Raw genomic sequence first — 112,034 nt, 5'->3', positions numbered from 1 at the left:
CGTCCCCTGATCTCGCGCCTGGTCAAGGGCGGCAGCACCGAGTCGGTCGAGCTGACCGGTCCGGCGACCCTGGTGGTCGGCGCCCCCGGCGGCGTCAGCGCGACCCTGCGCGGCGCCGAGGTCGCGCTGCCGCAGCAGTCGGGTCGGACCATTGCGCGCGTGGCGCTGAAATAAGTTGAAGCTGGAATACATCACATGAACTCGTTGAACGAAGACCGCACCTCTCAGCCTGCGCCGGCCGCAGCAATACCATCCGGCCCGCTTGCGCGCCGCGCCAGCCGCAAGGTCCTGGTGGCCAATGGCGAGCGCAAGGTCTGGGTGGGCGGCGACGCCCCGGTGGTGGTGCAGTCGATGACCAACACCGACACCGCCGACGCGATCGGCACCGCGATCCAGGTCAAGGAACTGGCGCGCGCCGGTTCCGAGATCGTGCGCATCACGGTCGATACGCCGGCTGCGGCGGCGGCCGTGCCGGCGATCCGCGAACAGCTCGACCGCATGGAAGTCGACGTGCCGCTGGTGGGCGACTTCCACTACAACGGCCACCTGCTGCTGCGCGACTATCCGGAATGCGCGCGGGCGCTGTCGAAATACCGGATCAATCCGGGCAATGTGGGGCAGGGCGCCAAGCGCGACACCCAGTTCGCCCAGATGATCGAGATCGCCGCCAAATATGACAAGCCGGTCCGCATCGGCGTCAACTGGGGTAGTCTCGACCAGTCGCTGCTGGCGCGCATCATGGACGAGAACGCCACGCGCGCCAATCCATGGAGCGCCCAGGCGGTGATGTACGAAGCCCTGATCACGTCGGCGATCGAGAACGCCGTGCGCGCCGAGGAAGTCGGCCTGGCGCGCGACAAGATCATCCTGTCCTGTAAAGTCTCGGGCGTGCAGGACCTGATCGCGGTTTACCGCGAACTGGCGCGCCGCTGCGACTATCCGCTGCACCTGGGCCTGACCGAGGCCGGGATGGGCAGCAAGGGCATCGTCGCCTCGACCGCGGCGCTGTCGGTGCTGCTGCAGGAAGGCATCGGCGACACCATCCGCATTTCGCTGACGCCGGAGCCGGGCGGCGACCGCACGCGGGAAGTCGTGGTCGGCCAGGAGATCCTGCAGACGATGGGCCTGCGCAAGTTCACCCCGATGGTGATCGCCTGCCCGGGTTGCGGCCGTACGACCTCGACCGTGTTCCAGGAGCTGGCCGACAACATCCAGAGCTTCTTGCGCGAGCAGATGCCGGAATGGAAGCAAACCTATCCGGGCGTGGAGGCGATGAACGTGGCCGTGATGGGCTGCATCGTCAACGGTCCGGGCGAATCGAAGCACGCGAACATCGGCATCAGCCTGCCGGGCACCGGCGAATCGCCGGCCGCGCCGGTATTCGTCGATGGCCAGAAATTCGCGACCCTGCGCGGCGAGCGCATCGTCGATGAGTTCAAGACCATCGTGCTCGATTATGTGAAGAAGAACTACAGCCGCGACGCGGTAACGCAATAAAATACGGCCACCGGCCCCGCTCGTCGTTCCCGCGAAGGCGGGAACCCAGTTTGCTTGCTGTACCACTGCACTGAGCAACTTGGGTTCCCGCCGTCGCGGGAACGACGGTGATTTGAGAGCTAACACTTATGTCCAAACCAGAAAAAATCGTCGCCATCAAAGGCATGAACGACATCCTGCCGCAAGATGCGCCGCTGTGGGAGCTGTTCGAGAACACCACCGAAACGATCCTGAAGAGCTACGGCTACCAGAAGATCGTGACGCCGATCGTCGAGCAGACCGGCCTGTTCGCGCGCGCCATCGGCGCCGTCACCGACATCGTCGAAAAGGAGATGTACTCCTTCGAGGATGCGATGAACGGCGACCAGTTGACCCTGCGTCCGGAAGGCACGGCCAGCGTCGTGCGCGCCGTGCTCGAGCACAACCTGGTCTACGACGGCCCGCGCCGCCTGTGGTACAAGGGCCCGATGTTCCGCCACGAGCGTCCGCAGCGCGGCCGCTATCGCCAGTTCTTCCAGTTTGGCGCCGAGGCGATCGGCTTCTCGGGCCCGGACATCGACGCCGAGATGATCATGATGTCGCGCCGCCTGTGGGATGACCTGGGCCTGCAGAACGTGCGTCTCGAGCTGAACTCGATCGGCAATGCCGAGGAGCGCAACCGCCACCGCGCCGACCTGATCGCCTACCTGGAACAGCATCAGGACCTCCTCGACGCCGAGGCCAAGCGCCGCCTGCACAGCAATCCGCTGCGCATCCTGGACACCAAGAACCCGGCGATGCAAGAGATGGTCAACGCCGCGCCGCGCCTGCTGGACTACCTGGGCGAAGAGTCGCTGGCCCACTTCAACGGCGTCAAGGCGCTCCTGGACAAGAACGCGGTGCAGTACACCGTCAACCCGCGCCTGGTGCGCGGCCTGGATTACTACAACCGCACCGTGTTCGAGTGGGTCACCGACGAGCTGGGCGCCCAGGGCACGATCTGCGCGGGCGGGCGCTACGATCCGCTGATCGAGACCTTCGGCGGCAAGCCGACCCCGGCGGTCGGGTTCGCGATGGGCATGGAACGCATCATCGAGCTGATGAAAGGGCTGGGCGAGCCGCATGAGCCGAACGTGTGCGACGTCTACATGGTCCACCAGGGAGAAGAGGCGCAGCTGCAGTCCTTCATCCTGGCCGAGCGGATTCGGGATGCCGGCCTGGATGTTGTGTTACATTGCGCAACGCCAACGGGTGCGGGCAGTTTCAAGAGCCAGATGAAGAAGGCCGACGGCAGCGGCGCCGCCTTTGCCGTCATCATCGGCCAGGACGAGATTGCGAACAATGCCGCGCAAGTGAAGACCATGCGCGGCGAAGTGGGCGAGCAGCAGCAGGCCGCCGTGCCGTTCGAGGAAGTGGTCGACTACCTGGTCGACCAGATCACCGGTGGCCACGACCACGATCACGACCACGATCACGTGCATTACCATCCGTAACCGGCGTCCGGCGCCGCCAATAAACCACTCACCACAAGAACACGCACATGGCATACGATCACCAGGAACAGGAACAGCTTGATTCCTTCAAGGCGTTCTGGTCGCAGTACGGCAACATCATCATCTGGGTCCTGATTCTCGCGCTCGGCTCCTTCGCCGCCTGGAATTACTGGCAGACGCACCAACGCAACAAGTCGGTCGAGGCGTCGGCGCTGTACGACGAGCTGCAGACGTCGCTGCTGGCGAACGACAATGCCAAGGTGCAGCGCGTGGCGAACGACATCCGCGCCAGGTACGAAGCGTCGGCCTACGCCCCGATGGCGGCCCTGGCCGCGGCCAAGACCGCCTTCGAGGCGAACGACCTCAAGACCGCCAAGGCGCAGCTGCAGTGGGCGGCCGAGCACGGCAACGACGAATACAAATCGATCGCCAACCTGCGCCTGGCCGGCGTGCTGCTGGACGAAAAGGCATTCGACGAAGCGCTGAAGGTATTGAACGGCACCTTCCTGCCGCAGTTCACCGCGGCAGTGAACGACCGCAAGGGCGACGTGCTGGTCGCGCAGAACAAGCTGAACGAGGCGCGCGCGGCCTATGTCGCGGCGATCGCCGCCATGGATCCGAATGCGCCGGGGCGTCAGCTGGTGCAGATCAAGCTGGAAGCGATCGGCGGCACCGTACCAGGCGACAAGAAAACGGAAGCAGCTGCCGAGCAAAAGGCAGCCGCGTAAACCTCCCCCATGAGAGGGCCCGCGCATGCCTGACGGCGGCGCGGGCCTTGCGTCCTCTATAGTCCAGGAACAAGGTAGAACAAAATGCGTATTTGCAGCAAGCTTGTTGGTGTCGGCGTACTGGCCCTGATGACGGGTTGCTCGACCCTCAATTCGCTCAATCCATTCGCGTCGGAAAAGAAGGGCGACCAGCCGGCCAAGCTGGTCGAACTCAAAGGCAGCATGGCCGTGCGTACCGCATGGAAACTTGATATCGGCAAGGCGCGCGGCTACACCTTCTCGCCTGCGCTGACCGGCAACACGGTGGTCGTGGCCGGCGCCGACGGCGCGATCGCGCGCGTCGAAGCCGAGAGCGGCAAGCAACTGTGGCGCATCAAGGCCGATACCGAACTCTCGGCCGGGGTCGGCACGGACGGCAACCTGATCGTGGTCGGCGCCGACAAGGGCCAGCTGCTGGCCTTCGACATGGATGGCAAGGCGCTGTGGAAGACCCAGCTGTCGAGCGAGATCCTGTCGGCGCCGGTGGTGTCGCAGGGCATCGTGGTAGCGCGCTCGATCGACAACCGCATCGTCGGCATCGACGCTGCCAACGGCAACAAGAAGTGGACCGTGCAAAAGGTCGCGCCGCCGCTCACCCTGCGCACTGCGCCGGGCCTGATCGTGGCCGGCAGCGACGTCATCGTGGCCCAGCCGGGCGGCAAGCTGTCGTCGTTGATCCTGGCCACCGGCGCGCCGCGCTGGGACGTCGAGGTGGGCGTCGCACGCGGCGCCACCGAACTGGAGCGCGTGACCGACATCGGCGGCGCCCCGGTGCTGTTCGAGAACGATGTGTGCGCTGTGTCCTACCAGGGCCGCGTCGGCTGCTTCGACCTGGTCACCGGTTCGGCCAAGTGGACCCGCGACCTGTCCTCCAGCGTCGGCGTCGCCGTCGATCAGCTGTACGTGTTCGCGCCGGACGACAAGGGCGCCGTGCATGCCTTCACCCGCGACACCGGTTCTTCGAGCTGGAAGAACGACAAGCTGGCCTTCCGCAACCTGTCGACCCCGCTGTCGTATGGCCGCGCCGTCGCGGTCGGCGACTTCGAGGGCTTCGTGCACTTCCTGTCGCGCGAGGACGGCTCTTTCCTGGCGCGCGCAGCGACCGACGGCAGCCCGATCATGGGCACGCCGCTGGTGGCCGGCACGAACCTGATTTTTCAAACACAAAATGGAACTGTGACCGCCATCGCGGTCGAATAGACTACAACATGAAGCCGGTAATCGCACTCGTAGGTCGTCCCAACGTCGGGAAATCGACCTTATTTAACCGCCTGACCCGTTCGCGTGACGCGCTGGTGGCCGACCTCCCTGGCCTGACACGCGACCGCCACTATGGCGAAGGCCGGATTGGCGAACGGCCTTTCCTGGTCATCGACACGGGCGGTTTCGAGCCGGTCGCCAAAGAAGGCATCATGCATGAAATGGCGCTGCAGACGCGCCAGGCCGTGGCCGAGGCCGACGTGGTCGTGTTCATCGTGGACGGCCGCCAGGGCCTGACCCCGCACGACAAGACCATCACCGACTTCCTGCGCAAGAGCAACCGCAAGGTCATGCTCGTGGTGAACAAGTCGGAAGGCATGAAGTACACCTCGGTCACCGCCGACTTCTATGAACTCGGCATGGGCGACCCCTACGTCATCTCCGCCGCCCATGGCGACGGCGTGCACGACCTGGTCAACGAAGCGCTCGACATGGCCTTCGAAGGCCGTCCGGAAGAGCCTGAAGAGCTCGAGCCGGCCGACCACGGCTTCAAGATCGCCATCGTCGGCCGTCCCAACGTCGGTAAGTCCACGTTGATCAACACCCTGGTCGGCGAGCAGCGCGTGATCGCCTTCGACATGCCGGGCACCACCCGCGACTCGATCGAAGTGCCGTTCGAACGCGACGGCAAGCGCTTCACGCTGATCGATACCGCCGGTATCCGCCGCCGCGGCAAGATCTTCGAAGCGATCGAGAAGTTCTCGGTGGTCAAGACCATGCAGTCGATCTCGGACGCCAATGTCGTGATCCTGCTGCTCGACGCCCAGCAGGATATTTCGGAGCAGGATGCGCACATCGCCGGCTTCATCCTGGAGTCGGGCAGGGCGCTGGTCGTGGCCGTGAATAAATGGGATGGCCTGCAGACGCAAGAGCGCGAAGAGGTCAAGATCGACCTCGACCGCAAGCTGGACTTCCTCAGTTTCGCCAAGACCCACTTCGTGTCGGCGCTGCGCGGCACCGGTGTGTCGCAGCTGATGAAGTCGGTCGAAGCGGCGTATGCCGCCGCCACCGCCAACCTGTCGACGCCGCGCCTGACGCGCGCGCTGCAAGAGGCGGTCGAGAAGCAAGAGCCGAAGCGTAAGGGTACGTCGCGTCCGAAAATGCGCTATGCCCACCAGGGCGGCCAGAACCCACCGATCATCGTCATCCACGGCAATGCCCTCGACGGCATTACCGAGCCGTACAAGCGTTATCTGGAGAAGCATTTCCGTGAGACGTTCAGCCTGGTCGGCACCCCGCTGCGGATCGAGCTGCGCAGCGGGAAAAACCCGTTTGCCAAGGATTGAATTGTCAGATTCGAGACAGTAGCAGTACGACAAAAACCCGCAAAACAGGTTACAGTAGGCTTAGGCTGCATTCGCTCAGGCGGAATATGGCTCTAGCTACTTGAAATCCGGCACATCGCCTCAAACTTTTAACTACAACAACATTACGGAGCTGTTATGAGCAACAAAGGGCAACTGTTACAAGACCCATTCCTCAACGCCTTGCGCAAGGAACACGTCCCTGTCTCGATCTACCTCGTCAACGGTATCAAACTCCAGGGCCACATCGAATCCTTCGACCAATACGTCGTTTTGCTTCGTAATACCGTGACCCAGATGGTCTATAAGCATGCCATTTCCACCGTCGTGCCGGCACGTGCCGTCAACCTTAACCTCGACTCCAACGAAGCCGAGTGAGGCCGATGGCTGACGCCCCCGGCACTCCCACCTTGCGCGCAGCGCTGGTCGGCATCGACTTCGGGACTGGCGACTTCAATGCCAGTCTCGAAGAACTGTCGCTGCTTGCGCGCTCCGCCGGCGCCGAACCGATCACCACGATCACGGCGAAGCGCAGCAGCCCGGACCCCGCGCATTTCGTCGGCAGCGGCAAGGCCGACGAAATCGCCCTCGACGCCAAGGCCCTTGGCGCCGAGATCGTCATCTTCAACCACGCTCTCTCTCCTGCCCAGCAGCGTAACCTGGAACGCCGTCTCCAGCTGCGCGTGATCGACCGCACCAGCCTGATCCTCGACATCTTCGCCCAGCGCGCCAAGAGCCACGAGGGTAAACTCCAGGTCGAGCTGGCCCAGCTGCAGCACCTGGCCACGCGCCTGATCCGCGGCTGGACCCACCTGGAACGTCAAAAGGGCGGTATCGGCCTGCGCGGTCCGGGTGAGACCCAGCTCGAGACCGACCGCCGGCTGATCGGCGAGCGCGTCAAGATGCTGCGCGCGCGGCTGGCCAAGCTGCGCAAGCAGCACGAGACCCAGCGCCGCCAGCGCGGCCGCAACAAGACGTTTTCTGTGTCGCTCGTCGGTTATACCAATGCCGGCAAGTCGACCCTGTTCAATACGCTGACCAAGGCCGGCGTGTACGTCGCGAACCAGCTGTTCGCGACCCTCGACACCACCAGCCGTCGCATGTACCTGAACGACGAGGTCGGCAGCGTCGTGATCTCGGACACCGTCGGTTTCGTGCGCGAACTGCCGCACCAGCTGGTGGCCGCGTTCCGCGCCACGCTCGAAGAAACCATCCATGCCGACCTCTTGCTGCACGTGGTCGACAGCGCGTCCCCGACGCGGATGGAGCAGGTCGAACAGGTCAATGAAGTCTTGCGCGAGATTGGCGCAGATCATGTTCCGCAAATTTTGGTGTGGAACAAGATCGATGCCGCCGGGCTGGAACCTGGGGTCGAGCGTGATGAGTATGATAAGATCAACCGGGTTTTCATCAGCGCCCACAGCGGCGCCGGCCTGGATCTGCTGCGTTCGGCAATTGCCGAGGCGGCCGCATCCGCGCCGGGTCGGGGCGGGTATGACAACCCAGAAAACGAAGAGCACGACGAAGCCTCCGGGCTCGCCGAGGATGACGCGTCGGTGGACGCGCACCCCGGCGGTCTTGCCGATAATATGCCAACTTCCACCCATGTCAGGCCCAACTAGCCTATGCTTGTTTCTCTACTAAAAAGATTCGGCGTCAAATTGTCGCTGAACGACCCACGCTGGGGACGCAACCCCGAAGACGACCGCAAGGCCCAGGATGGTCGCCGTCCCGGTGACGGTCCTCCCGACCTCGACCAGATGTGGCGCGACTTCAATGCGCGCCTGAACCGCATGTTCGGCGGCCGCGGCAACAACAACGGCGGCGGCGACAATGGCGGCCCGCGCGGCGAAATGCGCGGCGCCGGCATCGGCGCCGGCGTGATCGCCGTCATCGTCGGCTTCATCTGGCTCGCCAGCGGCGCCTTCATCGTGCAAGAGGGCCAGGTCGGCGTTGTGACCACCTTCGGCAAATACAGCCACTCGACCACGCCGGGCTTCAACTGGCGCTGGCCGTATCCGTTCCAGGCCCACGAGACCGTCAACACCTCGCAGATCCGCACTGCCGAGATCGGGTACCGGGCGAACGTGCGCAACAAGCAGCCGCAAGAATCGCTGATGCTGACCGATGACGAAAACATCATCGACATCCAGTTCGCGGTGCAGTACACGCTGAAGGATCCGGTCGCCTGGCTGTTCAACAACCGCGACCAGGACGACAGCGTGCGCCAGATCGCCGAGACGGCGATCCGCGAAGTGGTCGGCCGCAACAAGATGGACTTCGTCCTGTACGAAGGCCGCGAGAAGGTCGCCGCCGACGTGCATTCGATGATGCAGTCGATCGCCGACCGCTATGCGCTGGGCGCCCTGATCACCAACGTCACGATGCAGGGCGTGCAGCCGCCGGAACAGGTGCAGAGCGCCTTCGACGACGCCGTGCGCGCCGGCCAGGACCGCGCCCGCGCCCGCAATGAAGGTGAAGCGTACGCCAACCAGATCATTCCGCAGGCGCGCGGCCAGGCCTTCCGCCTGCAGCAGGACGCCGAAGCCTACCGCTCGATGGTGGTCGAGAATGCGACCGGTAACGCGTCGCGCTTCGACCAGGTGGTGGCCGCCTATGCGCGCGCTCCGGCCGTGACCCGCGACCGCATGTACATCGACACCATGCAGCAGATCTTCACCAGCACCACCAAGGTGTTGGTCGACTCGCGCGCCAACAACAACATGCTGTACCTGCCGCTCGACAAGCTGATGCAGCAGCAGGCGGCCAACGATGCCCAGGTCGGCAGCAAATCCGGTCCGGTGCAGTTGCAGCCGAACGGCCAGCCGGCCGAAGTGACCCAGGCCATGGAAGCGGTGCGCCAGCGAGACGAGCGCACCCGTGATACCTCACGCGACAGGGAGACCCGCTGATGAACCGCCTCGTAACTATTTTCGTCGCGGGCTTCATCGCACTGATGCTGCTGTCGTCCACGATCTTCGTCGTCGACCAGCGCCGCTTCGCGATCGTGTTCGCGCTCGGCCAGGTCAAGGAAGTGATCTCCCAGCCGGGCCTGCACTTCAAGCTGCCGCCGCCGTTCCAGAACGTGATCTACCTGGACAAGCGCATCCTCACGCTGGACACGCCCGACGCCGACCGTTTCATCACGGCCGAGAAGAAGAACATCCTGGTCGATGCCTTCATGAAATGGCGCATCGAGGATCCGCGCCTGTACTACGTCAGCTTCGGTGGTGACGAAAGCCGTGCGCGCGACCGCATGTCGCAGATCATCAAGGCGGCGCTGAACGACGAGATCACCAAGCGCACCGTGCGCGAAGTGATTTCCGGCGAGCGCGCCGCGGTGATGGCGGCGGTGCAGGCCAAGGTCGTGGCCGAGGCAAAAGAGATCGGCGTCGGCATCGTCGACGTGCGCCTCAAGCGCGTGGATTACATCGAGCAGATCAACAACTCGGTGTACGAACGCATGCGCGCCGAGCGCGTTCGCGTCGCCAACGAGCTGCGCTCGACCGGCGCCGCCGAGTCCGAGCAGATCCGCGCAGACGCCGACCGCCAGCGCACCGTGATCATCGCCGAAGCCTTCCGCGACGCAGAGAAGGTCAAGGGCGACGGCGACGCGAAAGCCTCGGCCATCTACGCCGAAGCGTTCGGCAAGAACCCGGAATTCGCCCGCTACTACCGTTCGCTCGAAGCCTACCGCGCCAGCTTCAAGGACCGCAGCGATGTGCTGGTGGTGGACCCGAGCTCGGAGTTCTTCAAGTACTTCAAGCAGCCGGCGGCGACGGGTCGTTAAACCGCGTAGCCAGCCACTGCCCAGGACGGGCTCCCGCCACACGGGAGCCCGTTTTTCATGGGATGCGCCAACATGTATAGGCATCCCGGGCGTGGCAGATTGTCAACCCGAGAAGCTGTCGAACCAGCATTGCCTGCCTCACCTGCGCTGTTTTCGGGTAAAATCACCGATTCGGCGTTCGCGCCATGCGCTGGCACGCCCGTCGTTGCCCTTGCCGGTCGCAGCTAATTATCCCAACTCCCATCTGTTGCCCATGCCGAACTGGCTATTGCCTGAGAATATTGCCGATGTCTTGCCGTCCGAAGCGCGCAAGATCGAAGAGCTGCGCCGCCTGATGCTCGATAACTTCCGGCTCTACGGCTACGAACTGGTCATGCCGCCGCTGCTCGAATACACCGAGTCGCTGCTGGCAGGCGCCGGTGAAGATACCGACCTCAAGACCTTCAAGGTGGTCGACCCGCTGTCGGGCCGTCTGCTCGGCCTGCGCGCCGACATGACCACGCAGGTGGCGCGCATCGACGCGCACCTGCTGAACCGCGAATCGATCACCCGCCTGTGCTACGCCGGCAGCGTCCTGCATACCCGTCCGTCCGGCCTGCACGCGACCCGCGAGCCGGTGCAGATCGGCGCCGAGATCTATGGCCATGCCGGCCTGGAAGCCGACGCCGAGATCCAGGAACTGGCCCTCGGCTCGCTGGCCCTGGCGGGCTTCACCAACGTGCGCCTGGACCTGGCCCACGTCGGCGTGCTGCGCGCCCTGCTGGCCGAAGACCCGCTCGCCAAACGCGACGAGGCCCAGATCCATTGCCTGCTGCGCGCCAAGGATGCGCCGGGCCTGGACGAGATCTCGCTGAACTATTCCCCGCAGACCCGCCAGGCGCTGCTGGCGCTGCCGCACCTGTACGGCGACGTCGAGGTGCTGGCCAGGGCGCGCGAACAGCTGCCGGCGCTGCCCGGCATCGCGCGCGCGCTGGCCGAACTGGCGGCGCTGGCGGCCGGCGGCATCGGGCGCGCCGACGTGGCGATCGACCTGGCCGACCTGCGCGGCTACCAGTACGAAAGCGGCGCCATGTTCGCGCTGTACGTGCTGGGCCTGCCCAACGCGGTCGCCAGGGGTGGGCGCTACGATCACGTGGGCGAGGCCTTCGGACGCGCGCGTCCGGCGACCGGCTTCTCGCTCGACCTGCGCGAACTGGCCCGGCTGCTGCCGCTGGCCGAGCGCAAGCATTCCATCCGCGCGCCATGGGGCAATGCACCCGAGCTGAAGGAAAAAATCGCTGACCTGCGCAAGGCAGGCGAAGTCGTGATCCAGAGCATGCCTGGTCACGACAATATTCAGGACGAGTTCGAGTGCGACCGCGTGCTCGTCCTCGAAAACGGAAATTGGATTCTCAAAAACTTAGGTTAAGTGATGTCAAATACTAACGTGGCAAAGAACGTCGTTGTCATCGGCACCCAGTGGGGCGATGAAGGCAAAGGGAAGATCGTCGATTGGCTCACCGACCACGCCGCTGGCGTGGTGCGTTTCCAGGGCGGCCATAATGCTGGTCACACCCTGGTGATCAAGGGCCAGAAGACCGCGCTGCAGCTGATCCCGTCGGGCATCATGCGCGAAGGCGTGGCCTGCTACATCGGCAACGGCGTCGTGGTCTCGGTGCCGGACGTGATGCGCGAGATCGACAAGCTGCAGGCCGCCGGCATCGAAGTGGTATCGCGCCTGAAGATCTCCGAGGCGTGCCCGATCATCCTGCCTTACCACGTCGCCATCGACAAGGCGCGCGAAGCCAAGCGCGGCGACAACAAGATCGGCACCACCTGCAAGGGTATCGGCCCGGCGTACGAAGATAAAGTGGCGCGCCGCGCGATCCGTATCGCCGACCTGCTCAACGCCGAGCGCTTCGCCGAGAAGCTCAAGGAAAACCTGGACTACCACAACCATGTGCTGGTCAACTACCTGGGCGGCGAGGCGATCGACTTCCAGACCACCTACGACGATGCGATGGCCCTCGTGCCGCGCCTGCGTCCGATGGTGGCCGACGTGTCGTCGCTGCTGTACGCGGCCCACAAGCAGGGCGGCAAGCTGCTGTTCGAAGGCGCGCAGGGTTCGCTGCTCGACGTCGACCACGGCACCTATCCGTTCGTCACCTCGTCGAACTGCGTGGCCGGCAATGCCGCCGCCGGCGCCGGCGTCGGCCCGAACATGCTGCACTACATCCTGGGCATCACCAAGGCCTACACCACCCGCGTGGGTTCGGGCCCGTTCCCGGCCGAACTGCCGACCGACGCCGGCGTGGGCGAGCACCTGTCGCGCATCGGCCATGAATTCGGCACCGTGACCGGCCGCGCCCGCCGCTGCGGCTGGTTCGACGCCGCGCTGCTGCGCCGCTCGGTCCAGATCAACGGCGTGTCGGGCATGTGCCTGACCAAGCTCGACGTGCTGGACGGCATCGAGTCGCTGAAGCTGTGCACCGGCTACAAGCTCGACGGCCGCGACATCGACATCTTCCCGGTCGGCGCCGAAGATGCCGCCCGCTGCGAGCCGGTGTACGAAGAGATGCCGGGCTGGCGCGACTCCACCGTCGGCGCCAAGTCGATGGACGAGCTGCCGGCCAATGCCCGCGCCTACATCAAGCGCATCGAAGAACTGGTGGGCGTGCCGATCGACATGGTGTCGACCGGCCCGGACCGCGAAGAAACGATCGTCCTGCGTCACCCGTTTGCCGCATAACTAAAAACAATCTGGAGTAGAAGATGAATACCCCCGTATCGACCGACAAGGACCTGTGGGTCTCCTGGGATGAATACCACCGCCTGATCGAGCGCCTGGCGCTGCAGGTCTATGAATCGGGCTGGAAGTTCGACCAGGTGCTGTGCCTGGCGCGCGGCGGCGTGCGTCCTGGCGACGTGTTCTCGCGTATCTTCGACGTGCCGCTGGCGATCCTGTCGACCAGCTCGTACCGCGAAGAAGCCGGCACCAAGCAGGGCGACCTGGACATCTCGAAGTACATGACCATGACCAAGGGCCCGCTGTCCGGCCGCGTGCTGCTGGTCGACGACCTGGCCGATTCGGGCGTCACCCTGCGCAAAGTCAGCCAGCACCTGACCGAGAACTACAAGGACGTCACCGAAGTGAAGTCGGCGGTCATCTGGGTCAAGGGCACCTCGTCGATCCGTCCCGATTACTACCTGGACGACCTGCCGCACAATCCGTGGATCCACCAGCCGTTCGAAGAGTACGACGGCCTGCGCCCGCACCAGCTGGCGGCCTGGCTGAAGAAGTTCGAGAAGTAATTCGACCGGCACCATCGGCGCGAGACAGGGGAGGGCGAAAGCCTTTCCCTGTTTTTTTTATGGGCGTTGCCTGAACTGATAATATTGCGTCACTCCAACTTTTGGCATCCCAACAATAACAAGCCATGACCCAGAGCTTCTTCCAGACCTTCATCCTGCTCATCCTCGTGACCGATCCCTTCGGTAACGTTCCGCTATTCGCCGCCGCCCTGAAAGACACGCCGATCGAGCGCCGCAACAAGATCGTGATCCGCGAATGCGGCATCGCCTTCCTGCTGCTGCTGGTGTTCATGTTCTTCGGCAAGCACTTCCTCGAAGCGCTGCACCTGTCCCCCGTCGCGCTGCGCATCGGCGGCGCCGTCATCCTGCTGATGATCGCAATCCGCATGATCTTCCCGCACCCCGACGGCGTGCTGGGCAAGAGCGAAGGCGGCGAGCCCTTCATCGTGCCGCTGGCGATTCCCGCGCTGGCCGGCCCGTCGGCGCTGGCCACCGTGCTGTTGTTCTCGTCCACCGGCTTCACCGACACGATGGTGCATGTCGCCGCGCTGGCGGCCGTGGGCGTGGTCTGGCTGATGGTGTTCCTGAGCGCCGAGAAGCTGCAGCAGAAACTCGGTCCGCAGGTCATGACCGCCTTCGAGCGCCTGATGGGCCTGATCCTGACGGCGATGTCGATCGAAATGCTGCTGGGTGGTATCCGGGAGTTCGTGCAGACCCTGTGAGCGGGCGGCGGGCGGCAGGAGATACGCCGTCGCATTGACTCCCGTCAGATCGTCTTCGCGGCAATCAATCATCGTTTACTTCCGGATGTGCTCAGAGGGGGTCTCGATGAAATCCGTAATGCGTCTTGTTGCAGCAGTCCTGCTTGCAGCGGCAGTCGCCCTGCCGGCCAGCGCCAATATTGTCCGCGACGGCAGTTTTGAACTCGGCGATGGCGCGTGGGAACTGACCGAAGGCTGGTTTCTGGGAGACGCCGGCCGCGGCGCGCACAGTGGCGTGAACTCGCTCAGCACCGGCTGCCTGGGCCCCGGGTTCTCCTGCTTCGCCACCCAGGTCCTGCCGACGACGACCGGCCAGCGCTACGATCTGAGCTTCTGGCTGTATGCGGACGGCGTGATCGGCCCGGATGGCTTTCCGATATTTCAGTTCGATAATGGAGTCAGGGTAATGTTCGGGGACGCGCTGGCGACCGCCATCTACAACTTCCCGACCACGAACACGTCCACCGATATCCTGACGGGCGGCCCGTCCACGCAGGTCATCGTCCGCAACCTGCTGGCGACATCGACATCGACCATCCTGCAATTATCCGGCTACCACGATCCTTCGGGGATCTTCTTCGACGACGTCTCGGTCGAGCTGGCGGTCAGCCAGATCCCGGAGCCCGGAACCTTGTCGCTGGTCGGCATGGCGCTCGGCTGCCTTGGCCTGTGCAGGTGGCGGCGCGCACGCGCGACCTAGGCGGCAGGAAGTCGCGTTCCGGGCATCCGTGCGGGAGTCGTCGCCCAAATCTGGCACACTGTCGTGTACGCAGATTGTGCGCGACTCCCGGACCTTGAATGAAACAGGAACCAGCGACACCCTCCGAATGGCTGCCTTTCCTCAGCGGCGGCGGCATGATGGGCGCGATGATGCGCGCCCACGACTGGAGCGCGTCGTCCCTCGGGGCGCCACGCGAATGGCCGCAGGCGCTGCGCACGACGGTCGGCCTGATGCTCAACTCGAAGTTCCCCATGTTCGTCGCCTGGGGCGGCGAGCTCGGCTTCCTGTACAACGACTCCTACATGTCGATCTTGGGCGACAAGCACCCGGCCGCGCTCGGCGCGCGCTTCCATGATATCTGGGCCGAGATCTGGCATGACATCCATCCGCTGATCGTGCGCGCGCTCAAGGGCGAGGCCAGTTACATGGACCGCCTGCCGCTGCGCATGCGCCGCCATGGCTACGACGAAGATACCTGGTTCCGCTTTTCCTACTCTCCGGTGCGCGACGAGGACGGCACCGTCGCCGGCATGTTCTGCGCCTGCGTCGAGATGACCGGCGAGGTGCTGGCGCAGCGCTACCGCGAGGAAGAGAACCAGCGCCTGGTGACCCTGTTCGAGCAGGCGCCCGGCATCATCGCCGTGCTGCGCGGCCCGGACCACGTGTTCGAACTCACCAATCGTTCCTACCTGCAACTGGTCGGCCACCGCGCGCTGGTCGGCAAGGCCGCGCGCGACGCGCTGCCCGAGGTGCAGGGGCAGGGCTTCTTCGAGCTGCTCGACCACGTGTACCAGACCGGCCAGCCGTTCGTGGGCCACGCGGTGCCGCTGCGCGTGCAGCGTGACCCCAATGCGCCGCTGGAGGAGCGCTTCATCGACTTCGTCTACCAGCCGATCCGCGACCAGCACGGCAAAGTCTCGGGCATTTTCGTGGAAGGCAGCGACGTCACGGCGCGCAAGCGCATCGAGGACGAGCTGCGCGCCGCCAACCGCCAGAAGGACCAGTTCCTGGCGATGCTGGCGCACGAGCTGCGCAACCCGCTGGCGCCGATCGCGACGGCCGCCCAGCTGCTGCAGCGCGGCCAGCTGGACGCGCCCGGCATCCAGCGCGCCAGCGACATCATCGCGCGCCAGGCCCAGCACATGACGTCGCTGGTCAACGACCTGCTCGACGTCTCGCGCGTCACGCGCGGCCTGGTTACGATCACCAGGGAAGCGCTGGAGATGCGCGACATCGTGCTCGAGGCGGTGGAGCAGGTGCGTCCGCTGATCGATGCGCGGCGCCACGAACTGCGGTGCGAGATCGCAACGACCCCCTTGCGCGTGGAGGGCGACCGCACCCGCCTGATCCAGGTGGTGTCGAACATCCTGAACAATGCCGCCAAGTACACGGCGCCGGGCGGATGCCTGGTGCTCAGCGCGCGCGCCGAGTCGGACTCTGTGCGGGTAGCGGTGCGCGACAACGGACAGGGCATCGATCCGCCGATCCTGCCCTACATTTTCGATCTGTTCATCCAGGCCGAACGCACGCCCGACCGCTCGCAGGGCGGCCTCGGGCTCGGCCTGGCGCTGGTCAAGAGCCTGGCCATGCTGCATGGCGGACGGGTGGAGGCGCACAGCGCAGGCCTGGGCAAGGGCAGCGAGTTTGCGGTCTATCTGCCGTGCCTGGCCGAGGCGCCGGACGCGGGCCCACCGCCCCTCGACGTGCAGTCGCGCGGCGCGCGCGGGCTGAGGGTGCTGGTGGTCGACGATAACGTCGACGCGGCCCAGATGCTGGCGACGCTGCTCGAAATGAATGGATATGAGGTCGACATCGCCTACGATGGCCGGGACGCGCTGGCGAGCGCGGTGCAGGCGCCGCCGGACGTGGCCCTGCTCGACATCGGGCTGCCCGACATCGACGGCCATGAGCTGGCGCGCCGGTTGCGCGCGATGCCCGAGACCACCCAGGCGATGCTGGTGGCGCTGACGGGCTATGGGCAGGCGGAAGACCGGCAACTGGCGCACAACGCCGGATTCGATCATCACATGGTCAAGCCGGCGGACCTGGCGAAATTGCTGGAGTTGCTGGCGGGAGTGGCGACGCACAACGCCTGAGCCGAGCCGGGCGTTGCCTTGGTTGATAGCGCCAGCACGTCGTTCCCGCGAAGGCGGGAACCCAAGTGTGCGTGCGTCAACACAGCGTTCAAATATATCGGCAACAGGACGAACTTGGGTTCCCGCCTGCGCGGGAACGACGCGCGCATGCTGCGCACTGGTGGGCGAGTTATTTGCCCAGCATCGACACCACGTTATCCGCCCCCGGCGCCCCGAACGCCTGCTGCTTGAGCACGTGCAGTTGGTCGCGCACCTGCGCCGCCTTCTCGAACTCGAGGTTCTTGGCATGGTCGACCATGAGCTTTTCGAGGCGCTTGATCTCCTTGCTGATCTGCTTCTCGCTCATCGACTCGACCTTGGCCGTCGCCGCATCCTCGTGCGCGCCCTCGACCATGGCCTTCTGCGCGGCGCTGCTGTACACGCCGTCGATCATTTCCTTGATCTTCTTCTGCACACCCTTCGGCGTGATGCCGTTGGCCTCGTTGAAGGCGATCTGCTTGGCGCGGCGGCGCTCGGTCTCGTCGATCGCGCGCCGCATCGAATCGGTGATCTGGTCGCAGTACAGGATCGCCACGCCGTTGAGGTTACGCGCGGCGCGGCCGATGGTCTGGATCAGCGAACGTTCGGAACGCAGGAAGCCCTCCTTGTCGGCGTCGAGCACCGCCACCAGCGACACCTCGGGCAAGTCCAGGCCCTCGCGCAGCAGGTTGATCCCGACCAGCACGTCGAAGGTGCCCAGGCGCAGGTCGCGCAGGATTTCGACCCGCTCGACCGTGTCGATGTCGCTGTGCAGGTAGCGCACCTTGATGCCGTGGTCGCCCAGGTACTCGGTGAGCTGCTCGGCCATGCGCTTGGTCAGCGTGGTCACCAGCACGCGCTCGTTCTTGGCGATGCGGTCGCTGATCTCGCTCATCAGGTCGTCGACCTGCGACAGGGCGGGGCGCACGATGATCTGCGGGTCGACCAGGCCGGTGGGGCGCACTACCTGCTCGACCACGTTGTCGGCCTTGCCCTGCTCGTAGTCGGCCGGTGTGGCCGACACAAAAATCGTCTGGCGCGCCTTGCTCTCGAATTCCTGGAATTTCAGCGGCCGGTTGTCCAGCGCCGACGGCAGGCGGAAGCCATAGTCGACCAGGTTCGTCTTGCGCGAACGGTCGCCGCTGTACATCGCGTTGAGCTGGCCGACCATCACGTGCGACTCGTCCATGAACATCAGCGCGTCTTTCGGCAGGTAGTCGATCAGGGTCGGCGGCGGTTCGCCCGGCATCGCGCCGGACAAGTGGCGCGAGTAGTTCTCGATGCCCTTGGTAAAGCCGATCTCGGCCATCATCTCGAGGTCGAAACGAGTGCGCTGTTCGAGGCGCTGTTCCTCGATCAGCTTGTTCTCCTTGCGGAAGTAGTCGAGGCGGTCGCGCAGTTCCGCCTTGATCGACTCGACCGCGCGCAGCACGGTGGAACGCGGGGTAACGTAGTGCGAGCCCGGATACACGGTAAAGCGCGGGATCTTCTGGCGCACTCGGCCCGTCAGCGGGTCGAACAGCTGGAGCGACTCGATCTCATCGTCGAACATCTCGACGCGGATCGCCAGTTCGGCATGCTCGGCCGGGAAGATGTCGATGGTGTCGCCGCGCACGCGGAACGAGCCGCGCGGGAAATCCATCTCGTTGCGGGTGTACTGCATCTGGATCAGGCGCGCGATGATGTCGCGCTGCGCCACCTTGTCCTTGTGGCGCAGGGTCAGGATCATCTTGTGGTATTCGTTCGGATTACCGATACCGTAGATCGCCGACACGGTGGCCACGATGACCACGTCGCGCCGTTCCATCAGCGACTTGGTGCACGACAGGCGCATCTGCTCGATGTGCTCGTTGATCGACGAGTCCTTTTCGATGAACAGGTCGCGCTGCGGCACATAGGCTTCGGGCTGGTAGTAATCGTAGTACGAGACGAAATACTCGACCGCGTTCTGCGGGAAGAATTCGCGAAACTCCGAATACAGCTGCGCCGCCAGCGTCTTGTTCGGTGCGAACACGATCGCCGGCCGGCCGGCGCGCGCGATCACGTTGGCCATCGTGTAGGTCTTGCCGGAGCCGGTCACGCCAAGCAGCGTCTGGTACGACAGCCCGTCGTTGATGCCTTCGATCAGGCCCTCGATCGCGGTCGGCTGGTCGCCGGCCGGCGGGAAGGGCTGGTGCAGCTTGAACGGCGAATCCGGAAAAGTGAGCACGGTGGAGTCGGTCGTCGATTCCGGAGAAGTTGCGATGGATAAATCAGCCATACTTACAGACCTTTGTTAGAATGAGAATCCGCTCGCGGCCTTGCAACACAAGGGGCCGCTGTCTATACAATTGCTAACCCCGCCGCTGTCAACCCAGCCGACACAAACGAGTTTATCACGATGACTTCCACTGCTTCTGCCAGCCTTTTTGGCGCCATTGAGATGGCCCCGCGCGACCCTATCCTGGGCATCACCGAAGCCTTCAATGCCGACACCAATCCCGCCAAGATCAATCTTGGCGTCGGTGTCTATTATGACGATAACGGCAAGGTGCCACTGTTGGAGTGCGTACAGAAAGCGGAAGCGAAACTGATGGCGCAGCCTGCGCCGCGCACCTACCTGCCGATCGAGGGCCTGGCGGCGTACGACAAGGCCGTGCAAGAACTGGTATTTGGTGCCGACAGCGCGGTTATTCAAGAGAAGCGTGCGATCACCGTGCAGGCCCTGGGCGGCACCGGCGCGCTCAAGATCGGCGCCGACTTCCTCAAGCGCTTCCTGCCGCACGCCGACGTCTACATCAGCGACCCGAGCTGGGAGAACCACCGCGCGCTGTTCGAAAGCGCGGGCTTCACCGTGCACAACTACGCCTACTACGACCCGAGCACCCGCGGCGTGAACTTCGACGGCATGCTGGCCGCGCTCAAGGCCATGCCTGCCGGCTCGATCGTGGTGCTGCACGCCTGCTGCCACAACCCGACCGGCGCCGACCTGTCGCAAGCGCAGTGGGACGAAGTGATCGCCGCCGTGCAGGCTGGCGGCCTGGTGCCGTTCCTGGACATGGCTTACCAGGGCTTCGCCAACGGCATCGACGAAGATGGCGCCGTCGTGCGCCGCTTCGCCGACACCGGCATGCCGCTCCTGGTGTCGAACTCGTTCTCGAAGTCGTTCTCGCTGTATGGCGAGCGCGTCGGCGCGCTGTCGATCGTCGCCACCAGCGGTGAAGAAGCAGCGCGCGTGCTGTCGCAACTGAAGCGCGTGGTGCGCACCAACTACTCGAACCCGCCGACCCATGGCGGCAAGGTCGTCGCGACCGTCCTGTCGACCCCCGAGTTGCGCAAGCTGTGGGAAGAAGAACTGGCCGGCATGCGCGTGCGCATCCGCGAAATGCGCGGCGCCATGGTCGAGAAGCTCAAGGCCAAGGCGCCGGAGCACGACTTCGAATTCGTGCGCCGGCAGGTCGGCATGTTCTCGTATTCGGGCCTGACCAAGGAGCAAGTGGGCAAGCTGCGCGAGCAATCGATCTACGCCGTGGACACCGGCCGCATCTGCGTCGCCGCGCTGAACTCGACCAATATCGATCGCGTCGTTGACGCGGTTGCCAAAGTTCTCTAAAATCCCGGCTCTCCGCAACTGCCACGGCAGGTGGGGAGAGCAGCAGGAGTGGCGGTTGCGGTCTGGGCAAATTTGACAGAAACGTTTCAGCAGCCATATAATGCAGCATCAATTCCCTGATAGCTCAGTTGGTAGAGCGACGGACTGTTAATCCGCAGGTCCCTGGTTCGAGTCCAGGTCGGGGAGCCAGAATACTGAAAAGGCCGCGTCGTGAGATGCGGCCTTTTTGCTTTGCGGCGCGCGGGGTGAGCGCCATTCGATCGTCACAGGAGATTCGCGTGAAGCAACTGCCGAAAAGCCATGCCACCCTGATCGAGGGGCAGATGTTCCGCTTGATGAAGTCGGGGCGCGGCAAGCCGTCGATCGTGCTGATCAATGGCGCGGGCGGCCCGCTCGACGGCTGGTACAAGCTGTATCCCGAGATCGAGCAATTGGGCACGGTGTTCGCCTACGATCGGCCCGGCGTGGGCGGCAGTCCCAAGCCGCGCGAGGCGCAGTATGGCGAGACCGTGGTGGCCCAGCTGCGCCTGCTGCTGCAGGCGGCCGGCGTCGAGCCGCCGTTCGTGCTGGTCGGCCACTCCTTCGGCGGCTTGCATGCGAACCTGTTCGCGCGCGCCTTCGCCGACGAAGTGGTCGGCGTGTTGTTCCTGGAAGCCACCGCGCCGGACGATGTCACGACGCTCAAGGGATTCCAGTCGCCGCTGCAGCGCGGCTTCATCAAGCTGCTCGACCGGATGTCGCCGCGCGATCAATTCGACGAGATCAGGCACGAATTCGAGACCGTGAAGGACATCCAGGAAGCGCCGGCGTTTCCGCCGGTGCCGGTGACGGTGTTGTCGGGCACCAAGCGCCTGCCGCGCTGGATGGTGCCGGCCGCCCTGGTGCGCGCGCGTGAGCGCTCCCAGCTGGCGCTGGCTGCCTTGTCGCCGCTGGGCGAGCGCATCGAGGCGCGGCGCAGCGCCCACTTCCCGCAGCTGACCGAGCCGGAGCTGGTGCTGGACGCCTTGAAGCGGCTGGTCGCGCGCGCGACCGCCTAGTTTCACGTGTTTTCGTCGTGTGGGCACTTGCGAAATCGAAAACAGCAGGTATAATGCGGCCTCCTTTCCCTGATAGCTCAGTTGGTAGAGCGACGGACTGTTAATCCGCAGGTCCCTGGTTCGAGTCCAGGTCGGGGAGCCAGAACACGAGAAGGGCCGCATGCGAATGCGGCCCTTTTTGCATGGAGCTTGCGCGGCAGGCGCGAAGCGCCATCTCGCCCTCTTCCCGTCAGCGCCTCCACGAACAGGCTGAAATTCGAGATCAACCTGTTCGGCGCGATGAGTTCGGTGCTGTCGTTCAGCGCTTGCCGGACACCGGCTTGACCTTCGATGCCGCGTCCAGCGCACGCCGGCGCGCGGTGTCGACGTCGTCGGCGGTGGCCAGCGCCACGCCCATGCGGCGGCGCGCGAACGATTCCGGCTTGCCGAACAGGCGCAGGTCGGCGCCCGGCACGCGCAGCGCCTCGGCCACGCCCTCGAAGGCGATGCCGGCTTCGTCCAGCTGGCCATAGATCACGCTCGATGCGCCTGGCGCGCGCAATGCCGTGTTCACCGGCAGGCCGAGGATGGCCTTGGCGTGCAGCTCGAATTCGCTCTGCACCTGGCTCGCCATCGTCACCATGCCGGTGTCGTGCGGGCGCGGGCTCACTTCCGAGAACCACACCATGTCGCCCTTGACGAACAGCTCGACGCCAAACACGCCCAGGCCGCCCAGGTTGGCGGTGACCTTGGCCGCGATGTCGCGCGCGCGCTCGAGCGCCAGCGGCTGCATCGGATGCGGTTGCCACGATTCGACGTAGTCTCCCTGCACCTGCTTGTGCCCGATCGCCTCGCAGAAGTTCGTTTCGATCTTGCCGTCGGCGCCCAGCGAACGCACGGTCAGCAGGGTGATCTCGTAGTCGAAATCGATGAACCCTTCGGCGATCACGCGGCCGGCGTCGACCCGGCCGCCCGCGGCGGCGTAGTCCCACGCATCCTGCACGTCGGCGGCCGAATCGAGCTTCGACTGGCCCTTGCCGGACGACGACATCACCGGCTTGACCACGCAGGGAAAGCCGACCGCTTCGCACGCTTCCTGGAGCTGCGCCAGGCTGCTGGCGAAACGGTAGGGCGAGGTCGCCAGGCCCAGCTCCTCTGCTGCCAGGCGGCGGATGCCTTCGCGGTTCATGGTCAGCTGGGCCGCGCGCGCGGTCGGGATGCAGGTGATGCGGCCCGCGGCCTCGAGTTCGGCCAGCTTGTCGGTGGCGATCGCCTCGATCTCGGGCACCACCAGGTCGGGCCGTTCGCGCTCGATCAGCGCCTGCAGCGCGGCGCCGTCGGTCATGTCGATCACGTGCGCGCGGTGCGCCACCTGGTGGCCGGGCGCGTTCGGGTAGCGGTCGACGGCGATCACTTCGACGCCCAGGCGTTGCAGGGCGATGATCACTTCCTTGCCGAGCTCGCCGGAGCCGAGCAGCATGACTTTGGTTGCGGACGGGGAGAGCGGGGTGCCGAGGGGGCGGGGAGTGGTCATGGTTGGTCCAGGTAAAGTAGCAGGCCGCGCGCGGCAAAGCCGAAACTATAGCAAAGCACGCGGCGCCGGATCGGGCGGCGGCCCGATTCGCAAGTTGCACTGGTCAAACTGCAAACGCCCGGCTATAATATTGCCTCAATTCCCTGATAGCTCAGTTGGTAGAGCGACGGACTGTTAATCCGCAGGTCCCTGGTTCGAGTCCAGGTCGGGGAGCCAGAACAAGAGAAGGGCCGCATGCGAGTGCGGCCCTTTTTGCTTTTGGCAGCGCCCTCACGCCGCCGCGCGCGGCGTCTCCTGCCGTTTTGCGCGCCGTTGCAGTCGCCGTTGCAATAACTCGTGGATCGCCATCCCCGCCACCATCGCCAGGAAGAACAGCAGCGGCTTGACGCCGCCCACCAGGACCGACGCCACCGCCGGCCCGGGACAATACCCCGCCAGTCCCCAGCCGGCGCCGAACGCCAGGCTGCCCATCAGCAGCCGGCGGTCGATACGGGTCGCTGCCGGCAACTGCAGCGGCTCGCCGAGCAGGGAGCGGCGCCGGCGCCGCGCGAGCGCGTAGGCCGGCATGGCGGCCAGCAGCGCGCCGCCCATCACGATGCCGAGCGACGGATCCCAGGCGCCGGCCAGGTCGAGAAAGGCCAGCACCTTGGCCGGATCGGTCATTCCAGACAGGATCAGCCCGGTCCCGAACAGCAGGCCGGCCCACAGGGCGAACAGGATCTTCATGGGGCGCTCCCGAACACATGGCGCAGCAGGTAGACGACGGCGAAGCCGGCGCCCATGAAGGCAACGGTCGCCGCCAGCGAGCGCGTTGATCCGCGCGCGATGCCGCACACGCCGTGTCCGCTGGTGCAGCCGCCGCCGTAGCGGGTGCCGATGCCGACCAGCAGGCCGGACGCGATCAGGGCCGGCCAGCCCGCATCGACCTCCACCGGCGGCAACGTCGCCGCCAGCGTGTAGAGCAGGGGAGCGCAGGCCAGTCCGGCGAGAAACGCCAGGCGCCAGCCGGTCTCGCCGGGCGCCGGCCGCAGCAAGCCGCCCAGGATGCCGCTGACGCCGGCGATGCGCCCGTTGAACAGCAGCAGGCCGCCTGCCGCCAGACCGACCAGCAGCCCGCCGGCCAGCGCCGACCACGGCGTAAAAGCGACCCAGTCGATGTCCATCGCATCCCCCGATCCACATTGGACCGCGGATGCGCGCAGAAGTTATCGTTGGCCTATCGCTCAGCGGCTCTTTTTCTTGTTGGACGGGTAAGTGCGGGTGTAGAACTCCGGCGGCTTTTTCGCCACCCAGGCGATAAAACTTGCGATATCTTCATGTCGGCGCAGCGCTTCCCAGGTATGGTAAGTTTGCAGTAGCTCGCGTTCGGTAAATGCCGAGTGAATCTTGCGATGGCAAATCTTGTGGATCGCAAACTGTTCCTTGCCCTTGAATGTCTTCGGGATCAAGTGGTGGCGGTCGATATTGACGGTTCCCAGGATGCGTTCGCACAGCGGACAGAGGTTGGCAACCACGGTTTGCTCCGGTTGTTTTTGCTTGCTCAATCGGATATGGTGCGTAATCATGGGGTGCACAAGACTTGTCCCGCTGTTTTCAATTCGGAACTGGCGTCAATTTCCACTTGTTAAATGATATTGAGGTAAAATTAACCTTACACGTTTGCAATAACGTTTTACCATCATTCCTGAAAGCGACGCCGTTGCATGATCGAAGACGACTCCACCCGCTGCTCCGTGCTGTTGATCGATGATGAATCGTTTGCGCAGGACATCATCGCCCATGGCCTGAAGGGTTGTGCCGGTCACCAGTTGATGTACGAATCCAGCCCCGAGCGCGCCGTGGAGGTGGCCCGGCAGATCGACGCGACCGTGGTGCTGGTCGACCTGCGCATGCCCGGCGGCCTCGACGGCTTCTCGGTGATCGCCCGGCTGCGCGCCCATCCCGACACCGAAGACCTCCCGGTCATCCTGCTCTCGTCCGAGGACGATCCCGACATCAAGGCCAAGGCCTTCGCCATCGGCGCCAGCGACTACATGGTCAAGTGGCCTGATCCGCGCGAGCTGGTGGCGCGCGTGCGCCACCACAGCAGCGCCTGCATCGCGCGGCGCGAGCGCGACCAGGCGTTCGCCTCGCTGCGCCGCAGCCAGGAAGAGCTGGCCGCCAGCCAGTCGGCGCTGCAGCAGGCGCAGAAGATGGAAGCGATCGGCCAGCTCACCGGCGGCGTCGCCCACGATTTCAATAACGTGCTGCAGATCATCGGCGGCAACCTGCAACTGCTCAAGCTGGTCGGCAACCTGAACGAAGCGGCGCAGGCGCGGGTCGAGATGGCGTTGTCGGGCGTGGAGCGCGGCGCCAAGCTGGCCGCGCACCTGCTCGCCTTCGCGCGCCGCCAGCCGCTGCAATCGGTGGTGATCGATCCCGGCCACCTGCTGCGCGAGATGGACGATATGGCGCGCCGCGTGCTCGGCGCCAGCACCCTGGTGCGCACCGAGATCGCGCCTGGCCTCGGCAGCACCATGATCGACCCGAACCAGCTCAATAATGTGCTGCTGAACCTGGTCATCAATGCGCGCGACGCCATGCCCGATGGCGGCACGCTCACCATCCGCGGGGCCAACATCGGCGGCGACGACGAATTGCCGCCCGAAGTGCCGCACAACGATTACGTGATGCTCGAGATCGCCGATACCGGCAAGGGCATGCCGCCCGATGTGCTGCGGCGCGCCTTCGAGCCGTTCTTCACCACCAAGCCGACCGGTCAGGGAACCGGGCTGGGTCTGTCGATGGCGTATGGTTTCGTGAAACAGTCGGGCGGCGAGATCGTGCTGCACAGCGAACCGGGCAAGGGCAGCAGCGTGCGCATCTACCTGCCGCGCAGCCGTTCGGCGCCGGCGGCGAGCGAGGAGCCGTCGCCGCACCTGCCGCTGGCCGGCGGCCTGGAGACCATTCTCGTGGTCGAGGACGAACCGAACGTGCGCTCGTCGACCTGCGGCATCCTGTCCGCGCTGGGCTACGAGGTGCTGGAAGCGGCCAATGCGGCCGAGGCGGCCCGGATCATCGAGACCGGCCGCCATATCGACCTGGTGTTTACCGACGTGATCATGCCGGGACCGGTCAGCAGCCTGCAGCTGGGCGAGATCGTGCACCGCCATCTGCCGGAGTGCCAGGTGCTGTACACCTCGGGCTATGCCGAGGGCGTGCTGGCGCATGAGGGCAAGCTGGACTCGTCGGTCCACCTGCTGCAAAAACCCTACCACCCGGACGCGCTCAGCGCGCGCATCCGTCACCTGCTGCGGCGCGCCAGGCGCGCCGTGAACCGGCCGTCAGCGCCGACTCACTTCGGCTTGATGTAGCGGCGCGAGCCTGGCGGCGGTTCGTTGAGCACCGCCCAGAAGATGCCGAGGTCGCCGATCGCGCGCACGAACTCGTTGAATTCCACCGGCTTGACGACGTAGGCGTTCACGCCCAGCTGGTAGCTGCGCACCACGTCCTGTTCTTCCTTGGACGAGGTCAGCATCACCACCGGCACCGCCTTCAGTGCCTCGGTCTGCCGGATTTCCTTGAGTACTTCGAGTCCGTCGACCTTGGGCAGCTTGAGGTCGAGCAGGATCACGGCCGGGCTGCCGAGCTGGCGCTGGGCGAACTCGCCGCGGCGCTTCAGGTAGTCGAGCGCTTCCGCGCCGTCGCGCACGACCACGACTTCGTTGGCGAGCTGGCTCTTCGACAGTGCGATGAGCGTCAGCTCCAGATCATGGGGATTGTCTTCCACCAGGAGGATAGGCTTGAGCATGAATATCGCCTTAGTTGGATGCGTATTTTTTTGGAAGGCTGAAGGAGAACGTTGCCCCTTCGCCGGGTGTTGAATTGGCCCAGGCATGGCCATTGTGGCGCTCGACGATGCGCCTGACATTGGCCAGGCCGATGCCGGTGCCCTGGAAGTCTTCCATGCGGTGCAGGCGCTGGAATACGCCGAACAGCTTGTGCACGTAGTCCATATTGAAGCCGGCGCCGTTGTCGGCCACGTGGAATACGTGGTCGTCGCCGGCGTCCTCGCACCAGACCCGGATCACGGCCTGTTCGCGCTCGCCGGTGAACTTGACCGCGTTCGACAGCAGGTTGAACATCGCCAGGTGCAGGAAGCCGGGATCGGCGAACACCACCGGCAGGCGATCGATGTGCCAGTCGACCTTGCGCTGCCCGATGTCGATGTCCAGCTTGTCGATGCAGCCCGAGACCAGTTCGGTCATGTCGACGTGGGTCGGGCGCAGGGCCGCGCGGCCCATCTGCGAGAACGACAGCAAGTCATCGACGAGCTTGCCAGCCAGGCGGGCCGACTGTTTGATATTCGTCAAAAAACGCTCGCGCATGGCGGCGTCCTCGCTGCCGGCCGATTCGATCAACAGGTCGGAGAAACCGACGATATGGCGCAGCGGCGCACGCAGGTCGTGCGAGACCGAATACGAAAACGCCTCGAGTTCCTTGTTGGCGCGGCCCAGTTCCTCGGCCAGTTCGGCCATCTGCTCGGCGCGCTCGAGCGCGATGCCCAGCAGCGCGCTGCGAAATTCGATCGCCAGCTCGATCTCGGCCGCGTGCCAGGGCAGGCTGTAGCCGTGGATGGTCTCGCGCCAGGCTGCGAAGCTCTGGCGCGGCGAGAGCCGGGGGAGGGCGGGCGTCGACGCCTGCTTTTCATAGGGGTTGCCGGCCCATTCGACGGTCTGCACCAGCTCCGGGCGGAACCACAGCAGATAGTGCTGGTGGATGCGCGAGATCGGCAGCGCCAGCAGGCCGCTGGCAACGCGCGTCAGTTCGCTGGCCGGCGCATACGCTTCGGCCAGATGGTTGGTATGGAACAGCTCGGTGTGGCCGTGCACGGCGAGCCAGGTGGACAGCGCGCGGATCGCCTGCTCGTCCGGCGTCTCGCCATACGTCAGGATGCGGTCGTCCACCACGATCGCCACGCCGCCGGCGCGTGCGAAGCGCAGCAATTCGGGGAACACGCCGCTCAGGTTGTCGATGAAGTCGGCGCCCTTGGTGAGGTGGCCCAGCACCTCGACCATGATGCGGCGCACGTCGAGGCGGAACTGCAGTTCGGCGCCGTCTTCGCGCGTTTCGATGCACAGTGCGAGCAGTTGGCCCAATTGCTCGCAGGCGGTGCGCTTTTCGACCGGCACCGGGCAGGGGGTGGCGTTATGGCAGGAGATCAGGCCCCACAGCTTGCCCTTGACGATCAGCGACACCGACATCGACGCCAGCGTGCCCATGTTGCGCATGTATTGCAGGTGCACCGGCGAGACGCTGCGCAATGCGGCGAACGACAAGTCGTTGCGGGCGCCGGTGACTGGGTTGTCGCCCGGAACCAGTGGCGCCGGGTCGTAGTCCGCATTCTGGATCAGGCGGATCGGCGACAGGGCATACAGCTCGCGCGCCTGGGCCGGGATGTCGCTGGCCGGGAACGACTGATTCATGTACGAATCGTAGTCGGCCGCCTTCGACTCGGCCACCACGCGGCCATGACCGCTGGCATCGAACTGGTAGACCATCACGCGGCCATAGCCGGTCATCAGGCGTACGTGGCGTGCGGCCAGGTCGGACAGGGCGGGAATCGAGGCGTGATCGTTGACCTTGGCGAGGAAGTCGCTGATCAGGGGATACAGGTGGCGGAAGTCGGCCGGATGGGCGCGCTCGACGGCTTCGAATTCGGCGATCACCACGCCGTCCCACAGGTGGCCCAGCACATCGAAATGATTACCGTTCGGAAGGGTCACCGTGCCGAGATAGGTCGGGCGCTGACCGAGGGTGTCGCTGCCCAGCTCGAGCGCCACGCGTGCGCTGGCGTCCGGTCCGATCACGTCGGCCAGCGGTTTGCCGATCGCGTGCTGGACGTCGACGCCCGTGAAGCTGGCAAGGTTGGCGCTGGCCTGATGCACGTCGAGCGCTGGCGACAGGGTCAGCATGAAGCCATGCGGCTGGATACTGCCGGGCGTGCGAATTGCTTCCTTGTCGCAGCCGATCAGGTCGAGTTGGTCAGGGAGGGCTTGGGTCATGAGGCTGTAAAGGAACAAGCGAAAGACATACCCTATTGTATCGCGAAAGTCATAGCGGTTTTGATACTGAGCCGTTATTTCCCATAGGCAAAAGGATGGGTTGTCATCGCAGGTGCGGCCCATGGAACCCCGGTATCCCTGCGCCCGCACATGGTCGAATCGTGTATTGCCGTAGATCAGATGTATCATAGGCTACTTTTTCGGCTCAGCAGACAGGAAGCCGCACGGCCCCATGGACACTTCACGACCCGTCAAGCAACCGCTGACCGACGAGCAGCGCTTTCAATACCTGATTACCGGCATCAGCGATTACGCGATCTACATGCTCGATCCGCAGGGATACGTCAACAGCTGGAATGCCGGCGCCCAGCGCTTCAAGGGCTATCTCGAGCACGAGATCCTGCAGCAGCATTTCTCCCGTTTCTACACTCCCGAGGACCGCACCGCCGACCTGCCGGCGCAGGCGCTGGCCCACGCCCTGGCCCACGGCCGCTACGGATCCGAAGGCTGGCGTGTGCGCAAGGACGGCGGCCGCTTCTGGGCCCACGTGGTGATCGATCCGATCCGCGACAACCAGGGCGCACTGATCGGCTATGCCAAGATCACGCGCGACGTCACCGAGAAGAAGCAGGCCGAAGACCTGCTGCGCGAGAGCGAGCAGCGCTTCCGCCTGCTGGTGCAGGGCGTGACCGACTATGCGATCTACATGCTCACGCCGGAGGGCGTGGTGTCGAACTGGAACCTGGGCGCCGAGCGCATCAAGGGCTACAGCCACGACGACATCGTCGGCCACCACTTCTCGCTGTTCTACACCGACGAAGACCGCCTGCGCGGCCTGCCGGCGCGCGCGCTGGCGACAGCCGGCGACGTCGGCCGCTACGAGGCCGAAGGCTGGCGCGTGCGCAAGGACGGCACCCGGTTCTGGGCCAACGTCGTGATCGACGCCATCCGTGGCGACGACGCGCGCCTGCTGGGCTATGCCAAGATCACGCGCGACCTGACCGAGAAGAAGGCGGCGGCCGAGGCGCTCGACAAGGCCCAGGCGGCGCTGTTCCAGGCCCAGAAGATGGAGTCGATCGGCCAGCTCACCGGCGGCATCGCGCACGACTTCAACAACCTGCTGTCGGTGATCTCGAGCGGCCTCGAGCTGCTGGGCATGCAGCGCAGCCCGGGCGACGACGCCAAGACCCTCGACAGCATGCGGCGCGCGATCGACCGCGGCGCCACGCTCACCCAGCAATTGCTGGCCTTCGCGCGCCAGCAGCCGCTGGAACCCGAGACGCGCAACGTCAACCGCATCCTCAGCGGCTTCGAATCGGTGCTGCGCCGCGCCGCCAATTCGTCGATCGACTTCGTGCTCGAGCTCGATCCCGGGGCGCCGAACGTCGTGATCGACGCCGCGCGGCTGGAGTCGGCGGTGCTGAACCTGGTGGTCAATGCGCGCGACGCGATGCCGGGCGGCGGGCGCATCGTGGTCGAAACGGCGGGCCTGGCGCTGGCCGAGGGCGAACACGCGGTGCTGGCGGCCGGCCCCTGGCTGCGCCTGAGCGTGACCGATAACGGCACCGGCATGGCGCCGGAGACCATCGCGCGCGCGTTCGAACCCTTCTTCACCACCAAGGAGCTCGGCAAGGGCACGGGCCTGGGCCTGTCGCAGGTGTACGGCTTCATCAAGCAGTCGGGCGGCGAGGTGACCATCGAGAGCACGCTGGGCAAGGGCACCAGCATCATCATCTGGCTGCCGGCCGTGACCGCGAACGCGCACGACCTGGCCGAGATCGAGACCGAGACCGTGCTGATCGTCGAGGACGAGCCCGATCTGCTGGACGTCGCGTCCTCGCTGTTCCAGAGCATGGGCTACGACGTGATGACCGCCGCCAGCGGCAACGACGCCCTGACCCTGCTGGCCAGCCGCGACGTCGACATCCTGTTTACCGACGTGGTGATGCCGAACGGTATGAACGGCATCGAGCTGGCCGCCTACACGCGCAGCCACTACCCGAACGTGAAGGTGATGCTGGCCTCGGGCTATCCGCAGCCGGCATTGAAGCTCGACCGCTCGCGGCTGGGGGAGTTCGCCTTCGTCAGCAAGCCGTACCGGCTGTCGGATCTGGCCAGGAGCCTGCGCCGCACGCATTGAGACCCTGACGAAGGGGCCTCGTCGCCGTGCGGTGCGAATGGACGCGCGCTCGGCGCAAGCCTGGCGGCGAGGCCGACAGCACGCCTGTAAGTACGGCCTGTAAGCGTGCCTTTCAGCACGCCTGAAAGCGGCCGCTCCGCCGGCGAGGCGCCTCGCCGGCGGCGTCACAGCGCAAAGATGATGTCGCTGATCTGCTCATAGAGCTTGTCGGCCGACGGTCCCTGGTTGGGCCAGTTCAGGATGTCGAAGTGGTCGTAGCCCTTGTAGTTGCCCAGGAAATTCCATGTTCCGCGCACGGCCGTGCCGTCGTAGTCGCGCGCCGGGTGGCCATTGGGTGCGCGCATGCTGATCGTGTTGACCACGCCGTCGTTCGAGAACCAGTCGCTGTCGATGCGCACCCGGTTGGGCAGGTCGACGGTGTAGCTGCCCATGCCGCGCTGCGCCACCGACGGCACGATCCATTCGCCGGCGAAGGATTTGAAATAGGGGATCATGTCGGCGCGCGCATACTGGAACAGCGTGGTCTGGACCGGGGCGACGATGCGATCGGTGCCGTTGCAGCACCAGGCGCCGCCCTCGGTGGCCACCGTGCCGACCGAAAAATAATAGATGTGCGGGGAGGTGCGCGCCCACAGGTTGAATTCGCGCGCGCCGTCCGGCGCCAGTTCCCAGCCCGCCACCCGGTGCCCGAGCACGTCGCGCAGCGGCAGGCGCAGGCCCGGCAGGATGTTGAAGACGGCATCGGTCAGGGTGGTGCCGTTGTGCGGCGCCGAGATCGTGGCCGCGCTGCGGATCCAGCCGACCTTGCCGCCCTTGAACAGTTCGCCGTCGCCTTCGTCCTGGGGCGAGCCGTGTTCCAGCAGTTCGATCAGCGCCCGGATCGTGGTGCCGCCCTGGCTGTGCCCGATCAGGTGGATCGGGTGGTCCTGGTCCCAGGCCGGATACAGGGCCAGCGGATAGTCTTGCGGGTTATTGCGCGGATCGGCGGCCCAACATTTGCCGGGCGGCTTTTGTACCTGGCCCGGCAAGCCGTGGTCGCGCACATGGGCCTTGCCATAATCGACGCAGCCACCCTTGATCTGGGCATACAGGTCGGCCGCGCGGTCCCAGTTGGACGAGATCGGGCCGACCGCGGCGGCGAACACGGCGTGCGGACCGCGGTAGATCTGCATCTGCGAGGCGATGTCGCCGTAGCCGCCCCAGTAGTTGAACCCGCTGTGCTGGAATTCCTCGGGCCCGAAGCCGAGGAAACCGTGGACGAGGATGACGGGATAGTTGTTCGCGGCGCTACAGGCGGGAGCGGCGAACATGCCCAGTGCGGCCAGCAGGGCGGCGCAGGCGCGAGCGAATCGAACCATCTGGCTTCTCCGATAAAAAGCGTCAAGCACATTGTCGGAGGTAGGACGACGGTCGGGTTTGCGCTGTGTCGACCGGTGGCAAGGGAATTAAACTTCACGCATGGAAACATGCGCATGCCGCTTGACAACGCCGTGTCAGATTCCTGCATGCATCATCTCATGGATGACGCACCCGATCAGCGCGCCGTGGTGCTGCCGACCGACGTGGTCGGGTCCGATCCGGCCGTCGCCGCCGGGGTGGCGCCCGGCAGCGGCGTGGCCGATGCGGTGGCCGCCGCCTTCTCGACCTGTTCCAGACGCCCGTCGGTCCACACCACGTAGTCGTCGACCGAGTACAGGCGGCACGGATGCTTGCTCTTGGCCGAGCAGGTGGCCAGCGCGCGGCCTTCCGGGTCTTCTCCTTCCTCGGCCCAGGTCCAGCCGCCGCTTGGCGACACGGCGAAGGCGCGCGGCGTCATCTTGGTCAGGTATTCGCGGTAGGCGCGGCGCCCGTGCTCGGACAGGAAGGGCACGGCGTCGACGTCGTCGACCCCGGCGTAATCGGTGCGCGGCTGGCTCGGCAGAGGCGCAACGTCGACCACGACCGCGGTCGGCATGCCGATCTCCTGCAGGAAGCGTTCGGTGTCGGCCAGCCATACTTTCTCGCCGTCGCGGCTGGCCAGCATGCCGTGGGCATCGCGCTTGAACGCCGGGAATTCCACCAGGCGGCCGCGGCCGCCTGCCTGGACGTAGGAGGCGTGCATGCGTCCGGCCAGTTCCGGCCCGAACAGCGAGTCGTTCTGGCCATACATCCACAGGCTCGGCAACCTGGATTTGGCGCCGTATTCGGCGAACGCCGACACCAGCTGCGAGCGCCAGGCGCAGCGGTCGCTGTCGTCGCGCAGGCCGCCGGCGAAGTTGATCAGGCCACGCACGCCCGGCACCGCTTCGGTGCCGAGGGCGATCGTGGCCAGGCCGCCATACGACTGGCCGGCCACCACCATGCGCTCGCCATCGACCCAGGGCTGGCGGCGCGCGTAATCGAGGGTCGCGCGGATGTCTTCGGCTTGCGTATAGCCGTTGGCCGTCATGTTGCAGCCATGGTCGCGGTAGCGGCCGCCCGACTTCGAGAAGCCCTGGCGCATCGGCACCATCACCGCATAGCCGCGCTTGACGAAGGCGCTGGCCATGTAATAGAAGCGGTCACGCGGCTGCAGGCTGGGGCGGCCGGAATCCTTGCCATGGTTGATGACGATCAGCGGAAAGGGACCGGGGCCGCTCGGCTGGAACACGGTGGTCTCGAGCGTGACCCCGCCGTCGCCGGCGGGCACCTGGACGACGTGCTCGTTCATGCGGTGATCGAGCTGGTTGGTGGCAGCCGCGGCGGGCAGTTCCTGCAGGTGGGCCAGCGCCGGCAGCATGGCCAGCGCGGCAATCGACGCGGAGATCAGGGTACGGACAGACGGTGTTCTCGACATGGATGACTCTGGCAATGCTGCCATACGGAACAATTTCCGTACGGAATAAACCCGAGTCTAGGACGAGTAAATCTTGAGAGCAATATCCGGTTGACCAGTTCTGCAGCTAAATTTTTGCGTGTGGTGAAACTGACATCCGACGTGCTTTTTTCCAAAGGAGTATCATCGCGCCCTGTGAGTAGCTTGGGAAATTACGCATGAGCAAGTATGCGCCGCGCGAGTGGGCGCCGGACGAACGGCCGATGATGCCCGGCTCGCCGTCCACGCCGGCCCATCCGACCCCGCTGCGCCTGGCCTACCTGTTCGTTGGCGTCCTGATCACCATTACCGGCGGCCTCGGCAACGCGCTGGTCACCGTCAACCTGGTTCACCTGCAGGGCGTGCTGGGCGCCTATTCCACCGAAACCACCTGGTTGCCGGCCGCCTACGTGATGGCCAATGCCTCGATGAACCTGCTGCTGGTGAAATTCCGGCAACAGTTCGGCCTGCGCCTGTTCACCGAGATCTTTTTGGTGCTGTATGCGCTGGTGACCTTCGCCCACCTGTTCGTGGGCGACCTGACCTCGGCGATCGCGGTGCGCGCCGCCCACGGCATGCTGGCGGCGGCGGTGTCGCCGCTCGGCCTGTATTACATCCTGCAAGGTTTCAAGAAGGAATGGCGCCTGCGCGGGGTGGCGCTGGCAATGGGCGCGGCCCAGCTGGCGCTGCCGCTGGCCTACATCTTTTCCAACGACCTGCTGCAGATCGCCGAATGGCGCGGCCTCTACCTGTTCGAGCTGGGCCTGGCCCTGGTGTCGCTCGGCGCCGTGCTGCTGCTCAAGCTGCCGCCGGGCGACTACATCAAGGCCTTCCGGCCGGCCGACTTCGTCACCTTCGCCCTGTTCGCGCCGGGCATGGCGCTGCTGTGCGCGGCGATCAGCTTCGGCCGGGTGGAGTGGTGGTTCGAGCGCGCCTGGATCGGCATGGCGCTGGCCGGCGCGATCGTGCTGCTGGCGGGGGCGCTATGCCTTGAGCACAACCGCGCCAATCCGCTGTTGAACCTGCGCTGGCTGGCCAGCGGCAATATCGTGCGCCTGGCGCTGTCGATGCTGCTGGTGCGCATCGTGCTGTCGGAGCAGAGCGTGGGCGCGGTCGGCTTCCTGCGCGCGGTGGGCCTGGACAACGACCAGATGCAGACCCTGTACGCGATCGTGCTGGCCGCCACGGTGGCCGGGATCGTGGTGTCGGCGCTGACGATCGACGTCAAGCACCTGGTGGCGCCGCAGGTGATCGCCCTGTTGTGCATGGCGCTGGGCGCCTGGATCGACGCCCATGCCAGCAACCAGACCCGGCCCGAACAGATGTACCTGAGCCAGAGCCTGCTCGCCTTTGGCGGCGTGCTGTTCCTCGGCCCCCTGGTGGTGTCGCTGCTCGGGGCGGTGATTCCCAATCCGCAGAACCTGATCAGCTTCTCGGTGCTGTTCGGCCTCACGCAGAACCTGGGCAGCCTGCTCGGTTCGAGCCTGGTGGGCACGTTCCAGGTGATCCGCGAAAAATACCATTCCTCGCTGATCGTCGAAGGCCTGTCCAGCCTGGATCCGCTGGTGGCGGGTCGCATCGGGTCGGGCGCCGCCGCGGCCGGGCGCCTGCTGGCCGATCCGCTTGCCGCGACGCGCCAGAGCCTGCAATCGCTGTCGGCGACCGCCACGCGCGAAGCCAATATCCTTGCCTACAACGACGTGTTCCTGGTGCTGGCCGCCCTGGCCGCCGCGAGCGCGGCCTGGATCTTCCTGCATGCCGTGTGGCTGCATTGCTTCCGGGCCCCGAACGCCGTGCCGGCCCCCGCGCCCAAGCCGGGCGCCCCACCATCACCCGACCCCGTGACCGACTGACATGCCAGAACCATCGACCATGCCGCATCCCCCCGTTTCCCGACCACGCCGCATCCTGCTGAGCGCACTCGCGTTCGGCGCCATCGCCATCGCCGGCGTGCTGATCGTGCTGTACGCGTGGAACCTGCCGCCGTTTCGCAGCACCCTGCAGAGCACCGAGAACGCGCTGGTGCGCGGCCAGGTGACGATCATCAGTCCGCAGCTGAGCGGCTACGTGGTCGAGGTGCGGGTGCAGGATTTCCAGCATGTGAAGAAGGGTGAACTGCTGATGCGCATCGACGAACGCATACCGACTCAGCGCCTGGCGCAGGCGCGCGCCGAGCTGGCCAACCGCCAGGCGGCGCTCGCCAATTTCGCCCAGAGCCAGTCGAGCGCGCGCGCCACGATCGCGCAGAACCAGGCGCTGCTGGCGTCGAACGAGGCCCAGGCGCGGCGCGCCCGGGCCGACCTGCGCCGCGTCGAGGAGCTGGCGGCCGACGGTTCGCTGTCGGCGCGCGAACTCGACGCCGCGCGCGCGACGCAGGCGCAGGCCAGCGCCAGCCGCGACCAGTCGCGCGCCGCGATCGAGATCGCGCGCCAGAACCTGCGCTCGGTCGACGTCAACCGCGCCGCGCTTGAGGCGGCGGTCGCCGGCGCCGAAGCGGCGGTGAAGCTGGCCGAGATCGACCTGGCCAATACGCACATCACGGCGCCGCGCGACGGCCAGCTGGGCCAGGTGACGGTGCGCCAGGGCGCTTATGTCAACGCCGGCGCGCAGCTGACGGCGCTGGTGCCCGACACGATGTGGATCATCGCCAACATGAAGGAAACGCAGATGGCCAACGTGGCCGTCGGCCAGACGGTGACCTTCAGCGTCGACGCCCTGGGCAACGCGCGGCTGCGCGGTCACGTCGAACGCATCTCGCCGGCGACCGGCTCGGAGTTCTCGGTGATTGCGCCGGACAACGCCACCGGCAACTTCGTCAAGATCGCGCAGCGGATTCCGGTGCGGATCAGCATCGATCCGAACCAGCCGCTGGCCGCGCGCCTGCGGCCGGGCATGTCGGTGGTGACCACGATCGATACGGCGCCAAGCGGGGCCGCGCGGTGAGGCGGCGCGCATTCGTCCTGGCGGCGCTGCCGCTGCTGCTGTCGGCCTGCGCGATGGCGCCGCAGCCGGCCCCGGAACCTTCGCTGACGGTTCCGCCGGGCTGGCGCACGGCCAGCGCGGGAGAGGGTGCGGGAGAGGGCGCCGCGATCGACCGTGACTGGTGGCGCGCGTTCGGCGACCCTGTGCTGGATGAGCTGGTGCGGCGTGCACTCGCCCATAACGACGACCTCAAGATCGCCCGGTCGCGTTTGCAGGAATACCGGGCGCGCATCCGCGTGGCCGACAGCGCGCGGCTGCCGGCATTGAACCTGGCGCTGGGGCCGACGCGTGCGCGCACCATTGGACCGTTCGGCGAACCGGTCGAGACCACCTCGGTCGTGGGCGCCGTGCAGGCCAGCTACGAGCCGGACCTGTTCGGCCGCATCGCAGGCAGCGTCACGGCGGCGCGCTTCGAGTCGCTGGCGCAGGAAGCGGCTGGGCAAGCCGCGGCGCTGGCGGTGGTGGCCAATACCGCGTCCGGCTACCTGAACCTGCTGGGCCTGGACGCCCAGCTGGCGCTGGCGCGCGCAACGCTCGAATCCCGCAAGCGCTCGTTCGAGCTGGCGCGCCATCAGTTCGAGGTCGGCTACAGCTCGCGCCTGGAGATGTCGCAGGCCGAGGCCGAGCTGCACGCGACCGCCGCCACCGTGCCCGCGCTGGAGCGCCAGATCGCGCTGCAGGAGCAGGCGTTGAACCTGCTGCTCGGCGCCAGTCCCGGCCCGCTCGCGCGCGGCGCCGACCTCATGGCGTTGCGCGAGCCGCGCCCGGCGCCGGGGCTGCCGTCGGCGCTGCTGCGTCGGCGTCCCGATATCGCCCAGGCCGAGCGCCTGCTGGCGGCGAGCGACGCAGGCCTGGCGGTGGCGCGCGACGCGCTGCTGCCGTCGATCCGCCTGACGGCGTCGCTGGGTGCGCAGGGACACAGCCTGTCGCAGCTGCTGCGCTCGCCGACCGCGTTGTGGAGCATCGGCGGCAGCGTGCTGGCGCCGCTGTTCGACGCGGGCCGGCTGCGCGCGCAGGCCGAAATCGCGGGCACGGTGCGCGACCGCGCCGTCTACGCGTATGAATCGGTGGTGCGCACGGCGTTCGCCGAGACCGACAATGCGCTGGCCTCGATCGACGGCCTGCAACGCCAACTGGCCGAGGCCGAGGCGAGGAGGGTGGCGGCCAACGAGGTGCTGCGGGTGGCGCGCAACCGCTATCGCAACGGTTACGCTTCGTATCTCGAAGAACTCGACGCCCAGCGCACGACCTTCGATGCCGACCTGAACGCGCTGCAGCTGCGCACCGGCCTGCTGGCGGCGCACGTCGACCTGTACCGCGCGCTGGGCGGTGGATGGACGCCGGCGCCATGAGTGCGCCGCTCGTCAAGCGTCCGGTCTGCGCCACCTGCCTGCGCGCGCAGCCGGCCTGCATCTGCCGCTGGATCGCGCCGGTCGCGCCCCAGGCCGCGCTGCTGGTGCTGCTGCATCCGCTCGAAGCGGGCAACGCCAAGAACAGCGGGCGGCTGCTGCACCTGAGCGTGGCCGCCAGCAAGCTGGTAGTGGGCGAAACGTTCGATGCGGACCTGCTGGACGGCCTGCTGCACGCCGGCGGCCGCACGCCGGTGCTGCTGTATCCGCAGACGCCGGACGACCCGACCCTGCCGTCGCCGCCGCCGCTGCCTTCGCTGCCGGCATCGATGCTGCGCCTGGTCGTGCTCGACGCCACCTGGCGCAAGAGCCGCAAGATGCTGTACCTGAACCCGGCGCTCCAGGCGTTGCCGCGGCTGGCGCTGAGCGAGGTGGCGCCGTCGAACTACCGCATCCGCAAGGCGCATGCCCCGCACCAGCTGTCGAGCCTGGAAGCAGCGGCGCAGGCGCTGGGCCAGCTCGAAGGCGACGGCGGGCGCTACCGGGCGCTGCTGGACGCCTTCGACGGGTTTGTTTCACAACAGGCATCGTACGTGCGCGCTTGAATTCGGCACGCGGCAGGCGTAATATACTGTACAAACATACAGTATCGGAGCGCCAGCCATGGGCACCATCGATTTTCCTCTCCAGCGCGAACCTGTCGACGACGGGCACCTCTCCCTTGCGCCATCGCCGCCGCTGGCGCGCAAGGGGCGCGGTGCAGTATCGAACCTGGAAGGCCGCTACGAGGTCAACGGCCGCGAGCGTTTCGACGACGGCTGGGCAGTCGACGATGACGCCGCGCCGGCGTTCAAGACCGTGGTGACCGACGAGATCGCCAAGAGCATCCTGTCGCGCAATACTTCACCGGACATCCCGTTCAGCGTCTCCCTGAATCCCTATCGCGGCTGCGAGCACGGTTGCATCTATTGCTTCGCGCGGCCGACGCACAGCTACCTTGGTTTGTCGCCGGGACTCGATTTTGAAAGCCGCCTGTTCGCCAAGGTCAACGCGGCCGAACTGCTGCGGCGCGAGCTGGCGAAACCCGGCTACGTGCCCGAACACATCGCGATCGGGGTCAACACCGACGCCTATCAACCGTGCGAACGCGAGCGCAAGCTGACACGCGCGGTGCTTGAAGTGCTGGCCGAATGCCGCCATCCGGCCGGTCTCATCACCAAGTCGTCGCTGATCGAGCGCGACATCGACATCCTGGCGCCGATGGCCGCGCAAGGCCTGGCGTGCGCGGCCGTCACGCTGACCACGCTCGACGCCGGGATCTCGCGCACGCTGGAGCCGCGCGCGGCGGCGCCGATGCGGCGGCTACGCACCATTCGTACGCTGACCGAGGCCGGGATTCCGGTGAGCGTCAGCGTGGCGCCGATCATTCCCTTCGTGACCGAGCCCGAGATCGAACGCATCCTGGAGGCGGCGCGCGACGCCGGCGCGATCGGCGCGCACTACACGGTGCTGCGCCTGCCGCACGAGGTCAATCCCTTGTTCCACGAGTGGTTGCAGGCGCACTTCCCGGACCGGGCGCAGCGGGTGATGAACCGCATCCGCGAGATGCGCGGCGGAAAGGACTATGACAGCGATTTCGCGACCCGCATGAAGGGCGCGGGCGTGTGGGCCGACCTGATCCGGCAGCGCTTCGAGAAGGCATCCGGGCGTCTGGGTTTTTCGGATCTGCGTGGGCGCTTCGGACGGCTCGACCGGTCGCAGTTCAGGCGGCCACTGGTGGTGCCGGCGCCACCGAAACAGAAGCGGGATGCGAAAGGAGCGGGGCAGCTGGATTTGTTTTAGGCTCCGAGATGGGCGGTGGTCTGGAGCGCGCAGTTGCGGTCTCCGGCGTACAATGCCGTCTGTTGCTTATTTCTACATCCTATGGCCACCTCAGTTCCCGCAGCGCAGGGCGGACATCCCGCGAATCCCACCGGGCAGGGCGCCGCCGCAGCGTCGGTAGAGCAGGGCCTGCAGGCCGCCGGCGTCGGCCGCTTCCAGTACCGCATCTTCACGATCTTCGGCCTGGTCTGGCTGGCCGACGCCATGCAGGTGCTGTCGATCGGCTTTTCCGCGCCCTCGATCGCCCGGACCTTCGGCTTGAGCATGCCGCAGGCGCTGCAGACGGGGACGCTGTTCTTCGTCGGCATGCTGATCGGCGCTTTCGTCTTCGGCCGGCTGGCGGACCGGATCGGCCGCCGCCCGGTCCTCCTGATCGCGGTGCTGATCGACGCCTGCTTCGGCGTCGCGTCCGCCTTCGCGCCCGACTTCACCTGGCTCCTGGTCCTGCGCTTCCTGACCGGCATCGGGGTCGGCGCGACCCTGCCGGTCGACTACACGATGATGGCCGAGTTCCTGCCCAGCGACCGCCGTGGCCGCTGGCTGGTGCTGCTGGAGTCGTTCTGGGCGCTGGGGACGATTTGCCTCGCGGTGCTGGCGTTGTGGGCGGTGCAGTGGGGCGACGACGCCTGGCGCGTCATCTTCTTCGTCACCGGCTTGCCGGCCCTGGTCGGGGTGGTCCTGCGCTTTTATATCCCCGAGTCGCCCATGTACCTGCACCGCAGCGGCAAGTTCGAGGAGGCGCGCGCGGTGCTGGCGCGGGTGGCCAGGACCAATGGCCGCGCGGTCGAGATCCCGCCGCTGCAGCCCGAGCCCAGGCAGAAGACCACCTTGCTCTCGCTGTTCAAGGACGGCCTGCGCCGCCGCAGTGTCGCGCTGCTGCTCGCGTGGGCGCTGGTCTCGATCGCCTATTACGGCGTATTCGTCTACCTGCCGATCAAGCTGAGCGCCGAAGGCTTCGGCTTCATGCGTGGGCAGGAATTTTTGATCGTGCTGGCGCTGGTCCAGCTGCCGGGTTTCGCGCTGGCCGCCTACGGCGTCGAGCGCTGGGGCCGCAAGCCGACGCTGGTCGGCTTCCTGCTGCTGAGCAGTATCGGCTGCCTGGGCTACAGTCTTGGCAGCGCGACCGCACTGGTGGTCGGATCGACGCTCCTGATGAGCTTTGCGCTGCTGGGCACCTGGGGCGCCCTGTATGCGTTCACGCCCGAGGTCTACCCGACCCGTCTGCGCGCCAGCGGCATGGGCATGGCCGGCGCCGTCGCCCGCTTCGGCGGCCTGTTCGCGCCGGCGATCGTGGCGCCGGTGATGGCCACGCACTTCACGCTGGCGCTGGTGATGCTGTCGAGCTTTCTGCTGGTAGGAGCATTCGCCATCCTGTGCGTCGATACCGAATCGCGCCGGCAGGCGCTGGATTGAACGAAGGACTCAAGATGAGGAAACGGAAGTGACACGGATGGGCGCATGGCAGCAGCAGGTCGACATGGTCGTGTTCGTCGGGGCGGAATCGACCGGGAAGTCGACCCTGGCCCAGCACCTGGCGCAGCGGCAGGGCGCCGGCTTCGTGCCCGAGATCGGCCGCTTCATCTGGGAAGAGAAGCAGGGCGACTTGAGCGCCGGCGACTACGTCGAGATCGCCGAGCGCCACCGCGATGCCGAGGATGCCGCCATCAGGCAGGAAGCCGGTCCCTGCGTGTTCGTCGATACCAACGCCTTGACCACGCTGCTGCTGGGCCTGTGCTTCGGCCAGGTCACCGAGCCGGTTCCGCCCGCGCTGCTGCGCTACGCCGACGATTGCCGCACCCGCTACCTGCACCATTTCGTCTGCGCCGACGACATCCCGTACGAAGAAGAACCCGGCGTGCGCGAAAATGCCGCCTGGCGCACCCATGTCCAGCGCCTGGTGCTGGAAGACCTGAACCGGCGCGGCATCGATTACACGGTATTGACGGGCACGCTGGAAGCGCGCGCCGCGAAGGTGATGGACGTCCTGTCCCGGATCGAACAGGACCGGGACAGGACACGCGCCGCTGCCGCAGCTGCATAAGCTACGCGCGCCGCTGCTGTGGTTGCATCACCCCGAGATCGGCCAGGTGCCGTTCGAGCGCGAACACGTGCGGGTCGGGCTTGCCGAGTTCGCGCAAGGCTTGCGCCAGTCCCAGCAGGTATTCGCTGTTCGGCCCACTCGGGCCGCGCGCCGTGGCGATCTGGCGCGCGATGTCCAGTTCATCGGCCGGCCCGAGATAAGCGTGGTTCTCGTGCGTGGCGATGTACACAATCCCCTCGTCGCTGCTGCCGTCGTCGAAATGCATCTCGGTCGCCAGCCTCAGGTAGCCGTTCTTTTCGCGGTGATCCAGGTGCGCGAATTCTTCCGGCGTCACCAGGTAGGCCATGCCATGGCACAGCGCGCCGGCATCCGGCACCAGGGTAACGACGCGCCCCGGCGCCGTTGCGGTGCCGCGGTGGTCGTGCGAGCCTTGCCAGAAACGCCGCGACCAGCCGCCGATATGGGCCGGGCGCCGGTCGAGGTACGGAAAATCGGCCTTGAAGATCAGTGAACCGTAACCGAACAGCCACACGCTCTGGTGGCCGTCGAACTTGTTCATTCGCTGGTTGATCGCGATCGTATCGTGGGACATCGTGAGGTCGGGGCAAAGACAGATGCCTTTCATTGTAGCGCGGCGTGCAGCGTCAGCGTTGCGACCCTCGTACATATCCGAACAGGAAATCGATATAACTCTCGGCCGCCGGCGACAGCGAGCGGCCGGGGCGGGTGTAGACAAGGAAACGCCGCGTCAGCACCGGTTCGTCCAGCAGCCGCAGCACCAGGCCGTGCAGCTTCACCAGCGGTTCGGCATACGGCAGGCAGACCGTGATACCGAGCCCGGCGCTGACCATCGCCAGCGCCGTGGTCATGAAAGTCACCTCGTAGGCCGGCCTGATGGGCGTCTCGCGCAGCGAGGCATGCCGCAGCGCCGCGCCGATATCGTCCAGCAGCCGCTCCGTAAACTGGCCCTGCAGCGAAATGAAGGGGTGGTGCGCCACGTCGTGCCAGGTCAGGCGCGGCAGCGAGGCCAGCGGATGATTCTCCGGAAACACCAGCGCGAACGGCATCTCGAACAGCTCGCGCGCTTCCAGCGGCGGCGCCGGCACGCGCTCGGGGCCGATGCCGACGTCCGCCTCGCCCGACAGGACACGCGCGATCACGCCCTCCACCTCGGTGTCGGCCAGGCGCACCTCGATCGCCGGATGTTGCGCCCGATAGGCCGCAATCACCTGCGGCAGCAGGGTGCATGACAGCAGTTGCGGCGCCGCGACACGCACCAGCCCCTTCTTGAGCTGCGTGTGATCGGCGACGTTAGCCAGCGCACTGTCCAGGTCATCGATCATCTGGCTAAATAAGGGGAACAGCTCGCGCCCGATGTCGGTCAACCCGATGCGGCGCGTGCTGCGGTCGACCACGCGCGCGCCCAGGGTCTGTTCGAGCTCCTTGATCAGCCCGGACAGCGCCGACTGCGTCACGTGGAGCGCCTGCGCCGCCAGCGTGAAATTGCCGGTCTTGGCCAGGGCGACGAAGGCGCGCATCTGGCGCAGGGTTGGATTCATAAGATAACCTGATAAATCGGGTTGAAAATACTGTTTGTATGATAGTGGGTTTTTGATTTGTAATGGTGGCGACTCAAATATCGAAGGAAACGTCCATGAAGCTCGCCACCCTCAAATCCGGCGGCCGCGACGGCGCCCTGGTCGTCGTCAGCCGCGACCTGGTCACCTGCCAGGCCGTGCCCGACATCGCGCGCACCATGCAGGCCGCGCTGGACGACTGGGACGCCGTCGCGCCGCGCCTGCAGCAGGTCTACCAGCAGCTCAACGACGGCAACGCCGACGACGCCGAATCGTTCATCGAGCAGGAATGCCATTCACCGCTGCCGCGCGCCTACCAGTGGGCCGACGGCTCGGCCTACCTCAACCACGTCGAACTGGTGCGCAAGGCGCGCAACGCCGACGTGCCGGCCTCGTTCTATACCGATCCGCTGATGTACCAGGGCGGCGGCGATTCCTTCGTCGGGCCCTGCGATCCGATCGCGGCCCTGCAAGAAGACTGGGGCATCGACTTCGAGGCCGAGGTGGCGGTGGTCACGGGCGACGTGCCGATGGGCGCCAGCGTGGAGCGCGCCGCGAGCGCGATCCGCCTGGTCATGCTGGTCAACGACGTCTCGCTGCGCAATCTGATTCCGAACGAACTGGCCAAGGGCTTCGGCTTCTACCAGTCCAAGCCGGCCAGCGCCTTCTCGCCGGTCGCCGTCACGCCGGACGAGCTGGGCGACGCCTGGCGGGACAGCAAGCTGCACCTGCCGCTGCTGGTGACGCTCAACGGCGCCGCCTTCGGCCGTCCAAACGCCGGCGAAGACATGACCTTCAGCTTCGCCCAGCTGATCGCGCACGCGGCCGCCACCCGCGAGCTGTGCGCCGGCAGCATCATCGGCTCGGGCACGGTGTCGAACAAGCAGGGCAGCCTGCACGGTTCGAGCGTCGAGAACGGCGGCGTCGGCTACTGCTGCCTGGCCGAGGTGCGCATGTACGAGACCATCGAAGAGGGCAAGCCGAAGACGCCGTTCATGCGCTTCGGCGACACGGTGCGCATCGACATGCTCGACGCCGATGGCGCCAGCATCTTCGGCGCCATCGACCAGGAAGTGCTGCGCTACCAGGAAAAGCGCCAAGAGACACAGCGGCAACAAAGACAACAACAGAGACAGCAAATGAGGCAGCCATGAAGCTCTACACCTATTTTCGCAGCTCGGCCGCGTACCGGGTGCGCATTGCGCTCAACCTGAAGGGCTTGCCCTACGATGCGGTGCCGGTGCACCTGCTGAAGGACGGCGGCGAGCAGATGCAGGAAGCGTACCGCCAGATCAACCCGAGCGCGCTGGTGCCATCGTTCCAGGACGACCGCATCACGCTCAGCCAGTCGATGGCGATCATCGAATACCTGGAGGAGATCCATCCCGAGCCGCCGCTGCTGCCGAAGGACGCGCCGGGCCGCGGACGCGTGCGCGAGCTGGCCCAGATCATCGGCTGCGACATCCATCCCCTCAACAACCTGCGCGTACTGAAATACCTGGTCAGGCACCTGGGCCTGTCGAGCGAGGCCAAGACCGAGTGGTACCGCCACTGGATCATCGAAGGCTTCCAGTCGCTCGAGGCGCACCTGGCGCGCGATCCCGGCGCCGGACCGTTCTGCCATGGCGACCATCCAACGATCGCCGACTGCTACCTGGTGCCGCAGGTATTCAATGCGCAGCGCTTCGACATCGACGTGTCGGCCTATCCGAACATCGACCGCATCAATTCGCTGTGCATCGAGCTGCCGGCGTTCCGGGCCGCGCATCCGTCGCACCAGCCCGATACCGAGTAAGTCCCGAGGACGACCGCCTGCACGCGGTCCGCTCTCCGCTCCCGCATCATCCCCGCGCACCGCGCCGTGGCTCGCCCACGGCGCCGCCCGCCATGCGGCGCGCCCGTCGGCCGCGCTGCTGCGAAGGCAGCGCATGCGGCCAGCCGGGCGGGCTACAATCGCGCCTCTTTGCCTTGTCCATTCAGCCATGACCACGACCGCGATTCCCGCCCCGATCCTGCAAGCACTCGACCTGGCCGACGCCTCCTGGCGCCCCGTTCTCGAAGCCGGCCTCGCGGCCGTCGCCCGCGCCAATCCCGGCTACCTGCCGGCGCTCGCCATCGACGACTACCTGCCCACCGGACAGCGCCTGTTCGCCGCCTTCGCCCAGCCGCTGGACAAGGTCCGCTACGTGCTGGTCGGCGAAGGCCCTTACCCGCGCGCCGCGAGCGCGACCGGCGTCTGTTTCATGGACGGGGCGGTCGGGGACCTGTGGTGCGAGACCGGCCTGTCGAAACCGGTCAACCGCGCGACGTCGCTGCGCAACTTCATGAAGATGCTGCTGGTGGCGAGCGGCCGCTTGCAGCTCGACGCGACCGGCGGCGCGGCGCTGGCGCCGATCGCGCTGGCGGCCAGGGGCGACGGCTCGATCCAGACCCTGGCCGAGTTGCAGGACAACCTCACCTCTCACGGCTTCCTGCTGCTCAATGCGGCGCTGGTGTTTCGCAAGCACGTCGCGCCGGCGGTCGATGCGCGCGCCTGGCTGCCGTTCCTGCAAACGGTGCTGGCGGCGCTGGCCGAGCGGGCTGAACCGCCCACCCTGGTTCTATGGGGCAAGATTGCCGAACAACTGAAAAAGCTGCCGGAGACCGCCGCCTTCCCGCAGGAGGTGGCCGAGCACCCGTACAACCTGAGCTTCATCGGGCATGCGGGGATGCAGCGTTTGTTCGGCCCGATGGAACTGTTGCGCAAGCGCTGAGGACTGCCGCGCCGGCATTTGGCCGCAAGGCGTAGGAGGAGGGGCGTTTTTGGGGGCCGCCAAGACAAGACGTTCGCGATTTGCTATACTTGACTAAATCGTTCAACTAATCTGTTGTTGACCCGGGTCACCTAGGGAAATCGTGGTGCAGGGCGAGATAGTTGAACAAGAGGAATATCTTAACATTAACGGGGTTGTAATGCGTCTGACCACCAAAGGCCGTTTTGCTGTCACCGCGATGATCGATCTTGCCATGCGTCAAGGCAATGGTCCGGTCACGCTGTCAGGCATCAGCCAGCGCCAGGCCATTTCGCTGTCTTACCTGGAGCAGCTGTTCGGCAAGCTGCGCCGCCACGAGATCGTCGAATCGATCCGCGGCCCGGGTGGCGGCTACAGCCTGGCCCGTCCGGCGGGCAAGGTGACGGTGGCTGACATCATCATCGCCGTCGACGAACCGCTGGATGCGACCCAGTGCGGTGGCAAAGAAAATTGCCATGGCGCCCATACCGATGGTGCGCGCTGCATGACCCACGAACTGTGGACCACGCTGAACGAAAAAATGGTCGACTACCTCGATTCGGTGTCGCTGCAAGACCTGGTCGACCAGCAGCGCCAAAAAGAACAGAACGTCGTGCACGTGCACCGCGGCGCCCCGGCCGCCGTCGGAACAAACTGAAGCTTACTGGAGTGAATTGATGAACGCGCCTTTGGACAAGAAAACCGAGCAGAGCTTCGCGACTGCGCCCCATTTCCCGATCTACCTGGACTACTCGGCCACCACGCCGGTCGATCCACGCGTCGCGGATGCCATGATCCCGTTCCTGCGCGAGCAGTTCGGCAATCCGGCCTCGCGCAGCCACGCCTATGGCTGGAGCGCAGAAGCCGCGGTCGAGGAAGCGCGCCAGAACGTCGCGTCGATGGTCGGCGCCGATCCGCGCGAGATCATCTGGACCTCGGGAGCGACCGAGAGCAACAACCTGGCGCTCAAGGGCGCGGCCCAGTTCTACAAGACGAAGGGCAAGCACATCATCACGGTCAAGACCGAGCACAAATCGGTGCTCGACACCGTGCGCGAACTCGAGCGCGTGGGCTTCGAAGCCACCTACCTCGAGCCGCAGGACAACGGCCTGATCACCGTCGAACAACTGCAGGCGGCCCTGCGTCCCGACACCATCCTGGTCTCGGTCATGCTGGTCAATAACGAGATCGGCGTGGTCCAGCCGATCGAAGAGCTGGCCACGCTGTGCCGCTCGAAAGGCATCATCTTCCACTGCGACGCCGCGCAAGCCGTCGGCAAGGTCCATATCGACCTCGAAAAGTCGAAGGTCGACCTGATGACCTTCACCGCGCACAAGGTGTATGGCCCGAAAGGCGTCGGCGCCCTGTACGTGCGCCGCAAGCCGCGCGTGCGCCTCGAGGCGCAGATGCACGGCGGCGGCCACGAGCGCGGCCTGCGTTCGGGCACCCTGCCGACCCACCAGCTGGTGGGCATGGGCGAAGCCTTCCGCATCGCGAAAGAAGAGATGGAGAGCGAACTGGTGAAGGTGCGCGCACTGCGCGACCGCCTGGCCAAGGGCCTGATGGAGATCGAAGAGGTCTACATCAACGGCGACATGGACCACCGCGTGCCGCACAACCTGAACGTCTCGTTCAACTATGTCGAAGGCGAGTCGCTGATCATGGCGGTCAAGGACATCGCCGTGTCGTCCGGTTCGGCCTGCACCTCGGCCAGCCTGGAACCGTCGTACGTGCTGCGCGCCCTGGGCCGCAGCGACGAACTGGCGCACAGCTCGATCCGCTTCACCATCGGCCGCTTCACGACCGAGGAAGAGATCGACTTCGCCGTCAACCTGCTCAAGGCAAAGGTTGGCAAACTGCGCGAACTGTCGCCGCTGTGGGACATGTTCAAAGAGGGGATCGATTTGAATTCGATCCAATGGGCAGCCCACTAAATCAAGATTAAGGAGCACTACCATGGCATATTCGGACAAAGTACTGGACCACTACGAAAACCCGCGCAACGTCGGCGCCTTCGACAAGGGCGACGATGCAGTCGGCACCGGCATGGTCGGCGCGCCGGCCTGCGGCGACGTCATGAAACTGCAGATCAAGGTCAACGACCAGGGCCTGATCGAAGACGCGAAGTTCAAGACCTATGGCTGCGGTTCGGCCATCGCATCGAGCTCGCTGATCACCGAATGGGTGAAGGGCAAGAGCCTCGACGAGGCGCTGGCGATCAAGAACACCCAGATCGCCGAAGAACTGGCCCTGCCGCCGGTCAAGATTCACTGCTCGATCCTGGCCGAAGACGCGATCAAGGCCGCCGTCGCCGACTACAAGGCGAAGCACGAGAAGGCAGCAGCGTAATGAATGTCGGGTGGACGGCTTTGCCGTCCGCCCTACGCATTACAGCAGCGCAAGCATTTTTAGTAGAACAGAGCTGGAGAAGCACATGGCAATCACCCTGACCGAAAAAGCCGCGAAGCACGTCAACCGTTACCTCGAACGCCGGGGCAAGGGCATCGGCTTGCGCTTCGGTGTGCGCACCACCGGCTGCTCCGGCCTGGCCTACAAGCTCGAGTACGTCGACGAGAGCGCCGCCGAAGACGCGGTGTTCGAGTCGCACGGCGTGAAGGTCTTCGTCGACCCGAAAAGCCTGGCGTACATCGACGGCACCGAACTCGATTTCGCCCGCGAAGGGCTCAACGAAGGCTTCCGCTTCAACAACCCGAACGTCAAGGACAACTGCGGCTGCGGCGAAAGCTTCCGTATCTAAGCCGATGCAGAACCACTTCGACCTGTTCCAGCTGCCGGCCCGTTTCGAGGTCGACCAGGCCGCCCTGGACGCCGCCTACCGCGAAGTCCAGGGCCGCGTGCACCCGGACCGCTTCGTCAACGCCACCGACGCCGAAAAGCGCGTGGCGATGCAGTGGGCGACCCGCGCCAACGAAGCCTATCAAACGCTGCGCAACCCGCAAAAGCGCGCGCAGTACTTGTGCGAGCTGAACGGCGTCGACCTGCAGACCGAGTCGAATACGGCCATGCCCCCGGCCTTCCTGATGCAGCAGATGGAGTGGCGCGAGGAGCTCGAGGACGCGCGCGCGGCCAAGGACGCCATCGCGCTCGACCGGCTGGAGGCGCAACTGCGCGCCGAGCGCAAGAACATGCTCGCCGCCGTTGCAGACCAGCTGGCCACGGGCGACTTCACTGGCGCCGCGCAAGGCGTGCGCGGCCTGATGTTCCTCGATAAATTCGGCGACGAAGTGCAGTACGCCTTCGAGGCGATCGACGCCTGATCCGCTGCGGATCGATTGTCGAACGGTCCGCCGGGCCGTTCGACCCCCGCGCAGAAAAACAATATTGGTATCACGACTATGGCACTCCTCCAAATCGCCGAACCCGGCATGTCCACCGCCCCGCACCAGCACCGCCTGGCGGTGGGCATCGACCTGGGCACCACCAACTCGCTCGTCGCCACCGTCCGTAGCGGCAGCCCCGAAGTGCTGAGCGACGAGGAGGGCCGTTCGCTGCTGCCGTCGATCGTGCGCTACCTGGCGAACGGTCACGCCAACATCGGCCACAAGGCGCGCGTGCACCAGACGACGGACCCGAAGAACACCATCGTCTCGGTCAAGCGCTTCATGGGCCGCAGCCTCAAGGACATCGCCCACGCCGAGAACCTGCCCTACGACTTCGTCGACGGCGAGGGCATGGTCCAGCTGAACACGGTCGCTGGCGTGAAAAGCCCGGTCGAGGTGTCGGCCCAGATCCTGGCCACCCTGCGCCAGCGCGCCGAGGATTCGCTGGGCGACGACCTGGTCGGCGCCGTGATCACCGTGCCGGCGTATTTCGACGACGCCCAGCGCCAGGCCACCAAGGACGCGGCCCAGCTGGCCGGCCTGAACGTGCTGCGCCTGCTGTCGGAACCGACCGCCGCCGCCATCGCCTATGGTCTCGACCATGGCAAGGAAGGCGTCTATGCGGTCTACGACCTGGGCGGCGGCACCTTCGACATCTCGATCCTCAAGCTGTCGAAGGGCGTGTTCGAGGTGCTGTCGACCGGGGGCGATTCGGCCCTGGGCGGCGACGATTTCGACCACCGGCTGTTTTGCTGGATCACCGAGCAGGCCAAGCTGGCGCCGCTGTCCGACGTCGACACCGCGACCCTGATGGTCAAGGCGCGCCAGGCCAAGGAACTGCTGTCGACCAACGAGGAAACGACGGTCGAGGCGATCCTGAAGTCGGGCGAGATCGTGCAGGTCACGATCACCGCCGCGGTGTTCTCCGAGATCACCAGCCACCTGGTCGGCAAGACCATGAACGCGATCCGCAAGGCGATGCGCGACGCCAAGGTGAGCGTCGAGGACGTCGACGGCGTCGTGATGGTCGGCGGCGCGACGCGCATGCCGCACGTGCGCCGCGCGGTGTCGGAATTCTTCCAGACCATCCCGCACGCCAACATCGACCCGGACCGCGTGGTGGCGCTGGGCGCCGCGATCCAGGCCGACCAACTGGCCGGCAACCGCGCCGAGGGTGACGACTGGCTGCTGCTGGACGTGACCCCGCTGTCGCTGGGCATCGAGACGATGGGCGGCCTGGTCGAGAAGATCATCCCGCGCAATTCGACGATCCCCGTCGCGCGCGCCCAGGAATTCACGACCTTCAAGGACGGCCAGACCGCGCTGGCGGTGCACGTGGTGCAGGGCGAGCGCGAGCTGGTGTCGGACTGCCGTTCGCTGGCGCGCTTCGAGCTGCGCGGCATTCCGCCGATGGCGGCCGGCGCTGCGCGCATCCGCGTCACCTATCAGGTCGACGCCGACGGCCTGCTGTCGGTGGCGGCGCGCGAAATGCGTTCGGGCGTGGAAGCGTCGATCACGGTCAAGCCATCCTATGGCCTGGCTGATGACGACGTGGCGCGCATGCTGCAGGAATCGTACAGCTCGGCCTCCAGCGACATGCAGATGCGCGCGCTGCGCGAAGAACAGGTCGAGGCCGAACGCATCCTGCTGGCGACGCAGTCGGCGCTGGACCAGGATGCCGAACTGCTGGCGCCGCAAGAGCAGGCCGTGGTCAATCAGCAGCTGCAGGCGGTGCGCGACGCGCTCGCGGCGTCGAACGACGCGTCAAGCGCGGCGGGCCCGCGCCAGGACGCGCTGCACGCCGCAGTGCAGGCGCTGGCCAGGGACACCGAGGAATTCGCCGCGCGCCGCATGGACAAGAGCGTGCGCAAGGCGCTGGCGGGCAAGTCGCTGGACGAGGTCTGAACCACCGCGCCGCCATGGTGACCCGTGCCCAATGAACGACAGGGCGGCTGGCGCGGAATAGAATAAACAGCAACGCACCACACACAACATACAAACCGAGGTAACCAAGTGCCACAAATCGTCATCCTTCCCCACCCGGTGTTCTGCCCCGACGGCGCCGTGCTCGAAGCGCCAAGCGGCAAGTCGGTCTGCGACGTCCTGCTCGAGAACGACATCGAGATCGAGCACGCCTGCGACCGCGTCTGCGCCTGCACCACCTGCCACGTGATCGTGCGCGAAGGCTTCGAATCGCTGAACGAGCAGGAAGAGAAGGAAGAAGACATGCTCGACAAGGCCTGGGGCCTGGAGCCGAATTCGCGCCTGTCGTGCCAGGCAATCGTCGCCGACGAAGACCTGGTGGTCGAGATCCCGAAGTACACGATCAACCACGCCGCCGAAAAGAACCACTGAGCCGTCCATGAAGCGTCTTGAGCCAGCCAGGAAAGTCCCGGCACCACAGGAACTGCCGCCGGAGGTGCGTCCCGGCCAGTCGATCGAGCTGCTCAAGGAGCTGCACATCCTGACCCGCGACGGCAAGTTGAACCAGGACAGCCGCCGCAAGCTCAAGCAGGTCTACCATCTATATAACTTCATCGAGCCGCTGCTGCGCGAGGTGAAGGAAGAAAAAGGCAGCGTCTCGCTGGTCGACCACGGCGCCGGCAAGTCCTACCTCGGCTTCATCCTGTACGACCTGTTCGTCAAGGGGCAGGAGCAGGGCTCGCATATCTATGGCATCGAGACCCGCGCCGAGCTGGTCGGAAAATCCACCGAACTGGCCGCGCGCCTGGGCTTTGCCGGCATGTCGTTCCTGCCGCTGTCGGTCGCCGAGTCGACCACCTCGGGCGAGCTGCCCGAAACGATCGACGTCGTCACCGCGCTGCACGCCTGCAACACCGCCACCGACGACGCCATCGACTTCGCCCTCAAGAAGAAGGCCAGGCACATGGTGCTGGTGCCGTGTTGCCAGGCCGAAGTCGCGTCCGTGCTGCGCAAGAACAAGGGCAAGGATCTGGGGCGCAGCGCGCTCACCGAGATCTGGCGCCATCCGATCCATACCCGCGAGTTCGGCAGCCAGGTGACCAACGTCCTGCGCTGCCTGCAGCTCGAGGCCCACGGCTACCAGGTCACGGTCACCGAACTGGTGGGTTGGGAACACTCGATGAAGAACGAGCTGATCGTCGCCACCTATAAAAACCTGCCGCGCCGCCGGCCGGCCGAGCGCCTGGACGAGGTGCTGGGCGAGCTCGGGCTGAGCGAAATGAGAGAGCGTTTCTACGCGCCGCAACCCGCCACGACGGAGTGAGCAGAACATGAGCATGAGCATCGAGCGCTGGATCGACCTGCGCAGCGACACCGTGACCCAGCCGAGCGCCGCGATGCGCGCCACCATGGTGGCGGCCCCGGTCGGCGACGACGTCTACGGCGACGACCCCACCGTCAAGCGCCTGCAGGACTATGCGGCCGAGCTGTTCGGCTTCGAGGCCGGCATGTTCGCCCCCAGCGGCACCCAGACCAACCTGATCGCCTTGATGACCCACTGCGGCCGCGGCGACGAATACCTGGTCGGCCAGGAAGCGCACACCTACAAGTACGAAGGCGGGGGCGCCGCGGTGCTGGGCAGCATCCAGCCGCAACCGATCGCGAACCAGCCGGACGGCAGTATCGCGTTGGCCGACATCGCGGCCTACATCAAGCCGCACGACATGCACTTCGCGCGCACCCGGCTGCTGACGCTGGAGAACACCATCGGCGGCCGCGTGCTGAGCCAGGAATACGTCGCGGCCGCGACCGCGCTCGCGCGCGACAAAGGCCTGGCGACCCACCTCGACGGCGCGCGCATCTGCAACGCCGCCGTCAAGCAGGCCATCAGCCTGGCCGACGCGGTAAAAGGGTTCGATACCGTCTCGGTGTGCCTGTCCAAGGGCCTCGGCGCGCCGGTCGGCTCGGTGCTGCTGGGACCGAAGTCCTTCATCGAGCAGGGCCAGCGCTGGCGCAAGATGCTGGGCGGCGGCATGCGCCAGGCCGGCGTGATCGCCGCCGCGGCCCACTATGCGCTGGAGAACAACGTCGCGCTGCTCGCCAACGACCACGACAACGCGGCCGAGCTGGCGCAAGGCCTGGCGCGGATCGAACAGCTCAGCGTCGGCACGCCGCAGACGAATATCTTCTGGATGGAGGTGCCGGCCGGCGCCTGCGCGCCGCTGCGCCAGGCCTTGACGCGCGCCGGCATCCGCGCCACGGTCGGCCCGACCATGCGCCTGGTGACCCATCTCGACATCTCGCACGCCGACGTCAAGCGCACGATCGACGTGTTCACCGCGTTTTTCTCTGATTGGCACGCATGATCGCACCACCGAACACCGACGACGGCATCCGCCTCGCGAAACGCGTCGCTGAAGTGGCGGGGTGCTCGCGCGCCGACGCCGAACGCTATATTGCCGGCGGCTGGGTCAGCGTCGATGGCGTGGTGGCCGAAGATCCCGCCACCCGCGTCACGGCCGCGCAACAGGTCGTGATGCTGCCCGGCGCCACCCCGGTCGAGCCGGAACCGGTCACCATCCTGTTGCACAAGCCGGCCGGCGTCGAGCTCGAGGCGGCGCTGGCCGCCATCGGGCCCGATACGCAAGTGCTGGACCATGGCTTCGGCAAGCCTTTCCTGCGCCGCCACCTGGCCAAGCTGGCGCCGGCGACGCCGCTCGAGACGATGGCTTCGGGCCTGGTCGTGTTCAGCCAGGACTGGCGCGTGATGCGCAAACTGGTCGACGACGCGCCGCGCAACGAGGCCGAATACGTGGCCGAGGTGGACGGGCAGATCGCCGAGGGCGGCCTGGACAAGCTGGGCCGCATGTTCCGCGCCAGCTGGCAAAGCGAGGCGCGCCTGCGCATCGCCGGCAAGAACATCCAGCGCGGCCAGATAGCGCGCCTGTGCGCCGACGTCGGCCTGGAGGTCACCGCGCTGCGCCGGCTGCGCATCGGCCGCATTTCCATGGGCAGCCTGCCGCCGGGCGGCTGGCGCTACCTGCGCGACGTCGAGCGCTTCTGATCTTTACCGCCATGCCAAGTTCGTTCCGCCTGGTCTCGGCCAGCGTCCTGTTCTTCCTGTTGCTGGGGCCCGTGATCCCGGTGATCGAATTTACCCTGGCCACCCTGTTCACCAAGGGCCGCATCGAGGTCATGCCGTCGTTCTACCTGGCGGCGCTGCTGTTCGGCGCCCTGATCGCGGGCGCGCTTGGCCTGGCGCATGGCATGCTGGTGGCGCTGGCCGTCAAGCTGGAACCGCTGCGCCGGCGCCTGCACACCACGCCGCGCCGCGTGCTGCTGGGCTCGGGCGCGGCGCTGCTGTGCGCTCTGGCGATGTCCGCGCTCACGCTCTACATCGCGCGCCATTCCTACGGCGACCTGCTGGGCGGCATGGATCCGAACAACCCCGATCCATGGAAGATCATCCGCGCCTATATGGTGATCGAGCTGTTCATCCTGCCGGCGCTGGCCTGCGGCATCCTGTTCCAGCTGCTGCCCTGGTCGGGCAAGCTGATGCAGCGCGCCGTCGAGCGGGCCTGACGGTCGCGGTGCCGCTGCTGCTGCGCCGCTGCGGCCGAGCGCCGCGCAGCCAGCTCGCGCTATCCTAGCGCTTCGTCTTGGTCTTCGCCTTCGGCATCTGGGCCAGGCGGGTGCCGGCCAGGCGGTCGTGCAGGAACTGGCGGTCCTTGTCGAGGAAGGCGGTGAGCGCCCACAGCACGATGCCGACCGCCAGCGCGATGGCGATCTCGCCCTTGGCGTGCAGCCCGAACGTGGCGCACACCAGTAGCGCCGGCGCGAACCAGCCCCAGGCCGCAAGATAGCGCACGATGGCCGTGCGCCATGGCAAGCGTGGGTGTCCGGCCCGGAACACCTTGATGCGCCAGGTCTTCATGGCCAGCGTGTGGCCGCTGTCGCGCCAGCACCAGGTGAAGTACAGGCCCGTCACCAGGAACAGCCAGAGCTTGAGCCCATGCTGGAACAGCGCTTCCTGGCGGTTGCCGGTGAGGAGAATGTAGACCAGCACCGCCAGCATCTCGACGGCGAACAGCAAAAAGAATTCATAGATCATCACCGTCACGCGGCGCTTGACGGTCGGCGTCGGGAAGGACTGCGCGCGCGCCGGATCGGCCGCGCCCGCGCCCGGATCGGCGGTCGGCTCAGTTGCCTGCATTGGCGGCCTGCGCGGGTGCCTGCTGGCCGCCCGGAGTGGCGATCGCGCCGGCGTCGGCGCCAGGGGCGCTGGCCGCCGGACCCGGCGTCACGGGGGAGGCAGGGGTGGAAGCGGGGGCGGAAGCAGGGGGGGAGGCAGGGCCGGGGCCGGCGCTGCCGGGCGGCGCCGGCTGCACGCTGGCGGTCGCGGACGGCACCACGGTATCCGTGCCGATCAGGATGCATTCGGCGCCGCGGCGGGTGGTGTTCGGCGGGCAGGGCGTCGGGGTGACCAGCATCGGCGCTTCGGGCAGCGCCACCGGGATGCTCTTGTGGCGCGCCGCCGCCGGGCTGTTCGCCAGCTTGCGTTTCTGGTCTGGCGACAGCTGCTTGTAGTTTTCCCAGTTGGCCACCTTGTCGCCCTGGGCCAGGCGGCTGGCCCTGCTGTAGTTCTCGCGCGCCAGTTCGCGCTGCGCGGGGGTGAGCTTCATCCACTGGCGCATGCGTTCGTGCACGCGCTGCTGTTCGGACGCGGACATCGACGCGAAGCGGGCCGACATCTGGATCCACTTGCGCTTGCGCGGTCCTTCCATCTGGTTCCATTCGGGTTCCAGCGGCGCCAGCGCCACTTGCTGGGCGCTGCTCAGATCGCTCCACAGGGGCTTGTCGAAGGCTTTGGGCAAGACACGTTTGCCGTCGACCGCATCGGCCACCGAGGGCAGGACGGATGGGGCGTCGAAACGGTCGACGATGACCCAGGCGATGACACCCGCCACCAGGACCCCGGCCACCGTTTTCAGGACGGGGAACCGTGATTTCGCGGCGCCCGGCTTCGATGCGCGAGGCTGTGAAGCGTCGTTCTTCGTCATTGCCGGCGCTGCTGCGACTCCAGATAGGCGCTGAAGCCCGGGTCGAGGTACGCGTTGAGCGGCAGTTCATCGGACAACACGGCCGCGTCGATGTCGGCCAGCTCGGCGATCTGCTGCTGCCGTTCGTGCTGGTAGACGCCGCCCATGCCGATCACCAGCGCCAGGATCGGCACGGCCACCGCCAGGCGCGACATGGCCTGGCCCGTCACCACATTGCCGAAACCGGCCAGCATCTGGCGCCAGCCGGAAGGGGCGGGCTTGAAATACTCGACCGGCGCGTCCGCCTTCTTGCGCGCGAGCGCGGCAGCCCGCGCCGCAGCCAGCCGGTCCGTGGTCGATGCCGGCAAGGTGTCGAGCTGTTCGTTCAGTGCATGGCGAATTTTGTACGCCAGGTTGATGTCGTCGGTATTCATAATGTGATTCCCTTGGCCTTGAGCGCTGCGGCGAGGGCGTGGGTGGCGCGGGAACAATGCGTCTTGACGCTGCCTTCGGAGCATCCCATTGCTTCGGCCGTTTCGGCCACGTCCATATCCTGCCAGTAACGCATGAGGAAGGCTTCCCGTTGACGCGTTGGGAGCTTTTGTACTTCTTCTTCGATCAAACGCAAGGTTTGCTCACGCTCAAGCTGGTCCGCACTCGACTCCGCGGCGGCCGATCCTGCTTCGGCCTCGTACGAGGCAAGTATATCAAAGTCGTCATCGTCATCTCCCTCGCGGCGGCTGAAGCCCGAAAACAGGCTGACCCAGGTGTTGCGCACTTTTTCGCGGCGGAAGTAATCGAGGATGGTGGTCTGCAGGATGCGCTGGAACAGCATCGGCAATTCGGCGGCCGGCTTGTCGCCATACTTTTCGGCCAGCTTGATCATGGCGTCCTGGACGATGTCGAGCGCCGACTCGTCCTTGCGCACCGCATACACCGCCTGCTTGAATGCACGCCGTTCGACATTCGCAAGGAAGTCGTTGAGTTCTTTATCTGTGGCCATGCGGGTTCAAGGAAGCGCTCGTCTTGCTCGTGCTTTAGGGAAAACTTTCGCATCCTAGCAAAAAACGCCCTGGCCTGCACCGACATCGCACAGCGGGAAGAAGCGGCAATGTCATTTGCATCATGTTCAACATTTGCATGACGTTGTGGACCGGGGCGCTGGAACGCGTCACCGCGCGGTGCCGGTGCCTGCAGCGCTGAATGCGCGGGCGGGATACCCGGCCGTGTTACGCAAAATCCACGCACAATTTGCCTTTCCGGCCAAATTAGTCGCACCATTTTCGTCCACGAGGCGATTTTTATCTTTCCTCCTTGACCAAAATGGTGCGGCGCGGTAAGGTGTGCCTCACGCTTTGCATCCCCAAGGCATGACGTCATCCGGAATCGGCACACAAGGCCCAGTCCGGTTATGACACGCTTTCATTTGTAGGCAGTTTGCTCCGACCCGCGCCACAAGCGCGAGAGATGCGTAAGACCGCTACAGACACTCACGCTCAACGAGTTGCGCCCAGCGCCGGTGCGTAAGGACCCTACGGTGTCCGAAACATCGACGTGCACGCAGAAAGTAGTCAAGCTTGAGGGTTGTCGCGCAGAGACGCATATCGACAGGAACGGGCATCCGATCAATCTCCCATTGGGTTTTGAAAGGAATGTACATGAGTAACGATTCAGCAGTCCCGATCACGGGCGCTGAGATAGTGGTCCGTTGTCTGGCAGAAGAGGGCGTCAAGCACGTCTTCGGTTACCCGGGCGGCGCGGTCCTCTATATCTACGACGCCATCTTCAACCAGGATAAATTCCAGCACGTCCTCGTTCGCCACGAACAGGCCGCGGTGCACGCCGCCGACGCCTATTCGCGCAGCTCGAACACCGTGGGCGTGGCCCTGGTCACTTCCGGCCCCGGCGTCACCAATGCCGTCACCGGGCTGTCCACCGCCTATATGGATTCGATCCCGATGGTCGTGATCTCGGGCCAGGTGCCCAGCCACGCGATCGGCCAGGACGCCTTCCAGGAATGCGACACCGTCGGCATCACGCGTCCGGTGGTCAAGCACAACTTCCTGGTCAAGGACGTGCGCGAGCTGGCCTCGACCATCAAGAAAGCCTTCTTCATCGCCCGCACCGGCCGTCCCGGCCCCGTGCTGGTCGATATCCCGAAGGACATCACGATCAACAAATGCGTGTACGAGTACCCGCGCGAGATCGAGATGCGCTCGTACCGTCCGGTCGACAAGGGCCATGCCGGCCAGATCCGCAAGGCGGTCCAGCTGCTGCAGAACGCCGAGCGCCCGATGATCTATGCCGGCGGCGGCGTGATCCTGGCCAATGCCTCGAACGAGCTGAACCGCATGGTCGAGAAGCTCGGTTTCCCGGTCACCAATACGCTGATGGGCCTGGGCGCTTCGCGCTCGACCGATCCGCACTTCGTCGGCATGCCGGGCATGCACGGCACCTATGAAGCGAACATGGCGATGCAGCACTGCGACGTCCTGATCGCCATCGGCGCCCGCTTCGACGACCGCGTGATCGGCAATCCCAAGCACTTCGCTTCCAGCCCGCGCAAGATCATCCACATCGACATCGACCCGTCGTCGATCTCGAAACGGGTGCGGGTCGACATTCCGATCGTCGGCAACGTCAAGGACGTGCTGGTCGAACTGCTGTCGCAACTCGATGCCGGCAACGTCCAGCCGAACGGCAATGCGCTGCAGGGCTGGTGGAAGCAGATCGCCGAATGGCGCGGCCGCGACTGCCTCAAGTATCCGACGTCCGACGTCGTGATCAAGCCGCAAGCCGTCATCGAGCAGCTGTACAAGGTGACCGATGGCGACGCCTTCATCACCTCCGACGTGGGCCAGCACCAGATGTGGGCCGCGCAATACTATCCGTTCGACAAGCCGCGGCGCTGGATCAATTCCGGCGGCCTGGGCACGATGGGCGTCGGCCTGCCGTTCGCGATGGGCGTGCAGATGGCCAATCCGGATGCGACGGTGGCCTGCGTCACCGGCGAAGGCTCGATCCAGATGTGCATCCAGGAGCTTGCCACCTGCAAGCAATACCACCTGACGCCGAAGATCATCCTGCTCAACAACCGCTTCCTGGGCATGGTGCGCCAGTGGCAGCAGATCGACTACGGTTCGCGCTATTCCGAGTCGTACATGGATTCGCTGCCCGATTTCGAGAAGCTGGCCGAGGCCTATGGCCACGTGGGCATGCGCATCGAAAAACCGGGCGACGTCGAGGGTTCGCTGCGCGAAGCGTTCGCCATGAAGGACCGCCTGGTCTTCATGAACTTCATCACCGACCAGAACGAGAACGTCTGGCCGATGGTCAAGGCGGGCAAGGGCCTGAACGAAATGCTGCTCGGCTCGGAGGACCTGTGATGCGACACATTATCTCTGTCCTCCTGGAGAACGAAGCCGGCGCGCTGTCGCGCGTGGTCGGCCTGTTCTCGGCGCGTGGCTACAACATCGAGACCCTGACCGTGGCCCCGACCGAAGACGCGACGCTGTCGCGCATGACGATCGTCACCTCGGGTTCGGACGACATCATCGAGCAGATCACCAAGCACCTGAACCGCCTGATCGAGGTGGTGAAGGTGGTCGACCTGACCGAGGGCCAGCACATCGAGCGCGAGCTCATGCTGATCAAGGTGCGCGCGGTCGGCAAGGAGCGCGAAGAGATGAAGCGCACCGCCGACATCTTCCGCGGCCGCATCATCGATGTCACCGAAAAGACCTACACGATCGAGCTCACCGGCGCCAAGTCGAAGCTGGACGCCTTCATCGACTCGATCGACCGGGCATCCATCCTCGAGACGGTGCGCACCGGAGGCTCGGGCATCGGGCGCGGCGAACGCATCCTGAAAGTCTGAAGAAACGCGCTGAACGAATCACGGACGTAGCGTCGGCGGCTTTGCCGCCGGCGCGTAACGCCCGCATACCCCACATCATTACGAATACAGGACACCCAAAATGAAAGTTTTCTACGATAAAGACTGCGACCTCTCCCTCATCAAAGGCAAGAACGTCGCCATCATCGGCTACGGCTCGCAAGGCCATGCCCACGCCCAGAATCTGTCTGAATCGGGCGTCAACGTCACCGTCGGCCTGCGCCGCGGCGGCGCGTCGTGGGGCAAGGTCGAGCAGGCCGGCCTGAAGGTCGCCGAAGTCGACGAGGCGGTCAAAGCCGCCGACGTCATCATGATCCTGCTGCCGGACGAAAACATCGCCGAGGTCTACAACAACAACGTCGCACCGAACGCCAAGCAGGGCGCCGTGCTGGCCTTCGCCCACGGTTTCAACGTGCACTACGGCCAGGTCGTGCCGCGCGCCGACCTCGACGTGATCATGATCGCGCCGAAGGCCCCGGGCCACACCGTGCGCGGCACCTACGCGCAAGGTGGCGGCGTGCCGCACCTGATCGCCGTCTACCAGGACAAATCGGGCGCGGCGCGCGACATCGCGCTGTCGTATGCCATGGCCAATGGCGGCGGCCGCGCCGGCATCATCGAGACCAACTTCCGTGAAGAAACCGAGACCGACCTGTTCGGCGAGCAGGCCGTGCTGTGCGGCGGCGCCGTCGAGCTGATCAAGGCGGGCTTCGAAACCCTGACCGAAGCCGGCTACGCGCCCGAAATGGCCTATTTCGAGTGCCTGCACGAGCTCAAGCTGATCGTCGACCTGATCTACGAAGGCGGCATCGCCAACATGAACTACTCGATCTCGAACAACGCGGAATACGGCGAGTACGTGACCGGCCCGCGCATCGTGACCGAAGACACCAAGAACGCCATGCGTCAGTGCCTGAAGGACATCCAGACCGGCGAATACGCCAAGAGCTTCATCCTGGAAAACAAGGCCGGCGCCCCGACCCTGATCTCGCGCCGCCGCCTGACGGCCGAGCACCAGATCGAAGAAGTCGGCGCCAAGCTGCGCGGCATGATGCCGTGGATCGCCAAGAACAAGCTGGTGGATCAGTCGAAGAACTAAGGTTTGTGGAACGGCGGCGCAGCGATTGCGCCACCGCTCCAGCCGACCGTCGCACGTCGTCCCCGCGCAGGCGGGGACCCAAGTTTGCTCGCGCAGCCACATCCATCGAACGATGTGGCCTGCGTGTGACTTGGGTCCCCGCCTGTGCGGGGACGACGTCGTTTGAGGGGGAGGGCGCGGGATTGCCGGACGGCGGCCGTGACGAGTCGACCTCCAAAGCTACTCATTTGCAACTGTCCATTACAAAAGCACGATGGAATCCCGCCGATTGGTATCGTATAAGTGCTGTCAGACATCTGTCGCAACTTATAGGAGAACAATAAATGGCCGTTTCTAAATCCCTCGTCGTCGCCGCCCTGGTCCTGGCTTTCAGCGCCGCCCAGGCGCAAAACCTGCCGGCGCCGGCCACCAGCGGCACCATGGTCGTGGTTCCCGCCTTCGGCGAAGTCAAGCACGCCAACGACCAGGCCACCGTCGTGTTCGCCGTCGAAGAGCACGACAAGGACAAGAACGCCGCCGCCGACCGTGTCAACCGCAAGATGAAAGAGGGCACCGAGATCGTGCGCCGCGCCGATCCGCATGCCGAACTCAAGACCCAGGGCTATTACACCTACCCGGTCTATCCGGAAGTGCCGCCGCAGCCGGTCGGCCGCGCCACGCAGCAGCCGGTCAAGCCGGTGCCGATCGCCTGGCGCGTCGGCCAGTACCTGGAAGTCAAGACCACCAACCTGGCGGCGCTGCCGAAAACCGCCGCCGCCGCCCAGAAGGTTCTGCAGATCAATGGCGTCAATTTCGGCCTGAGCCCTGAACTCGAGAAACGCCTGGACGACCAGCGCATCGCCGCGACCTACCGGAACCTGAACGAGCGCATCGTCTCGATCGCCAGGGCCATGGGCCGCCAGCCGACCGACGCCGTGCTCGATACGGTCGACTTCGAGGGCTCGGGCAATTACGCGGGCGATGCCGCGGCGCCGCGGGCCATGATGATGCGCAGCGCCAAGCGCGAGATGGCCGACGCGATGGCGGAACCGAGCTTCGAACCGGGCGAAACCACGCTGCAGATGCGCGTCGTGGGCAAGGTCAAGTTCAAGTAAGTGCTGCCTGCATAGGGTCCGAAAAACGGCCGTGTTCAAGTAAGCGCCAGGCAATCGCCAGTCGGGTTAGCGTAGGGTTTCGCTAACACGTGTCCCCACCTCTATAATGTGGGGGAACTGTCGCTCGGCGACTACCTTGAATACGATTCCTTATGCCAACCTTTCCACGAAGAAGAACACCAGGGACAACGCCAAAAGGGCCACGATTCTCCCGCCTGAAAAAGCGTTTCGGCCGCCGCGCCGAAGACCGCCAGGTCGGCGAACGCGGGCGCGGCATCTACCTGCTGCCCAACGCCTTCACCACCGCGGCCCTGTTCTGTGGCTTCTACGCCATCGTCATGGCGATGAACCAGCGTTTCGAGCATGCCTGCTGGGCCGTGTTCATCGCCATGATCCTCGACGGCCTGGACGGCCGGATCGCCCGTCTGACCAATACCCAGTCCGAGTTCGGCGCGCAGTACGACAGCCTGGCCGACATGGTCTCGTTCGGCGCCGCGCCGGCGCTGGTGATCTATGAATGGTCGCTGCGCGGGCTGGGCAAGCTGGGCTGGATCGCGGCCTTCATCTATTGCGCCTGCGCGGCGCTGCGCCTGGCGCGCTTCAATACCAATAGCGAGGTGGTGGACAAACGCTTCTTCCAGGGCTTGCCGAGCCCGGCCGCCGCGGCGCTGGTGATCGGCTTCATCATGATGATGACCGACCCCGACATCAGCGTCAGCGCGCGCAAGGTGGATTGGGTGTCGTGGGGCATCGCCGTGTTCGCCGGCCTGACCATGGTGTCGAACGTGCCGTTCTACAGCTTCAAGGACATCAACTTCAAGAAGTCGGTGCCGTTCATCGCGGTGTTCCTGATCGCGCTGGTGCTGGCGCTGCTGGCGATCGATCCGCCCAAGGTGCTGTGGCCGATCTTCGTGCTGTATGGGCTGTCGGGCTATGCCGTGTATGTCTGGCGCAAGGCGAAGGGCAAGCCGGTCAGCATCATTCCGCTCGACGACGAGCCGGACGACGTGCGTCGCTGATGCCGGTGCGTAGCCGTTTGCGGTCGACAAAGACACCCGGCGTCGCCGCGGTGGCGCTGGCCGTCCTGGTCGTGGGCGGCGCCCTGAGCGCCTGTTCGCCGCTCACCCTGGTCAACGCGGTGTCACCGGGTGGAACGGCGCGTTCGGTCGCGACGGCCGCGTTCGGTCCCGACCCGCGCCACGTGCTGTCCATCTACCGGCCCGCGTCGGGCGCACGCAACGCGCCGGTGATCGTCTTCTTCTACGGCGGCAATTGGGTCAGTGGGGAGCGCGATGATTATGCGTTCGTCGGCCGTTCGCTGGCCAAGCGCGGCTTCGTGGTGGTGATTCCCGACTATCGCCTGTATCCGCAGGCAAGCTATCCGGGCTTCCTGCATGATGGCGCGCGCGCCGTCGTCTGGACCGAACGCCGGATCGCGGCCTATGGCGGCGATCCGAAACGCCTGTTCGTCATGGGGCATAGCGCGGGCGCCTACAACGCGGCGATGCTGGCGCTCGATCCACGCTGGCTGCGCGAACAGGGTAGTACCCCCGGCATCCTGCGCGGCTGGATCGGCATGGCGGGCCCGTATAATTTCTTGCCCGTCGAGAATGAGACCACCCGTCCGGTGTTCCACTATCCCGATACGCCGCGCGACTCGCAGCCGGTCGAGCACGTCAGGGTCGCGGCGCCCCCGGCGCTGCTGATCGCCGCTCGCAACGACACGACGGTGAACCCGGAGCGCAATACCGGCGTGCTTGCGACCGGCATGCGCAGCGCCGGCGTTCCCGTGCGCGAGGAATACTACGATAACGTCAACCACGCCACCCTGGTCGCCACGCTCTCGTCCACGCTGCGCCGCCTGGCGCCGAGCCTGGACGCGATCGAGGATTTCGTGCGCAGCGACGGCGGTCGCCGCACCGCTCCGGCAAGGTAACGCTTAGAAACCGAAGCGGTCGCGCGGTTCGTACATCGGGTCGGGCGCATTCATCATCTGGCGCACGATGCCTTGCCGGTCGAAGTGGACGTGCATGAGCGAATTCCAGACGCCGGCTTCCTTGTAGCGATAAGACCAGACTTCATAATCCTTCATGGCGACCTGCGATCGCTCGGCGGGACGGCCGATGGTGCGTAGCACCTGGTCCTTGGTCGCGCCATCAATTTTAATCGTGGCAAATTTCTCGCCCGTAAGCACCTGCTCGTATGAGTGCAGGCGGCCATCCGGGCCGAGGCGCGCCATCCAGGTAAATTGCCCCATCGGGCCGGTGGCATACTCGAGAATGCGAGACGCGCCGTCGGCATACACCGCGGTTGGCGTCCCCAGCTTGGCCTGGACCACATCCTGCGTGTCGCCGGGGTTCGGCGGCGTGCGCATGGCGCAGGCCGTCAGCAGCATGGCGGCAATGGGTAGCGTTAATTTGATCATCGTGTTCATCTCGTCGCGGCGTTCACGGCAAGGCGCTGCACCCGTCCGGTCGGCCGCACTGGGTCTGGCGCCGGGGGCGGGCGCCTTATTGTTACCAGATGCCGCGATCCTGCGGGTTATACATGGGATCCGACGCATTCATCATCTGGCGCACCACGCCTTGCCCGTCGAAGTGGACGTGCATCAATGAGTTCCACACGCCGCCTTCCTTGTAGCGATACGACCATACCTCATAGTCGCGCATGGCGACGCGCGAGACCTCAGCCGGATGGCCGAAGGTGCGCAGCACGTCGTCCTTGGTCGCCTGGTCAATCTTAACGGTGGCAAACTTCTCGCTTGTCAGTACCTGCTCGTACGAGGTCAGGCGGCCATCCGGGCCCAGGTGCGCCATCCAGGTATACTGGCCCATCGGGCCGGTGGCGTATTCGAGGGTGCGCGCCGCGCCGTCGGTGTACACCGCGGTGGGCGTGCCCATCTTGGCCTCTACCACGTCCAGCGGGTCGCCGGGATCCGGCGCCGTGCGCAGCGCGCAACCGGCCACCAGCAGGGCGGTGGCCAGTGTTGTAAGTTTGTTCATCTTGTTCATGGTTGATCACCTGGGTCGAGCGCGCCAGCGGGGTGGCGGCCTGTCCAATCGCGCAAGAAGGATAGCAAACACTGGTTCGAGCCGGCGTTTTGCACTATACTGGCGGGTCTGTCCAATCCGGACAGCTATTTGATAAATCACGGTGCCTGGGGTTCCGACTCTTGCACCGCATGTGAAAGGTAACATCATGTCGGTTGAAAACATCAACAAAGCCGCAATCATCGCGGACAACGCACGTGGCCAGAACGATACCGGTTCGCCGGAAGTCCAGGTCGCACTGCTGACCGCACGCATCAACGAACTGAACGGCCACTTCAAGGCGCACCAGAAGGATCACCACTCGCGTCGTGGCCTGATCATGATGGTCAACCGCCGCAAGAGCCTGCTGTCTTACCTGAAGAACAAGGACCTGAATCGTTATCGCGACCTGATCGCCAAGCTGGGCCTGCGTAAGTAATCGCAAGTTCTTGCTTCAGACGGTTTAGTCAAACATGCCTGCGCCAGTTGTCTGACGCGGGCATGTTTCGTTTTGGCCGTCTTGTTGTTTGTTGCAAGGCCACTTCTCGGTGGCCCGTGGTGAGAGGTGAACGACAGCTCCTGAAAATCTGTCGGTAAAATGAAAGGGATTACCCAATGTTTAATAAAGTTACGAAAACCTTCCAGTACGGTCAACACACGGTCACCCTGGAGACGGGTGAAATCGCGCGCCAGGCCAGCGGCGCCGTCGTGGTGTCGGTCGAAGATACCGTCATCCTTGCCACGGTGGTGGCCAAGAAAGACGCCAAGCCGGGCCAGGATTTCTTCCCGCTGACCGTCGACTACATGGAGAAAACGTACGCTGCGGGTAAGATCCCTGGCGGTTTCTTCAAGCGTGAAGGCCGTCCTTCCGAAAAAGAAACGCTGACCTCGCGCCTGATCGACCGTCCGATCCGCCCGCTGTTCCCGGAAGGCTACCTGAACGAAGTCCAGGTGATCATCCACGTGCTGTCGGTCAATCCTGAAATCGATCCGGACATCCCGGCGATGATCGGCGCCTCGGCCGCCCTGTGCATCGCCGGCATCCCGTTCGCCGGTCCGATCGGCGCCGCGCGCGTCGGCTACGCGAACGGCCAGTACATCCTGAACCCGACCACCACCGAGCTGAAGACCTCGCAGATGGACCTGGTCGTGGCCGGCACCGAATCCGCCGTCCTGATGGTGGAATCGGAAGCCAAGCAACTGTCCGAAGAAGTCATGCTCGGCGCGGTCGTGTTCGGCCACGAGCAGATGAAGGCCGTGATCGACGCGATCCACGACCTGGTCGCCGAAGGCGGCAAGCCGGAAGTCGAATGGGCGCCGGCGCCAAAGAATGAAGCGCTGATCGCCCGCGTTGCCGAACTGGCCGGAGCCAAGGTCCGCGACGCCTACCAGACCCGCGAAAAATCGGCCCGCCAGCAGAAGCTCAAGTCGCTGTCGTCGGAAGTGATGGCCGAGCTGTCGGCACAAGGCATCGCGGCTGACGCTGGCGAAGTCGGCAATATCCTGTTCGACATGGAAGCCAAGGTCGTGCGTTCGCAGATCCTGGACGGCGAGCCACGCATCGACGGCCGCGACACCCGCACCGTGCGTCCGATCGCGATCCGCTCGAGCGTCCTGCCGCGCACCCACGGCTCGGCCCTGTTCACCCGCGGCGAAACCCAGGCACTGGTGGTCGCCACCCTCGGCACCGCGCGCGACAGCCAGAAGATCGACGCGCTGATGGGCGAGTACACCGACGACTTCATGATGCACTACAACATGCCTCCGTTCGCCACCGGCGAAACCGGTCGCGTGGGCACCCCGAAGCGCCGCGAAGTCGGCCACGGCCGTCTGGCCAAGCGCGCGCTGGTCGCCGCACTGCCCAACCCGGAAGACTTCAGCTACTCGGTGCGCCTGGTCTCGGAAATCACCGAGTCGAACGGTTCGTCGTCGATGGCCTCGGTCTGCGGCGGCTGCCTGGCGCTGATGGACGCCGGCGTGCCGATGAAGGCGCACGTGGCCGGCATCGCCATGGGCCTGATCAAGGAAGGCGGCAAGTTCGCGGTCCTGACCGACATCCTGGGTGACGAAGACCACCTGGGCGACATGGACTTCAAGGTGGCCGGCACCCCGGCGGGCATCACCGCGCTGCAGATGGACATCAAGATCCAGGGCATCACCAAGGAGATCATGCAGGTGGCGCTGGCGCAAGCCAAGGAAGCCCGCCACCACATCCTGGGCGAGATGCAGAAGGCCATGCCGTCCGTGAAGACCGAACTGTCGGACTTCGCGCCGCGCCTGATCACCATCCGCATCAACCCGGAAAAGATCCGTGACGTGATCGGCAAGGGCGGCGCCGTCATCCGCGCGCTGACCGAAGAAACCGGCACCCAGATCGACATCACCGACGAAGGCATCGTGACCATCGCCTCGGTCGACGCCGCCGCCGGCCAGGAAGCCAAGCGCCGCATCGAAGAGCTGACCGCATCGGTCGAAGTGGGCAAGACCTACGACGGCACCGTGCTGAAACTCCTGGACTTCGGCGCGATCGTGCAAGTCATGCCGGGCAAGGATGGCCTGCTGCACATCTCGCAGATCGCCAACGAGCGCGTCAACGCCGTCGCCGACTACCTGAAGGAAGGCCAGCAAGTGCGCGTCAAGGTTCTCGAGACCGACGAGCGCGGTCGCCTGAAGCTGTCGATGAAGGCGGCCGATCCGGTCGAAGTCGCGGCGCAGTAAACGCGGCGCAGCAATAGCGCTGCAAGCAAGTGAGCGGTTCGCCGCTCGATGAAAAAACCGCCAGAGCGTGAGCCTGGCGGTTTTTTCCGTTCGGCGCTCCCGGATTTCGCTCGCTGATCGTTTGCGGCAGATTCCTGCAATGTATGTTTTCGCACGGAACGGTTCGATTCGCGGTTTTATGCTGGGTCCGTGGTTTGGATACATACAAGCCACGGGACCGCAGACAGCGGCGTCGCGGCAGTAAAGGCGCCGCTGTCAGAAGGATGATAGCAAGACCAGTCACGTCCTGCGGCCGGATGCGACCGGGCATGGGTACCACACGAATCATGACGACCCCTACGCAGACGTCGAACGATGGAATCACTGGCGACATTCCAGGGTCGATAAAAAAGCGACGCAGCGGCGCGACCTTGTCGATGGCTGCATGGAAGCAGTTTGTCAGCGTTGCCAAACCTTACTGGCTGGGCGCCGAGAAGGGCCGGGCGTGGCTGCTGCTCACGCTCCTGATCGTGCTGATGCTGGTCGAGACCAAGCTCGCGGTCATGCTCAATGACCAGGCCGGGGAAATGACCTCGGCGCTGGCCGGCCAGGACAGCGCGCGGTTCTGGACCTCGGTGCAGGCCTGCCTGGTCATCCTGGCGTTCGCCGTGCCGATCTATGCCTTCTACTACTACATGCGCGACCTGTTCGCGAACCAGTGGCGGCGCTGGCTCACCCGGCGCTTCCTCGACGGCTACCTGAACGGCCGCAAATACTACGAGCTCGGATCGAATCGCGAGATCGACAACCCGGACCAGCGCATCAGCGAGGATGTGAACACGTTTACCGGACGCTCCATCCACTTCATGCTGGTGTTCCTGGGCTCGCTGATGCAGCTGGTCGCCTTCAGCGCCGTGCTGTGGTCGATTTCGCAGGTGCTGGTGGGCGTGCTGGTCGCCTACGCATTGGTGGGTACGGTGGTGGCGCTGTACGTGTTCGGCAACCCGCTGATCCACCTGAATTTCTGGCAGCTGCGGCGCGAAGCCGATTTCCGGTTCAGCCTGATACGCGTGCGCGAAAACGCCGAATCGATCGCCTTCTATGGCGGCGAGGCGCAGGAGCGCGCACGCATCGACAACAAGTTCAACAAGGTCATCCATAACTTCTCGCGCCTGATCAAGAAGCAGCGTGCGCTCAACCTGTTCCAGCGCACCTTCAGCCAGCTGACCCTGGTGCTGCCGTTCGCCATCCTTGCCGACGCGGTGCTGTCGGGCCAGCTGGAGGTGGGACGCGCGGTCCAGGCCGCCGGCGCCTTCACCGCGGTTCTGGCGGCGGTCGGCGTCATCGTCGACAACTTCGAGAGCCTGAGCCGCTTCGTCGCCGGCATCGGGCGCCTGCAGACACTGTCGAACCAGGTGCTGGCCGACCCGTCGTCCGCGGGCGAGCCCGCATGTGATCCAGCGTCGCGCGTGCAACGCAGGCCGTGCTCGCATCTCAGGATCGAGTCGCTGACGCTGTGCCCGCCGCAGTCGGAACGAGTCTTGATCAAGGACCTGACGCTGGCCCTGCAACCGGGCGACGCCCTGCTGATCACGGGCGACAGCGGCTGCGGGAAAAGTTCTCTGCTGCGCGCGATCGCCGGCCTGTGGCACAAGGGCAGCGGCGTGATACACCATCCTCCGCGCGGGGAATGCTTCTTTTTGCCGCAGCAGCCCTATATGCAGCCGGGCAGCCTGCGCAGCCAGCTCATCTATCCCAGCGACCGTACCGATCTGAGCGACGAGCAGCTGCTCGCCATCCTCGACCAGGTGCATCTGCCTTACCTGGCCGGCCGCGTCGGCGGGCTCGACGCCGTGCTGGATTGGGAAAAACTGCTGTCGATCGGCGAGCAGCAGCGGCTGGCGTTCGGGCGCGTGCTGGTGCATGCGCCGCGCATCGTCATCCTCGACGAAGCCACCAGCGCCCTCGACAGCGCCAATGAGTCGTCGTTGTACAAGCGCCTGCGCGACAAGGGCGTGACGCTGGTGAGCATCGCCCACCGCGCCGGCGTGCTGCGCCACCATACCCATGTGTTGTGGTTGACGGGCGACGGCGGGTGGGAACTGCATGACGCCAGCGATTACCGGTTCGATGCGATGGCGCCGCGGCCCGGCGGCGGCGTGGACCTGCAGGCAGGATCGCGGCCGCGCGAGGCGGCGTTGGCAGGCTAGCGTCGGCCGCGCGCCTCGTTCCGGTGTCGCAGGTTGTCAAATCCGCACCGCAGGCAATCTGCTTTTGCGCAAGCCGCCCTTGCTGGAGGACTGGTGCCAGCCATCGCCTCGTGCCGGCGGCGCCGCGCGCCTTCATCAAGGTGCTGCAAAAGGTGTACGCTGCGGCGCGAGTTCCGGATCGAATTCCTTACGCGTCGTACGGGAATCGCAGCGAACGCCACGAATGTGCTTGACCCTGTAGCGGCTACAGAGTATTTAATAGCTGTAGCAAAAAATTGGCCGACCGGCCCTGCGCTACCCGACCACCCTGACGCGATGCGACGCCTGATCCTGATCTTCCTGCTGCTCATGATGCCGCTCCAGGCCGCCTGGGCCGCCGGCGCGCCGTATTGCAGTCATGACGAACAGACCATGCATCCGGGTCACCACGTCCACAAGCATCCGCCTTCAAGCAGCCAGGACCAGGACGATGGCGCTCCCGACGCGCATTGCGACGACTGCGACGCCTGCCACCACCTGTCGGCCAGCGCCGTCCTGTCCGCGCAACCGAATCTCCCATTGCCCAAGGGCGCCCCGCATCTGCGCGGCGAATTGCGGCGCTATGCCTCCCACGTCGCCGACCTGATCCCGCCGCCAGACCGGCTGCTGCGCAGCTAAGGCGGCGGGGACCCGCATCACGCCGCAAGCGCGGCGCATCGCATGCCCCGCCGGACATCCACCCGTTCGGAGCATCTTCATGAAACATCGTTTGACACCGCCGCTGGCGGCGTTCGCGCTCGCCTGCGCGTGCGGGTTTGCCAGCGCCTCGGCCGCGGCATGGGCGCAACCGTCGGCGCCATTGACCCTGGAAGCGGCCATCGACCTGGCGCTGCGCGCCAATCCCACCCTGCGCGCGGCCGGCAGCGAAGTGGCGGCGCAACAGGGGGCGCTGACCCAGGCCGGGGCGCGGCCCAATCCCGAGCTCGAGCTGCTGCGCGAAGGCGCGGGCGGCGAGGGGGGCCGCGACGGCACCACCACCGCCACCCTGAACATTCCCATCGAACTGGGCGGCAAGCGCGCCGCACGGGTCGAGGCGGCGCGCCAGGAAGGCAGGCTCGCCGCCATCGCGCTGGATGCGGAACGCGCCAGGGTGCGCGCCGATGCCGCCGCCGCCTTCCACGACGTCGTCGCGGCGCAGGTGCGTGAACGCATGGCCCGCGAACTGGTGGCGCTCGCCGGCCGCGCGCTGGCCGCCGCCGACAAGCGGGTCGAGGCCGGGTCCCTGCCTCCGGTCGAAGCGACCCGCGCCCGCGTGGCCCAGGGCGGCGCCCGGATCGAGGCGCTGCAGGCGGGGCGCGAGCTGGAAGGCGCGCGCATCCGCCTGGCCGCCCTGTGGGCCGGCGACGCGCGCCGGCTGAGCATCAATGCGGCGCAGGCCGCGGCGCTGCCCCCGGCGCCGCCGCTGGACCAGCTCCTGGCGCAACTCGACGAAGCGCCGGCGATGCGCCATGCGCGCACCCAGGTGGACCAGCGCGAGGCGCTGGCCCGGCTCGAGCGCGCGCGCCGTACGCCCGACGTCAACCTGATCGTCGGCGCCCAGCGCGAAGGGCCGGACGCCCGCAACCGTGCGGTGGTGGGCCTGTCGGTGCCGCTGCCGCTGTTTAACCGCAACGACGGCGCCGTGCTCGATGCGCTGCGCCGGGTCGACAAGGCGCGCGACCAGCAGGACGCCGAACGCGCCCGCCTGCGCGCCGAACTGGCCCAGGCGCACGCGCGGCTCACGGCGGCGCTGGCGGAATGCGCGCTGATCTCGACCGAGATATTGCCCGGCGCCGAAGACGCGCAGCGGGCGGCCAGCCGCGGCTTCGAGCTGGGCAAGTTCGCACTGATCGACGTGCTCGACGCCCAGCGCATGCTGGCCCAGTCGAGGAACCAATACCTGAACGCCGTGCTCGACGCTCATCGCGCGGCGGCCGATATCGTACGGCTGCTGGGACACGCAGCCGTCCAGGAGAATCCATGAACAAGCAGCAAAGCAAGGTCATCGCCATCATGCTGGCGGTCGCCGTCTTCCTCGCCGCCATCGTGCTGGTGCGCGACCGCGCCCCGGGCGGTGCGGAAGGACACGCTCATCGCGCGCAAGGGGAGCAACGGGAGCATGCGGACGAGCACGGCGAAAAGGAGCACGCGCAGGACGGCGTGATCCGCTTCACCGACCGCCAGGTCGGCGTGGCCGGCATCACGGTCGCCACCGCCGGCCCGGTCCACCTGGACACCTTCATCCGCATGCCGGGCCAGATCGCGCTCAATGAAGACCGCACCGCCCACGTGACGCCGCGCGCCGCCGGGGCGGTCAGTGAAGTCAATGCCACCCTTGGCGAAAAGGTGCGCAAGGACCAGGTCCTGGCCAGCGTCGCGAGCGCCGAAGTCGCGGCCCAGCGCGGCGCGCTGGCGGCGGCCGAACGCCGGCTGGACTACGCGCGCACGGTGCATGCGGCCGAGAAGACGCTGTGGGAAGAGCAGATCTCGGCGCGCCAGGACTTGCTGCGCGCCGAACACGGGTTGAACGAGGCGCAGATCGCCGTCCAGAGCGCACGCCAGCAGTTGCAGGCGCTCGGCGCACGCGATGCCGGTTCGTCCAATCTGCTGCGCATCCGGGCGCCGTTCGACGGCGTCATCGTCGAAAAGCACATCACGATGGGCGAAGTCGTCGGCGCCGGGACCCGCGTGTTCACCCTGACCGACCTGTCGACCGTGTGGGCCGACGTGGTGGTGCCGGCGCGCGACCTGGACATCGTCCGGGTCGGCACCGATGCCGTCATTCGCTCGATCGCCTCGAACACGACGGCGCCGGGCAAGGTGTCCTACGTCAGCTCGCTGGTGGGCGAGGAATCGCGCTCGGCCAAGGCGAGGGTGGTGCTCGACAATCCGGGCGCGGCCTGGCGCCCGGGGCTGGCGGTGAACATCGACATCGTCACCGGTTCGAGCGACGTGCCGGTGGCGGTGGCGGTCGAGGCGATCCAGACGGCCCACGGGCGGCAAGTCGTCTACAAGCGGGTCAAGGAAGGTTTTGTCGCGCAGCCGGTCGCCACCGGCCGCTCCGACGGGCGCTTCGTCGAGATCACGGCTGGCCTGCGCGCGGGCGAAGCCTATGCCGGCGCCGGCAGCTTCGCGGTCAAGGCGGAGCAGGGCAAGGGGCAGGGCAGCCATGAACATTGAGACCTCGACCAAACCGTTGACCACATCGTCGTCCAAACCGTCGACCCTGTTCGACCGCCTGATCGCCACCGCCATCGCGCGCCGCTGGCTGGTGATGCTGGCCGTGCTGGCGATGGCCGCCGTCGGCGTCTACAACTATGGCCGCCTGCCGATCGACGCGGTGCCGGACGTGACCAACGTCCAGGTGCAGATCAACACCGCGGCGCCGGGCTATTCTCCGCTTGAAATCGAGCAGCGCATCACCTATCCGGTCGAGGCGGTGCTGTCGGGCCTGCCGCACCTGGAGCAGTTCCGCTCTCTGTCGCGCTACGGCCTGTCGCAGGTGACGGTGGTGTTCGAGGAAGGCACCGACATCCACTTCGCGCGCCAGCTGGTCAGCCAGCGCCTGCAGGACGCGCGCGCGGCGCTGCCCGCCGGCGTGATCCCGACCCTGGGCCCGATCGCCACCGGCCTGTCCGAGGTCTACCAGTGGACGGTGGAGACGGAACCGGGCGCGAAGAAGCTTGACGGCACGCCCTACACGCCGACCGACCTGCGCGAAATCCAGGACTGGATCATCAAGCCGCAGCTGCGCACCGTGCCGGGCGTCACCGAGATCAACTCGATCGGCGGCTTCGACAAGGAATATCTGGTGGCCCCGAACACGGCCACGCTGTCGTCGTATGGCCTGCAATTGCTCGATGTCGTCCTTGCGCTGGAGCGCAACAACAGCAACGTCGGCGCCGGCTACATCGAACGCGCAGGCGAGCAGTACCTGGTGCGCGCGCCGGGCCAGGCCGCGTCGATCGACGACATCGGCAATATCGTCGTCTCCAGCATTCGCGGCATCCCGGTGCGCGTGCGCGACGTGGCCGAGGTGACGATCGGGCAGGAGTTGCGCACCGGCGCCGCCACCGAGAACGGGGTCGAGGTGGTGCTCGGCACCGTGGTGATGCTGATTGGCGAGAACAGCCGCGCGGTGTCGAAAGCGGTCGACGCGCGCATGCTGGAGATCAACCGCAGCCTGCCACGGGGCGTCAAGGCCGTCACGGTCTACGACCGCACCGTGCTGGTCGAGCGAGCCATCGCCACGGTGCGCAAGAACCTGATCGAAGGCGCGATCCTGGTGGTGGCGGTGCTGTTCTTCTTCCTCGGGAATTTGCGCGCGGCGCTGCTCACCGCCATGGTGATCCCCTTGTCGATGCTGTTCACCTTCAGCGGCATGGTGGCAAACCATGTCAGCGCCAACCTGCTCAGCCTGGGAGCGCTGGACTTCGGCATCATCGTCGACGGCGCCGTGGTGATCGTCGAGAATTGCGTGCGGCGCCTGGCCGCCGCCCAGCATCGGCTGGGGCGGATCCTCACGCGCGAGGAGCGCTTTGCAGAGGTGTTCGAGGCCGCGCGCGAGGCGCGCCGGCCGCTCGTCTACGGCCAGCTGATCATCATGATCGTCTACCTGCCGATCTTCGCCCTGACCGGCATCGAGGGCAAGATGTTCCACCCGATGGCCTTCACCGTCGTGTTCGCGCTGCTGGGCGCGATGATCCTGTCGGTGACCTTCGTGCCGGCCGCTGTGGCGCTGTTCATCGGCCGCTCGGTCGAGGAAAAGGAAAGCCGGGTGATGGGCGCGGCGCGGCGCTGGTACGCGCCGGCGCTCGACTACGCGCTGGCCAACCGCGCCGTGATGCTGGTGCTCGCGGCGCTGGTGATCGCGCTCGCCGCCCTGATGGCCACGCGCCTGGGCGTCGAGTTCGCGCCGAATCTCGACGAGGGCGACATGGCGGTGCTGACGATGCGCGTGCCCGGCACGAGCCTGTCGCAGTCGGTCAAGATGCAGCAGCAGATCGAGACCACCTTGATGCGCGAGTTCCCCGAGATCGCGCGCGTGTTCGCCCGCATCGGCACGGCCGAGATCGCGTCCGACCCGATGCCGCCCAGCGTGGCCGACAGCTACATCATCTTCAAGCCCCAGAAGGAGTGGCCGCGCAGTGATTCCGGCCGCCGCCGTTCGCGCGCCGAGGTGGAAAGCGCGATTCGCGCCACGCTCGAGGGCCTGCCCGGCAACCAGTATGAATTCAGCCAGCCGATCCAGCTGCGCGTGAACGAACTGATCTCGGGCGTGCGCAGCGACGTCGCCGTGAAGCTGTTCGGCGACGACCTGGACGTGCTTGGCGCCACCGCCAGCGAGATCGCCGCCGTCGTGCGGCGGGTGCCGGGCGCCAGCGAAGTGCAGGTGGAGCAGACCAGCGGCCTGCCCATGCTGCAGATCCGGGTCGACCGCGAGCGTGCCGCGCGCATGGGGCTGAACATCGGCGACGTGCAGGAAATGATCGCCACCGCCACCGCCGGCCGCGCCGCCGGCACCCTGTTCGAGGGCGACCGCCGCTTCGATATCGTGGTGCGCCTGCCGGACCCGGTGCGCGGCGACATCGACGCGCTGCGCCGGCTGCCGGTGGCGCTGCCGGGCGGCGGGGAGGGCACGCGCAGCTTCATCGCCCTGGGCGAGATCGCCAGCTTCGAGGTGGCGCCCGGCCCCAACCAGCTCAGTCGCGAGCAGGGCAAGCGCCGGGTGGTGGTCAGCGCCAACGTGCGCGGGCGCGACATCGGTTCCTTCGTCGCCGAGGCGCGCGCGCGCATCGACGAGGAGGTGCGCATCGCGCCCGGCTACTGGATCGCCTGGGGCGGCCAGTTCGAGCACCTGGCCAGGGCGGCCGAGCGCCTGCGCCTGATCGTGCCGGCCTCGCTGCTGCTGGTCTTCGTCCTGCTCTACCTGGTCTTCGACAACGTGCGCGACGGCTTGCTGGTGTTCACCGGGATCCCGTTCGCCCTGGCCGGCGGCGTGGCCGCCCTGTGGCTGCGCGGCATTCCGCTGTCGATGTCGGCGGCGGTCGGCTTCATCGCCCTGTCCGGTGTGGCGGTGCTCAATGGCCTGGTCCTGATTTCGTTCATCCGCAGCCTGCGCCAGGATGGCATGGCGCTGTCGGACGCGGTGCGCCAGGGCGCGCTGGCGCGCCTGCGGCCGGTCTTGATGACGGCGCTGGTCGCCTCGCTCGGCTTCGTGCCGATGGCGCTGGCGGTCGGCACCGGGGCCGAAGTCCAGCGGCCGCTGGCCACGGTGGTGATCGGCGGGGTGTTGTCGTCGACCTTCCTGACGCTGCTTTTGTTGCCGGTTTTGTATGAATGGACGCATCGGGATCGACCCGCGCGCGCCTCCCGGCCGTCTTTACGTGCGCTTTTTTCGATGAGACAGTGAAAATATCCAACAGACAACCGTGCGCCACATATTGCCCTATATGAAAATGGTATAGTTGGATGTTTAACAGAAATCTGACCGCGCCGGCGACAGCTTGCCGCCCGGCGCGGCGCCAATAACCATTCAAGGGATAAGCCAGATGAGCATGAAGGATTACGCGGATCGTATCAGCCAGACAATCCTGGACCAGGAGGCCGCCATCGCCGCCGAATGGCTCGCCCAGCTCGAGGCGCTGAACCTGCGCAGCAACGCCGCGGCGCGTGAACAACTGCGCTCGCACTGCAACCAGTTCCTGAAAGCCTTCGGCGCCGCCACCCGGGCCGGTGAACTCGACAACGTCGAGCACCGTTCGTGGGATGAAGTGCGCGACCTGCTGGGTGAAATCTCGTCGAGCCGCGCCAGGTCGGGCTCGACCCCGAGCGAGACCGCCACCTTCGTGTTCTCGCTCAAGCAGCCGCTGTTCGCGCGGCTGCGCGACAGCTTTGCCGGCGACGCCGAAGGCCTCGCCGTGGCGTCGTGGACCATCACGACCCTGCTCGACAAGATGGGCCTGTACACCATCGAGGTGTTCCAGAAGACCAAGGACCAGATCATCGTGCGCCAGCAGCAGGAACTGCTCGAGCTGTCCACGCCGGTGGTCAAGCTGTGGAACGGCATCCTGGCGCTGCCGCTGATCGGCACCCTGGACTCGGCGCGCACCCAGGTGGTGATGGAGAACATCCTGCAGAAGATCGTCGACACCGGCGCCATGATCGCCATCATCGACATCACCGGCGTGCCGACCGTCGACACCCTGGTGGCGCAGCACCTGATGAAGACCATCGCGGCCGCGCGCCTGATGGGCGCCGACTGCATCATCAGCGGCATCCGGCCACAGATCGCGCAGACCATCGTGCACCTGGGGGTGAACCTGGAAGACGTGATCACCAAGGCCACCCTGGCCGACGCCTTCCTGGTCGCGCTCGAGCGCACCGGCGCCTCGATCACCATCAAGCAGGCCTGAGGCGAGGCATATGGAACGCATCCCGATCCTGCGCATGGGCGACCTGCTCCTGGTGACGATCCAGGTCGACATGCATGACCGTCTCGCCATGCAGCTGCAGGACGACCTGACCGAGCGCATCGTGAGCGACGGCGCCAAGGGCGTCCTGATCGACATCTCGGCGCTCGACCTGGTGGACTCCTTCATCGGCCGCATGATCAGCAATACCGCCGCCATGGCGCGCGTGCTCGACGCCCGCACCGTGGTGGTGGGCATGCAGCCGGCGGTGGCGATCACCCTGGTCGAGCTGGGCCTGACCCTGCATGGCGTGAAGACCGCGCTGAACGTCGAGAAGGGCATGGCCCTGCTCGGAAAGAGTTACAGATAATGGTCGACGCGCTTACCGATGCCGTCCTGTTCGAGACGCATCTGCTCGACCATCACCGCCAGCACCGCAGCGGCCGGGTGACGCTGCCGCTACGTTCGGACGAGGACGTCGTGGGCCTGCGCAAGCAGGTGCGCGAGCGCGCCGTGGCGCTCGCGCTGTCGCTGGTCGACCAGACCAAGCTGGTGACGGCCGCCAGCGAACTGGCGCGCAACACGATCAAGTACGGCGGCGGCGGCGAAGTCCATCTCGACGCGCTCGACGACGGCCTGCGCAAGGGCATTGGCCTGCTGTTCGTCGATGCCGGGCAAGGCATTCCCGATATCGACAGCGCCCTGCGCGATGGTTTCACCACCGGCGGCGGGCTGGGCCTGGGCCTGGGCGGCTCCAAGCGCCTGGTCGACGAGTTCGACATCGACAGCCGTGCAAAGGAGGGCACCGCGGTGCTGATCATCAAATGGAAGCGCTGATCAGTTCACAGTCTGCGCAGTACGTGTTCGCCGTTTCCCATGCCAGCGACGTCGCCGCCGTGCGCCGCGCCGGCCAGAAACTGGCCGAGTCGCTGGGCTTTACCGAGACCCGCGCCGGCCAGCTGGCCCTGATCATCACCGAGGCGGCCACCAATATCCTCAAGCACGCCGGCGAAGGCCAGATCCACATCGTCCCGGCGCAGTCCCCTGGCGGCATCGGCGTCGACGTGCTGGCGCTCGACCGGGGCCCGGGCATCGCCGACCTGGCCGGCAGCCTGGTCGACGGCGTGTCGACCGCCGGCACCGCCGGCACCGGACTGGGCGCGCTGCGCCGCCTGTCGGACGAGTTCGACGTGTATTCGACCGCAGGCGACGGGGCCGCCTTCTTCATGCGCCTGTGGCGCGACGTGCCGGGGCCCGGTCCGTGCGGGGTCGAGGTGGGCGCCCTGTGGAGTCCGATCAATGGCGAGGAAGTCTGCGGCGACGGCTGGGCGGTCGCCTGCGCCGGCGGCGGCGCGACCGTGCTCGCGGCCGACGGCCTGGGCCACGGCCCGGAGGCGGCGCGCGCGGCGAACGCGGCGATCCGGGCGCTGGAGGAGCGCGGTCCGGTCGCGGCGGGCGAGATGGTGCATGCGGCGCACGAGGCCTTGCGCCCCACGCGCGGAGCGGCGCTGGCGGTCGCGCGCATCGATTTCGCGGTCGACGAGCTGCGCTTCGCCGGCGTCGGCAATATCGGCGCGGTCGCGATCGACGGGACGCGCCGCGCGCTGGTGTCGCACAACGGCATCGTGGGCCACAACATGCGCAAGGTGCAGGAGTTCACGGTGCCGTTCGGCCCCGGCGCGCTGTGCATCCTGCATTCGGACGGCATCGAGACCCGCTGGGACCTGGACAAGTACCCGGGCCTGCAGGGCCGCAGCCCGGCCCTGGTCGCGGCGGTCCTGATGCGCGACCACATCCGTGGCCGCGACGACGCCATGGTGCTGGTGGTGCGCCGCCTGGCGGGGGCGGCATGAGCACCGCCCGGCGCATCCTGAGCATCGGCCTGGACAGCGACCAGGACGTGGTGCTGGTGCGCCAGCGCGCGCGCCAGATCTCGGCGCTGCTGGGCTTTTCGCAGCAGGACCAGGTGCGCATCGGCACCGCCGTGTCGGAAGTGGCGCGCGGCGCATGCCACCAGGGCCCGGGCGGACGCGCGCTGTTCCAGCTGCGCGAGAACGAGGGCCGCCAGCACTTCGAGGTGCTGGTCAGCGGCGCCGGCGCGCGCGCCGGCGACCCCGAGACCGAATCGCTGCGCGAGCTGGCGATCGTCACCGCGCACCGCCTGGTGGACGCCTGCGAGGTCGATCCGGGCGAGGCCGGCGCCTCCACCGTCACGGTGCGCAAGGCGCTGCCGCGCCATGAGCACGTCACTTCCGCCAGGCTGGCCGAGATCGGCGCGCGCCTGGCCGACAGCCCGGTGTCGAACCCGGCGCACGAGCTGCAGCTGCAGAACCAGGAATTGCTGGCCACCCTGGCCGAGCTGCGCGAACGCCAGGACGACCTGCTGTCGCTGACGCGCGAGCTCGAAGACACCAACCGCGGCATCGTGGCGCTGTACGCCGAGATCGAGGACAAGGCCGAGCGCCTGCGCCTCGCCGACGAGATGAAGTCGCGCTTCCTGTCCAACACCAGCCACGAATTGAGGACGCCCCTGTCGTCGATCCGCGCGCTGGCCCAGCTGCTGCTGGACCGCATGGACGGCGACCTGACCGACGAGCAGGAACGGCAGGTGACGTTCATCGCCAAGGCCGCCAGCGACCTGTCGGAACTGGTCAACGACCTGCTCGACCTGGCCAAGATCGAGGCCGGGCGGGTCGAGACCCACGTCGAGCCGGTGGTGGTCGAGAACCTGTTCCGCGCGCTCAAGGGCATGCTGCGCCCGCTGGTGGACGAGGCGCGGGTGGAACTGATCTTCGAGCCGTCCGGCATCGGGAAGCCCTTTTGTTCGGACGAAGGAAAGATCTCGCAGATCCTGCGCAACTTCATCTCCAACGCCCTGAAATTCACCGAGCAGGGCTCGGTGCTGGTGTTCGCCGCGCACGACACGGAAGCCGATACCATCGCCTTCGCGGTGGCCGACACCGGGATCGGCATCAGTTCCGACAACCTGCAGCTGATCTTCGAGGAGTTCAGCCAGATCGAGCACCCCTTGCAGCGCCGCAGCAAGGGCACCGGACTCGGCCTGCCGCTGTGCCGCAAGCTGGCCGAACTGCTCGGCGGCCGGGTCGACGTATCGAGCACGGTGGGCGTGGGCTCGACGTTTACACTGACGCTGCCGCGCACGCCGACAAACACTTCGCCAAACACATGGCCGCATGCGACCATTGATCCTGCTGGAACCGCATCATGAATAGTCATCCGACCCAGATTCTCAACGTCGACGACAACGACGGTGCCCGCTACGCCAAGACCCGCATCCTGCAGAGCGCCGGCTTCGACGTCATCGAGGCCGCCAACGGCACCGATGCGCTCGAGATGGTCAGGCGCCACCTGCCGGCGCTGGTGCTGCTCGACGTCAAGCTTCCAGACATCAACGGCATCGAGGTCTGCCGCCGCATCAAGGCCGAATCGGACAGCAGCAGCGTGCTCGTGTTGCAGACCTCGGCCGCGCTGACCGGCCGCGCCGACAAGATCCGCGGCCTGGAGGGCGGCGCCGACAACTACCTGGCGGCCCCGATCGAGGCCGACGAACTGATCGCCAACGTCAATGCGCTGCTGCGCATGCGCCGCATCCAGGTCGACCTGCGCGACAGCGAAGAACGCTTTCGCCAGCTGACCGACAATATCGACGACGTGTTCTGGATGTTCTCGGTGCCGGGCCGCCGGCTGGTCTACGTCAGCCCGGCCTACACCACGGTCTGGGGCCGCGACGCCGAATCGCTCGGCCAGGAACCGGCCGGCTGGCTCGACGCCGTGCACCTCGACGACCGCGCGCGCGTGGCGCAGCGCTGGGAACGCGTGCCCCAGGAGCCGCATTACGACGAAGAGTTCCGCATCCACGGCGCCGACGGCCAGGTGCGCTGGGTGCGCGACCGCCTGTTCCCGGTGCGTGGCGCGCGTGGAGAGGTGTACCGGGTGGCGCGCGTGACCAGCGACATCACGGCGCGCAGGGAGATGGAGGCGCTGCTGCGCACCGCCGACAGCAACAAGAACCAGTTCCTGGCCACGCTGGCGCACGAGTTGCGCAATCCCCTGAGCCCGATCCGCAACGCGGCGGCCCTGCTGGGCGCCAGCGGGGAGGGCGCGGCCGAGCGCCAGGCGCGCGCGCGCGAGGTGATCACGCGCCAGGTCGACCACCTGGCCCACCTGGTGGACGACTTGCTGGACGTGGCGCGCATCTCCGAAGGCAAGATCGTGCTGCGCAACGAAGAAGTCGACCTGAAGGGCGTGATCGCGCAGGCGATCGAGACCGCGGCGCCGCTGATCGCCGCCTGCGCGCACCGCCTGGACGTGCGCCAGCCGCTGGAAGACCTGTGGGTGACGGGCGACCCGGTGCGCCTGGCCCAGTCGGTCGGCAACCTGCTGCACAACGCGGCCAAGTTCACGCCGGCCGGCGGCGCGATCACGCTGGGAGTGGAAGTGAGCGGCGAGCTTGCGCATGACGGCGGCCAGCGGCGCGTGCGCATCTCGGTGCGCGACAACGGGATCGGCATCGATGCCGACAATCTGCCGCACATCTTCGGCATGTTCGCCCAGGCCGCGGTGCCGCCGGACCGCGCGCCGGAAGGGCTGGGCATCGGCCTGTCGCTGGTGTCGCACCTGGCCGAGCTGCATGGCGGCCGGCTGGAAGCGGCCAGCTCCGGCATCGGCCAGGGCAGCATCTTCACGATCGAACTGCCGCTGCTGCGCGCGGGGTCCGGCGCGCCCGCGGCCGCGCAGCAGGAAGCCGCGGACGCCAACGAATCCGGCGGCATGCGCGTGCTGCTGGTGGACGACAACGTCGACGCCATGGAGATGATGGGCTTTTTGCTGGCCGAGATGGGCTACCAGCCGGTGACCACGGCCGACGCCAGCGAGATCGAGGCGCTGGCGCTGCGCCACAAGCCGCAGGTGATCGTGCTCGACATCGGCCTGCCGGGCGTGGACGGCTACCAGGTCGCGCGCCGCATCAAGGGTAATCCAGACCTGGCGCACGTGCGCCTGGTGGCGCACACCGGCTACGGCTCGCCCGAGGACCGGCGCCGCGCGCAAGAGGCGGGTTTCGACGCGCACCTGGTCAAGCCGGCCGAGTTGTCGGACCTGGAGGCGGCGCTGCGGGGCGGATGATCCGCCACGCTCACGCCAGCAGCGCCACCGCCTTCACCTGCGCCCAGAGCGCGCACCCCGGTTCGATCGCCAACTCGCGCCGCGAGCGCTCGGTGATGCGCGCCAGCAGCGCGGTCTCCCCGATCTTCAAACGCACCAGCACCTGGCCCGGCGCCGCCGCCGGACCCACCGCATCGACGACGGCCGGCAGGATGTTGGCGATGCTGCTGCCGCGCGCTCGCTCGAGCGCCAGGCTGACGTCGCGCGCATGGATGCGGCAGCGCACGCGGCTCTTGACGCCGTCGCGCAGACCGACCAGCAGCACGCCGCCGGGAAAGGCCAGGTGCGACAGGCCGTCGGCGTCGCGCCCGGCGAGCACGGTCTCGATCATCACGCCGGCGTCGTCCTCGAAGTTCGCCGCCAGGTCGAGCCGCGCCAGCGTGTCGGCCAGCGGACCGCCGGCCAGCACGCGTCCCTGTTCCAGCACCACCAGGTAGTCGGCCAGGCGCGCCACCTCGTCGGCCGCGTGGCTGACGTAGACCACCGGCAGCGCCAGCTCGTCGTGCAGGCGCTCGAGATAGGGGAGGATTTCCTGCTTGCGCTTCATGTCGAGCGCCGCCAGCGGCTCGTCCATCAGCAGCAGGCGCGGCGCCGCGAGCAGCGTGCGCGCGATCGCGACGCGCTGGCGTTCGCCGCCCGACAGGGTGCCTGGGCGCTGCGCCAGCAGGTGCGCGATGCCGAGCAGTTCGGTCACGGGCCCGATCTCGAAGCGGCGCGCGCCCGGCGGCAGGCGCTTGAGGCCGAACTCCAGGTTGGCGCGCACGTCGAGATGGTCGAACAGGCTCGCCTCCTGGAACACGTAGCCGATGCCGCGCCGGTAGGTCGGCACGTACACGCCGCGCGCATCGTCCTGCCAGGTTTCGCCGCCCACGGCGACGACGGCGCCCGGTGCGCGCTCCAGCCCGGCGAGGATGCGCAGCAGCGTGGTCTTGCCCGACCCGGAATGGCCGAACAGGGCGCTCACGCCGTGGCCGGGCAGGTCGAGGTCGGCGTCGAGGGCGAATGCGCCGCGGTCGAGTCGTACCTTGATGCGTATGCCGCTCATCGCCGCGTCCCCCTGGCCGATTGCGGATACAGCGTGTACAGCACCAGCAGCACCACGAACGAGAACACCAGCATGCCGCCGGCCAGCCAGTGGGCCTGCGCGTATTCCATCGCTTCCACGTGGTCGTAGATCTGGGTCGAGACCACGCGCGTCTTGTCGGGGATGTTCCCGCCGATCATGAGCACCACGCCGAACTCGCCGATGGTGTGGGCGAAGCCGAGGATGGCGCCGGTCACGAAGCCGGGCCGGGCCAGCGGCACCACCACCGACCAGAACGTGTCCCATGGACTGGCGCGCAGGGTGGCCGCCACTTCCAGCGGCCGCGTGCCGACCGCCTCGAAGGCGTTCTGCAGCGGCTGCACCACGAAGGGCAGCGAATAGAAGACCGAGCCGATCACCAGGCCGCTGAAGGTGAAGGACAGCGTGCCCAGGCCCAGCGCCGTGGTCAGGCGGCCGAGCGGGCCGTCGGGGCCCATCGCCAGCAGCAGGTAAAAGCCGATCACGGTCGGCGGCAGCACCAGCGGCAGGGCCACCACCGCCCCGACCGCGTGGCGCAGCCTCGAATGCGTGCGCGCCAGCCACCAGGCCAGCGGCGTGCCCAATACCAGCAGCAGCAGGGTGACGACGGTGGCCAGCCTGAGGGTCAGCCAGATCGCGGAAAAGTCGGACGAATCGAGCATCGTCAGGCTTCGTAGCCGAAGCTGCGGATCAGCGCTTTGGCCTTGTCGGTGCGCAGGTAGTGCAGCAGCGCCCGGGCCGCCGGGTTGCGCTCGCCCTTGGCCAGCAGCGCCGCGTCCTGGCGGATCGGGGCGTGCATATTGGCCGGGACGATCCAGCCCGAACCCGCCGTGAACTTGCCGTCGCGCCAGACCTGAGCCTGGGCCACGAAGCCCAGTTCGGCGTTGCCGGTGCTGGTGAACTGCCAGGCCTGGGCGATGTTCTCGCCCTGGACGATGCGCGGCCGCACGGCCTCGACCAGGCCGAGCTTTTGCAGGGTGGCGATGGCGGCGGCGCCATACGGCGCGGTTTTCGGGTTGGCGATCGCCAGGTGGCGGTAGCTGGCGGTGTTCAGGACCTTGCCCCCGGCGTCGACGACGCCGTCCCTGGCCGACCACAGCACCAGGCGGCCGACCGCATAGGTGAAGCGGCTGCCGGCCACGACGTGACCTTCGGTTTCCAGTCTGGCCGGGGTGGCGTCGTCGGCCGCCAGCAGCACCTCGAACGGCGCCCCGTTGCGGATCTGGGCGTAGAACTTGCCGGTGGCGCCGCTGGCGAGCACGGCCTTGTGGCCGGTGTCGCGCTGGAATTGCTCGGCCAGCTTTTCCATCGGGCCGGCGAAGTTGGCGGCGACCGCGACCTGGACCTCGCCGGCATGCGCCGTCCCCATGGTGGTCAATATGGCGAGCAGGCTGGCCAGGCGTATCATCGGTTTTTCTCCGGATCGGGATGGGAACATCGTGGTAGCCTGCCGGTCGGATGGATGAGCAAGCGCTGTATACTCAAGTATATAGCGAAAAGCAGCCGGCGAGAATCGCAGGTGGGCATGGATCAGCATGGGATGAGCACGGGATGAGCACAGAAGACAAGCGCATCGCCCTCGATGGCAGGGTCTGGATGACGGTCGGCGGCGAGAACCTCGGCGGCGGCAACCGGATCGAACTGCTGGCGGCGATCGGGCGGCTCGGTTCCATCACCGGCGCCGCCAAGGCGGTCGGCCTGAGCTACAAGGCCGCCTGGGATGCGATCGACACGATGAACAATCTCGCGGGCGAGGCGCTGGTCGAGCGCGTCGCCGGCGGCAAGGGCGGCGGCGGCACGCGGCTCACGGCGCGCGGCCAGCAGCTGGTGGACAACTTCAGGACGATCGAACGGGTGCACGATGATTTTCTCGAACGACTCAACCGCCAGGCCGGCGACGTGGCCGACGATCTGGCGCTTTTCGCGAGGTTCAGGATGAGGACCAGCGCGCGCAACCAGTTCTTCGGCACCGTGACCCGGGTGACGCCGGGCGCGGTGAACGACGAAGTCGAGCTCGCGATCGCCGGCGGGCAGGCGATCGTCGCCATCGTCACGCGCGAGAGTTCGGAAAGCCTCGGACTTGCGCCGGGGCGGCAGGCCTTTGCGCTGATCAAATCGTCGTCGGTGATCGTGATGACGGATGACGATGGCGCGCGGCTGTCGGCCCGCAATCGGCTGACGGGCCAGGTCTCGCGCCTGATGCGCGGCGCGGTCAATGCCGAGGTGGTGATCGCGCTGGCGGGCGGGGGCAGCGTGGCCGCCACGATCACCAACGACAGCGTGGACGCGCTGGGACTGGCCGAAGGCGCGGCGGCGACCGCGCTGTTCAAGGCCTCGAGCGTGATCCTGGGCGTGCCGGCCTAGCCGGCCTAACCGATCGTCTGCCCGGACAGATGCTGGACCGCGACGAGCCGCGGCGGCGGATCGCAGCGGCACAGGCACAGGTCGCCATCGAGCGCATACTGGCGGCCGTCGTGGCGCGCCGGCAGCCGCGGACCGTCCAGGCCGATGGTGCCGGTCGACCCGCAGGCGGGGCAGGACACCTGGTCGCCTTCGAGCGCGACCTTCACGCCGTCGAGCGCGAGCAGCGAACTGGCTGTGGTCACCGTGCCGCCGGCGGTCGTCGATGCGCCCAGCGTGATGTAGTAGCGCGTTGCCATGGCGGCCTCCCATCGATCGCAAAACCACAGGATAGGCAGGCCGCCGCCGCCGGGCCTTGAGCGGCCATAAGCCGATTCGTCCCCTAGTCATGAAAAAGCCCCGCCAATCCGGGCGGGGCTGGGTGACGGCAAGGCGGCGCCGGCTTACTTGTCGGTCACGGTAAACGCGCCATACGGCTTGAGCTGTTCCTCGAGCTTCGATGGATCGCCGACCACCACGATCGACTGGTTCGCGGGCGCGAAATACTTGCGCGCCACGGTGCGCACCTGCTCCGGCGTGACCTTCTGGATCTTCGGCACGTATTCGCCCAAGAATTCCGGCGGCAGGCCGACCAGCCAGTTGGCGGCCAGGGTATTGGCGACCGAACGCTGCAGTTGGTTGCTGAGCAGGTAGCCGCCCGCGACGTAGCGCTTGTTCATGTCCATTTCGCTGGCCGGCACCAGCTCCGCGCCCAGGCGCTTGTATTCCTTGAAGTATTCTTCGAGCGAAGCGCCGGTGACTTCGTTGCGCACGTCGGCGCCGCCCACCATCATGCCGCCCGCGCGGCTCATGCGCGCGCCGGCCGAGGCGCCATAGGTATAGCCTTTTTCCTCGCGCAGATTGGTGTTGATGCGGCTCGAAAAACCGCCGCCCAGGATGGTGCTGGTCAGGCGCAGCGGGATCTGGTCCGCCGCGCTGGCCGCGATGCCGGGGCTGCCCAGGCGCAAGGTCGACTGCACGCTGCCGTCGCGCTTGAGCAGGATGCGCGCCGGCTTCACGCCGGTGGCGGCGGGCGGGGTGTCGGGCAGGGCCGCGCCGCTCGCCTTCCAGTCGCCGAAGGCGGCCCTGGCAAGCTTCATGGCCTCAGCCTCGGTGATGCGGCCGGTGACCACCAGCAAGGCGCGGTCGGGACGGAAGCGTTTCGCGTGCTCGGCGCGCAGCATCGCGGCGCTGACGGCGTCGATCGACTCGACCGTCGGGTCGGTGCGGCCATACGGGTGCTCGCCATACACGGCCTTCTTGATCGCGCGCTCGGCGCGAAACGCCGGCTGGGTCTCGGACACGCGCAGCGACTGCAGCGCATTGGCCTTGGCCAGCGCCACTTCGTTCTCGGGGAAGGAAGGCTGGCGCACGATCTCGGCCATCAGGTTCAGCATGCCGCTCGCCTGCGAGGCCAGGGCGTTGCCCGAGACGATGATGCCGTCGGCGGCCGGGCTGGCCGCCACTTCGCCGCCCATGCCCTGGGCCGCTTCGGCGATCGCGCGCGAATCGCGCTTGGCTGTTCCTTCATTGAGCATGCCGGCCAGCATGGCGGCAAAGCCGCTCTGGTTCGGCGCGTCGGCCGCGAAGCCGGCGCCGCGCAGCGCCAGCACGTAGTCCACGCGCGGCAGGCCCTGGCGCGGCACGACCCACACGGTCAGGCCGTTGGGCAGGGTCTGCCTGGCGATCTTCGGCGCCGGGATCGATTTCTCCTGGCCATAGGCGGGCATGCCGGACGGCGCCTTGGCCTCGGCGGCGTAAGCGCCTGGTCCGAATGCGAACGAGATGGCAAGTGCGAGCATCAGTTTTTTCATGACGCGCTCCTTATTGGGTGTTGGCGGGGGCCGACGCAGTCTTGGCCGCTTCGATCATGGCGGCCGGCTTGCGGTCGATGACGGTGCGGTTGGTCGGCACCAGATAGGTCCTGGCCGCGCGCTGGATGTCGCCCGAGGTCACGCCCTCGATCCAGCCCGGGATCTTGTTGACCACGTTGGCGTCGCCCCACAGGGTCTGCAGCTTGGCCAGGGTGTCGGCGCGGTTCACGAAGCTCTCCAGCTTGTTGTTCCAGTCGGCCAGCATGCGCGTCTTGACGCGCTTCAAGGTCGCGTCGTCGACGCCGTCCTTCGCGATCTTCGCGATCTCTTCGTCCATCGCCTTGAGCACGGCGTCGGCGCTGCTGTCCGGCTTGTACAGTGCGAACACGGTCATCAGGGTCGGGCCGTTGTATTCCCACGGGCTGGTCAGGCCGAACATGGTGTCGACGTTGAGGGCGATCTCGCGGCCCTTCACCAGGCCCTGGTAGAACAGCGAGGCGTCGCCGCCGCCCAGCAGCTCGGCCAGCACCGCGATCGGCGCCTGGTCGCGGCTGCCGCGTTCCGGCGCCTTCCAGGCCGCCGCGATGGCCGGCACCTGGGCCAGCGCGTCACTTTGCTCCAGCCGTTTTTCGGCGGTGTTGAGAGGCTCCGAGAAGTCGGTGCCCTTCGGTACCGGGCGCGCCGCAATTGCGCCGAAGTATTTCTCGGCCAGCGCGAAGCCCTGCTGCGGCGTGATGTCGCCGGCGATCGCCAGCACCGCGTTGTTCGGGCCGTAGTAGTCGCGGTGGAAGGCGCGCACGTCGTCCAGGCTGGCGTTTTCCAGGTCTTCGAAGCTGCCGTAGCCGTCGTGGTTGTTCTCCCATTTCTGGAACGCGTGCTGGCTGATGTCGATCCACATGAAACCGCCGTAGGGCTGGTTCTTGACGTTGACGCGGATCTCTTCCTTGACGACGTCCTGCTGGTTCTTCAGGGTGGCCGGATTGAAGTCCAGGGTCTTCATGCGGTCCGCTTCCAGCCACAGGATCGGCTCCAGGCTCGATGCCGGCGCGGTCTCGATGTAGTTGGTGAAGTCGGGACGGGTCGAGCCGTTGTTCCAGCCGCCGCCGGCGGTGATGGTGGTGTCGAACACGCCCTTCGGCGCGTTCGGCGTGCCCTGGAACATCAGGTGTTCGAACAGGTGGGCGAAGCCGGTGCGGTTCCGGGGCTCGAGGCGCATGCCGACGTGGTAGACGACCGAGACGCCGACGGTCGGCGAGCTGCGGTCTTCCGACACGATGACGGTCAGTCCGTTGTCGAGTTTCTTGGTGTTGACCGGCAGGCTCCACTGGTCGCTCGGGGCGGCGAACGCCGATATCGACAGGGTGAGCCCGGCCAGCAGGACAGGTAATTGGCGCATGCGCATGGGAACCTCATGAAGAATGGTGGGGCGATTTGCCAGCGCCATCCCCCGGCGGGAGCGACTCCCGCCGGCCGGGAAGGGGCGGCCATCGGCGGCCTATCTTAGCGCAATGGCATGTTGATAAGTATTCTTTTTATTGTTCCAGCGCATGCCATGCCGATGTCATGCAGACGGCATCCATCGCCGGCGTGTGCATTTCGGGTGGCGATTCATGCAGTTCGTCGCATGGGGCCGCGACCGGCCCGGCTTTCGGGATATAGTTGCAACATGACAAGTACCGGCGCGATGCCGGCGCAAGAATTTATTGGAGAGAATGGATGAACCACCTGACCAAGCTGGGCGCCGCCATCGCCGTGCCGTTCGCCTTGTTCTGGGCGGCGCCCGGCGTCGCCGGGGGCGCGCCGGAGACGAGCACCGAGACCCGCCAGATCGATGCGCGCGTGGTGCGTGTCAAGCTTGAAGGAGTGGGTGACCTCAAGATCCGCCAGGGGGCGACGCCGGCCCTGGTGCTCACCGGCGACGCGCGCCTGCTGTCGCGGACCACGACGTCGCAGAATGGGGACACCCTGAACATCGAGACCGAAGGCCGCAATGCGGGCTTGCGCTTCGGCCGTTCGTCCGGCCTGCAGGCCGAACTGGTGCTGCCGAACCTGCAGGCGGTGTCGTCCGAAAGCATCGGTTCCACCACCGTGAGCGGGTTCGCCGGGGAAACGCTGGACATCAACCTCGATGGCGCCGGCTCGATGTATGTATCATCGTCGGACTACCGCACCATCACGGCCAGCCTGGGCGGGGTCGGCAATCTCAAGATCCAGGGCGTGAACAGCGAGCACGTCGACCTGAGCCTGGGCGGGGCCGGCTACGTGACCCTGAGCGGACGCAGCAAGCACATCAGTGCCGAGCTCGGCGGACTGGGCGGACTCGACGCCCGGGACTGCACGGCCGACTCGGTCACGCTGGACTTGTCGGGCCTGGGCAACGCCACCGTCAACGTGCAAAAGAGCGCCAATCTCGCGCTGTCGGGCATGGGATCGGTGACGGTGTTCGGCAAGCCGGCCAATCGCAAGGTCGCCCTCGACGGCCTGGGCAAGGTCAACTGGAAATGACAGGCGCGCCTTCCATGGTCCTGGCAGCGCCACACACATGGCCACCTCGGTGGGATTCGCGGCAATTGCTCAAATTCCGGAACGATCCAGATTCTGTGCACGAGACATGAAAAAAATACTCCTTGTGACGCTGCTTGCCATCGGGCTGCAATTCGGTCCGCAGACGAGCGCCCGGGCCGGCTTTGCCGAGGGCGCGAGCGCCTACAACGCCCGCAACTATGCGCTGGCATTGAAAGAAATCAGTCCGCTGGCCCGGGCCGGCAATCCCGACGCCCAGCACCTGCTGGGCCTGATGTACTACATGGGCCGCGGCGTCACGCGCGACTACAAGCAGGCCTTCGCCTGGCACCTGAAGGCGGCCGAGCAGGGCAAGGCCGATGCCCAGTACGTGGTCGGCGCCATGTATTACACCGGCAATGCGGTGCCGCAGGACCAGAAACATGCCGTCGGCTGGTTCCGCAGGGCGGCCGAGCAGGGCAACCCCGACGCCCAGCACGCGCTCGGGCTGATGTACCGCTATAGCGTGGCGGGCGTGCCGCAGGATGCGGTGCTGGCCTATATGCTGTACAACCTGGCCGCGGCCGGCGGCCACCGCAACGCCATCGAACAGCGCGCCGCGATCGCCAAGAAAATGACGCAGGAACAGGTTGAAGAAGCGCAGGCCCTGTCGCGCACCTGGAAGGTGGGCAAGGCCCTGCCGGCGGCGTCGAAGACCGGCGCCAATCCGTAGCAGTCCACGGAATTTCAGCGGATATTCAGCGGATATTCAGCGGATATTCAGCGGATCGCCGGCAGCGCCAGCGGCATCGCCTCGCCCAGCGCCGCGTAGCCGCGGTCGTTCGGATGCAGGTGGTCGCCGCTGTCATACGCCGGCAACAGCCGGCTCGGGCGCACCGGATCGCGCAGCACGCGGTCGGCGTCGAACACCGCATCGAACTCGCCGCTGGTGCGGATCCAGGCGTTTACCGCCTGGCGCAGCGTTTCCTTCTCGGTCGCGTACAGCGCCGCGCCTTCGAACGGCGCCAGCGTGGCGCCGATCACCGCGATGCGCGCGGCGCGGGCGCGGGCGATCAGCTGGCGATAGCCGGCCACCATGTCGTCCAGCGTGACCGGATTGGCCGCCGAACTGTTGCCGATATCCTCGATTCCAATCATTAACACCAACTGGCGCACGCCGCTCGTGGCCAGCACGTCGCGCTCGAAGCGCGCCAGGGCGCTCTGTCCAGCCAGCGGGTTGGCCGGGTCGTTGCCGAGCAGGCGGTTGCCGCCGATGCCGCGGTTGATCACGCCGGGACGCGCACCGGCGTCGCGCCCGGCCTGCAGGCGCCGCGCCAGCACGTCGGTCCAGCGCCGGTTGGCGTCACCCGTGCTGCGCGCGCCGTCGACGAGGGCGTCGCCCAGCACGACGACGGCGCCTTTCATGCCGTCCACTTCCAGCGCCGTCAGGAACGGCCAGGCCGCGATCGTGCGCTGGACCGGCAGGCTGGCGCTGGCGGCATGGTCGCCGGCGGGCGAGACATAGCCGGTCTGGCGCGCCTGGGCGTGCAGGGTGGCCGCCTGCACGGCGCCCGGCAGGTACAGGCTGACCGCCACCTGCGCCAGCGGCGGCAGGTTCAGTTCGACCGGGTCGGACAGCGCCGGCGCGCCGGCCGGGATCGTCACGCCGGCGCGCCCGCCGAAGGTCAGGGCGCGGTCGGTGCCCGGCGCCACGTCCGACCCCTGCGCGCGCAGGCCGATGCGCGCCGCGCCGATCCGCAGCGGCGTCGCGCCCAGCTCGTTCGACAGGCGGATGCGCACGCGGTTGCCGCCCACGCTCGACTGGACGATCAGGCGCAGGGTCTGGTTGTTGAAGGCATACGGGCTGGCGTCCGGGGGCGGCGCGGCCGGCGCCGCGCCCCAGCTCGCGGTCCAGTGACTGGCGGTGTCCCATGACTGGGCCACGGCCGGCGGGCCGGCCAGCGTGATGGCGGCGGCCAGCATGGCGCTGGCCAGCAGCAGGCGGCGCCGGGCCGGCGTCAGAGTGCGTGGTGAAAAATAAAACTGCGGCAACAACCGGCGCGCGGCCGCGATCAGGAAGGACAGGAAACGGTTCATGTGCTGCTCCATCGGACGCCCATGCAATAAGCATGAGTTCGTAATGACAATCTAGCAGCGATATGGATGTGAAAAAGATGGCAAGCCGCGGGATCGTTGCGCGATATCGAAGGGCATTTTGATTGCGATTCCAACAAGAAAATTATAGTCCTCTAAAGTTGGCGCTAAGCGATCTGGCGAACTGAGCAGAACGCCGATGCGGTCCAGCATGATGCTCGAACCACCGACGAGGAGATGACGATGGCGGATGTTGAATTGACGATGACGACCCAGGTGCCGGTCTCGACGCAGGAGGCCTGGGCCTGGTCGACCTCGCTCGAGAGCGTGCGCGCCGAGATGCGGCCCTTGCTGAAGCTCGTTTTTCCGAAAGGGATGACGGATATCGGCGCCAACACGATGCTCGGCACGTCGCTGGGCCGGTGTCAGTTCTTGCTGTTCGGCTTGTTTCCGGTCGATATGTCGAAGTTGACGTTTACCGAGATCGTGCCGGGCCACCGCTTCGTCGAGCAGTCGCAACTGCTCTCGATGCACGCCTGGCGGCATGAGCGCGTGATCACGCCGGCCGCCGACGGCCGCGGCGCCCTGATTACCGATCGCCTGGCGTTCGCGCCCCGTTTCGCCACGCCGGTGGTGCGCGCCATGGTCAAGCTGCTGTTCGCGCACCGTCACAAGATGCTGGCGCGCGCGCTCGGCGCATCCAGCCAGGAAATTGCCCAAAACAGAGATGGCAGAGCGCGCCGGGACAGGTCCGCGTGGTAGGCTTCGGCTTCGACTCACGCGCGCGCGCCTGTCAATACCATGACAATGGCGCGGCGACCATTTGGAGCATGTATGTTGATTGCCACTCACGGCGGCAAATTCCACGCGGATGATGCGTGGGCGGTCGCCGTCCTGAAGGTGCTGTTCCCCGCGGCGGACATCATTCGAACGCGCGAACAGGCCAGGATCGATGCCGCCGACTTCGCGATCGACGTCGGCGGGGTCTGGGACCCGGCCACCGGCCGCTTCGACCACCACCAGAAGGAATTCGACGCCACCCGCGTGTCCGGCGTGCCGTATGCCAGCGCCGGCCTGGTCTGGCGCGAGTATGGCGCGCGCTGCGTCGTTGCCCTGGCAGAGCGCCAGACCGGCGAGCGGCTGGCGGACGACACGGCCCAGCAGATCGCCTACGCCATCGACGCCGACATCGTGCAATATCTCGACCTGTCGGACGTCGGCGTGGCCAAGAGTGCGCCGGGCAGCTATGGCTTGTCGGCAGTGGTGTCCGGCTTCAATCCAGGCTGGCTCGACGAGCAGCGCCTGGGCTATGGCGAGGCGGTGGACGCCTACCGCATGGGCCAGTTCATGCGCGTCGTCGAGTTCCTGACCGACATCATGGGCAATGCCGTGCGCTACCGCGTCGGCGCGATGCTGGCCGTGACCCAGGTGCGCCAGGCCGACGTGCTCGAAGACGGCAAGCTGTTGTTCCTGAAGAACGCCGCGCTGCCCTGGAGCAGTGTGGTGCGCAAGGAAATGCCGAAGGTCCTGTTCGTCATCAGCCACAGCCTGACCGAGGGGCGCTACATGCTGCACACGGTGTCGGTCGACACCGAGAGCTTCGACGCCAGAGCCGACCTGCCGGAAGCCTGGGCCGGGCTGCGCGAAGCCGAGCTGGCGGCCGTTACCGGGGTCGAGGACGCCGTGTTCTGCCACACCGGCCGCTTCATCGCCGCCGCCCGGAGCTATGCCGGCGTGCTCAGCATGGCGCGCCAGGCGCTGGCGGCGGTAGGGTCGGCGCAGGTCGGCGGCTGAGCCGCCGACCCCAGGGAGCGCGCACAGCGGCGCGCAAGCTGACGCCGAGTCCCGTACAATTACGGTTTTGCTAACACGGGAGCAATCAACCATGCGCGCCATCGAGATCACCCAGCCCGGCAAGCCGGAAGTCCTGCAACTGTGCGAGCGTCCGACGCCGGCCTTGATGCCCGGCGAAGTGCTCATCAAGGTCCACGCCGCCGGCATCAACCGGCCCGACGTGCTGCAGCGCCTGGGTAAATACCCGGTGCCGCCCGGCGCCTCCGATCTGCCGGGCCTGGAAGTGGCGGGCGAGATCGTCGACGGCGACCTGGACGGCAGCGATTTCCGGAAAGGCGACCTGGTGTGCGCACTGGTGCAGGGCGGCGGCTATGCCGAATACTGCGCCGCGCCGCTGGCGCAGTGCCTGCCGGTGCCGCAAGGCCTGAGCGCGCTCGAAGCGGCCACCTTGCCCGAAACGTATTTCACGGTGTGGAGCAATGTGTTCGACCGCGCCCGCTTGGCCGAGGGCGAGAGCCTGCTGGTGCAGGGTGGCAGCTCGGGCATCGGCGTCACCGCGATCCAGCTGGCCAGGGCGCTGGGCCACCGCGTGTTCGCCACCGCCGGCAGCGCGGAAAAATGCCGCGCCGTCGAGGCGCTCGGCGCCGAACGCGGCATCAATTACCGCGACGAGGATTTCGTCGCCGTGGTCAAGGAACTCACGAACGGTAAAGGTGTCGACGTTATCCTGGACATGGTCGCGGGCAGCTACGTGGCGCGCGAGATCGATTGCCTGGCCGACGACGGCCGCCTGGTGGTGATCGCGCTGCTGGGCGGCGCGCGTGCCGACCTCGACATGGGGCAGGTGCTGCGGCGCCGCCTGACCGTCACCGGCTCTACCCTGCGTCCGCGGCCGGTGGCGTTCAAGGCCGCGATCGCGCGCCAGCTGCGCGAGCATGCCTGGCCGCTGTTCGCCCAGGGCAAGATCAAGCCCGTGATCCACCAGGTCTTCCCCCTGGAGCAGGCGGCGCAGGCGCATGCCCTGATGGAGTCGAGCACGCACGTCGGCAAGATCGTGCTGCAGGTGCAGCCGGGCTGAGACAGCGGGATAAAGGGTGCGCCGGCGGGGCCAGGACGGCCTTGCGGCGCGTAGTAGCGGCGGTTTCCAGGCAAAAATCAGCGAGCCGGGCAGCTGAGCCTTTGTTTGACCGCCATATGATCGACCGCTAGAATAGCGGGTTATTTGACATGGGGTAGTATGCGTCCCAAACTCGTCGTAGGTAACTGGAAGATGAACGGCAGCCGTGCAGCCAATGCAGAGCTGCTGCAAGGCATTCTCGCTGGATTGGACGATGCAGGCGCCGCGAGCGCCGTGTGCGTTCCCGCTCCCTATCTGTTCCAGTGTGAACAACTTCTCGCAGGCAGTGCGATGGCCTGGGGCGCGCAAGACGTCGCGACCGAGCCGTGCGGCGCCTTCACCGGCGAAGTCTGTTCGTCGATGCTGCAGGATTTCGGCTGCCGCTACGTGATCGTCGGCCACTCCGAGCGCCGCGCCTACCATGGCGAATCGAATGCGCTGGTGGCGCGCAAGGCCAAGGCGGCGCTGGATGCCGGCCTGACCCCGATCGTGTGCGTCGGCGAAACGCTGGCCGAGCGCGAGGCGCTCGCCACGCAGGAAGTGGTCGGCGCCCAGCTCGATGCGGTGCTGGAACTGGTGGGTGCCGATGCCGTGCCGAAGCTGGTGCTGGCCTACGAGCCGGTGTGGGCGATCGGCACCGGCAAGACGGCGACGCCGGCGATGGCCCAGGAGGTGCACGCCTTCTTGCGCGACAAGCTGCGCAACTGCAACGCCGAGGCCGCTGAAAGCGTACAAATCCTTTACGGCGGCAGCATGAAGCCGGAAAATGCTGGCGATCTGATGGCGCAGCCGGATATCGATGGCGGGTTGATCGGTGGAGCGGCGTTGAAGTCGAGTGATTTTCTCGGGATTATCGGGGCGGCCAAGCGGTCTGTATAAGATTCGGTCTTGAAGCGTTACGAATTTTCGAATCTTTTGAAAATATAAGAAATTTAAAAACGTTGTTTTAAACTTGGAATGGAATTGCAATGATCTGGTTCAACTTGATTATCGTCGTGCAGGTTATTTCGGCCCTGGCCATTATTGGCCTGGTGCTGATGCAGCACGGTAAGGGCGCCGACATGGGCGCCGCCTTTGGTTCGGGCTCGTCGGGCAGCCTGTTCGGCGCCTCGGGGTCGTCGAACTTCCTGTCGAAGTCCACCGCCGTGGCGGCCGCCATCTTCTTCGGCTCGACCCTGGCCCTGGCCTATATCGGCAACAGCGGCGGCGGCGAGAGCGGCGGCGGCGTCATGGGCCGTGTGACCGTGCCGTCGAGCCAGGCGCCAGCGTCCGGCATCCCGGGCGGCGCGCCAGCCCAGACCGCACCGGCCGACGTGCCGACACTGCCGGGCAGCAATGCCGCGCCGGCCACGACCGTTCCGGCCACCCCGGCCCCGGCTGCTGCCCCGACCGAGGTCCCGGCAGCCCCGGCGCCGGCAGCCCCGGCGCAGTAAGCGTCACCCGGCGCGGCTAACGCGCCACAATAACAACATGCAAGCGCGCCGTTTTATCGGCGCGTTTGTGTTTTTAGGCGTAGAATATTGCGGCGCGTGAATGAACTTGCGAGATCTGCTGGTTAGTGTGGCTAGGACATTGATCGCGCACCTGCAGGAAGAATGTCGTCAGGCTTGGGTAAGTAATTGCCGGGGCATCGAATAAACGGCGACGTGATTCAAAAAAATTGCAAATATCCTTGTGATTGCGCAATTTGAGCATTGATAAGTAATGCTAAGGCAGGGTAAAATACTGGTCTCCAGCCGACGTGGTGAAATTGGTAGACACGCTATCTTGAGGGGGTAGTGGCGCAAGCTGTGCGAGTTCGAGTCTCGCCGTCGGCACCAAAATTTAGAAAGAGAGCCAGCAAGGGCGCACGAGTTTCCTCATGCCTGAGCTGGCTTTTTTACGAGGATCGTCGTCCGGTCCTGGTGGCAGGCTTTAAGCCAGGTTCGCACGATTCGGTGCTGCATCCCCGCAGCATGTCTTTAACCGATCGTTCAGGAAGCTTCAGCTGTGAACCTCGAAAGTTATCTCCCCGTTCTTCTCTTTATCCTGGTTGGCATCGGCGTCGGTGTCGCCCCTCAGGTGCTCGGCCGCCTGCTGGGGCCCCACAAGCCGGACGATGCCAAGCTGTCCCCGTATGAGTGCGGCTTCGAAGCCTTCGAAGACGCGCGCATGAAGTTCGACGTCCGGTACTACCTGGTCGCGATCTTGTTCATTTTGTTTGATCTGGAAACGGCATTCTTCTTCCCATGGGGCGTCTCGATGCGCGAGCTGGGTTGGACCGGTTTCATCACGATGATGGTGTTCATCGCCGAGTTCGTGGTCGGTTTCTGGTACATCTGGAAGAAAGGTGCCCTTGATTGGGAATAAGCCATGGCAATTGAAGGCGTATTAAACGAAGGTTTCATCACCACCACAGCCGACAAGCTGATCAACTGGGCGCGCACCGGGTCGATGTTCCCGATGACGTTCGGTCTGGCCTGCTGCGCGGTCGAGATGATGCATGTGGGCGCGGCCCGTTACGACATGGACCGCTTCGGTATCGTGTTTCGTCCATCGCCGCGTCAGTCCGACGTGATGATCGTCGCCGGCACCCTGTGCAACAAGATGGCGCCGGCGCTGCGCAAGGTCTACGACCAGATGGCCGAGCCGCGCTGGGTGATCTCGATGGGGTCCTGTGCCAACGGCGGCGGCTACTACCACTACTCGTACTCGGTGGTGCGCGGCTGCGATCGCATCGTTCCGGTCGATGTGTACGTGCCGGGCTGCCCGCCGACTGCCGAAGCGCTGCTCTACGGCATCATGCAGCTCCAGAACAAGATCAAGCGCACCAATACCATCGCGCGCTAAAAACGGACGGCGTACCCATGACGACAAAACTCGAGACCCTTGAACTCGCCCTGAAAAATGCATTGGGGGAGGGCGCCGCCATTTCCGCGGCGCTGGGCGAAGTGACGGTGGTGGTCAAGGCATCTGATTACATCAGGACCATGACCACCCTGCGCGACGACCCCACCCTGGCATTCGAACAGATGATCGACCTGTGCGGCGTCGACTATTCGACCTATGGCGAAGGCAGCTACGAAGGTCCACGCTTCGCGGTGGTCGTGCACCTGCTTTCCCTGGCGAAGAACTGGCGCGTCCGCGTGCGCGTGTTCTGCCCGGACGACGACATGCCGCTGGTCGAATCGATCACCCCGATCTGGCGCGCCGCCAACTGGTTCGAGCGCGAAGCGTTCGACATGTTCGGCATCCTGTTCGACGGCCACGGCGACCTGCGCCGCATCCTGACCGACTACGGCTTCATCGGCCACCCGTTCCGCAAGGACTTCCCGATCTCGGGCTACGTCGAAATGCGCTACGACCCGGAACAGAAACGCGTGATCTACCAACCCGTCACGATCGAGCCGCGCGAGAACATCCCGCGCGTGATTCGCGAAGAGACCTACGGGACGAAATAATGGCTGAGCTTAAGAACTACACCCTGAACTTTGGTCCGCAACACCCGGCAGCGCACGGCGTGCTGCGCCTGGTGCTGGAGCTGGACGGCGAAGTGATCCAGCGCGCCGACCCGCACATCGGCCTGCTGCACCGTGGAACCGAGAAGCTGGCGGAAACCCGCACCTATCTCCAGTCGGTTCCCTATATGGACCGTCTCGACTACGTGTCGATGATGTGCAACGAACACGGCTACGTGCTGGCGATCGAAAAGCTGCTCGGCATCGAAGCGCCGATCCGCGCCCAGTACATCCGCACCATGTTCGACGAGATCACCCGCATCCTGAACCACCTGATGTGGCTGGGCGCGCACGCACTGGACATCGGCGCCATGGGCCCGTTCCTGTACTGCTTCCGCGACCGCGAAGACCTGTTCGACGTCTACGAGGCGGTGTCGGGCGCGCGCATGCACGCGGCCTACTACCGTCCGGGCGGCGTGTACCGCGACCTGCCGGACACCATGCCGCAGCACAAGCAGTCGCCGATCCGCAGCGCCAAGGCGATCGCCGAACTCAACGAGCACCGCCAGGGCTCGGTCATCGACTTCCTCGACGCCTTCACCAAGCGCTTCGACGGCTATGTCGACGAGTACGAGACCCTGCTGACCGATAACCGCATCTGGAAGCAGCGTACCGTCGGCATCGGCGTGGTCAGCCCGGAAGACGCGAAGGCGATGGGCTTCACCGGCGCCATGCTGCGCGGCTCGGGCATCGCCTGGGACCTGCGCAAGCACCAGCCGTATGCCGCCTACGACAAGGTCGAGTTCGACATCCCGGTCGGCACCAACGGCGATTCCTACGACCGCTACCTGGTGCGGGTGGAAGAGCTGCGCCAGTCGAACCGCATCATCAAGCAGTGCCTGGCCTGGCTGCGCGCCAACCCGGGTCCGGTGATGATCGACAACAACAAGATCGCGCCGCCGAGCCGGATGGACATGAAGTCCAATATGGAATCGCTGATCCACCATTTCAAGCTGTTCACCGAAGGCTTCCACGTCCCCGCGGGCGAGGCCTATGCCGCGATCGAGCACCCGAAGGGCGAGTTCGGCATCTATATCGTCTCCGACGGCGCCAACAAGCCATACCGCCTGAAAATCCGCACGCCGGACTATGTCCACCTGCAGAGCCTCGACGAGATGGCACGCGGCCACATGATCGCTGACGCGGTGGCCATCATCGGTACCCAGGACATCGTGTTCGGCAGTATCGACAGGTAAGGCTCACGTTCGATAAGAAAAGGGCAGAGAGAAGACTATGTTATCCGCGCAGTGCTATCAAAAAATCGATCGCGAGCTGGCCAAGTACCCAGCCGATCAACGCCAGTCGGCCGTGATGGCTTCGCTGGCCCACGCCCAGGTCGAACTGGGCTGGCTGTCGCCTGAAACCATGCAAGAGATTGCCGACTACATCGGCATGCCGGCCATCGCCGTGCAGGAAGTGGCGACTTTCTACAATATGTTCAACATCAAGCCGGTCGGCAAGCACAAGATCACCGTGTGCACCAACCTGCCATGCGCGCTGTCGGGCGGCGAACGTGCCGGCCAGCGCATCAAGGACGCGCTCGGCATCGACTACCGCGACACCACCGCCGACGGCAAATTCACGCTGCTGGAAGGCGAGTGCATGGGCGCCTGCGGCGACGCACCGGTCATGCTGGTGAACAACCACCGCATGTGTTCGTTCATGAGCGACGCCAAGATCGACGCCCTGCTTGAGGAACTGAACAAATGACCAGCCTGCACGACCGTCACATCAAACCGCTGATCCTCGCCAACCTGAACGGTGAGAACTGGCACCTGGCCGACTACGTCAATCGTGGCGGCTATTCGGCGCTGCGCCGCATCATCGAAGAAAAGATCACGCCGGAACAGATCATCGCCGACATGAAGGCCTCGGGCCTGCGCGGCCGCGGCGGCGCCGGTTTCCCGACCGGCCTCAAGTGGAGCTTCATGCCGCGCCAGTTCCCGGGCCAGAAATACCTCGTCTGCAATACCGACGAAGGCGAGCCGGGCACGTTCAAGGACCGCGACATCATCCGCTACAACCCGCATGCGCTGATCGAAGGCATGGCCATCGGCGCCTACGCGATGGGCATCACGGTGGGCTACAACTACATCCACGGCGAGATCTTCCAGGACTACCTGCGCTTCGAGGAAGCGCTGGAAGAAGCGCGCGCGGCGGGCTTCCTGGGCAATAACATCATGGGCAGCGAGTTCAGCTTCCAGCTGCACGCGCACCACGGCTACGGCGCCTACATCTGCGGCGAAGAAACGGCGCTGCTCGAGTCGCTCGAAGGCAAGAAGGGCCAGCCGCGCTTCAAGCCGCCATTCCCGGCCTCGTTCGGCCTGTATGGCAAGCCGACCACCATCAACAATACCGAAACGTTCGCGGCCGTCCCGTTCATCCTGAACATCGGCGCCGAGAACTACATGGCGCTGGGCAAACCGAACAACGGCGGCACCAAGATCTTCTCGATCTCGGGCGACGTCGAGCGTCCGGGCAACTACGAAGTCCCGCTGGGCACGCCGTTCGCGACCCTGATGGAACTGGCCGGCGGCATGCGCGGCGGCAAGAAGATCAAGGCCGTCATTCCCGGCGGATCGTCGGCCCCGGTGGTCCCGGGCGACATCATGATGCAGACCGACCTCGACTACGATTCGATCGCCAAGGCCGGTTCGATGCTAGGTTCGGGCGCCGTCATCGTCATGGACGAGACCCGCTGCATGGTCAAGTCGCTGCTGCGCCTGTCGTACTTCTACTATGAGGAATCGTGCGGCCAGTGCACCCCGTGCCGCGAAGGCACCGGCTGGATGTACCGCATGGTCCACCGCATCGAGCACGGCCAGGGCCGTCCGGACGACATGGACCTGCTGAACAATATCGCCGACAACATCAAGGGCCGCACCATCTGCGCGCTCGGCGATGCGGCAGCGATGCCGGTCCAGGCGATGATCAAGCACTTCCGCCAGGAATTTGAATATCACATCGAGCACAAGCATTGCCTCGTGCCCGCATACCTTTAAACCAGGTCAGGTAACGATCAAATGGTTGAAATCGAATTAGACGGCAAGAAAGTCGAAGTCCCGCCAGGTTCCATGGTGATGGACGCCGCAAACAAACTCGGCACCTATATCCCGCACTTCTGCTATCACAAGAAATTGTCGATCGCCGCGAACTGCCGCATGTGCCTGGTCGAAGTGGAAAAGGCGCCCAAGCCCTTGCCCGCCTGCGCCACGCCGGTCTCGCCGGGCATGGTCGTGCGCAGCCACAGCGACAAGGCGGTGCAGGCGCAGAAGTCGGTGATGGAATTCCTGCTCATTAACCACCCGCTGGATTGCCCGATCTGCGACCAGGGCGGCGAATGCCAGCTGCAGGATCTGGCCGTCGGCTACGGCAAGAGCGGCTCGCGCTACCAGGAAGAAAAGCGCGTGGTGGCCCCGAAAGAGGCCGGCCCCCTGATCTCGATGGAAGAGATGTCGCGCTGCATCCAGTGCACCCGTTGCGTGCGCTTCGGCCAGGAAGTGGCCGGCGTCATGGAATTCGGCATGCTGGGCAGGGGCGAGCACTCCGAGATCACGACGTTTGTCGGCAAGACCGTCGACTCGGAAGTCTCGGGCAACATGATCGACCTGTGCCCGGTCGGCGCGCTGACCAGCAAGCCGTTCCGCTACTCGGCACGCCCATGGGAACTGCAGCGCCGCAAGTCGGTGTCGCCGCACGATTCGCTGGGCGCCAACCTGATCGTCCAGGTCAAGGGCGGCAAGGTCATGCGCGTGCTGCCGCTCGAGAACGAAGCGGTCAACGAGTGCTGGCTGTCCGACAAGGAGCGCTTCTCGTACGAGGCGCTGGACAATGCCGACCGCCTGACGAAGCCGATGATCAAGCAGGACAACCAGTGGATCGAGACCGAATGGTCGACCGCCCTGGAATACATCGCCCACGGCCTGCGCAATATCCGCCACGAGCACGGCGCCGACAGCCTCGCGGCCGTCGCCACCGCCCACTCGACCGTGGAAGAACTGTACCTGCTGAACAAGGCGTTCCGCGGCTTCGGTTCGGAGAACGTCGACTTCCGCCTGCGCCAGAGCGACTTCGCGCTCGACGGCCAGGTGGCCCCGTGGCTCGGCATGCCGATCGCCGACATCAGCAAGCTCAAGCGTGCATTGGTCATCGGCTCGTTCCTGCGCAAGGATCACCCGCTGGTGGCGACCCGCCTGCGCGCCGCCACCAAGTCGGGCCTGCGCCTGTCGCTGGTGGCCGGCAGCGACGACGAGCTCCTGATGAAGACCGCCCACAAGCTGATCGCCGCGCCGAGCGACTGGCTGGTCGCGCTGTCGGAAATCATGGTCGCCATCGCCGCCGACAAGAACATCGCCGTCCCGGCCGGCTTCGAGCACGTCGAAGCGTCGAGCATCGCGAAAGCCATCGCCGCCTCGCTGGTCGTCGTCGGCGACGTCGAGGTGCCGGGCGCCATCCTGCTCGGCAACGCCGCCGCGCAACACCCGCAAGCATCGAAAATCCACGCGTGCGCCCAGTGGATCGCCGAGCAGACCGGCTGCAGCTTCGGCTACCTGGTCGACGCCGCCAACGCGGTCGGCGGCCACCTGGTCGGCGCGGTCTCGGGCAAGCGGGAGTCGCTGTTCGCCACGCCGAAAAAAGCCTACGTGCTGCTCAACGCCGAACCGGAACTGGATGCGGCCAACCCGCAGCAAGCCGTCGCCGCGCTCAAGCAGGCCGAGATGGTGGTGGCGATGTCGGCCTTCAAGCACGGCATGGATTATGCCGACGTGCTGCTGCCGATCGCGCCGTTCTCGGAAACCTCGGGCACGTTCGTCAATTGCGAAGGTCGTGCACAGAGCTTCAACGGCACCGTGCGCCCGCTGGGCGACGCGCGTCCGGCCTGGAAAGTGCTGCGCGTGCTGGGCAACCTGCTGGGCCTGCAAGGTTTCGACTACGAGACCTCGGAAGCAATCCGCGACGAAGCGCTCGGCAAGGGCAACGTCGACCTGTCGAGCAAGCTCAACAACGTGGCGAGCCTGGCCCCGAGCGCCGGTGCGTACGCGCCGGCCGGCCAGCTCGAGCGCCTGACCGACGTGCCGGTGTACTTCACCGACGCGCTGGCGCGCCGTTCCGAGCCGCTGCAGCGCACCGCCGACGCCAACGCGCCGCTGGTGACCCTGTCGAAAGCGGTCGCCGAATCGATCGGCGTCAAGGCCGGCGACCAGGTCAAGGTCACGCAAGGAGCAGGCTCGGCCGTACTGGTCGCCAACGTCGACAAGAGCCTGCCGTCGAACGCGGTGCGCGTCGCCGCCGGCCACCCGGCGGTCGCCGGCCTGGGCGCCATGTTCGGTTCCATCCACGTTGAAAAAGCAGGGGAGGGCAAGTAATGGCAACGCCCGGTTACATCGATTCATTCAACGCCGGCGGCGCCGACCTGCTCGGCCCGGTCTGGCCGCTGGTCTGGACCATCATCAAGATCATGGCCGTCGTCGCGCCGCTGATGATCGCGATCGCCTACGCCACCCTGTGGGAACGTAAATTCATCGGCTGGATCCAGATCCGCATCGGCCCGAACCGCGTCGGTCCCGGCGGCCTGCTGCAGCCGATGGCCGACGGCCTGAAGCTCCTGATCAAGGAGATCGTGATTCCGGCCAAGGCGAACCGCAACCTGTTCGTCATCGGCCCGATCATGACCATCATGCCGGCGCTGGCCGCCTGGTCGGTGGTGCCGTTCGGCCCGCAGTTCGCGCTGGCCGACGTCAACGCCGGCGTGCTGCTGCTGCTGGCGATCACCTCGGTCGAAGTCTACGGCATCATCATCGCCGGCTGGGCCTCGAACTCGAAGTACTCGTTCATGGGCGCGATGCGCGCCTCGGCCCAGATGATCTCGTACGAAATCCCGATGGGCTTCGTGCTGGTGGTCGTGCTGATGGTGTCGGGCACCCTGAACCTGTCGGGCATCGTCGCCGGCCAGCAGGTGGGCATGTTCGCCGACATGGGGCTGAACTTCCTGTCGTGGAACTGGCTGCCGCTGTTCCCGCTGTTCATCATCTACCTGGTGTCGGGCCTGGCCGAGTGCGGTCGTCACCCGTTCGACGTGATCGAAGGCGAATCCGAGATCGTGGCCGGCCACATGGTCGAGTACTCGGGCATGTCGTACGCCATGTTCATGCTGGCCGAGTACGGCAACATGATCCTGATCGGCACTCTGGCTTCGCTGTTCTTCATGGGCGGCTGGTCGGCGCCGTTCGCCTTCCTCGAAGTGGGCGGCACCCTGGGCGGCTTCATCGGCTTCTTCTGGCTGTTCCTGAAGGCTTTCCTGTTCGTGACCTTCTTCATCTGGGTCCGCGGCACCTTCCCGCGCTACCGCTATGACCAGATCATGCGCCTGGGCTGGAAAGTGTTCATCCCGCTGACCCTGATCTGGCTGGTCGTCGTCGCCGTCTGGATGCAGACGCCGTGGAATATTTGGAAGTAAGGAACACACAATGTCCAGAATGAAAGAAATCCTCGGCAGCCTCATGCTGACCGAGTTGATCAAGGGCCTTGCCCTGACCGGGAAATATGCGCTGTCGCGCAAGATCACGGTCCAGTACCCGGAAGAAAAGACCCCCATGTCGAACCGCTTCCGCGGCCTGCACGCGTTGCGTCGCTACCCCAACGGGGAAGAGCGCTGCATCGCCTGCAAGCTGTGCGAAGCGGTGTGCCCGGCCATGGCCATCACGATCGAGTCGGCGCAGCGCGATGACGGCACCCGCCGCACCACGCGCTACGACATCGACCTGACCAAGTGCATCTTCTGCGGCTTCTGCGAAGAATCGTGCCCGGTCGACTCGATCGTGGAAACCAGCATCTTCGAGTATCACGGCGAAAAACGCGGCGATCTCTACTACACCAAAGAGATGCTGCTCGCCGTGGGCGACCGCTACGAGGCCGACATTGCCGCCGCCCGCGAGGCGGACGCGAAGTACCGCTAATCACAAAGGGTCCTGGGTAAGTCATGACATTTACAACTGTTCTGTTCTACGTGTTCGCGGCCATCATGGTGCTGGCCAGCCTGCGCGTCATCACCGCCAAGAATCCGGTCCACGCCGCGCTGTTCCTGGTGCTGGCCTTCTTCAACGCGGCCGGCATCTGGCTGCTGCTGAAAGCCGAATTCCTCGCCATCGTGCTGGTGCTGGTCTATGTGGGCGCCGTCATGGTGCTGTTCCTCTTCGTCGTCATGATGCTCGACATTAATATCGACCGCATGCGCGAAGGCTTCTGGGGCTACCTGCCGGTGGCGGCCGGCGTCGGCGGCCTGATCGTGCTCGAGATGGGCGTCGTCCTGTGGCACGGCTACGGCAACTTCCAGCAAAGCCCCGAAGCCGCCGCATTGAACATCGGCGGCACCAAGGAACTCGGCCTGCAGATCTATACCCGCTACATCTACGGCTTCGAGATCGCCGCCGTGGTGCTGCTGGTGGCGATCATCGCCGCCGTCGCCCTGACCCTGCGCCGCCGCAAGGACACCAAAGCCATCGACCCGGGCCTCGCGGTTCGCGTCAAGCGTAACGACCGCCTCAAGATCGTCAAGGTCGAGACGGTCAACCAGCGCGCCATCGACGCAGCGAACGTCGAAAAGGCCGCTGCTGCGGCGGCGGCAGCCGCGCCAGCAGCGACGCCTACCGATTCCAAGGAGCCAAAATGACGTTGACGCTCGCACACTACCTGATCCTGGGCGCGATCCTGTTCGCGATCTCGGTGGTCGGCATCTTCCTGAACCGGAAGAACATCATCATCCTGCTGATGGCCATCGAACTGATGCTGCTGGCGGTGAACCTGAACTTCATCGCGTTTTCCCATTACCTGGGCGACGCGGCGGGGCAGATCTTCGTGTTCTTCATCCTGACCGTCGCTGCCGCCGAATCCGCAATCGGCCTGGCAATCCTGGTGGTCCTGTTCCGTAACCTGGACACGATCAACGTGGAAGACCTCGATCGCCTCAAGGGCTGACGGTCTCGGCTAGATAAACAAAAACGAAAAGGTTCAACAATGGCGGGGCAAATTTCAACCTCACTCTTACTGGCGGTGCCTCTGGCGCCGTTGGCGGGCTCGGCGATCGCCGGTCTGCTCGGTACCAAGTTCCTGGGCAATGTGGTCGGTCGCAAGGTGTCGCATACGGCGACCATCCTGGGCGTGCTGATCGCGCTGGTCATCTCGGTGCAAACCCTGATGGCCACGCTCGACGGCTTCAAGCTGAATGAAGATATCTACACCTGGATGACGGTCGGCACGCTCAAGCTGGCGGTCGGCTTCCAGATCGACACCCTGACCGCGATGATGATGTGCGTCGTGACCTCGGTGTCGCTGATGGTCCACATCTACACGATCGGCTACATGGCGGAAGACGACGGCTACAACCGCTTCTTCTCGTACATCTCGCTGTTCACGTTCGCGATGCTGATGCTGGTCATGTCCAACAACTTCCTGCAGCTGTTCTTCGGCTGGGAAGCGGTGGGCCTGGTGTCGTACCTCCTGATCGGCTTCTGGTACACCCGCCCGACCGCGATCTTCGCCAACATGAAGGCCTTCCTGGTCAACCGCGTGGGCGACTTCGGCTTCATCCTCGGCATCGGCCTGCTGCTGGCCGCGTCGGGTTCGATGAACTACGCCGAAGTGTTCGCCAAGGCCGACGAGCTGGCCCTGATGACCGTGCCAGGCACCGACTGGCCACTGCTGACCGCGGCCTGCATCTGCCTGTTCATCGGCGCGATGGGCAAGTCGGCGCAGTTCCCGCTGCACGTGTGGCTGCCCGATTCGATGGAAGGCCCGACCCCGATCTCGGCGCTGATCCACGCCGCGACGATGGTTACCGCCGGCATCTTCATGGTGTCGCGCATGTCGCCGCTGTTCGAACTGTCGGATGGCGCGCTGTCGTTCATCATCGTCATCGGTTCGATCACCGCGCTGTTCATGGGCTTTTTGGGCATCATCCAGAACGACATCAAGCGCGTGGTCGCTTACTCGACCCTGTCGCAGCTCGGTTACATGACCGTCGCACTGGGCGTGTCGGCCTACTCGGTCGCCGCCTTCCACCTGATGACCCACGCGTTCTTCAAGGCGCTGCTGTTCCTGGGCGCCGGTTCGGTCATCATCGGCATGCACCACGACCAGGACATGCGCAACATGGGCGGCCTGCGCAAGTACATGCCGATCACCTGGATCACGTCGCTGATCGGTTCGCTGGCCCTGATCGGTACCCCATTGTTCTCGGGCTTCTACTCGAAGGATTCGATCATCGAGGCGGTGCACGCAAGTAACCTGCCGGGTTCGGGCTTCGCCAACTTCGCGGTGCTGGCCGGCGTGTTCGTCACGGCGTTCTACTCGTTCCGTATGTATTTCCTGGTGTTCCATGGCGAAGAGCGTTTCGGCAAGGCACATGCGCATGATCATCATGACGATCACGCGCACCACAAGACCGCGGCCGCCGGCCACGGTCACGACGATCCCCTCGCACTGCACGAATCGGACGCGCACCACGAAGAGGAAGCGCATGACGACCACGGCCACCATGGCCTGGCCCCGGGCCAGAAGCCGCACGAGTCGCCCTGGGTGGTAACCCTGCCGCTGATCCTGCTGGCGATCCCGTCGGTGATCGTCGGCTACCTGGCCATCGGTCCTATGTTGCACGGTGATTTCTTCGACGGCGTGATCACGGTCAATCCTGCGCACCCTGCGATGGCGGAACTGAACGCGATGTTCCATGGCGCCGGCGCGATGGCCCTGCACGGCCTGCAGACCGCACCGTTCTGGCTGGCGCTGGCAGGCGTCGTTGCCGCCTACTACTGCTATATGGTCAATCCGCGCGTGCCGGCCTGGTTCTACGCCAAGTTCAAGCCGCTGCACACCCTGCTGGACAACAAGTACTACATGGATGCGTTCAACCAGAAGTTCTTCGCTGGCGGCGCACTCGGCGTGGGCAAGGGCCTGTGGAATATCGGCGACCGCGGCCTGATCGACGGCCTGGTCGTCAATGGCAGCGCCAAGGTGGTGGGTTGGTTCTCGACCGTCACCAAGCGCGCGCAGACCGGTTACATCTATCACTATGCGTTCGTGATGATCGTCGGCGTGCTGGCGGCGATGCTGTACTTCTTCCCGTTCTGGCGCGGTTAATCACAGGCAGAGATAAAGAAAAATGATGCAGTCAACAATTTCTACGTTTCCACCGTATCTGAGCCTGGCGATCTGGCTCCCGATCCTGTTCGGCGTGCTGGTGCTGGCCGTGGGCCGCGACAAGAACGCCGGCATGGTGCGCTTGCTGTCGCTGGCCGGCGCCGTCGTCAGCCTGCTGCCGACGATCCCGCTGATCGCCAACTTCGACAACACCACGGTCGGCATGCAGTTCTATGAACAGGCGGCCTGGATCGAGCGCTTCAGCATCTTCTACCGCCTCGGCGTGGACGGCCTGTCGCTGTGGTTCGTGCCGCTGACCGCCTTCATCACCATCATCGTGGTGCTGGCGGCGTGGCAGGTGATCGAGGAGCGCGTCGCCCAGTACATGGGCTCGTTCCTGATCCTGTCGGGCCTGATGATCGGCGTGTTCGTCGCGCTGGACGGCCTGCTGTTCTACTTCTTCTTCGAAGCCACCCTGATCCCGATGTTCATCATCATCGGCGTGTTCGGCGGCCCGAACCGGGTGTACGCGGCCTTTAAATTCTTCCTGTACACCTTCTTGGGTTCGCTGCTGACCCTGGTCGCGATCGTCTACCTGTACAACAAGTCGGGTTCGTTCGACATCCTGGTCTGGCACGACCTGCCGCTGACGATGAAGGAACAGATCCTGATCTTCATCGCCTTCTTCATGGCCTTCGCCGTGAAAGTGCCGATGTGGCCGGTGCACACCTGGCTGCCGGACGCCCACGTCGAAGCGCCGACCGGCGGCTCGGTCGTGCTGGCCGCGATCATGCTCAAGCTGGGCGCCTACGGTTTCCTGCGCTTCTCGCTGCCGATCACCCCGGACGCGAGCCAGTACCTGGCCCCGGTCGTGATCGGACTGTCGCTGGTCGCCGTGATCTACATCGGCCTGGTGGCCCTGGTCCAGAAGGACATGAAGAAACTGGTCGCCTATTCGTCGATCGCGCACATGGGCTTCGTGACCCTGGGCTTCTTCATGTTCAACGACCTGGGCGTGCAGGGCGGCCTGATGCAGGCGATCTCGCACGGCTTCGTGTCGGGCGCGATGTTCCTGTGCATCGGCGTGCTGTACGACCGCATGCACTCGCGTGAAATCGCCGACTACGGCGGCGTGGTCAACACCATGCCGAAGTTCGCCGCCTTCGTCGTGCTGTTCTCGATGGCCAATGCCGGCCTGCCGGCGACCTCGGGCTTCATCGGCGAGTTCATGGTGATCCTGGGCGCGGTCGAATTCAACTTCTGGACCGGTGTCGCATCGGGTACCGCCCTGATCCTGGGCGCGGCCTACTCGCTGTGGATGGTCAAGCGCGTCGTGTTCGGGCCAGTGGCCAACAAGAACGTTGCCGCGCTGACCGACCTGAACGGCCGCGAGTTCGCCATCCTGTCGGTGCTGGCGATCGCCACCCTGGCGATGGGCCTGTACCCGGCGCCGATCGCCGAGACCCTGCAAGTGTCGGTCACCGACCTGCTTCAGCACGTCGCAGTCAGCAAAGTGCCTCAATAAAACGCCATGAATGAAATGAACTCGACCCTGTTATCGGCCGCCGACACCAATCTGGCGCCGGTGTATGCCGAAATCTTCCTCTTGATCGCGACCTCGGCGATCCTGCTGATCGATCTGTTCCTGAAGGAAGGCAAGCGCAACCTGACCTATGGCCTGTCGCTGCTGGCGATCGGCGGCTGCGCGATCTTTTCCTTCATCGACTTCAACACCGGCACGACCGTGTACACGTTCAGCGGCATGTACGTGTCGGATCCGATGTCGAACCTGCTCAAGCTGTTCACCTACCTGGCCACGGCCATGACCATCGTCTACTCGCGCCAGTACGCGGGCGACCGCGGCATGATGTCGGGCAACCTGGGCGGCGAGTTCTACACGCTCGCGCTGTTCTCGATGATGGGCCAGATGATCATGATCTC

General features: G+C 65.9%; 106 protein-coding genes and 4 tRNA genes (2 of these 110 running past the window's edge). 86 read left to right on the top strand and 24 right to left on the bottom strand.

What is annotated here, in order from left to right; all coding sequences use genetic code 11:
• The 16 genes from ACZ9AQ_RS08185 to ACZ9AQ_RS08110 form a co-directional block, all read left to right on the top strand.
• Positions 1-174: the final stretch of a helix-turn-helix domain-containing protein gene (locus ACZ9AQ_RS08185; protein WP_429203264.1), read on the top strand. 915 nt of this gene lie to the left of the window's left edge; only the last 174 of its 1,089 coding nucleotides appear in the window; its start codon lies off the left edge, out of view; its stop codon occupies positions 172-174.
• 21 nt (positions 175-195) lie between these two features.
• Positions 196-1,497, top strand: a complete 1,302-nt coding sequence (gene ispG, locus ACZ9AQ_RS08180; RefSeq protein WP_429203263.1) for a flavodoxin-dependent (E)-4-hydroxy-3-methylbut-2-enyl-diphosphate synthase — start codon at positions 196-198, stop codon at positions 1,495-1,497.
• 128 nt (positions 1,498-1,625) lie between these two features.
• Positions 1,626-2,969 carry a histidine--tRNA ligase gene (gene hisS, locus ACZ9AQ_RS08175; protein WP_429203262.1) on the top strand — a complete coding sequence of 448 codons (1,344 nt, stop codon included), beginning with the start codon at positions 1,626-1,628 and terminating at the stop codon, positions 2,967-2,969.
• Positions 2,970-3,016: 47 nt separating this feature from the next.
• A complete protein-coding gene (locus ACZ9AQ_RS08170) occupies positions 3,017-3,697 on the top strand; it encodes a YfgM family protein (RefSeq protein ID WP_429203261.1) in 681 nt (226 codons plus the stop codon).
• 84 nt (positions 3,698-3,781) lie between these two features.
• Entirely contained in the window at positions 3,782-4,936 is a 1,155-nt protein-coding gene (bamB, locus tag ACZ9AQ_RS08165) for an outer membrane protein assembly factor BamB (protein WP_429203260.1), read from the top strand.
• An 8-nt stretch (positions 4,937-4,944) separates the two neighbouring features.
• A complete protein-coding gene (gene der, locus ACZ9AQ_RS08160; RefSeq protein ID WP_429203259.1) occupies positions 4,945-6,282 on the top strand; it encodes a ribosome biogenesis GTPase Der in 1,338 nt (445 codons plus the stop codon).
• Positions 6,283-6,438: 156 nt separating this feature from the next.
• Positions 6,439-6,678, top strand: coding sequence for an RNA chaperone Hfq (hfq, locus tag ACZ9AQ_RS08155; RefSeq protein ID WP_005666255.1), 240 nt, complete (start codon positions 6,439-6,441; stop codon positions 6,676-6,678).
• Between the two features lie 32 nt (positions 6,679-6,710).
• The gene (gene hflX, locus ACZ9AQ_RS08150) at positions 6,711-7,922 is read left to right on the top strand and encodes a GTPase HflX (RefSeq protein ID WP_429203382.1); all 1,212 of its coding nucleotides are present in this window, start codon (positions 6,711-6,713) and stop codon (positions 7,920-7,922) included.
• 3 nt (positions 7,923-7,925) lie between these two features.
• Positions 7,926-9,212, top strand: coding sequence for an FtsH protease activity modulator HflK (gene hflK, locus ACZ9AQ_RS08145; protein WP_429203258.1), 1,287 nt, complete (start codon positions 7,926-7,928; stop codon positions 9,210-9,212).
• Positions 9,212-10,090 (top strand): protease modulator HflC, encoded by an 879-nt coding sequence (gene hflC, locus ACZ9AQ_RS08140; protein WP_429203257.1) that lies wholly within the window; start codon positions 9,212-9,214, stop codon positions 10,088-10,090. Before hflK ends, hflC begins: the two co-directional genes overlap by 1 nt.
• A gap of 253 nt (positions 10,091-10,343) precedes the next feature.
• The gene (locus ACZ9AQ_RS08135) at positions 10,344-11,498 is read left to right on the top strand and encodes an ATP phosphoribosyltransferase regulatory subunit (RefSeq protein WP_429203256.1); all 1,155 of its coding nucleotides are present in this window, start codon (positions 10,344-10,346) and stop codon (positions 11,496-11,498) included.
• Between the two features lie 3 nt (positions 11,499-11,501).
• The gene (locus tag ACZ9AQ_RS08130; protein ID WP_429203255.1) at positions 11,502-12,818 is read left to right on the top strand and encodes an adenylosuccinate synthase; all 1,317 of its coding nucleotides are present in this window, start codon (positions 11,502-11,504) and stop codon (positions 12,816-12,818) included.
• A gap of 23 nt (positions 12,819-12,841) precedes the next feature.
• On the top strand, positions 12,842-13,381 hold the full coding sequence (locus ACZ9AQ_RS08125; protein ID WP_429203254.1) for a phosphoribosyltransferase: 540 nt from the start codon (positions 12,842-12,844) through the stop codon (positions 13,379-13,381).
• 125 nt (positions 13,382-13,506) lie between these two features.
• Positions 13,507-14,103 carry a MarC family protein gene (locus ACZ9AQ_RS08120; RefSeq protein ID WP_429203253.1) on the top strand — a complete coding sequence of 199 codons (597 nt, stop codon included), beginning with the start codon at positions 13,507-13,509 and terminating at the stop codon, positions 14,101-14,103.
• Between the two features lie 106 nt (positions 14,104-14,209).
• Entirely contained in the window at positions 14,210-14,842 is a 633-nt protein-coding gene (locus ACZ9AQ_RS08115; RefSeq protein ID WP_429203252.1) for a PEP-CTERM sorting domain-containing protein, read from the top strand.
• Between the two features lie 98 nt (positions 14,843-14,940).
• On the top strand, positions 14,941-16,959 hold the full coding sequence (locus tag ACZ9AQ_RS08110) for a hybrid sensor histidine kinase/response regulator (protein ID WP_429203251.1): 2,019 nt from the start codon (positions 14,941-14,943) through the stop codon (positions 16,957-16,959).
• A 169-nt stretch (positions 16,960-17,128) separates the two neighbouring features.
• On the opposite strand, the gene uvrB is transcribed toward ACZ9AQ_RS08110, so the two are convergent.
• Positions 17,129-19,237 (bottom strand): excinuclease ABC subunit UvrB, encoded by a 2,109-nt coding sequence (gene uvrB, locus ACZ9AQ_RS08105; RefSeq protein ID WP_429203250.1) that lies wholly within the window; start codon positions 19,235-19,237, stop codon positions 17,129-17,131.
• A gap of 120 nt (positions 19,238-19,357) precedes the next feature.
• On the opposite strand from uvrB, the gene ACZ9AQ_RS08100 reads away from it, so the two are divergent.
• The 4 genes from ACZ9AQ_RS08100 to ACZ9AQ_RS08085 all read left to right on the top strand — a co-directional run bounded on the left by ACZ9AQ_RS08100 (position 19,358) and on the right by ACZ9AQ_RS08085 (position 21,748).
• Positions 19,358-20,569 carry an amino acid aminotransferase gene (locus ACZ9AQ_RS08100; RefSeq protein WP_429203249.1) on the top strand — a complete coding sequence of 404 codons (1,212 nt, stop codon included), beginning with the start codon at positions 19,358-19,360 and terminating at the stop codon, positions 20,567-20,569.
• Positions 20,570-20,682: 113 nt separating this feature from the next.
• Positions 20,683-20,758 (top strand) — tRNA-Asn (locus ACZ9AQ_RS08095).
• An 89-nt stretch (positions 20,759-20,847) separates the two neighbouring features.
• On the top strand, positions 20,848-21,606 hold the full coding sequence (locus ACZ9AQ_RS08090) for an alpha/beta fold hydrolase (RefSeq protein WP_429203248.1): 759 nt from the start codon (positions 20,848-20,850) through the stop codon (positions 21,604-21,606).
• A gap of 66 nt (positions 21,607-21,672) precedes the next feature.
• Positions 21,673-21,748, top strand: a tRNA-Asn gene (locus tag ACZ9AQ_RS08085).
• A 156-nt stretch (positions 21,749-21,904) separates the two neighbouring features.
• Here ACZ9AQ_RS08085 and purT read toward each other — a convergent pair.
• Complete coding sequence (gene purT, locus ACZ9AQ_RS08080) at positions 21,905-23,119, bottom strand: formate-dependent phosphoribosylglycinamide formyltransferase (RefSeq protein WP_429203247.1); 1,215 nt, start codon at positions 23,117-23,119, stop codon at positions 21,905-21,907.
• Positions 23,120-23,259: 140 nt separating this feature from the next.
• Here purT and ACZ9AQ_RS08075 point away from each other — a divergent pair.
• Positions 23,260-23,335, top strand: a tRNA-Asn gene (locus tag ACZ9AQ_RS08075).
• Between the two features lie 54 nt (positions 23,336-23,389).
• Here ACZ9AQ_RS08075 and ACZ9AQ_RS08070 read toward each other — a convergent pair.
• The 3 genes from ACZ9AQ_RS08070 to ACZ9AQ_RS08060 are packed head-to-tail and all read right to left on the bottom strand — an operon-like array spanning position 23,390 to position 24,663.
• Positions 23,390-23,845 (bottom strand): DUF6691 family protein, encoded by a 456-nt coding sequence (locus tag ACZ9AQ_RS08070; protein WP_429203246.1) that lies wholly within the window; start codon positions 23,843-23,845, stop codon positions 23,390-23,392.
• Complete coding sequence (locus tag ACZ9AQ_RS08065) at positions 23,842-24,282, bottom strand: YeeE/YedE family protein (protein WP_429203245.1); 441 nt, start codon at positions 24,280-24,282, stop codon at positions 23,842-23,844. Before ACZ9AQ_RS08065 ends, ACZ9AQ_RS08070 begins: the two co-directional genes overlap by 4 nt.
• 60 nt (positions 24,283-24,342) lie before the next feature.
• Positions 24,343-24,663, bottom strand: coding sequence for a hypothetical protein (locus ACZ9AQ_RS08060; RefSeq protein WP_429203244.1), 321 nt, complete (start codon positions 24,661-24,663; stop codon positions 24,343-24,345).
• 159 nt (positions 24,664-24,822) lie between these two features.
• Here ACZ9AQ_RS08060 and ACZ9AQ_RS08055 point away from each other — a divergent pair, with 159 nt between their 5' ends.
• The gene (locus ACZ9AQ_RS08055) at positions 24,823-26,472 is read left to right on the top strand and encodes a response regulator (protein WP_429203243.1); all 1,650 of its coding nucleotides are present in this window, start codon (positions 24,823-24,825) and stop codon (positions 26,470-26,472) included.
• Here the strand turns inward: ACZ9AQ_RS08055 and ACZ9AQ_RS08050 are convergent.
• Both ACZ9AQ_RS08050 and ACZ9AQ_RS08045 read right to left on the bottom strand, forming a co-directional pair.
• Complete coding sequence (locus tag ACZ9AQ_RS08050) at positions 26,454-26,909, bottom strand: response regulator (protein ID WP_429203242.1); 456 nt, start codon at positions 26,907-26,909, stop codon at positions 26,454-26,456. The genes ACZ9AQ_RS08055 and ACZ9AQ_RS08050 overlap by 19 nt on opposite strands.
• 10 nt (positions 26,910-26,919) lie before the next feature.
• The gene (locus ACZ9AQ_RS08045) at positions 26,920-29,163 is read right to left on the bottom strand and encodes an ATP-binding protein (protein ID WP_429203241.1); all 2,244 of its coding nucleotides are present in this window, start codon (positions 29,161-29,163) and stop codon (positions 26,920-26,922) included.
• A gap of 232 nt (positions 29,164-29,395) precedes the next feature.
• Here ACZ9AQ_RS08045 and ACZ9AQ_RS08040 point away from each other — a divergent pair, with 232 nt between their 5' ends.
• On the top strand, positions 29,396-31,303 hold the full coding sequence (locus ACZ9AQ_RS08040; protein WP_429203240.1) for a hybrid sensor histidine kinase/response regulator: 1,908 nt from the start codon (positions 29,396-29,398) through the stop codon (positions 31,301-31,303).
• Between the two features lie 164 nt (positions 31,304-31,467).
• Here ACZ9AQ_RS08040 and ACZ9AQ_RS08035 read toward each other — a convergent pair whose 3' ends face one another.
• Positions 31,468-32,661, bottom strand: a complete 1,194-nt coding sequence (locus ACZ9AQ_RS08035) for an esterase/lipase family protein (protein ID WP_429203239.1) — start codon at positions 32,659-32,661, stop codon at positions 31,468-31,470.
• A gap of 176 nt (positions 32,662-32,837) precedes the next feature.
• Positions 32,838-34,118: a dienelactone hydrolase family protein gene (locus tag ACZ9AQ_RS08030; RefSeq protein ID WP_429203238.1), complete on the bottom strand. Its 1,281-nt coding sequence runs from the start codon at positions 34,116-34,118 to the stop codon at positions 32,838-32,840.
• A gap of 197 nt (positions 34,119-34,315) precedes the next feature.
• Here ACZ9AQ_RS08030 and ACZ9AQ_RS08025 point away from each other — a divergent pair, with 197 nt between their 5' ends.
• The 7 genes from ACZ9AQ_RS08025 to ACZ9AQ_RS07995 all read left to right on the top strand — a co-directional run bounded on the left by ACZ9AQ_RS08025 (position 34,316) and on the right by ACZ9AQ_RS07995 (position 42,389).
• Positions 34,316-35,989, top strand: a complete 1,674-nt coding sequence (locus ACZ9AQ_RS08025; RefSeq protein ID WP_429203237.1) for an MFS transporter — start codon at positions 34,316-34,318, stop codon at positions 35,987-35,989.
• Positions 35,990-36,008: 19 nt separating this feature from the next.
• On the top strand, positions 36,009-37,079 hold the full coding sequence (locus ACZ9AQ_RS08020; protein WP_429203236.1) for an HlyD family secretion protein: 1,071 nt from the start codon (positions 36,009-36,011) through the stop codon (positions 37,077-37,079).
• The gene (locus ACZ9AQ_RS08015; protein WP_429203235.1) at positions 37,076-38,470 is read left to right on the top strand and encodes an efflux transporter outer membrane subunit; all 1,395 of its coding nucleotides are present in this window, start codon (positions 37,076-37,078) and stop codon (positions 38,468-38,470) included. Before ACZ9AQ_RS08020 ends, ACZ9AQ_RS08015 begins: the two co-directional genes overlap by 4 nt.
• On the top strand, positions 38,467-39,072 hold the full coding sequence (locus ACZ9AQ_RS08010) for a tRNA-uridine aminocarboxypropyltransferase (RefSeq protein ID WP_429203234.1): 606 nt from the start codon (positions 38,467-38,469) through the stop codon (positions 39,070-39,072). The genes ACZ9AQ_RS08015 and ACZ9AQ_RS08010 overlap by 4 nt, the downstream gene beginning before the upstream one ends.
• Before the next feature lie 58 nt (positions 39,073-39,130).
• Positions 39,131-40,309: a PA0069 family radical SAM protein gene (locus ACZ9AQ_RS08005; protein WP_429203233.1), complete on the top strand. Its 1,179-nt coding sequence runs from the start codon at positions 39,131-39,133 to the stop codon at positions 40,307-40,309.
• A gap of 81 nt (positions 40,310-40,390) precedes the next feature.
• Complete coding sequence (locus ACZ9AQ_RS08000) at positions 40,391-41,761, top strand: MFS transporter (protein WP_429203232.1); 1,371 nt, start codon at positions 40,391-40,393, stop codon at positions 41,759-41,761.
• A gap of 37 nt (positions 41,762-41,798) precedes the next feature.
• Complete coding sequence (locus tag ACZ9AQ_RS07995) at positions 41,799-42,389, top strand: AAA family ATPase (RefSeq protein ID WP_429203231.1); 591 nt, start codon at positions 41,799-41,801, stop codon at positions 42,387-42,389.
• Between the two features lies 1 nt (position 42,390).
• Here ACZ9AQ_RS07995 and ACZ9AQ_RS07990 read toward each other — a convergent pair whose 3' ends face one another.
• Positions 42,391-42,981 carry a gamma-glutamylcyclotransferase gene (locus ACZ9AQ_RS07990; protein WP_429203230.1) on the bottom strand — a complete coding sequence of 197 codons (591 nt, stop codon included), beginning with the start codon at positions 42,979-42,981 and terminating at the stop codon, positions 42,391-42,393.
• Positions 42,982-43,033: 52 nt separating this feature from the next.
• Complete coding sequence (locus tag ACZ9AQ_RS07985; RefSeq protein WP_429203229.1) at positions 43,034-43,948, bottom strand: LysR family transcriptional regulator; 915 nt, start codon at positions 43,946-43,948, stop codon at positions 43,034-43,036.
• A gap of 95 nt (positions 43,949-44,043) precedes the next feature.
• On the opposite strand from ACZ9AQ_RS07985, the gene ACZ9AQ_RS07980 reads away from it, so the two are divergent.
• The 14 genes from ACZ9AQ_RS07980 (at position 44,044) to ACZ9AQ_RS07915 (ending at position 55,583) form a co-directional block, all read left to right on the top strand.
• Positions 44,044-45,120 carry a fumarylacetoacetate hydrolase family protein gene (locus tag ACZ9AQ_RS07980; protein WP_429203228.1) on the top strand — a complete coding sequence of 359 codons (1,077 nt, stop codon included), beginning with the start codon at positions 44,044-44,046 and terminating at the stop codon, positions 45,118-45,120.
• A complete protein-coding gene (gene maiA, locus ACZ9AQ_RS07975) occupies positions 45,117-45,761 on the top strand; it encodes a maleylacetoacetate isomerase (RefSeq protein WP_429203227.1) in 645 nt (214 codons plus the stop codon). Before ACZ9AQ_RS07980 ends, maiA begins: the two co-directional genes overlap by 4 nt.
• A gap of 187 nt (positions 45,762-45,948) precedes the next feature.
• Complete coding sequence (locus ACZ9AQ_RS07970; protein WP_429203226.1) at positions 45,949-46,719, top strand: uracil-DNA glycosylase family protein; 771 nt, start codon at positions 45,949-45,951, stop codon at positions 46,717-46,719.
• Between the two features lie 199 nt (positions 46,720-46,918).
• Positions 46,919-47,395: a Fe-S cluster assembly transcriptional regulator IscR gene (gene iscR, locus ACZ9AQ_RS07965; protein ID WP_109347015.1), complete on the top strand. Its 477-nt coding sequence runs from the start codon at positions 46,919-46,921 to the stop codon at positions 47,393-47,395.
• A 19-nt stretch (positions 47,396-47,414) separates the two neighbouring features.
• Positions 47,415-48,671: an IscS subfamily cysteine desulfurase gene (locus ACZ9AQ_RS07960; RefSeq protein ID WP_429203225.1), complete on the top strand. Its 1,257-nt coding sequence runs from the start codon at positions 47,415-47,417 to the stop codon at positions 48,669-48,671.
• Between the two features lie 22 nt (positions 48,672-48,693).
• Positions 48,694-49,086, top strand: coding sequence for a Fe-S cluster assembly scaffold IscU (gene iscU / locus ACZ9AQ_RS07955; RefSeq protein ID WP_005666324.1), 393 nt, complete (start codon positions 48,694-48,696; stop codon positions 49,084-49,086).
• Between the two features lie 85 nt (positions 49,087-49,171).
• Complete coding sequence (gene iscA, locus ACZ9AQ_RS07950) at positions 49,172-49,495, top strand: iron-sulfur cluster assembly protein IscA (RefSeq protein WP_005666326.1); 324 nt, start codon at positions 49,172-49,174, stop codon at positions 49,493-49,495.
• Between the two features lie 4 nt (positions 49,496-49,499).
• Positions 49,500-50,015, top strand: a complete 516-nt coding sequence (gene hscB, locus ACZ9AQ_RS07945) for a Fe-S protein assembly co-chaperone HscB (protein ID WP_429203224.1) — start codon at positions 49,500-49,502, stop codon at positions 50,013-50,015.
• 78 nt (positions 50,016-50,093) lie between these two features.
• Positions 50,094-51,983 carry a Fe-S protein assembly chaperone HscA gene (hscA, locus tag ACZ9AQ_RS07940; RefSeq protein WP_429203223.1) on the top strand — a complete coding sequence of 630 codons (1,890 nt, stop codon included), beginning with the start codon at positions 50,094-50,096 and terminating at the stop codon, positions 51,981-51,983.
• A gap of 108 nt (positions 51,984-52,091) precedes the next feature.
• The gene (fdx, locus tag ACZ9AQ_RS07935) at positions 52,092-52,433 is read left to right on the top strand and encodes an ISC system 2Fe-2S type ferredoxin (RefSeq protein ID WP_429203222.1); all 342 of its coding nucleotides are present in this window, start codon (positions 52,092-52,094) and stop codon (positions 52,431-52,433) included.
• 7 nt (positions 52,434-52,440) lie between these two features.
• Entirely contained in the window at positions 52,441-53,325 is an 885-nt protein-coding gene (locus ACZ9AQ_RS07930) for a class I SAM-dependent methyltransferase (protein WP_429203221.1), read from the top strand.
• A 7-nt stretch (positions 53,326-53,332) separates the two neighbouring features.
• On the top strand, positions 53,333-54,367 hold the full coding sequence (ltaE, locus tag ACZ9AQ_RS07925) for a low-specificity L-threonine aldolase (RefSeq protein WP_429203220.1): 1,035 nt from the start codon (positions 53,333-53,335) through the stop codon (positions 54,365-54,367).
• Entirely contained in the window at positions 54,364-55,065 is a 702-nt protein-coding gene (locus ACZ9AQ_RS07920; RefSeq protein WP_429203219.1) for an RNA pseudouridine synthase, read from the top strand. Before ltaE ends, ACZ9AQ_RS07920 begins: the two co-directional genes overlap by 4 nt.
• A gap of 11 nt (positions 55,066-55,076) precedes the next feature.
• Positions 55,077-55,583: a hypothetical protein gene (locus ACZ9AQ_RS07915; protein ID WP_429203218.1), complete on the top strand. Its 507-nt coding sequence runs from the start codon at positions 55,077-55,079 to the stop codon at positions 55,581-55,583.
• A gap of 64 nt (positions 55,584-55,647) precedes the next feature.
• Here the strand turns inward: ACZ9AQ_RS07915 and ACZ9AQ_RS07910 are convergent, their stop codons facing one another.
• The 4 genes from ACZ9AQ_RS07910 to ACZ9AQ_RS07895 are packed head-to-tail and all read right to left on the bottom strand — an operon-like array spanning position 55,648 to position 58,043.
• Positions 55,648-56,214 (bottom strand): RDD family protein, encoded by a 567-nt coding sequence (locus ACZ9AQ_RS07910; RefSeq protein ID WP_429203217.1) that lies wholly within the window; start codon positions 56,212-56,214, stop codon positions 55,648-55,650.
• Complete coding sequence (locus ACZ9AQ_RS07905; protein WP_429203216.1) at positions 56,201-57,061, bottom strand: DUF3106 domain-containing protein; 861 nt, start codon at positions 57,059-57,061, stop codon at positions 56,201-56,203. The genes ACZ9AQ_RS07910 and ACZ9AQ_RS07905 overlap by 14 nt, the downstream gene beginning before the upstream one ends.
• On the bottom strand, positions 57,058-57,474 hold the full coding sequence (locus ACZ9AQ_RS07900; RefSeq protein WP_429203215.1) for a DUF3619 family protein: 417 nt from the start codon (positions 57,472-57,474) through the stop codon (positions 57,058-57,060). The genes ACZ9AQ_RS07905 and ACZ9AQ_RS07900 overlap by 4 nt, the downstream gene beginning before the upstream one ends.
• The gene (locus tag ACZ9AQ_RS07895; protein WP_429203214.1) at positions 57,471-58,043 is read right to left on the bottom strand and encodes an RNA polymerase sigma factor; all 573 of its coding nucleotides are present in this window, start codon (positions 58,041-58,043) and stop codon (positions 57,471-57,473) included. Before ACZ9AQ_RS07895 ends, ACZ9AQ_RS07900 begins: the two co-directional genes overlap by 4 nt.
• 655 nt (positions 58,044-58,698) lie before the next feature.
• Here ACZ9AQ_RS07895 and ACZ9AQ_RS07890 point away from each other — a divergent pair.
• From ACZ9AQ_RS07890 to ACZ9AQ_RS07865, 6 genes are all read left to right on the top strand, one after another.
• Positions 58,699-60,426: an acetolactate synthase 3 catalytic subunit gene (locus tag ACZ9AQ_RS07890; protein WP_429203213.1), complete on the top strand. Its 1,728-nt coding sequence runs from the start codon at positions 58,699-58,701 to the stop codon at positions 60,424-60,426.
• Positions 60,426-60,917 carry an acetolactate synthase small subunit gene (ilvN, locus tag ACZ9AQ_RS07885; RefSeq protein WP_005666354.1) on the top strand — a complete coding sequence of 164 codons (492 nt, stop codon included), beginning with the start codon at positions 60,426-60,428 and terminating at the stop codon, positions 60,915-60,917. The genes ACZ9AQ_RS07890 and ilvN overlap by 1 nt, the downstream gene beginning before the upstream one ends.
• A 100-nt stretch (positions 60,918-61,017) precedes the next feature.
• Positions 61,018-62,034 carry a ketol-acid reductoisomerase gene (gene ilvC / locus ACZ9AQ_RS07880; RefSeq protein ID WP_429203212.1) on the top strand — a complete coding sequence of 339 codons (1,017 nt, stop codon included), beginning with the start codon at positions 61,018-61,020 and terminating at the stop codon, positions 62,032-62,034.
• Between the two features lie 323 nt (positions 62,035-62,357).
• Positions 62,358-63,128, top strand: a complete 771-nt coding sequence (locus ACZ9AQ_RS07875) for an SIMPL domain-containing protein (RefSeq protein ID WP_429203211.1) — start codon at positions 62,358-62,360, stop codon at positions 63,126-63,128.
• Positions 63,129-63,280: 152 nt separating this feature from the next.
• Positions 63,281-64,147, top strand: coding sequence for a CDP-diacylglycerol--serine O-phosphatidyltransferase (gene pssA, locus ACZ9AQ_RS07870; protein WP_429203210.1), 867 nt, complete (start codon positions 63,281-63,283; stop codon positions 64,145-64,147).
• A complete protein-coding gene (locus ACZ9AQ_RS07865; RefSeq protein WP_429203209.1) occupies positions 64,147-65,064 on the top strand; it encodes an alpha/beta hydrolase in 918 nt (305 codons plus the stop codon). The genes pssA and ACZ9AQ_RS07865 overlap by 1 nt, the downstream gene beginning before the upstream one ends.
• A 3-nt stretch (positions 65,065-65,067) precedes the next feature.
• Here ACZ9AQ_RS07865 and ACZ9AQ_RS07860 read toward each other — a convergent pair whose 3' ends face one another.
• Together ACZ9AQ_RS07860 and ACZ9AQ_RS07855 are read right to left on the bottom strand one after the other, a co-directional pair.
• Positions 65,068-65,553 (bottom strand): hypothetical protein, encoded by a 486-nt coding sequence (locus tag ACZ9AQ_RS07860; RefSeq protein ID WP_429203381.1) that lies wholly within the window; start codon positions 65,551-65,553, stop codon positions 65,068-65,070.
• A 91-nt stretch (positions 65,554-65,644) separates the two neighbouring features.
• Entirely contained in the window at positions 65,645-66,139 is a 495-nt protein-coding gene (locus tag ACZ9AQ_RS07855) for a hypothetical protein (RefSeq protein WP_429203208.1), read from the bottom strand.
• Between the two features lie 187 nt (positions 66,140-66,326).
• Here ACZ9AQ_RS07855 and rpsO point away from each other — a divergent pair, with 187 nt between their 5' ends.
• From rpsO to ACZ9AQ_RS07790, 13 genes are all read left to right on the top strand, one after another.
• Positions 66,327-66,596, top strand: coding sequence for a 30S ribosomal protein S15 (rpsO, locus tag ACZ9AQ_RS07850; RefSeq protein ID WP_429203207.1), 270 nt, complete (start codon positions 66,327-66,329; stop codon positions 66,594-66,596).
• A gap of 176 nt (positions 66,597-66,772) precedes the next feature.
• Positions 66,773-68,875: a polyribonucleotide nucleotidyltransferase gene (gene pnp / locus ACZ9AQ_RS07845; RefSeq protein ID WP_429203206.1), complete on the top strand. Its 2,103-nt coding sequence runs from the start codon at positions 66,773-66,775 to the stop codon at positions 68,873-68,875.
• 416 nt (positions 68,876-69,291) lie between these two features.
• Complete coding sequence (locus ACZ9AQ_RS07840; protein WP_429203205.1) at positions 69,292-71,064, top strand: ABC transporter ATP-binding protein/permease; 1,773 nt, start codon at positions 69,292-69,294, stop codon at positions 71,062-71,064.
• A gap of 315 nt (positions 71,065-71,379) precedes the next feature.
• On the top strand, positions 71,380-71,721 hold the full coding sequence (locus ACZ9AQ_RS07835) for a DUF2946 family protein (RefSeq protein ID WP_429203204.1): 342 nt from the start codon (positions 71,380-71,382) through the stop codon (positions 71,719-71,721).
• A 79-nt stretch (positions 71,722-71,800) separates the two neighbouring features.
• Positions 71,801-73,066, top strand: coding sequence for a TolC family protein (locus ACZ9AQ_RS07830; protein WP_429203203.1), 1,266 nt, complete (start codon positions 71,801-71,803; stop codon positions 73,064-73,066).
• A complete protein-coding gene (locus ACZ9AQ_RS07825) occupies positions 73,063-74,262 on the top strand; it encodes an efflux RND transporter periplasmic adaptor subunit (RefSeq protein ID WP_429203202.1) in 1,200 nt (399 codons plus the stop codon). The genes ACZ9AQ_RS07830 and ACZ9AQ_RS07825 overlap by 4 nt, the downstream gene beginning before the upstream one ends.
• A 46-nt stretch (positions 74,263-74,308) precedes the next feature.
• Positions 74,309-77,494, top strand: coding sequence for an efflux RND transporter permease subunit (locus ACZ9AQ_RS07820; protein ID WP_429203380.1), 3,186 nt, complete (start codon positions 74,309-74,311; stop codon positions 77,492-77,494).
• A gap of 139 nt (positions 77,495-77,633) precedes the next feature.
• Positions 77,634-78,497 (top strand): STAS domain-containing protein, encoded by an 864-nt coding sequence (locus tag ACZ9AQ_RS07815; protein WP_429203201.1) that lies wholly within the window; start codon positions 77,634-77,636, stop codon positions 78,495-78,497.
• A gap of 10 nt (positions 78,498-78,507) precedes the next feature.
• On the top strand, positions 78,508-78,864 hold the full coding sequence (locus ACZ9AQ_RS07810; RefSeq protein WP_005666383.1) for an STAS domain-containing protein: 357 nt from the start codon (positions 78,508-78,510) through the stop codon (positions 78,862-78,864).
• Entirely contained in the window at positions 78,864-79,331 is a 468-nt protein-coding gene (locus tag ACZ9AQ_RS07805; RefSeq protein ID WP_429203200.1) for an anti-sigma regulatory factor, read from the top strand. Before ACZ9AQ_RS07810 ends, ACZ9AQ_RS07805 begins: the two co-directional genes overlap by 1 nt.
• Positions 79,319-80,347 (top strand): ATP-binding SpoIIE family protein phosphatase, encoded by a 1,029-nt coding sequence (locus tag ACZ9AQ_RS07800; RefSeq protein ID WP_429203199.1) that lies wholly within the window; start codon positions 79,319-79,321, stop codon positions 80,345-80,347. Before ACZ9AQ_RS07805 ends, ACZ9AQ_RS07800 begins: the two co-directional genes overlap by 13 nt.
• On the top strand, positions 80,344-81,723 hold the full coding sequence (locus ACZ9AQ_RS07795; RefSeq protein WP_429203198.1) for an ATP-binding protein: 1,380 nt from the start codon (positions 80,344-80,346) through the stop codon (positions 81,721-81,723). The genes ACZ9AQ_RS07800 and ACZ9AQ_RS07795 overlap by 4 nt, the downstream gene beginning before the upstream one ends.
• Entirely contained in the window at positions 81,720-83,639 is a 1,920-nt protein-coding gene (locus tag ACZ9AQ_RS07790) for a hybrid sensor histidine kinase/response regulator (RefSeq protein ID WP_429203197.1), read from the top strand. The genes ACZ9AQ_RS07795 and ACZ9AQ_RS07790 overlap by 4 nt, the downstream gene beginning before the upstream one ends.
• Positions 83,640-83,649: 10 nt before the next feature.
• On the opposite strand, the gene modC is transcribed toward ACZ9AQ_RS07790, so the two are convergent.
• Genes modC through modA form a run of 3 tightly spaced genes read right to left on the bottom strand, consistent with a single transcriptional unit; the run spans position 83,650 to position 86,149 of the window.
• On the bottom strand, positions 83,650-84,723 hold the full coding sequence (gene modC, locus ACZ9AQ_RS07785; RefSeq protein WP_429203196.1) for a molybdenum ABC transporter ATP-binding protein: 1,074 nt from the start codon (positions 84,721-84,723) through the stop codon (positions 83,650-83,652).
• The gene (gene modB, locus ACZ9AQ_RS07780) at positions 84,720-85,403 is read right to left on the bottom strand and encodes a molybdate ABC transporter permease subunit (protein WP_429203195.1); all 684 of its coding nucleotides are present in this window, start codon (positions 85,401-85,403) and stop codon (positions 84,720-84,722) included. The genes modC and modB overlap by 4 nt, the downstream gene beginning before the upstream one ends.
• A 2-nt stretch (positions 85,404-85,405) precedes the next feature.
• Positions 85,406-86,149, bottom strand: a complete 744-nt coding sequence (gene modA / locus ACZ9AQ_RS07775) for a molybdate ABC transporter substrate-binding protein (RefSeq protein WP_429203194.1) — start codon at positions 86,147-86,149, stop codon at positions 85,406-85,408.
• 143 nt (positions 86,150-86,292) lie between these two features.
• On the opposite strand from modA, the gene ACZ9AQ_RS07770 reads away from it, so the two are divergent.
• Positions 86,293-87,105, top strand: coding sequence for a TOBE domain-containing protein (locus ACZ9AQ_RS07770; RefSeq protein ID WP_429203193.1), 813 nt, complete (start codon positions 86,293-86,295; stop codon positions 87,103-87,105).
• A gap of 5 nt (positions 87,106-87,110) precedes the next feature.
• Here the strand turns inward: ACZ9AQ_RS07770 and ACZ9AQ_RS07765 are convergent, their stop codons facing one another.
• The 3 genes from ACZ9AQ_RS07765 to ACZ9AQ_RS07755 all read right to left on the bottom strand — a co-directional run bounded on the left by ACZ9AQ_RS07765 (position 87,111) and on the right by ACZ9AQ_RS07755 (position 90,357).
• Positions 87,111-87,401, bottom strand: coding sequence for a PAAR domain-containing protein (locus tag ACZ9AQ_RS07765; protein WP_429203192.1), 291 nt, complete (start codon positions 87,399-87,401; stop codon positions 87,111-87,113).
• Positions 87,402-87,545: 144 nt separating this feature from the next.
• Entirely contained in the window at positions 87,546-88,955 is a 1,410-nt protein-coding gene (locus ACZ9AQ_RS07760; protein ID WP_429203191.1) for a M16 family metallopeptidase, read from the bottom strand.
• Positions 88,956-88,965: 10 nt separating this feature from the next.
• Positions 88,966-90,357 carry a M16 family metallopeptidase gene (locus tag ACZ9AQ_RS07755; RefSeq protein ID WP_429203190.1) on the bottom strand — a complete coding sequence of 464 codons (1,392 nt, stop codon included), beginning with the start codon at positions 90,355-90,357 and terminating at the stop codon, positions 88,966-88,968.
• 314 nt (positions 90,358-90,671) lie between these two features.
• On the opposite strand from ACZ9AQ_RS07755, the gene ACZ9AQ_RS07750 reads away from it, so the two are divergent.
• On the top strand, positions 90,672-91,460 hold the full coding sequence (locus tag ACZ9AQ_RS07750; RefSeq protein WP_429203189.1) for a GIN domain-containing protein: 789 nt from the start codon (positions 90,672-90,674) through the stop codon (positions 91,458-91,460).
• A gap of 106 nt (positions 91,461-91,566) precedes the next feature.
• The gene (locus ACZ9AQ_RS07745) at positions 91,567-92,190 is read left to right on the top strand and encodes a tetratricopeptide repeat protein (RefSeq protein ID WP_429203188.1); all 624 of its coding nucleotides are present in this window, start codon (positions 91,567-91,569) and stop codon (positions 92,188-92,190) included.
• A gap of 47 nt (positions 92,191-92,237) precedes the next feature.
• Here ACZ9AQ_RS07745 and ACZ9AQ_RS07740 read toward each other — a convergent pair whose 3' ends face one another.
• A complete protein-coding gene (locus ACZ9AQ_RS07740; RefSeq protein WP_429203187.1) occupies positions 92,238-93,554 on the bottom strand; it encodes an SGNH/GDSL hydrolase family protein in 1,317 nt (438 codons plus the stop codon).
• A gap of 261 nt (positions 93,555-93,815) precedes the next feature.
• On the opposite strand from ACZ9AQ_RS07740, the gene ACZ9AQ_RS07735 reads away from it, so the two are divergent.
• The 20 genes from ACZ9AQ_RS07735 to nuoN all read left to right on the top strand — a co-directional run.
• On the top strand, positions 93,816-94,313 hold the full coding sequence (locus ACZ9AQ_RS07735) for a hypothetical protein (RefSeq protein WP_429203186.1): 498 nt from the start codon (positions 93,816-93,818) through the stop codon (positions 94,311-94,313).
• 72 nt (positions 94,314-94,385) lie between these two features.
• Positions 94,386-95,345 (top strand): MYG1 family protein, encoded by a 960-nt coding sequence (locus ACZ9AQ_RS07730; protein ID WP_429203185.1) that lies wholly within the window; start codon positions 94,386-94,388, stop codon positions 95,343-95,345.
• Positions 95,346-95,436: 91 nt separating this feature from the next.
• Positions 95,437-96,423, top strand: a complete 987-nt coding sequence (locus tag ACZ9AQ_RS07725; RefSeq protein WP_429203184.1) for an NAD(P)H-quinone oxidoreductase — start codon at positions 95,437-95,439, stop codon at positions 96,421-96,423.
• A gap of 159 nt (positions 96,424-96,582) precedes the next feature.
• The gene (gene tpiA, locus ACZ9AQ_RS07720) at positions 96,583-97,341 is read left to right on the top strand and encodes a triose-phosphate isomerase (protein WP_429203183.1); all 759 of its coding nucleotides are present in this window, start codon (positions 96,583-96,585) and stop codon (positions 97,339-97,341) included.
• A gap of 89 nt (positions 97,342-97,430) precedes the next feature.
• Positions 97,431-97,895: a preprotein translocase subunit SecG gene (gene secG / locus ACZ9AQ_RS07715; RefSeq protein WP_429203182.1), complete on the top strand. Its 465-nt coding sequence runs from the start codon at positions 97,431-97,433 to the stop codon at positions 97,893-97,895.
• Between the two features lie 302 nt (positions 97,896-98,197).
• Positions 98,198-98,282 (top strand) — tRNA-Leu (locus ACZ9AQ_RS07710).
• Between the two features lie 169 nt (positions 98,283-98,451).
• Positions 98,452-98,811, top strand: coding sequence for an NADH-quinone oxidoreductase subunit A (locus ACZ9AQ_RS07705; RefSeq protein ID WP_429203181.1), 360 nt, complete (start codon positions 98,452-98,454; stop codon positions 98,809-98,811).
• 3 nt (positions 98,812-98,814) lie between these two features.
• Entirely contained in the window at positions 98,815-99,291 is a 477-nt protein-coding gene (locus ACZ9AQ_RS07700) for a NuoB/complex I 20 kDa subunit family protein (protein WP_005666428.1), read from the top strand.
• Between the two features lie 17 nt (positions 99,292-99,308).
• On the top strand, positions 99,309-99,902 hold the full coding sequence (locus ACZ9AQ_RS07695) for an NADH-quinone oxidoreductase subunit C (RefSeq protein WP_429203180.1): 594 nt from the start codon (positions 99,309-99,311) through the stop codon (positions 99,900-99,902).
• Positions 99,902-101,155 (top strand): NADH-quinone oxidoreductase subunit D, encoded by a 1,254-nt coding sequence (locus tag ACZ9AQ_RS07690; protein ID WP_429203179.1) that lies wholly within the window; start codon positions 99,902-99,904, stop codon positions 101,153-101,155. The genes ACZ9AQ_RS07695 and ACZ9AQ_RS07690 overlap by 1 nt, the downstream gene beginning before the upstream one ends.
• Positions 101,156-101,192: 37 nt before the next feature.
• On the top strand, positions 101,193-101,669 hold the full coding sequence (gene nuoE, locus ACZ9AQ_RS07685) for an NADH-quinone oxidoreductase subunit NuoE (RefSeq protein ID WP_429203177.1): 477 nt from the start codon (positions 101,193-101,195) through the stop codon (positions 101,667-101,669).
• Positions 101,666-102,961, top strand: coding sequence for an NADH-quinone oxidoreductase subunit NuoF (gene nuoF / locus ACZ9AQ_RS07680; protein ID WP_429203175.1), 1,296 nt, complete (start codon positions 101,666-101,668; stop codon positions 102,959-102,961). Before nuoE ends, nuoF begins: the two co-directional genes overlap by 4 nt.
• A 21-nt stretch (positions 102,962-102,982) precedes the next feature.
• On the top strand, positions 102,983-105,325 hold the full coding sequence (gene nuoG, locus ACZ9AQ_RS07675) for an NADH-quinone oxidoreductase subunit NuoG (protein WP_429203173.1): 2,343 nt from the start codon (positions 102,983-102,985) through the stop codon (positions 105,323-105,325).
• Positions 105,325-106,416 carry an NADH-quinone oxidoreductase subunit NuoH gene (gene nuoH, locus ACZ9AQ_RS07670; protein ID WP_429203171.1) on the top strand — a complete coding sequence of 364 codons (1,092 nt, stop codon included), beginning with the start codon at positions 105,325-105,327 and terminating at the stop codon, positions 106,414-106,416. Before nuoG ends, nuoH begins: the two co-directional genes overlap by 1 nt.
• Before the next feature lie 10 nt (positions 106,417-106,426).
• Positions 106,427-106,915, top strand: coding sequence for an NADH-quinone oxidoreductase subunit NuoI (nuoI, locus tag ACZ9AQ_RS07665; RefSeq protein ID WP_429203169.1), 489 nt, complete (start codon positions 106,427-106,429; stop codon positions 106,913-106,915).
• Positions 106,916-106,938: 23 nt separating this feature from the next.
• A complete protein-coding gene (locus tag ACZ9AQ_RS07660; RefSeq protein WP_429203167.1) occupies positions 106,939-107,628 on the top strand; it encodes an NADH-quinone oxidoreductase subunit J in 690 nt (229 codons plus the stop codon).
• On the top strand, positions 107,625-107,933 hold the full coding sequence (gene nuoK / locus ACZ9AQ_RS07655) for an NADH-quinone oxidoreductase subunit NuoK (RefSeq protein ID WP_306397331.1): 309 nt from the start codon (positions 107,625-107,627) through the stop codon (positions 107,931-107,933). The genes ACZ9AQ_RS07660 and nuoK overlap by 4 nt, the downstream gene beginning before the upstream one ends.
• A gap of 39 nt (positions 107,934-107,972) precedes the next feature.
• Complete coding sequence (nuoL, locus tag ACZ9AQ_RS07650; protein ID WP_429203165.1) at positions 107,973-110,093, top strand: NADH-quinone oxidoreductase subunit L; 2,121 nt, start codon at positions 107,973-107,975, stop codon at positions 110,091-110,093.
• A gap of 22 nt (positions 110,094-110,115) precedes the next feature.
• A complete protein-coding gene (locus tag ACZ9AQ_RS07645) occupies positions 110,116-111,618 on the top strand; it encodes an NADH-quinone oxidoreductase subunit M (protein WP_429203163.1) in 1,503 nt (500 codons plus the stop codon).
• Positions 111,619-111,624: 6 nt separating this feature from the next.
• Positions 111,625-112,034 carry the 5' portion of an NADH-quinone oxidoreductase subunit NuoN gene (nuoN, locus tag ACZ9AQ_RS07640; RefSeq protein WP_429203161.1) on the top strand. It continues 1,105 nt past the right edge of the window, so 410 of the gene's 1,515 nt are visible here — the first part of the coding sequence; it begins with the start codon at positions 111,625-111,627; the stop codon falls past the right edge of the window.

This window comes from Massilia sp. UYP34 (genome assembly GCF_056279385.1).
Note: the sequence above shows the minus strand (reverse complement) of the source record. Positions and strands in the feature narration are given on the sequence as shown.

What these genes read in the sequence shown, in the direction of transcription:
- ispG (WP_429203263.1), top strand. Translation starts at nt 196, where the DNA reads ATGAACTCGTTGAACGAAGACCGCACCTCTCAGCCTGCGCCGGCCGCA.
- hisS (WP_429203262.1), top strand. Translation starts at nt 1,626, where the DNA reads ATGTCCAAACCAGAAAAAATCGTCGCCATCAAAGGCATGAACGACATC.
- ACZ9AQ_RS08170 (WP_429203261.1), top strand. Translation starts at nt 3,017, where the DNA reads ATGGCATACGATCACCAGGAACAGGAACAGCTTGATTCCTTCAAGGCG.
- bamB (WP_429203260.1), top strand. Translation starts at nt 3,782, where the DNA reads ATGCGTATTTGCAGCAAGCTTGTTGGTGTCGGCGTACTGGCCCTGATG.
- der (WP_429203259.1), top strand. Translation starts at nt 4,945, where the DNA reads ATGAAGCCGGTAATCGCACTCGTAGGTCGTCCCAACGTCGGGAAATCG.
- hfq (WP_005666255.1), top strand. Translation starts at nt 6,439, where the DNA reads ATGAGCAACAAAGGGCAACTGTTACAAGACCCATTCCTCAACGCCTTG.
- hflK (WP_429203258.1), top strand. Translation starts at nt 7,926, where the DNA reads ATGCTTGTTTCTCTACTAAAAAGATTCGGCGTCAAATTGTCGCTGAAC.
- hflC (WP_429203257.1), top strand. Translation starts at nt 9,212, where the DNA reads ATGAACCGCCTCGTAACTATTTTCGTCGCGGGCTTCATCGCACTGATG.
- ACZ9AQ_RS08135 (WP_429203256.1), top strand. Translation starts at nt 10,344, where the DNA reads ATGCCGAACTGGCTATTGCCTGAGAATATTGCCGATGTCTTGCCGTCC.
- ACZ9AQ_RS08130 (WP_429203255.1), top strand. Translation starts at nt 11,502, where the DNA reads ATGTCAAATACTAACGTGGCAAAGAACGTCGTTGTCATCGGCACCCAG.
- ACZ9AQ_RS08125 (WP_429203254.1), top strand. Translation starts at nt 12,842, where the DNA reads ATGAATACCCCCGTATCGACCGACAAGGACCTGTGGGTCTCCTGGGAT.
- ACZ9AQ_RS08120 (WP_429203253.1), top strand. Translation starts at nt 13,507, where the DNA reads ATGACCCAGAGCTTCTTCCAGACCTTCATCCTGCTCATCCTCGTGACC.
- ACZ9AQ_RS08115 (WP_429203252.1), top strand. Translation starts at nt 14,210, where the DNA reads ATGAAATCCGTAATGCGTCTTGTTGCAGCAGTCCTGCTTGCAGCGGCA.
- ACZ9AQ_RS08110 (WP_429203251.1), top strand. Translation starts at nt 14,941, where the DNA reads ATGAAACAGGAACCAGCGACACCCTCCGAATGGCTGCCTTTCCTCAGC.
- uvrB (WP_429203250.1), bottom strand. Translation starts at nt 19,237, where the DNA reads ATGGCTGATTTATCCATCGCAACTTCTCCGGAATCGACGACCGACTCC.
- ACZ9AQ_RS08100 (WP_429203249.1), top strand. Translation starts at nt 19,358, where the DNA reads ATGACTTCCACTGCTTCTGCCAGCCTTTTTGGCGCCATTGAGATGGCC.
- purT (WP_429203247.1), bottom strand. Translation starts at nt 23,119, where the DNA reads ATGACCACTCCCCGCCCCCTCGGCACCCCGCTCTCCCCGTCCGCAACC.
- ACZ9AQ_RS08070 (WP_429203246.1), bottom strand. Translation starts at nt 23,845, where the DNA reads ATGAAGATCCTGTTCGCCCTGTGGGCCGGCCTGCTGTTCGGGACCGGG.
- ACZ9AQ_RS08065 (WP_429203245.1), bottom strand. Translation starts at nt 24,282, where the DNA reads ATGGACATCGACTGGGTCGCTTTTACGCCGTGGTCGGCGCTGGCCGGC.
- ACZ9AQ_RS08055 (WP_429203243.1), top strand. Translation starts at nt 24,823, where the DNA reads ATGATCGAAGACGACTCCACCCGCTGCTCCGTGCTGTTGATCGATGAT.
- ACZ9AQ_RS08050 (WP_429203242.1), bottom strand. Translation starts at nt 26,909, where the DNA reads ATGCTCAAGCCTATCCTCCTGGTGGAAGACAATCCCCATGATCTGGAG.
- ACZ9AQ_RS08045 (WP_429203241.1), bottom strand. Translation starts at nt 29,163, where the DNA reads ATGACCCAAGCCCTCCCTGACCAACTCGACCTGATCGGCTGCGACAAG.
- ACZ9AQ_RS08040 (WP_429203240.1), top strand. Translation starts at nt 29,396, where the DNA reads ATGGACACTTCACGACCCGTCAAGCAACCGCTGACCGACGAGCAGCGC.
- ACZ9AQ_RS08035 (WP_429203239.1), bottom strand. Translation starts at nt 32,661, where the DNA reads ATGGTTCGATTCGCTCGCGCCTGCGCCGCCCTGCTGGCCGCACTGGGC.
- ACZ9AQ_RS08030 (WP_429203238.1), bottom strand. Translation starts at nt 34,118, where the DNA reads ATGTCGAGAACACCGTCTGTCCGTACCCTGATCTCCGCGTCGATTGCC.
- ACZ9AQ_RS08025 (WP_429203237.1), top strand. Translation starts at nt 34,316, where the DNA reads ATGAGCAAGTATGCGCCGCGCGAGTGGGCGCCGGACGAACGGCCGATG.
- ACZ9AQ_RS08020 (WP_429203236.1), top strand. Translation starts at nt 36,009, where the DNA reads ATGCCGCATCCCCCCGTTTCCCGACCACGCCGCATCCTGCTGAGCGCA.
- ACZ9AQ_RS08010 (WP_429203234.1), top strand. Translation starts at nt 38,467, where the DNA reads ATGAGTGCGCCGCTCGTCAAGCGTCCGGTCTGCGCCACCTGCCTGCGC.
- ACZ9AQ_RS08005 (WP_429203233.1), top strand. Translation starts at nt 39,131, where the DNA reads ATGGGCACCATCGATTTTCCTCTCCAGCGCGAACCTGTCGACGACGGG.
- ACZ9AQ_RS08000 (WP_429203232.1), top strand. Translation starts at nt 40,391, where the DNA reads ATGGCCACCTCAGTTCCCGCAGCGCAGGGCGGACATCCCGCGAATCCC.
- ACZ9AQ_RS07995 (WP_429203231.1), top strand. Translation starts at nt 41,799, where the DNA reads ATGGGCGCATGGCAGCAGCAGGTCGACATGGTCGTGTTCGTCGGGGCG.
- ACZ9AQ_RS07990 (WP_429203230.1), bottom strand. Translation starts at nt 42,981, where the DNA reads ATGTCCCACGATACGATCGCGATCAACCAGCGAATGAACAAGTTCGAC.
- ACZ9AQ_RS07985 (WP_429203229.1), bottom strand. Translation starts at nt 43,948, where the DNA reads ATGAATCCAACCCTGCGCCAGATGCGCGCCTTCGTCGCCCTGGCCAAG.
- ACZ9AQ_RS07980 (WP_429203228.1), top strand. Translation starts at nt 44,044, where the DNA reads ATGAAGCTCGCCACCCTCAAATCCGGCGGCCGCGACGGCGCCCTGGTC.
- maiA (WP_429203227.1), top strand. Translation starts at nt 45,117, where the DNA reads ATGAAGCTCTACACCTATTTTCGCAGCTCGGCCGCGTACCGGGTGCGC.
- ACZ9AQ_RS07970 (WP_429203226.1), top strand. Translation starts at nt 45,949, where the DNA reads ATGACCACGACCGCGATTCCCGCCCCGATCCTGCAAGCACTCGACCTG.
- iscR (WP_109347015.1), top strand. Translation starts at nt 46,919, where the DNA reads ATGCGTCTGACCACCAAAGGCCGTTTTGCTGTCACCGCGATGATCGAT.
- ACZ9AQ_RS07960 (WP_429203225.1), top strand. Translation starts at nt 47,415, where the DNA reads ATGAACGCGCCTTTGGACAAGAAAACCGAGCAGAGCTTCGCGACTGCG.
- iscU (WP_005666324.1), top strand. Translation starts at nt 48,694, where the DNA reads ATGGCATATTCGGACAAAGTACTGGACCACTACGAAAACCCGCGCAAC.
- iscA (WP_005666326.1), top strand. Translation starts at nt 49,172, where the DNA reads ATGGCAATCACCCTGACCGAAAAAGCCGCGAAGCACGTCAACCGTTAC.
- hscB (WP_429203224.1), top strand. Translation starts at nt 49,500, where the DNA reads ATGCAGAACCACTTCGACCTGTTCCAGCTGCCGGCCCGTTTCGAGGTC.
- hscA (WP_429203223.1), top strand. Translation starts at nt 50,094, where the DNA reads ATGGCACTCCTCCAAATCGCCGAACCCGGCATGTCCACCGCCCCGCAC.
- ACZ9AQ_RS07930 (WP_429203221.1), top strand. Translation starts at nt 52,441, where the DNA reads ATGAAGCGTCTTGAGCCAGCCAGGAAAGTCCCGGCACCACAGGAACTG.
- ltaE (WP_429203220.1), top strand. Translation starts at nt 53,333, where the DNA reads ATGAGCATGAGCATCGAGCGCTGGATCGACCTGCGCAGCGACACCGTG.
- ACZ9AQ_RS07920 (WP_429203219.1), top strand. Translation starts at nt 54,364, where the DNA reads ATGATCGCACCACCGAACACCGACGACGGCATCCGCCTCGCGAAACGC.
- ACZ9AQ_RS07915 (WP_429203218.1), top strand. Translation starts at nt 55,077, where the DNA reads ATGCCAAGTTCGTTCCGCCTGGTCTCGGCCAGCGTCCTGTTCTTCCTG.
- ACZ9AQ_RS07910 (WP_429203217.1), bottom strand. Translation starts at nt 56,214, where the DNA reads ATGCAGGCAACTGAGCCGACCGCCGATCCGGGCGCGGGCGCGGCCGAT.
- ACZ9AQ_RS07905 (WP_429203216.1), bottom strand. Translation starts at nt 57,061, where the DNA reads ATGACGAAGAACGACGCTTCACAGCCTCGCGCATCGAAGCCGGGCGCC.
- ACZ9AQ_RS07900 (WP_429203215.1), bottom strand. Translation starts at nt 57,474, where the DNA reads ATGAATACCGACGACATCAACCTGGCGTACAAAATTCGCCATGCACTG.
- ACZ9AQ_RS07895 (WP_429203214.1), bottom strand. Translation starts at nt 58,043, where the DNA reads ATGGCCACAGATAAAGAACTCAACGACTTCCTTGCGAATGTCGAACGG.
- ACZ9AQ_RS07890 (WP_429203213.1), top strand. Translation starts at nt 58,699, where the DNA reads ATGAGTAACGATTCAGCAGTCCCGATCACGGGCGCTGAGATAGTGGTC.
- ilvN (WP_005666354.1), top strand. Translation starts at nt 60,426, where the DNA reads ATGCGACACATTATCTCTGTCCTCCTGGAGAACGAAGCCGGCGCGCTG.
- ilvC (WP_429203212.1), top strand. Translation starts at nt 61,018, where the DNA reads ATGAAAGTTTTCTACGATAAAGACTGCGACCTCTCCCTCATCAAAGGC.
- ACZ9AQ_RS07875 (WP_429203211.1), top strand. Translation starts at nt 62,358, where the DNA reads ATGGCCGTTTCTAAATCCCTCGTCGTCGCCGCCCTGGTCCTGGCTTTC.
- pssA (WP_429203210.1), top strand. Translation starts at nt 63,281, where the DNA reads ATGCCAACCTTTCCACGAAGAAGAACACCAGGGACAACGCCAAAAGGG.
- ACZ9AQ_RS07865 (WP_429203209.1), top strand. Translation starts at nt 64,147, where the DNA reads ATGCCGGTGCGTAGCCGTTTGCGGTCGACAAAGACACCCGGCGTCGCC.
- ACZ9AQ_RS07860 (WP_429203381.1), bottom strand. Translation starts at nt 65,553, where the DNA reads ATGATCAAATTAACGCTACCCATTGCCGCCATGCTGCTGACGGCCTGC.
- ACZ9AQ_RS07855 (WP_429203208.1), bottom strand. Translation starts at nt 66,139, where the DNA reads ATGAACAAGATGAACAAACTTACAACACTGGCCACCGCCCTGCTGGTG.
- rpsO (WP_429203207.1), top strand. Translation starts at nt 66,327, where the DNA reads ATGTCGGTTGAAAACATCAACAAAGCCGCAATCATCGCGGACAACGCA.
- pnp (WP_429203206.1), top strand. Translation starts at nt 66,773, where the DNA reads ATGTTTAATAAAGTTACGAAAACCTTCCAGTACGGTCAACACACGGTC.
- ACZ9AQ_RS07840 (WP_429203205.1), top strand. Translation starts at nt 69,292, where the DNA reads ATGGCTGCATGGAAGCAGTTTGTCAGCGTTGCCAAACCTTACTGGCTG.
- ACZ9AQ_RS07835 (WP_429203204.1), top strand. Translation starts at nt 71,380, where the DNA reads ATGCGACGCCTGATCCTGATCTTCCTGCTGCTCATGATGCCGCTCCAG.
- ACZ9AQ_RS07830 (WP_429203203.1), top strand. Translation starts at nt 71,801, where the DNA reads ATGAAACATCGTTTGACACCGCCGCTGGCGGCGTTCGCGCTCGCCTGC.
- ACZ9AQ_RS07825 (WP_429203202.1), top strand. Translation starts at nt 73,063, where the DNA reads ATGAACAAGCAGCAAAGCAAGGTCATCGCCATCATGCTGGCGGTCGCC.
- ACZ9AQ_RS07815 (WP_429203201.1), top strand. Translation starts at nt 77,634, where the DNA reads ATGAGCATGAAGGATTACGCGGATCGTATCAGCCAGACAATCCTGGAC.
- ACZ9AQ_RS07810 (WP_005666383.1), top strand. Translation starts at nt 78,508, where the DNA reads ATGGAACGCATCCCGATCCTGCGCATGGGCGACCTGCTCCTGGTGACG.
- ACZ9AQ_RS07805 (WP_429203200.1), top strand. Translation starts at nt 78,864, where the DNA reads ATGGTCGACGCGCTTACCGATGCCGTCCTGTTCGAGACGCATCTGCTC.
- ACZ9AQ_RS07800 (WP_429203199.1), top strand. Translation starts at nt 79,319, where the DNA reads ATGGAAGCGCTGATCAGTTCACAGTCTGCGCAGTACGTGTTCGCCGTT.
- ACZ9AQ_RS07795 (WP_429203198.1), top strand. Translation starts at nt 80,344, where the DNA reads ATGAGCACCGCCCGGCGCATCCTGAGCATCGGCCTGGACAGCGACCAG.
- ACZ9AQ_RS07790 (WP_429203197.1), top strand. Translation starts at nt 81,720, where the DNA reads ATGAATAGTCATCCGACCCAGATTCTCAACGTCGACGACAACGACGGT.
- modC (WP_429203196.1), bottom strand. Translation starts at nt 84,723, where the DNA reads ATGAGCGGCATACGCATCAAGGTACGACTCGACCGCGGCGCATTCGCC.
- modB (WP_429203195.1), bottom strand. Translation starts at nt 85,403, where the DNA reads ATGCTCGATTCGTCCGACTTTTCCGCGATCTGGCTGACCCTCAGGCTG.
- modA (WP_429203194.1), bottom strand. Translation starts at nt 86,149, where the DNA reads ATGATACGCCTGGCCAGCCTGCTCGCCATATTGACCACCATGGGGACG.
- ACZ9AQ_RS07770 (WP_429203193.1), top strand. Translation starts at nt 86,293, where the DNA reads ATGAGCACAGAAGACAAGCGCATCGCCCTCGATGGCAGGGTCTGGATG.
- ACZ9AQ_RS07765 (WP_429203192.1), bottom strand. Translation starts at nt 87,401, where the DNA reads ATGGCAACGCGCTACTACATCACGCTGGGCGCATCGACGACCGCCGGC.
- ACZ9AQ_RS07760 (WP_429203191.1), bottom strand. Translation starts at nt 88,955, where the DNA reads ATGAAAAAACTGATGCTCGCACTTGCCATCTCGTTCGCATTCGGACCA.
- ACZ9AQ_RS07755 (WP_429203190.1), bottom strand. Translation starts at nt 90,357, where the DNA reads ATGCGCATGCGCCAATTACCTGTCCTGCTGGCCGGGCTCACCCTGTCG.
- ACZ9AQ_RS07750 (WP_429203189.1), top strand. Translation starts at nt 90,672, where the DNA reads ATGAACCACCTGACCAAGCTGGGCGCCGCCATCGCCGTGCCGTTCGCC.
- ACZ9AQ_RS07745 (WP_429203188.1), top strand. Translation starts at nt 91,567, where the DNA reads ATGAAAAAAATACTCCTTGTGACGCTGCTTGCCATCGGGCTGCAATTC.
- ACZ9AQ_RS07740 (WP_429203187.1), bottom strand. Translation starts at nt 93,554, where the DNA reads ATGAACCGTTTCCTGTCCTTCCTGATCGCGGCCGCGCGCCGGTTGTTG.
- ACZ9AQ_RS07735 (WP_429203186.1), top strand. Translation starts at nt 93,816, where the DNA reads ATGACGACCCAGGTGCCGGTCTCGACGCAGGAGGCCTGGGCCTGGTCG.
- ACZ9AQ_RS07730 (WP_429203185.1), top strand. Translation starts at nt 94,386, where the DNA reads ATGTTGATTGCCACTCACGGCGGCAAATTCCACGCGGATGATGCGTGG.
- ACZ9AQ_RS07725 (WP_429203184.1), top strand. Translation starts at nt 95,437, where the DNA reads ATGCGCGCCATCGAGATCACCCAGCCCGGCAAGCCGGAAGTCCTGCAA.
- tpiA (WP_429203183.1), top strand. Translation starts at nt 96,583, where the DNA reads ATGCGTCCCAAACTCGTCGTAGGTAACTGGAAGATGAACGGCAGCCGT.
- secG (WP_429203182.1), top strand. Translation starts at nt 97,431, where the DNA reads ATGATCTGGTTCAACTTGATTATCGTCGTGCAGGTTATTTCGGCCCTG.
- ACZ9AQ_RS07700 (WP_005666428.1), top strand. Translation starts at nt 98,815, where the DNA reads ATGGCAATTGAAGGCGTATTAAACGAAGGTTTCATCACCACCACAGCC.
- ACZ9AQ_RS07695 (WP_429203180.1), top strand. Translation starts at nt 99,309, where the DNA reads ATGACGACAAAACTCGAGACCCTTGAACTCGCCCTGAAAAATGCATTG.
- ACZ9AQ_RS07690 (WP_429203179.1), top strand. Translation starts at nt 99,902, where the DNA reads ATGGCTGAGCTTAAGAACTACACCCTGAACTTTGGTCCGCAACACCCG.
- nuoE (WP_429203177.1), top strand. Translation starts at nt 101,193, where the DNA reads ATGTTATCCGCGCAGTGCTATCAAAAAATCGATCGCGAGCTGGCCAAG.
- nuoF (WP_429203175.1), top strand. Translation starts at nt 101,666, where the DNA reads ATGACCAGCCTGCACGACCGTCACATCAAACCGCTGATCCTCGCCAAC.
- nuoG (WP_429203173.1), top strand. Translation starts at nt 102,983, where the DNA reads ATGGTTGAAATCGAATTAGACGGCAAGAAAGTCGAAGTCCCGCCAGGT.
- nuoH (WP_429203171.1), top strand. Translation starts at nt 105,325, where the DNA reads ATGGCAACGCCCGGTTACATCGATTCATTCAACGCCGGCGGCGCCGAC.
- nuoI (WP_429203169.1), top strand. Translation starts at nt 106,427, where the DNA reads ATGTCCAGAATGAAAGAAATCCTCGGCAGCCTCATGCTGACCGAGTTG.
- ACZ9AQ_RS07660 (WP_429203167.1), top strand. Translation starts at nt 106,939, where the DNA reads ATGACATTTACAACTGTTCTGTTCTACGTGTTCGCGGCCATCATGGTG.
- nuoK (WP_306397331.1), top strand. Translation starts at nt 107,625, where the DNA reads ATGACGTTGACGCTCGCACACTACCTGATCCTGGGCGCGATCCTGTTC.
- nuoL (WP_429203165.1), top strand. Translation starts at nt 107,973, where the DNA reads ATGGCGGGGCAAATTTCAACCTCACTCTTACTGGCGGTGCCTCTGGCG.
- ACZ9AQ_RS07645 (WP_429203163.1), top strand. Translation starts at nt 110,116, where the DNA reads ATGATGCAGTCAACAATTTCTACGTTTCCACCGTATCTGAGCCTGGCG.